Source organism: Nostoc sp. C96, assembly GCF_059384975.1.
The window spans coordinates 2018357-2133699 of sequence record NZ_CM182020.1 but is presented as its reverse complement, the minus strand read 5'-3'; the positions used below and the strand labels follow the sequence as shown (position 1 = coordinate 2133699).

The following is a 115343-nucleotide window of genomic DNA, read 5'->3' as shown; positions in this document are numbered from 1 at the left end:
AGCAATTTCTGTAAATAAGTAAATAATTGGGCAAGAAATAAATACAAGAGTTGCAAAACCGGAAAAGTAGCTATACATCGTCTTGAAATATTGCAGTCGTTGCCAAAATGTTAGCCCTGGTTTTGCAAAGGGATTTTCTCTCAGTAAAACTTGGATAGTTCCTTGCGCCCAACGTAGTCGCTGTTTTAAAGTAGAACTCAAATCATCAGGAGCCAAACCTTCTGCTAACAATTCATGATGATAAATAGATTTCCACCCAGCACCATGCAAACGCATAGCTGTATTCATATCTTCTGTAATACTATTGCTGGATACACCACCAACTAATTGAAATTCATCTAATCTTGTTTCATCTTTGCTAAACTCATCAGCAAAATATTGCAGCCCTACATTAATTAGTGCTTCTCGACGGAGAACGGCATTTGTTCCTGTATAAAAGGCCGCATTCATGCCATCTTTTCCTTGTTGTAGCGGCCCATAAAATAAACTAGCTTTATGTCCAAAAGGATCACCAGCAGGAATATTATAAAAGTCTTGGGGTGTTTGAACAAAAGCAATACGGTTTTGTTCGTACTTACCATTGAAAAGATTATATGTATAAAAATAGGGTAAGACTCGCTTGAGAAACTGTACTTTAGGAATATGATCAGCATCTAAAGTGAGAATAAATTCTCCATAGGTTTCACCAGAAAAAATTGCATAGTTCAGATTACCTGCTTTGGCATGATGAGGTACACCCACAGGTTTAGGACGTGCAATGTAGTGAAATCGAGCCAGTTCAACTAATTCTAGTTCTTTGCGGTAAATAGCTTTTTCTAAAGCTTGTTGCTCAGTATTAAGTCGTTCAGTAATACTTTGATGTTCTGGCGGCAACCACAAAATAAACTGTTGGAGACTTTGGACAAATACTTCTGTAGATGTTTTATCTTGATTCTGCGTTGATGAAATTTCTTGTAACCATTTTTCAGCAGCTTGAGTATTAAACTTTAATTTTTCTAATTGTTGAAGACGTTCTATTAATTGTGAGCGTTCGGTATCAATTCGATTTGCTTCTTTTTGTAGGAGTGGTGATTGCAAATCTGCAATACATAACCTTTCTGTCATGGCTCGGATTTCAGCCGAGTTACCATCATCTAATACATAAACATGCAACTTAGTAGCAGGATAATCTATTGCTAAAGCTGCCAAAGCAGTTTGTTGAACAATTTCTGGTGGTTCATTGTAACAGGTGATAAATACATCTACTGTTGGCCATTCGGCTGGCGGTAAAGGTGGCATCATTTGGTCAAGAGACTTAACCTGTCGAACTAAAGGCCGCCATAAACCAATGACAAACATCGCACCGCCAAAATAGCTATAAATTTCTGCTAATAGCAACGGAATTGAAAGCCACAAAGCATCAAAATTGATGGAATGGGTGATGCGCCATTGTAAATACCAAATCCCAAAAATTAAATTAATTTCTGCTAGGTAGCGAAATAATAATGTTCTTTTTTTGAGGATTGAGCGACTGTTGCCGAAAACGTTGGTGGAATTATTAATAGATGCAGAAGTCATGGTGACACCAAAAATAAAATTATGGTAGAGACAGGAGATATCTAGCTCTACACTCCTGTTTCTGACTAAATCATTTTGTAACTTTTGTATTTTTGCTACCAGATACCCAGTAACTTCCAGAACTATCAGACATTAAGCTAATTTTTGGTTGAGGAATTCTGGGGAGACCGCGGCCGGAATCTCCTTGGGCTATAGTTTTCCACCAGGGAGATTTGAGAGAAGTAGTTGCACAAATTAAGGGTTGGTGATTTGTGAGTGTGTATAGTAAGGATTGCAAAATCATACTGTTGGTACTGCTGGTGAAACCAACGGCTGTTTTACCTGTGGTTTCATAAAAGCCTTCGTAAAAACCTGTGAGTGGGTTATATAAGTCAGTGGTTCCTTGGACTAACTTTTGACTATACTGATTGTCTGGCAGGAGAGCGTGATAGGCAAAAGCCACAGATGTACTGACCATGCGCCCTTGAGGTAAAGTTTGTCCGTCATCACCTATAGCTTCCCAAGGTTTACCCTGGGCTGTAATGGCGCTGTGGACTGTGTAAGGCTTGCGGTCGATTAAGGTAGTCGCCGAGGCTGTGAGTGTGTTGGTGCGACGGTAACGTTCGGCTTGGGCTTGGAAAATTGGCTCAAAGAGCGATCGCATTTTCGGATCTAAGCCAAACTCTAACCCATAAAGAATGAAAGGATTACTGACGGTGTATTGGTTAACTTTGGAGTTAGTATCTGTGCGTTGGCGCTGAGTTGGTATTTTCACTCCTTCCACCACACTAGTTTGATATTCCCCACCTACAGCGGAACCTTCCACATCAAATCCCCACAGTTGAAAAGCACGCGCCGCATATTCTTCATAACCCAAGCGGGTTTCTAGATTGACGCGGGTAAGATAACGCCCTTGGGGATTTTTAATCACAGTTGCACTGGAGAGAACTCCATCCCGGACTACCCGGAGGTATGACCAATCTAAGACAATTTGATCAACGGCTTTAGTATATTCTGGATGATAACTTTTTAAGTTATACAGCCCGGCTAAAAGTCTGCCGATATCCAGGGCTGATCCAACCATTGCCTTCGATTACTGGGTTTCCGCCGTAATCTATAGGTTGGAGTGTCCGCGTATCATAACCCCGATTTGGTAACTCACCAGCAAACAACGGTAGTTTTCCTAACGCTGCTAATATATGGCGGGTGCGCTGGTCAAATTCTTTCGGGGAAATCACATCCAGCGATCGCGCGGCGTGGAGTGCGGCGAGATAATCTCCTAATCCCCAGAGAGTTGTACCTTTGAAGTCGCTGCGATCATCAATTAAGCCATTCTTTGGATGATAATTGGCTTGAAAATATCTCCATGCGGCCTCTGCATAGCGCCTTTCCACCACTGTTAAAGGTCGAGTCAATTTCAACTTAGATGATGAATCTGGACTATCAACTGGGGGGATGGGTGTAATCGCTACTTCCTCGATTTGAGAACTATTGGCTGGTGGCGTAGGAACTTTTACCTCCACAACTCTAGGAGTATTCCCAGATGTTTGTGGTGGATTTGTGGGTGTGGGAGTCGCCGCAGAAGTATTGTTACTTGGCGCTTTGGCTGTTGCATTTACAGAACCAGTAATTAAAGAACGATTCCCTCTGGCTTTGTAGTACAAAATCTCCAAAATTAGCCCATTGGTATTACCAGTTAAGGCTTTATTTGGCTGTTTCGATTCCTCATAAATACCCGCATAATAACCACTGTCATCAGGACTGCGGAGATCCTTAACTGCATCAAACAGCTTTTGAGCGTAAGCATTATCTGGGTACAAGTAACGCCAACCAAAAGCAGCTTTTGTACTCACACTGCGGAACTGAGGATAAGGTTGGTTGGTGTCGGTAATTGTAGCCCAGTTCTGCCCGTTGGCGTAAACAGTGTTGTAGAGAAAATAAGGTGCTTGGTCGATGTTGTCTTCTGTCACCGCTGTCAACTGACCTGTAGCTTCGTAACGCCGCTTCTGCACTTCGAGAACTCTCGCCGCAAAATCGGCTAACTCACCTTGTAAGCCAAATTCAATTCCATCCAGAATATAAGACTCACTAACAACGTAATTATTCGCGTTAGTGCTTTGAAAATCACGAGTATCAACGGGAATTTGTACACCATTAACTTCAACCATTTTATAGGGTTCCAAAGCCAGAGCTTTGGGTGCAGCAAAACCCCAAAGTTGATAACCTCTAGCACCATATTCTTCGTAACCGAGTCGCCCTTCTTGGACTAATAATGTTTTGTTATCAGGTAAAACAGTAGCACCGTAAAGTTGTCCATCTTTGAGCGATCGCCCTACTTGCCATTTGGCGACAATTCCTTTAAGCCAATCATTATATTGAGGATGACAAGTACGAATGACATCAAATGCAGCTAAAACCCGACCGATATCTAAAGCCGACCAGCCAATACCTCGCTCAATCGGATTGTTGCCATAATCAACCATCTGTCCAGTAGCGGTATTGTAAACTTTATTGGGTAAAGCATCTTCAAACAACTTGAGATTGCCTAAACCTGTTAAAAATTTATTCAGACGAGAATCAAAGTCTGCTTGATCTGTGAGATTCATCCATCGCGCCGCATTCAACGCCATCAGATAATTCCCCATATCCCAAAGGGTTCCCGAAGGATAACCCCCAGCCGCATTGGTCAATCCTGTCGCTGGCTGATAATTTTTGACAAAATACTGCCAAGCACCACGCGCATAAGTTTGTTCTTCTGCTGTGAGGGGCGCAGTAATATTGCTACAGCTATTAGCATTTTGAGATAAGACTGGAGTAGGTATGTAAACCAAAAATTGCATCAATGTTCCAACTAAGAACAATGCAATCCATCTCCACATTTTTTGTGAAAAGTACTGGTACATAAAATTAAAAAAAATTTTAATCGTCAGAATTCTGAGTTTCAATAATTAGTAATTAATAACTTGTATGAAAGCTTTTAATTACAAATTAGCTATTATTCAATTAATTCCCGCCCAAACAATTAAAGGTTTACCCACTTGTTTATAAAGAAAGCTTTCTAAAATCACGCCATTATTATTAGCAGTGAGAGATTTATTTGGTTGACGCAGAGATTCGTATAAGCCGTTGTACCAACCTTTATCTGATTTCAGTTGCTGGAAAACTGTATCAGTTAGGGAACGCGTGTAGTCTGTTTGATAAAGTATGTGCCAACCGATCGCCGCTTTGGCACTGAGAAAACGTAAATTATTATGTTGTGCTTGAGTATCGGTAATTGTCGCCCAAGGTTTACCGTTCACAAACAAGCTGTTATAGACAAAGTAAGGCGGACGATCTAAATTGTCTTCTGTTAGGGCGGTTAATTCTTTTGTGGCTTGATAACGCGCTGCTTGAGCAGCTAAAATTCTATCGGCATAAGCTTTGGGTAATGCTTGAAAGCCTGTTTCCATACCGTCCAGAATATAAGGTTCACTAAGGACGTAGTTATTCCCCCCAGAGTTATTCCCATCCCGGCGATCGTAAGGAATTCCTTGACCGTAAAGATTCACAAAGGCAGTATTAGACTGATAATCTAAGGCTTGCTTGACATCTAAACCCCACAGTTTCAAACCGTAGGCGGCATAGTTTTCATAGCCCAAGCGACCTTCTTGGTTATACTGTTCTTTGCCTTCAACAACAGCAGTACCGTACATCTGACCGTTTTTCGTCAGGCGCTTGACTTTCCAGTGCTGCCAAACAGCTTGTACAGGCGATCGCATTTTGGGATACTTGGCTTCTACAATCTTCAACCAAATGGCCATTCGTCCCAAATCAATCGCTGATCCAACCAATTTCTTCGCGTTTATCTAGCTGACCATAATTCACAGGTATCAAAGTTTTGGCGTTGTAGACTTTGTTGGGCAATTCACCTTTATATAAAGGTAGGGATGCTAGAGTCTGCAACATCTTAGTCATCTTCGCTTCAAATTCGGTGCTGGTAATAATGTTGAGTTCTTTCGCACTCACCAAAGCAGCGATCGCAGCTGCTTGATCCCAAATAGTTACAGATGCAAAACCATCCGCAGAATTCACTAAGCCAGTTTTTTCGTTCCAGTTTTGTTGAAAATAAGACCAAGCTAAACGCGCAGCTGCCATATCTGCTGCGTCGAGTTTACCAACTCCCGGCGCAATATAGGGTGTTTTGCTGGTCAGTTCACTAGTCGCAATTGGTGTTCCTGGTGAAACTGCGGAGTTCGCATCAAGTTTTGCGATTTTTTGTGCTTGTGTTTCTACTTCAGATGTTTGTGTCTTTTGCGAAATACGACCAGACCAAAAATTTAACCCAGCGATCGCAATCACCGCCGTAACCACCCCGCCTACAGAAGTGAGGATGGACAAGCCTTTAGGGGGTGGTTGAAAGTCAGAACTCATGCTGATTAAAGCCTTATTTTGTAATTCTTTTTTGCGATGAAAAAGAGTCAGAATGCGCCATATCTCAATTAAGATTAGCGACTGAAAACCACAATTTATCTATTGCTTTGACAAAATACAGTTTGGGTATTCTGTCTCCTGATTGCTGAATTGTCCTTTGGTTAAACTCTTAACAACTTCATTTTTCCCAGCTTTCAACGCTAACTAACATCTGTTAGTGGTTATTAGCAATCAGGAAGCATGAGTCATATCAAGTCCGCTTAGTCATTGACAATCTGTCATTGCGAGTGCAACGAAGTGGAACGACGCAATCGCAATGATTATTTATTTATACGTAGATTAAATACTGGCATCAGTATAAAATATTTAGTATTACTGAATAAAAGTATGAAATTTCCCCATTCAATATCTCAAACTCTCATACCATTTCACGAAAAAAATGATACAGATTTATGGGTTTTTCATTCTTTCCCCCTGCTCCCTGCTCCCTGCCCCCTGCGGTCTATTTGTATCAAACTTAAAGTGAAACGGTATCACTCTCTGCGTGAGATAAAAACATCCCAAAGTTCAGCAACGCCAAATATTGGCTAATGTCTCATAATTCCTGACTTTAAAATTTGACACGAAACTGTCCTGTTAAAGAGTTACCACCGTAGCCACTTCCCCCTGTGTCTTGATTCCGCACATTACTAAAGCTATAGTCAAGGTCAGCTTCTAGTTTGGGCGAAAGCTTGGCTGTACAGCGAGTTTGATAACCATAAGCATTATCAAATTCACCATTAAGACGTTGCTGTCCTAAAGTTGCAGATAGCCGACAACGCAAAAAATCGGCAATGTCTCCTTCCCAAGCTAATTCAGCGTTATATACCAAAAAATCTGGTGGAGAAAAATAGCCATGTGTAGTTTCTACATTGCGATCGTAACTCCAGGTGAATAAGTTAGCCGCTAAAGAAAACTGTCCTAACTTGCGTTCTAACCGACTGAACGATTGAATTTCCGAATTCCCATCGTTGTAGTTACCCAAGCGTAATGAAGAGAATAAACTAGTATCTCGATTAATCTGCCAATATAAATCAGGGCCAAAGCGCCAAGCCGTAATTTGATTGTCTAAAGTAAGAGCGTTAAATTTATAAGGACTGTGGTCTAAGTTGGCTGATAAAGTTAAACCCGACAGTAATTTTCCAGTGGAGGAAACTTTCGGCGGGACAATTGGGATTTCAACTTTAGTATTGAAATTTATCGCTGTGGGTAAACGGTCAAAAAAATCAACCCCGGCTGCTGTTTGTAAAGTTATGTCTCCAATTTTTCCTTGCCAACCAATTTGTAAAGGAATATTACTAACCGATGCCACACCCCGTTGTTCAAAAAAGTCAAAACCTGTTTTGAGAAATATTTTATTGCCATTAGGCGATCGCCACTGAAATGTAGGTTCGATAAACAAATTATGTTGACCGAAGTTATCAGTATCATTGCGAAAATTAGTTTGAATACCTTCTAACACCACAGGCTTAGTTGGTTTCCCAGGCTTTGATGCTGGAGGTGGACTAGGTGTTTCTGGTGGTTTTATGACTGGTGTTTTGGGTAATGGTGGTGGTACTCGCAACCCAGGATTAAAATTTTCGGGTGCAGCAATCAAAATCGGTGCTTGATTTAATTGTTCAAGAAGTTTAATTTCCTGACTTTCTTGATGGTGAAAAAGCACAGAATCAATTGATGTTGAGTTGCTGACTAGTGCTATTAATGAACTTCTGTTTTGATGCACTTGAGCAGCTTGGGAATTTCCTCCAGATAAAGCCCAAAAGCTCAAAATGAAAACTAATTGCCATTGAATATATTCGTAATTCCCAATCCAACCCGTGTAAAAACTATCCCGAAATCCAAAAATATCACATTTAAATATATTGCTCATTTGTAATGACTAGAATTTAAGACAGAAAAAGTTACAAATCAAATGCTTGAGCAACACCTAAATTGCTAAGACGTGCCATTATGATGCCCAATAAATTACTGCATCACGACATTTCACTACACCCTTAATTTTTCCTCTCACCGCGTCAGCCCTGTTTGCAATACTTAATGTTCGTTTAACTAACAATTAGATTTTCATGATATTGTGTTGTACAGCACATCTTTTCTGTATCTGGATGTGTAAACTGTATATGCTGACTCAGACTACTACATTAATTTGTGGTACAAGCTCAAACGCCAAACAGCAGCATTACTAGTTTTGTCAAGCTCAAACAAGAGTAGACATACGAGCTTTGACCCATAAAAATTCACCAATTTATCGTAGCGTCAGATATTTGACTGACGTTGCATAAACAGCCTTTAGCTATACGCATAGAAAAGAAAAAGCAGATGAGCAAAACACGTAAGTTTCGTTTAGGTGCATTTATTCAAGCGACTGGACATCATGTTTCCGCATGGCGGCACCCCGATTCACAAGCAGATGCTGGGTTTAATTTTGAGCATTACAAAGAAATTACCCAGACCGCCCAACGTGGCTTGTTCGATGCAGTTTTTCTGGCAGATAGCCCAGGAGTCTGGGGCGGCGCTCCAGAAACTCAAAAACGTAACGGTAAACTAGTGCATTTTGAACCAGTCACACTCTTTTCGGCCTTGTCTGCTGTCACCCAAAATATCGGCTTTATTGCCACCGCCTCAACTACCTACGAAGAACCCTACACCCTCGCACGTAAGTTTGCTTCTCTAGACTATTTGAGCAACGGCCGCGCGGGCTGGAATGTAGTTACTACAGGCAATGAGAACGCCGCAGCTAATTTTGGTCTTCAACATCACCCAGAACATAGCCAGCGTTATGAACGGGCTGAAGAGTTCGTTAAAGTGGTAAAAGGGCTATGGGATAGCTGGGACGATGATGCTTTTATCCGTGACAAAGAATCTGGGATTTATTTTGATCCCGACAAACTGCATACACTCAACCACAAAGGCCAACATTTTTCCGTCAAAGGCCCTTTAAACGTTGGTCGTCCGCCTCAAGGTTATCCGGTAATTGTCCAGGCCGGAGCATCAGAAGCCGGACGAGACTTAGCCGCGCGTACGGCTGAAGTCATATTCACCGCTAATCAAACCCTCGCTGATGCCCAAGAATTTTATGCTGATGTGAAAGGTCGGTTAGCAAAATACGGACGCTCTCCAGAGGATCTAAAAATTATGCCTGGGGCTTTCCCCATCATTGGCCGGACTGAAGAAGAAGCTCAAGAGAAGTACGAATTCTTGCAATCTTTAATTCATCCTGATGTGGCCTGGGGTATTTTAAAGACCTATTACAAAGGTGTCGATTTATCGAAATATTCCTTAGATGATTTAGCTCCCGAACTACCCAACGAGACCAATAACAACAAGAGTCGTCTAAAACTAGTGAAAGATTTAGCGACTCGTGGTACTCTGACACTCCGTCAGTTATATCTTGCTCTGGCGACTGCGCGAGGTCATCGCACCATACTTGGCACTCCAGAAACCATTGCTGACCAACTAGAAGAATGGTTTAACAATGGTGCGGCCGATGGCTTTAATATTATGCCGCCCATCTTACCTACAGGGTTGGATGACTTCGTTAACTTAGTCGTTCCCGTCCTCCAAAAACGCGGACTTTTCCGTACTGAATACGAAGGTAGTACCTTGCGTGAAAATTTAGGTCTGCGTCGTCCAGTTAATCAATTTACTGTCAAACAACTGGATGAAAGATTAGTGTTGGCATAAATAAGTTTTTCATGTCTGCACAAAAAACCTGTGCCTAAAGGGCGTAAATCAATTTTTTATAGATGGTTAAGCCATATCTTTTACAGCGTTTCTTCTGTAGATCACCACCCTACAGAAGCTGAAAATCATTATCCTACGCTCCGTTGGATGCTCGGAAAAACCTGTGATTTTTTGAAGGAAAAAATATGACTGAATATAGCAGATTGAAGACTTCACCCTCTGCCGCAATCAGAGCTACCCTTGATTATCCGGTTATCGATACTGATGTTCACACTAATGATTTCACCCCAGCTTTTGAAGATTACATCGCTAAGTACGGCGGGTCAAAGCTTGTAGACGAATTACGCAAGGCAGAATCTTCTCGTCTCAACTCCAAAAGCAACGGTAAAGACTGGTATCAACAAACTCCTGAAGAACGCCAATACAACCGCACAATTCGATCGCCTTGGTGGGCGAGAGTTACTCGCAATACTCTAGACTTAGCTACTTACACTTTGCCTGCACTACTCTATGAACGCCAAGCAGAGCAAGGTTCAGATTATTCGGTATTGTTTCCTAATAATGTGCTTGCACCTGCGGGAGCCAGCCCAGAAAACCGTCAAGCATTGCAACGCGCAGTCAATCACTACCACGCTGATATCTATCGCAAATATAGCGATCGCCTGACTCCTGTAGCTGGTATCCCGATGGGTAATCCTCAAGAAGCTATTGAGGAGTTAGAGTTTGCTGTAAAAACACTAGGTTTAAAAGTAGCAAATATTCCTGGTGGTGTGAAACGTCCGATTAAGGCGATCGCGGATAAATATCCCGCAGATAAATTCCCCGAAGTCGCCAGATATGCTTCTTACATTGACTTTTACGGATTAGATAGCGAATACGACTACGATCCTTTCTGGGCTAAAGCTGTGGAATTGGGCGTACCAATTACTACCCATTATGGTAGCCAAGGTTGGACGGGGCGCTCCTCCATCAGTAACTACATGAACAATCACATCGGTCACTTTGCCGATGGTTCTCAAGCATTTGCCAAGGCGTTGTTCTTCGGTGGCGTTACCAGACGTTTTCCCCAGTTGCGCGTGGGGATGCTGGAAGGTGGCGCAGATTGGGGCGCTCATGTCTACATTCATTTGGTAGATCGTTTCTCCAAACGCAATCTCAAAGCACTACAAAACTACAACCCAGACCTCACCAATGCAGATGAGTTGTTCGAGTTGTTTGAGCGTTTCGGTGGTGAAATTACCGAAGGATATTCTCTCAGCAAAGAAGAATTAACCAAGAGTGTACTTGGTTCTTCCTTTAGCCGTCATAGCCGTGCGCCAATTGGTAGCGAACTTGAAGACTTTGCTGCTGCTGGAATTGAAAATATTGAAGATATCCGCGATCGCTGGGTGAATAGTTTCTTCTTTGGTTCCGAATCTGACGATCGCACCATCGCCGCAGCATTCAACAACCGAGCTAATCCATTGGGTGTGAAGATTAACGCTATCTATTCTTCAGACGTTGGTCACTGGGATGTACCCGACCTCACCTCACCATTGTCTGAAAGCTGGGATTTGGTGAAAGAAGGCGTAATTTCTGAAGATGACTTCAAAGCCTATGTCTTTGGTAATCCCTACAAATTCTATACCGAAGCTAACGCCAATTTCTTCAAGGGTACAGCGATTGAATCTAAGGTAAATAGTTTTACTTCTCCACAAGTTGATCAAAAACTTGTCGTGGCTTAAATCTTTTGCTGAGAGGTTACGAGATCCCCGACTTCTTGAAGAAGTCGGGGATCTGACCACCAAACATACACTCCAGGAGTCACAACTATGGCTATCGAACACCGTTCTGGTTTATTACCTTATCTGTTCTCGGCTGTTGCGGAAGATGCTAACAAACCCGCGCCTTTAGTATTGTTTTTGCATGGCGCACGCGATCGCGGTAATGATTTAAATGTGCTGCTGAAATGGGGTTTACCTCGGTTCGTAAATGAATCAAGCTCTTTACCATACTTCTTTTTAGCGCCCCAACTTCCTGAAGGACAGACTTGGGTAGAGCGAGAGTCAGATGTTATTGCTTTGTTGGATAATTTTATCGCCTCCCGGCCTATTGATCCTTCCCGTGTGATTATCTCTGGATTCAGCTTGGGAACTGCTGGAGCTTGGCATATCGCGGCTTCCCATCCTGGTCGTTTTGCTGGTTTAGTAGCGGTGTCTGGTCGCGTTCCTCAAACCTTAGAAACATCTCAACTAGATGCACTCAAGGAAATCCCCATCCAAATATTCCAAGGTGCTAAGGACGAAAAACTCTCAATTGAGAGTACACAGCAGATTGTTGATACCTTACGGGGAGTGGGTGGAACAGTAGATTTTACAGTACTACCTGAAGGTGATCACTTTATTGCCGATGAAGTGTACACTGACTTGAAATTGCAACAGTGGCTGATTTCACAGAGCCGTCGTGCTTCTGTAGCTGTTTGAAGCAGAAACTGTGAAATCTTCAATACGGTTCAGATAAAAATAATTAAACGCGGATGAATCAAGATTTATCATTCCCTGAATCGTATTTACCTATACACATATCTTGCATCTATAGCCCTGACGAATGGAATTCGCGGCTATAAAAACGAAGTCCGCCTAGCCTGCGGCAACAGCAAAGCTGAACGCGGACTAATGCAAACAAGGGTCTTGAACCCGCGTGGTGCGCCAAGCGCAGCGCAAGCGCGATAGGCGGGTTTTGTCCGTGTAGCCGCGACTTTAGTCGTTAGGTGCAAGATGTGAATATACTCATCCCCAACTAAACCAACAACTATGACATTACCAACAACGAAACTTGGTCAAACTGGATTGACTGTTTCTCGTCTTGTGCTTGGTACAATGACCTTCGGGTTGCAAACGGATGAAGAAACTTCGATAAAAATCCTCGATACAGCCGCCGAGGCAGGAATCAATTTTTTAGATACAGCCGATGTTTATCCTTTGGGTGGTGGTTTAGCTACGGCTGGACGTACCGAAGAAATTATTGGACGCTGGCTAAAAGGTAAGCGCGAACATTTTATTTTGGCTACCAAGGCTGTTGGCAAGGTTGGCCCTGCACCTTGGGATCAAGGGGCTTCACGCAAACATATTTTAGATGCGATCGATGCTTCCTTAAAAAGATTAGGAACTGATTATGTTGACTTGTATCAATTGCATTCTGATGATGCTACAACTCCGCTTGATGAAACCCTAGAAGCATTAGATACAGTGGTGCGGGCTGGGAAGGTGCGTTATATAGGGGTTTCTAACTACTTAGCTTACCGTCTTGCCCGTGCTTTGGGTCGGGCTGATGTACGGAATTTAACTCGCTTTGTTTCGATTCAACCCCGCTACAATTTGTTATTTCGGGAAATTGAGCGAGAATTATTACCTCTGGCGAAAGAAGAAGGACTTGGTGTAATTCCTTATAATCCCTTGGCGGGTGGTTTACTGACAGGGAAACATAATTTTAATCAAGGCCCTACCTCTGGAACTCGTTTTACTTTGGGTACAGCCGCAGAACGTTATCAAGAGCGTTACTGGCGCGATCGCGAGTTCAATACTGTAGAAGAATTACGCACAGTGGCGGATCATGCTGGTTTATCTTTGACAACCTTAGCCTTAGCTTGGGTTTTGGCTAATCCAATTATCACAGCCCCCATTATTGGCGCGAGTCGTCCAGAACAACTGAGTGACACTCTCAAAGCTTTGGAAGTCACACTCGACGATCATTTGAAGCAAAAACTCGACGATATTACCGCCGAATACAGAAGAGGAGATTCGCTGCGTTAGTACGAGAGGGGAATGTCCATTTTTATTCCGCCCATCAATTCAAACGATGCTACGATATCGACTTTCATGACGAAGAAGATCAGAAAATCCACATCTTTTCAACGCGCGGCGAATGCACCAAATTTACCAAATACTACCTTCGGATTTATTTGCTATTTTGTGAACCAGTTTCGCTGGTGGTATTTATTAATGGTAATTCTGGAGATAATGCACGCCACTTGTGGCATTATGTTGCCTTATGCTATTGGCGAAATCATCCGCAGTGTGACGCGATCGCCTAACAACACTCAGCAAATTTTTGATGTTATTCGTCAACCTCTGATGTTGTTCACCGCTTTGAGTGTGGGAGAAGTAATATTCGGGCGATCGGCTGGACTTTTGCAAACTATTCTGCATCCTATCCACCGCCAGCACATTGTCAGATCTCTATATGCCTACTTGCAACATCATTCTCATCGCTACCTGAGCAGCAGTTTTTCTGGAGCTTTAGCACATCGCATTGGTGAAACTTCTTTGGGTGTTACCCAAACGATGCAAATGATGATTACGGAATTTCTGTCTGTGATTGTCGGATATGTTGTTGCGACAATATTACTGTATCGCGCCCATCCTCCCTTGGCGGCATTTGTGGGGATATGGGCAGTGCTGTTTATTAGTATTTCGTTCTGGTTGGCTACGCGCTGTCGAATTTATTCTCGGAGAGCCGCAGCCGCTAGAAGTGAGACCACTGGTATTATTGTAGATGCAGTGACAAATCTCAGCAGTACTCGGCTATTTGCTCGTCTGGGTTTTGAACGACGCTATTTAAATGAGCAATTAAAGGGCGAACTTAAACAGGTAAGAAAGTCTAACTGGTACTCTGAGCGAATTCGTTGGTTTCAGTTTATTTCAGCAGCTATTTTGAAAATCGGCACCCTGTATTACTCTCTCACTCTTTGGAGTCAAGGAGTGATTGCGACTGCTGACTTTGTTGTAGCAACTAGTTTGTCATTGTTAATCATCAGTGAAGCGCGGAATTTAAGCCGCCGCTTTCTAGAATTTTTTGAACATATTGGTAATATCGCCAATGGTGTGATGACAATTGTCCAACCCCATGAGTTAATTGATCGAGAGCAAGCGATCGCCCACTCCATCACTCAAGGTAAAATCGAGTTTCGCCAAGTCAATTTCAACTACACCGAAGGTAAAAAAGTATTTGAGAATCTCTCGCTCACTATCCAACCCGGTGAGCGTGTCGGCTTAGTTGGCTTTTCTGGTTCGGGAAAATCCACCTTTGTGAATTTGATTTTGCGTTTATTTGACCCCCAATCTGGACAAATTCTCATTGATGGGGTCGATATTCAAGATATGACTCAAGATGCTTTACACGCTCAGATCAGCTTGATTCCCCAAGATCCGTCTCTGTTCCATCGCACATTGATGGAAAACATTCGTTATGGGCGATTGGAAGCAAGCGATGAAGAAGTGATTGAAGCTGCACGCAAAGCTTATGCTCACGATTTCATCAGCCAAATCAAGGAAGGTTACGATTCTTTGGTGGGTGAACGTGGTGTGAAATTGTCGGGAGGACAAAGACAACGAATTGCGATCGCACGAGTTATTCTCAAAGACGCACCCATCCTCATCTTAGATGAAGCTACTTCTAGCCTCGATTCCATCACTGAAAAAGCCATTCAAGATACTCTAGACTTGGCAATGAACGGCAAAACAGTCATCGTCGTTGCTCATCGACTGTCGACAATTGCTCATTTAGACCGCATTTTAGTATTTGACCACGGTCGAATTGTTGAAGATGGTACTCACGCCAAACTGTTGGCACGGGGCGGTGCTTACTACAGGCTATGGAAAATGCAGGCTGGTGGATTTCTCCCTGTAGAAGTCAATAATAAGAATGTTTCCGATTTGCAAATTAAATAGTTGTGATGGAAGCAGAATTCAGCATTGGAAACGCAGGGTTGCCAGTCGCACAACATACCCTGCGGTAAACTGATTCGGACTCCTAATGATCAATACGTCTATACTAAAAAACCTGCTAATCTTAGGTTTAAGATTAGCAGACTAGGGATTTTATCAATCGGAGCGGCGGGATTCGAACCCACGACCTCCACTACCCCAAAGTGGCGCGCTACCAAGCTGCGCTACGCCCCGGTCAGACTTATTATTCTATCGCAAAGCTTAATGAGAATCAAGGGGTAAAGTTTAAAAAACTTTCAACATCCCAGCAGCTTGCAACAAACCAGGTATAGCAGAGGCGTTCCATTTACCTTCTGCACAGCGTCCTGTGTTGAGGATGAAGCGCAGACTATATTCATGGGGATAGCCTTCCACTTCCATCCATAATAAATCGCTTTCAGCCTCACAAGCAATCTTTTCTTCATCCATTAATTCGGCTGTGAGTTGTTTCATGGTATCTGCTAACTGTGCTAACAGACGGCAAAATTCATTCAACTCAGCTTCAGTTAACTCAATAGCCCAATCATCAGTACCTACCAACCCTTTATATTCAGGTGCATGAGGGTTCCAACCAATACGCCAACCTACACCGCTTTTAATTAGACGTTCCATCTTTGAATTTTAGATTTTGGATTTTGGATTTTGGATGATAAATTCAAAATCATTTTAGGAGGTCAGCGCCGCCTGTTTGGGGTTTTTGGGGAGTCGTAGAGGTGCTAGGGATAGGTTGGTTGCTAGTATTTTGGAAATGGGGATTAAAGATGTCGACTAAGGTTTGGACTAAAGCATCTCGTTGACGACGACTAAGGCTGTTGATGGCAGCGCGATCGCCTTCTATGGGATTCTGCCGTAATGTATCATTACCTGGATAGGTAGTGTCATACATCACTTCATTCGCGCCCAGGTAATCAGCCAATGTTAGCTTCCAGTCTAAGCGATAAATGGGCGATCGCTCTTTTACATAAACGTGATAGCGGATGAGGCGATTAGCTAAAGTGTTAGTCTCTGCAACTTTGCCAGTTTCTTTATTGACGTAGGTGTTTTCTTTGGGCAGGTCGGGTAATTGCTGATACACTAACTGCCAAACATCAGAAGGACTGATTCTTTGAGCTACAGCAGGCTGAATACCAAACAAACTAGAGTGGTGTAATTGACTTGTGCCTAAACTCACAACAAGCCCACCTACAACCAACACCATCATTAATGCTGAATTAAACTTCACAACCATCAGCGGGAAAATTGAGCAACACAGAATTATTATTTTTTTAATTAACAAAAAAATTTGAGATAAAGGTGCAATCATACAAATACTCACGTACTCAGCACCTTCACCCCAGGACTAGTTTTACATTTCACCAATAATTTCTGGCTGAGTTAATTCATCAGACATTTCGATGATTGCCCTTAAAACAGGTTTCATCATAATATCTTCAGAACTTTCAAAATCTTCGTAACGCCGCCGCTTGGCTCGATTTGCCACCTGAACCGTGATGCGGTAGCGATTCGAGGCTGCACTAATTAAATCCTCGGCACGGTGCATAATTTGAGATTGGGTTGTCTCGAACTTAGAACGCTTGAGCATAGTTAATGGTTCTTGGGGACATTCCCCAGTTTAGCAGTACTGAACAAAATACGGCTTTGTATATATATTGTCAGCGACCTCTCCCTTGATAGAGGTGGATAAATTTGTATCAATTTATAACTAATTTGTCAGACTACCTCAATATCATAATGACTAATCTTTTAGAAACTGCTGTGAATGCAGGCAATTTCACCACTTTAATAGAAGCTGCTAAGGCTGCACAAATTATAGATACTCTGCAAAGCCCTAACATTTTTACACTCTTTGCACCTACAGATGAGGCCTTTGCCCAATTACCAGCAGGAACCTTAGATGCACTACTGCAAGATACTGCCAAACTGAAGAAGATTGTTAGCTATCATATTGCTTTTGGCGATGTTAGGTCTGATGACTTAGTGCAGATTCAAGAAGCAGAGACCCTTGAGGGATCTGTTTTAGCCATTGAGTCTGCTAACGGAGGATTTAAAGTCAATGATGCCAATATCCTACAAACAGATATTCTGGCAGACAATGGTGTGATTCATGTAATTGATGCCGTCCTCATACCTGCAATGGTGGCTGGACATTGAGAAATTAGGGAGTAAGCTGTTCAGCCTATAAGAAAGCAAATTGAGGCCGCAGGGGAGCAGTTGACAGGTGTAGGGGTGTATATATTCTAAGAGGATGTTTGAAAAGTATTATTGTTAACATCAAAATCTGAAAAACCTAACCCCCCTAGCCCCCCTTCCCTACGAGGGAATGGGGGTTTCAAAGCCTCTCTCCGCGTCGGGGAGAGGTTTGGAGAGGGGTTCTTAGTATATTTCATGACTTTCCAAACAACCTCTAAAACCCTTAAACCCAGTCTCCACAGAAAATTTTGTGCGTAAGTCTTAAAGCTGTTTGATTGATCACATTTACCAGTGGGAATCATAACAAAAATTCCCTACGGTAAAGATAAAATGGCTTACCAAAATATCACCGCTTCCCTTTCCCCAGCAGATATCCAAGAAATTAAAGCCGCCTTTGCAACCATTCAAGCAAAATTACCCTTTCTCGTTACCCTGAGTGTTGAAGAACGACGCAAGTTATTTAAAATGGGCGATAAAAGCCTCGCCTTTGTCAACAATAGCTTGACTGCTGCCCAGTCGAACCGCGACATTTTACCAGCCAGCTTTGATGTTGAGGAATTTGTGCGAGATTATCAACTAGCCACCACCCTCACCGAACTGTTGATTGGGTTGCGACAACTGACAGAACAAGTAGATGATACTTTATTGGCAGTGGGTAGCGAAGCGATGGGTAGCAGTTTGACAGTTTATGATTACGTCAAGACTGCGGCTAAGAAAACACCAGGGTTAAAAACTGTTGCTGAACAGTTGGGAGAAAGGTTTAAAGCGATGAAAAGTAAACCTGCTAAAGCCGCATCTAATTCATAAGTTGTAATTCAACTTACAAGATTAGATCCCCGACTTCTTTGAGAAGTCGGGGATCTGGTTTTAGTGCCATATTTAGGTGAGCGAGTGTTTGATACTGGCGTGAGAGTGTTTAATACTCGTGAATGAGTATTTGATACTGGTGCGAGAGTCTTTGATACTCGTGGACGAGTGTTTGATACTGGTGCGAGAGTCTTTGATACTCGTGAGTGAGTGTTTGATACTGGCGCGAGAGTGTTTGATACTGGCATGAGAGTCTTTGATACTGGCATGAGAGTCTTTGATACTCGTGAATGAGTGTTTGATACTCAGCGATGAGTCTTTAATACTGGCGTGAGAGAATTTGATACTTGCTCACAAGTATTACGTTGTGTGCAATTGTCTCTCAAACCTAACCCCCAACCCCCTTCCCTTGTAAGGAAGGGGAGCAAGATTCAAAGCCTCTCCACGAAGCGGAGAGAGGTTTGGAGAGGGGTTTCATATCCGGCGAATTCATGTCAAACTAAATCCGATTTTTTCACTACGAATCAGGAATTACCAATTGCCAGCCTGATATTATACCGATTAACCCCGTGTAATCTGCCAGCTTGCCCCAACTATGCTGCTAACTCTCCGCCGCACCGGCAAACCTTTCCCTTTTATCCTGTATTCTTTAGCCTTTATCCTTTCCTTCTTCCTCACCTTGACTTGGGTAAACGCCAAAGAAACACCCAAACCCAAGCCGGAAGCATGGCAGATTAACGGTATAGTAGCTGCCCTTGATGATGGACATGATGGGGTTAAGAAACTCGCTTTTGATAAATTCAATGAATATGAGCTAAAAAATTTAAAAGCGGTATTTCAAAAACCAGAAGACATTGCACAAAAAGCTGCCAAATTCCTCAAGGATAAATCCGTTGACAATTATGTTCGTTCCGGTGCAGCAGTGGCATTAGGAAATCTGGGGGAAGTTGCCAAACCCTACGTCAAAGACATCCTCGACTTCCTCAAGGATAAATCCGTTGACAAAGATGTTCGTTACGGTGCAGCAGTGGCATTGGGAAATCTGGGCGATGCTGCCAAACCCTACGTCAAAGACATCCTCGACTTCCTCAAGGATAAATCCGTTGACAAAGATGTTCGTTACGGTGCAGCAGTGGCATTGGGAAATCTGGGGGAAGTTGCCAAACCCTACGTCAAAGACATCGCTGACATCCTCAAGGATAAAACCGTTGACAAAGATGTTCGTTCTGGTGCAGCAGTGGCATTGGGAAATCTGGGGGAAGTTGCCAAACCCTACGTCAAAGACATCGCTGACATCCTCAAGGATAAAACCGTTGACAAAGATGTTCGTTCTGGTGCAGCAGTGGCATTGGGAAATCTGGGGGAAGTTGCCAAACCCTATGTCAAAGACATCGCTGACATCCTCAAGGATAAAACCGTTGACAAAGATGTTCGTTCTGGTGCAGCATCGGCATTGGGCAATCTGGGCGATGCTGCCAAACCCTACGTCAAAGACATCCTCGACTTCCTCAAGGATAAATCCGTTGACAATTATGTTCGTTCCGGTGCAGCAGTGGCATTGGGAAATCTGGGGGAAGTTGCCAAACCCTATGTCAAAGACATCGCTGACATCCTCAAGGATAAAACCGTTGACCAAGATGTTCGTTCTGGTGCAGCATCAGCATTGGGAAATCTGGGGGAAGTTGCCAAACCCTATGTCAAAGACATCGCTGACATCCTCAAGGATAAAACCGTTGACCAAGATGTTCGTTCTGGTGCAGCATCAGCATTGGGAAATCTGGGAGAGGCTGCCAAACCTTACGTCAAAGACATCCTTGACTTCCTCAAGGATAAATCTGTTAAGTTTTATATTCGTAGAGGTGCAGCATCAGCATTGGGAAATCTGGGAGAGGCTGCCAAACCCTACGTCAAAGATATCGCTGACATCCTCAAGGATAAATCCGTTGACTATTATGTTCGTGCCAGTGCAGCCGTGGCATTGGGAAATCTGGGGGAGCCTGCCAAACCCTATTTCAAAGACATCCTCGACTTCCTCAAGGATAAATCCGTTGACTCTTCTGTTCGTTCTGGTGCAGCATCGGCATTGGGGAAGATAGAACAACTGAACCTAAATAATATTGTTGTAATTCTGGACAACATATATTACGCAGGTCAATCAGAATTTGCACAGTGGCGATTTTTAACTTATTTCCTGGGTGGTGGCACTGATGAAGTCAAAACCTTGCTCACATGGTTGGGCAGACCGAAAGCAATTCCTAATAAACTGACACACGATGAAGGTGTAAAAACACTAGAAGTCTTTCGCCAAGCCTGGGAACCCAGCCAAGAACTAGAGCAATTAAGAAAAGATTTAGCACAGCAAATTTCTGAAGTTGCTGCCAACAAACAAATTCTTTGGAAAGCACAAGATATTAACTTACTGCAAACTCACCACAGTAACCTCAAAAAAGTCAACTCCACCAATGCTAATGCTGTGCAGTCAGCAATAGATAATTTGGAGGGCTGGCAGTGGTTTATTAAAGCCAGAAACACCATCATCGCTCACATTATCTTTTGGCTTGCCCTGATCTTCGCCTACCCCAAATTCCCCCAAATTCAAGCCATCTTCTTCTGGAACCCTTGGGTTCGACGCATCTTAGGTGTGGGCTACGTCGGCTTTCTCCTCACCTGGGTTCCCTTTTTCCGCCGCAAGTTATTTGAACCCTTCAAACCTTCCCTACTCGCCGATGCCGGGTTAGATAACTTTCAAGAGCAATCATATTTCCCAGAGTCTCAAGTCAAAGTACCCGTTTCTGGCGACATCCTCCCAGTTACCGCCGCCTTCCCCAAAATTCACGGGCAAATCATCTTACAAGGTGATTCCGGCTTAGGCAAGTCGATGTTTCTCCGCCATCTGCTGACAAACTCCCAGCGCATTATCGTTTACCTCCCCGCCCAAAAATGCCATAAGGGTGTAATTGAAGCGGTTCAAGACAAGCTACACGGCCAAGCCCAAGATGCCGGATTTTTGAAAAACCTGATTTACAGTGGCGCGATAGATATTTGCATCGACGGACTCAACGAAGTCACCGCCGAAACACGCGCCAAAATCTGCCAGTTTGTGGAAAGCTATTTCCGGGGCAACATTATTATGACTACCCAGCCCCTAGAGTGGACACCACCATCAACCGCCAAAACCTACGAACTAAAGCCTTTAGAACAAACCCAAATTCAAGAGTTTTTGCTTTCCCGCCAGCCGCTACTACCCAAAGATGCGAAAATTCAAGGTGCTGATTACACCCAAGCCTGCACCAACTATTTAACAGAAGTCCTCAAAGACCAGCAAGCCCAAGAAGAGTTAGATGCTGTCCGGCGCATTCTTTCCAACCCAATGGATTTAAATGTAGTCGCGCTGATGTTATCTCAAGGCAAACATCCCAATTTATTCCGCCTGCAAGAACAGCAATATAATTTGATGGCGGCAGAATACCTCAAAGAATGGAATCAAGAATTTCCCTTAAAAAAATTCGCCGCCGCCGTCTACGAAATGCGAATGCAAGACAAACAAACCTTACCCGCCGATGAATTTTATCAAGTTGTCAAGTCTTTAGAAGACGAGAAATACAAAATGGTCGTCAGCCGTCAATGGCAAGATGAAAAAGGGGAACCCAAGCAAGAATGGTATTTCCGCCACGACAAAATCATGGACTTTTTCTTAGTGCAGAACTTTCTCGGCAACAGCGATGAAGCGGAAGCGTTATTAGTTGATAGAATGGGCGACCCCCGTTTTCGTGGTGTGTACTTCTTATTAGCCAGCTTACTGCCGTTAGATGCAGCGAAAGAACTGCGGGAGAAGTTGATTCAATACGCGGCGGATACTAAAGACAATACGGTGAGTAATACCTTTGTGCAGTTGTTACGAACTCGGTAAACAACGCTGGTACATTTTAATCTTATGAAGATCCCCCCAATCCCCATTAAAAAGGGGGGCTAAAGACTCTTTTTTACCCCCTTAAAAAGGGGGTCGCCGCAGGCGGGGGGATCTTAACCGAAACGTATTACTATCACTCTTGTTCAAAAATCAGATATGATTTCTGTATTTAAGCCAAAATGCAACCAGTACGGGGAGGAACAGTGAGCGAAAGTTGTTTAGTTTCTCCGGCGTTATTCCATTCAAATTCTGCGTAGCCGAATAAAAGCTTGCTGGGTTGAGTTGGCAAACTAACAATGTCTATGTTTGCTACAGCTGATCCTGTACCAGTATTCACAGCAATGATTAATTCTTCTGTGCCTAAAGTGCGGGCAAAAACGTATAGTGTCCCTTGGGCGTAGAGGACTTGATAATCTCCTATCCGCAAAGCTTGGTAAGCATGGCGAATGTCAATTAATTGGCGGTGAGTTTGCAGAATTTCTTGATCCCAATTCGCTTCTAAAGGAAAGCCCCGTCGGGAGTCGGGATCTATTGCACCGGGTAAACCTACTTCATCACCATAATAAATACTCGGCGCACCAGGAAAGGTGAGTAACAGTAGAGTTGATAATTCGATGCTGGGTTTATCACCACCTGCAATAGTCATTAAACGGGCGGTATCGTGACTAGCCAGTAAGTTGAGTTGCGTTAGCTGAATTTCCCAAGGATATAGTTGCAATAACTCTTGGATTTTTGTGGCGTATTCAGCAGCAAATAAAGGTGGATAAGGTTGATAGTCTCGACTTTGGACTTGTTCTAAGACTACGCGATCGCCTGCGGTAAAGGCAATTGTCGGCCCGGCAAATAAATAATTCATTACGCCGTCAAATTGTGTCCCATCCAACCACTCGCGCGAATCTCCCCAAACTTCGCCCACAATATAAGCTTCGGGGTTAATGGCTTTGACTCGCTCTCGAAATTCTTGCCAAAAACCAGGAGTTTTAATTTCAAATGGCACATCTAACCGCCAGCCATCAATGCCGAGTTTAATCCAATATTCGGCGATTTCCATGATATATTCTCTCACTTCTGGGTTGTCATGGTTAAAGGCTGGCAAAGCCCGATTATCCGCCCAACCCTCATAATTAGCCGGAAAGTCCCCGTTGTAAGCAGAAAGCGGCCAGCCATGAATTTTAAACCAATTTACCCAAGGTGAATGGGGGCCATTTTCTAAAACATCATGGAAAAAGAAAAACCCACGACTGGAATGATTAAACACCCCATCTAAAACTACTTTGATATTCCGTTGATGGGCAGCCTCTAGCAATTCTTTAAAGGCTTCATTTCCTCCCAACAACGGATCAACTTGGTAATAATCGTGAGTGTGATAACGGTGATTACTAGCCGACTGAAAAATCGGCGTGAAATAAATAGCGTTAATTCCTAAACCTTGGATATGGTCTAATCCCTCAATAATGCCCCACAAATCGCCGCCTTTATACCCTTGGAGTGTGGGCATTGCTTCCCAATCTTCCCAACGGGCTTCGTGTAGCAACCGTTTACGCGGCTGTTTGCTTCTGGCAAAGCGGTCTGGAAAGATTTGGTAAAAAACAGCGTGCTTAACCCAGTCTGGTGTTTGAATTTGCATAGGTAATTATTTGTATCTTCAGGAGAGATTGTGGCAAATATTTCTACATTTATGACTCTTACCTATGATGGAAAAATACCAAAGAGTTTAATAGGAATTTTAGATTTGAAATTTTAGATTGTCGCGTTACTTAGCCTGATAAGTGACCAATTTATCTGCGCTTTTTGCTCTAAAATCTCATGCAATCCTGAATATTTATTTGATAAATAGGCTCTGAAGTTAGTTGACAGGTGTAGTACTTTTTTGCAACTTTGATCAATGGAATTCAAATAAATTCTGATTATTCACTGTGAATGTTACTGAATTAGTTAAAATTTCTATTATTCTCTTACTAGTTGCCACTGGTGTAGCCTTACTATCCCGTCGGTTGCGAGTTCCTTATGTTACGGGTTTGGTATTAGCAGGGTTGCCCATAACTGAATTATTATCTCATCGCATTGGTTTAGATCCTTCTTTGGTATTAAATCTATTTTTACCAATTCTGATTTTTGAAGCTGGGATCAATACAGATGTTAGTCGTCTTCGCAGCACTTTTAAACCCATTGCCCTTTTAGCTTTACCTGGGGCTGTAGTTTCTAGTGCGATTATTGCCGTCGTGTTAAAACTAGGGCTGGGATTAACTTGGATACCGGCTTTACTGGTGGGTGTGATTCTGGCAAACACAGACACTGTTTCCATGATTGCAGTATTTAAGGAAATACCCGTACCTTCCCGACTATCTACAATTGTTGAAGGCGAAACTTTATTCAATGATGCGGCGGCGTTAGTTTCATTCAATCTAATTTTGCAAGTATATTCCACAGGTTCAATCACCTTAGTAGGAGGAATCCAACAACTACTATTTATTTCTTTAGGTGGTTGCATTGTCGGTTTAGTCTTAGGTTACTTAAGCATACCTGTATTCGCCCGTTTAGATGATCCTCTCAGTAGTCTGTTGTTAACGGTTGCAGTTGCTTTAGGTACTTTTCAGGTAGGGCAATTTATCGGCGTATCAGGTGCTGTGGCGGTAGTTGTCGCTGGCTTAATTTTCGGTAATCTGGGACTTTCGCGCAATACTTCGGCTTCTAGTCGCATCACTTTGTTGAGTTTTTGGGAATATGCCAGTTTTACGGTGAATACGTTTATTTTTCTGTTGATTGGGCTAGAAATCAACTTAGTCACTTTCTGGAAAACTTTACCTGCTGTGTTGCTGGCAGTTTTAGCTTATCAAGCAGGACGAATACTAACAGTTTATCCACTGTTGGCGACGGTTCGTTGGTTCGATCGCCCTATTCCTCTGCGTTGGCAACATTTACTCTTTTTAGGCAATATCAAAGGCTCTCTCTCAATGGCTTTGGCGTTGAGCTTACCAACTACTTTACCAGGTCGAGATGTTTTGATCGCTTTAGTTTTTGGCAGTGTGCTGGTTTCATTAGTGGGACAAGGTTTAAGCCTACCTTGGCTAGTCAAACGCTTAAAATTATCGAAATTCTCCGAAACACAGCAGCAAGTAGAAGAATTACAAGCGCAACTGATGACAGGTAAAGCCGCACAGGAAGAATTAGATAGCTTATTGAAATCAGGAGTATTGCCAAAATCAGTTTACGAAGAAATGCGATCGGTTTATCAAGTCCGAGTGGCTGGGGCAGAAAAATCGCTGAGAGACTTATATAATCGCCGCGTTGACAATTTAGATGCCAAAAATAGTGATTTGAGTAAATTGGATGCTATTCGTCGTCGCTTGCTGTTAGCCGAAAAGGGAGTTCTCAACGAGGCGCTGCGTAAGCGAATTCTTTCGGAAGAAATTGTCCGCGGACGGATACAATCTCTTGATGAACAAATGTTGCAACTGGATGACGATTGATAGCTTTTGAATAATGTCTATTTGTTGTACTTTTTTATCACTTTTCCCGGACTAATAAACGATATTCCTTGCTGAAAGTCAGTGCCAATCATTACCGCTTCAACTATCGGCTCAGATATTGCTGTTGATGATACCCACTCGACAATAAAATTTGCCCCGACACCACCTCTACTATCATTGCGATTCACAAAAAATTCTGTAGAAGCGAGTGCATCAAGTTGAATCGGTTTTTCTAAATATTGCTCAATTAGTTTGCCGTTGGAGTCGTAATAACGCACAGAAGTAATAATTATAGGATTAGCAACATCTGTATTCCGAATACTCAAGGTAGCTGCTAAATTAAAAATTTCTTGGCGATTGTGATGATATATCTCAGAATAAATAGGAACATAAATAGTTTGACCTGTTGCTATTTTAAAATTCTGATCTAAAGTCACAACTTTATGAGCTTGACCACTCGGAGTTGGCTTAGTTTGTGACTTAAGAGAATTTTCTGATGTTTGACAAGCCGTGAGAAAAATAACTGCGATCGCTAAAATAATTTGTAAATAAAATTTCATGCAAATTACTTACAACCCTCGATAAAATCAATGACTTGATGTACAGTTCCTGGCTTAGTCGCAATCAATACAGTCGAACCAGGTTCTAGAACTGTACTACCGTTAGGAATCATCAAGTCTTCGTGGGGGTGAGGTTGATAACCAATAATCAAAGAGCCATTAGGAAATCGAGCATCTTGCGCTATTTCAGCTAGGCTGCGATTGACTACATAACAATTATTGGGAATCGCCAGTTTTAAAACTTCAATCTGCCCTTGCTCAAAGTGCATCATTGATTCTACTTGCGGATATTCAATGGCATTTACCATTGTGGAAACGGATAGTTCAACGGTGCTAATTACATGGTTAGCTCCTGCTAAACGCAGTGGTTCTGCAAAATCACCATGACGTAACCGACTCAAAATATGCGTCACACCGTAGTGTTTGGCAAGAGTTACCATTGCCAAGTTCAACGCATCACTTCTCAGGACTGCTACTAAGGCATCGGCTTTACGAATTCCGGCTTCTAACAAAACTTCTGTACTCACAGCACTGCCTTCAAAAGCCATTGCTCCCACTTGTTCACGGGCATAGCGACAAGCTGTAGGCTCTATATCAATGACGGCAACAGTATGCCCTAGTTCTACCAATTTTTGAGCTAAAGAAAGCCCTACTAAGCCTGCTCCACCAACTAGCACGTACATGGCTACTCCTGATACTCAAAAACTTTCTCCTTTACAGGTTAACAATAAAGTGAATTTGACGAGCTTGTTGGATATTGGGAGAAATACTTTGGTACTCATACCGTTTCACTTTAAGTTTGATACAAATAGACCGCAGGGGGCAGGGAGCAGGGAGCAGGGGGAAAGAATGAAAAACTCATAAATCTGTATCATTTTTTTCGTGAAATGGTATCACTATACTATTTCAACTTTGAGGCACATCAACAACACGCCATTCCTGGATACCCCAACGTTGCAAAATTGGTTCAGCATGAATAATATCTGCTTCTGTGCCTTCTATAGTTACTAAATAATTACCCTGAAATACTTGGTCATGATAAAGTTGCGCTGCTTCTTCCGGCAAAAACCAACCCCGCAGCGCACCAATGATTCCGCCAGCTGCTGCACTAGCACCACTCCCTAAAAGTGTAGCTAAGGCAGACTCGACAGCGAGGGCTGGGCCAAACCCAGGAATCAGCAAAATCCCAAAACCTGCGACTAAGGTAAGTAACCCAGCTGTTCTCGCAGTTGCTAATGCACCTATAGTTGCCCCTTCAGATTGAGTAATATTATTTTCTCTGGTCTTAGTCTCGTCAAGTTCAGGCTGGCGAGTAATTACAGAAATTTTATTCATCGAAAAGCGCGTATTGTTTAATTCGGCGATCGCTTGTAGTACAATTTGGCGATCGCCAAATATGCCAATAGCGTGCTGGAGTTTACCTGAAGCCATTTTGCCTCCCAAAAACATGAATGAATCAACAAAGCTTTGATCTTTGCTGGATTTGTTTTTAGTCTTAGCAACAAATATGACGAGAAAATGACTATCTATAGATAAATTGTTGACGCTTGATAGGATGAAAAGCTGACTTTACATAACTTGCTCTACGAGTTATTTCTCACCAATTTTGTATTAATTACTACGAAGTTTTAGCTTTATAATTCTTGATGTTTATTTATAACATTTAGGAATTACATAAAATAAACTCTTACCGCTACCTATTCATCGCCAAAAGATGTATCTTCCCAAAACGAGCAAATTTATAACTTTTCCGTAATCATCGAGACTGTCACTGAATTACTAAAAAGCACTTCTGAAACAAACATTTAATTTAGATACTCATGACCAAGTAATTCAGCTAATCATCTCTACTATATTTATTGACACTAGGATATTTCAGCAGTTACAACAACATCAAATGAGGAGAGAAATAATTCATAAAAATTAGAGAGAAATGAAAACTTTCGCATTAAACTTTATGAGTTATTGATTTATTCATAAACTGATTTATGGCTATCTAGTAAAACCATAGATAACCATAAACTATCCACAAATAAAGCAACAAACATCACCTAATTTTTACTAATTTAGGGTGAATTTTCGTACTGAAAAAATTACTGTTTTTCCCAAGATTATAGAGGTTAAAACCACAATGAGACACGAAAAACTTTCTCCTGGGCTGCTGTTGGCAGTGGAAGATTATCAACATGAAGGGCTACCAGCTTTAATGATACACAAGCGATCGCTGGGGATCATGGCACCCAAAAGCATCGTCAAGCCTACCAAAAGTCTGGTGTTTATCTACTGTGACGATGACGCAGATTTAAGCCACTTGGCACAATATGGCATAGAAATTAATCAAAATGCAGGTCATGTGCGTACAGCTTTCCTCCCCATTGAAAGTTTAGATGCTTTATCAGAAGAACCAGCCATCCAGCGGATTAAACCATCGCGCAAACTCAAACTACGGATGGATGTTGCTCCCCAAGCCGTAAAATTACCAGAATTTAAGAACAAAACTGGACTGACTGGCAAGGGTGTAATTATCGGTGTGGTTGACAGTGGGATTGATCCGAAACATCCTGCTTTTGCTGGACGGATTTTACGGTTATGGGATCAAACCCTACCGGGGCCAGGAGTTAAAGAAGGTGGTTATGGTGCGGAATTAACAGATGCCTTACTCACTGTTTCTCAAGATACTGAGGGTCATGGTACTCATGTTGCAGGTATCGCGTCTGGTGCTGATGTTACCTACGGTGGTGTCGCACCAGACGCAGAATTAGTAATTGTCAAATCTGACTTACAGGATGCCCACATTGCTGATGCTGTTCGCTATATTTTTCGAGTAGCTGGTGAGTTAGGACGGCCAGCAGTAGTCAATCTCAGTTTAGGTGGACACGCCGATGCTCACGATGGTAGCGACTCTCTTTCTAAAGTGATTGACGCAGAAACTGGCCCTGGCAGAATTGTTTGCTGTGCAGCTGGTAACGAAGGCAACGACAATATTCATGGTCAAGCCATTGTCGCCAGTGGGAAGATGCGGGGAATGCGGTTTAATGTGCCGTTAAATCAAGTCGGTATTGTTTGGCTGAATGCTTGGTATGCCAAAGACAGTCAATTAGAAGTTTCCTTACGCAGTCCTAACGGGTTTGTGACTCCTTTCCAAAAAATTATTCCTAACGGGAACCCAGCCGTAGATCATCAACTCCCCGATGCACGGGTGCAAATTGTCACGCCCGGCCCAGATGCGTCCAACGGCGACTATAATTTCTATGTGCAGATTCGCGGAAATGGCCCGTCTCCAGTTATGGGTGGGATTTGGCAGCTAAGAGTCCGTAACACATCTTCCAATGATGCCCGCTTAGATGTATGGACATTAGATGATACTTCCTCAGTGTTTTTTACAGGTAATAGTGTCAAAGATTCCGTGAAAATTGGCGCACCTGGATGTGCTGACAGTGCAGTTACCGTTGCAGCTTACACCACCAAAGTTAAGTACACAGATATTGATAACCAAGTGCGAGAAATGGGTTTAGAACCCAACTGCATTTCTGAGTTCAGTAGTGAAGGGCCGTTACGTAATGATAGCCAAAAACCGGACGTTGCTGCGCCTGGAGCAATGATTGTGTCTGCTCTATCTTCTAATGCCAATGCTGACCGTTCGATGACGATTAATTCTAAGTTTTTGGCGATGGCTGGCACTAGTATGGCGACACCTTTTGTTACAGGGTTGGTAGCATTATTATTGCAACGCGATCGCAATTTAGATCCCCAAGCTATCAAAGAGTTATTCCGTAAAAACAGTTCAATTCCTGGCAAACCAGCTGGAACCTTTGATAACAAATGGGGTTATGGCTTGATTAATACCGAAAATCTGTAATAAGGCGTATAGATTGGTGTATTACGTCTGTATAAGGGTAGGTAATTAAAACCTCAAAATTTGATAGCTTAGTCTTAGGCAAGTTTTCAACTGCCTACCCTTTTACGAAGGAAATACTTATGAACTATCAAAAGCTAGGTGCAGCACTGGCGATGGCACTTAATGATGTTCAAGATCCAGGAACACCGAGTTTAACGGTATTCATCCATACTGAACCAATTTCCGAGACGGCGATCGCAATTTTACAAAGTTTCGATGTTAGTGATGTTACAAGCGATAAAGATACTTTTACCGCCACCTTATCAGCAAATGCAATTTCCCAGCTATCAGAACAAACTTGGGTAAAATCTTTACAACTCTCCCAAAAGTTAGGTTTGCTGAATAATGGAAAAAGAATGCAAAGTTTCAAAATTTGACAAGTTAATCAAGCTTATAGTTACATCGCTATTCAAAAAAAATTTCCCGTTATTACTACAGTTAATAACGGGAATAAATATTATTTTTAATATACTTTAGCAATTATCGAGTTGCAACTTGTGGCCCTGACCACACTTCTGTCTGATCACCAAAAGTTACAGGCTGATCGGCATCTGTTGTATTTACTGTCTTACCATCAGTAGCAACTTTTACCAGAGGCCATTCTTCTTCACCCATTTCTCCTTCGCGGAACAGTACGTGATCTGGTTGGTTTTTACTCCAACCTAGTAACACCGCAATTTTTTCATGCTCTTCTTCCTGGCGAGATGGAGCAACAGTGTTAGTGTGATTTTTTTGCCGATCCCAGATAACTGCACGATCTGTTGCGTCGCCTGTATTGAATACACCCTCAAACTTACGTGCTAAAAAGCGATCGCTTTTTTCTGACCAGCTAACAGGAACCAATACCCCAATTTTGCCATTTTCTTGGATCTGTTCTGGTGGTGCAACATTACTATGTAATAACGGATCTTTGACTTGCGAAGTTGAAGCCATTACCCGCAATTTCTTAGTTTGTCTATCTTCAACAAACATCGTACTGCTAACACGGCTGTTATACATTTCCGGTTTAACCTCCATTTGCACCCGGCTGTAAACAGCATACTTACCATCAGGAGAAACCACGGGTAAACTCCGGTAATAGCGCACTCCACTATTACCTTTTGCGCCAATTGCTTCTTGATTTGCCACAATCCATTTCCAAGGAATTGGATGGGGACTACCAATAGGATCTACTTGTTCTGCTTGCTCATCGCTAGGGAATTCCATTGCGGGTTCATCAGTGGTAGATTCTGATTCTGACTCTTGGGGCATTGGTACAACCCCTGGAATGCGATTTAATGCTGATGAGCCGACAAGAGCATTTTTTGCAGATGCAAAATAATCTTCTTGCCTTAACGACTCAATCTCAGCGGCTTGTAATTTTGTCGCTAACTTGAGATCATTAACGTTGATGTTGGGAATTGGAGCCAGTTCTACTGCTGCTAAAGGATCAGTAGTAGTTATATCACCGCTTGTATGAGAGCCATTTTTGATTGCATAATCTGCTACTACTAAAGACTCGATTTTTTGTGCTTGTATCACTGGCTGTTCCCCAACTACAGCCAATTTCTGTGAAAATGCAGTAGATTCTCCGGTGCTGGAGTTGTGCGGAGCATCTTGAAACATTCCTGCTAAATCAGGCTCACCAAAATTAGCCGTCTCTTGAGGTACAGCTTCAGATTCTCCCGCATCAGGAGTAATTTTAGCTACTACTTTTGATTGTTTAGCAGAGGTAGAGTGACCTGATGCAGCAATTAAAGGAGCAATCAGCATCACTACAACAACAGAATTAAGAAATGGTTGCACACGGAACCATCCTGACAGCAAGAGGGGTTTGAGCATGTGTGGACTCTCTAGAAGTGCGGGTGCTGTGTGAGGAGCAATCGATGTCTATGTAGCAAGAAAAAAGGTGATGACTACAGGTATAACAATAAACTCATGGTTTTTACGAGTTGTGAGCAATAATTTTTTTAAATTTGCATTGCGTCACATAAATTGATTATCATTAGCTACACCTTTTGCTGAATAAATACTATTTATTTACGAAAGTTTTGCCAATACAAAGTTAATGCAGATTAATCGCAAAATTACTGCATAAACTCAACTTTTACGCCTTTCACCCATCATTAACCACACCAGAAAACTGATAATTAATTAAGAAGCATAAGGCGCATGATGTTGGCTACAAATACTAGTACAGATTGGCGGCAATAAAGCACCAATTATAATTTGCTCAAAAGCTCACTATACAGGTTTCTTTATTTCAGACTTCAGCCTTTTTGTACTAGCAGCCTACAGGTAGAGCAAATAGCTGAACTGTTGGGATAGACTTTAGCAACTGCCAAGCCGCAGGAGGCTCCCATGATCCCTGCTACAACAGTGCAGACCCCGGTAACGTTGAAAGTGAGTGAGGCGTTACTTTAAAAGCTGGGAAAGCTGACGCACAACATATAATACTCGAAAAACCGAGTTAGTATCCACCCCTGGGAGTAAATTAATATCTAACTGTAACAATTGGAAAAGTGCAGATGGACTTGTAACTGCATTTTAGGAAAAACCGACTAGCTACTTTGCTTTGGTAAACCTCACAAAGCGCTTTTTTTGTCTCTAGCTGAATCAGCCTACTAAATAAAGTATCAAGTTGATATCAATTTATCAACATATTGGGTTAAATTATTTTTAGTTTATCAATAAAACTTCGTTTCGCCAACTTTATAGAGAAAATAGGGAATTAAGGAGGATAATAATAAGTAACTAAGTAATTATTACCTATTGACTATTAACTATTGATTATTGATTAATGAAAGTTGTATTTTTTGGCACTCCTGAATTTGCTATTCCTACTCTAGAAAAATTACTGAATCATCCAGAATTTGAAATTTTGGCAGTAGTTACTCAACCGGATAAACGTCGAGAACGTGGAAACAAACTTACTCCTTCACCTGTAAAAACACTTGCTCTCAATCATAATTTGCCAGTGTGGCAACCAGAGCGAGTCAAAAAAGATAGTGAAACTTTAACCCAGTTGCAACAAACAGCAGCCGATGTATTTGTTGTGGTAGCTTACGGACAGATTTTGTCGAAAAAAATCTTGAAGATGCCTAAATTGGGTTGCATTAATGTGCATGGCTCAATTTTACCGAAGTATCGCGGTGCGGCTCCGATTCAGTGGTCTATATGTAATGGTGAAGCAGAAACAGGAATTACCACAATGTTAATGGATGTTGGTATGGATACAGGGGATATGTTACTAAAAGCAACCACACCTATTAGCTTGTTAGATAATGCTGATAATTTAGCCGAGAGATTAGCGACAATTGGTGGAGATTTATTAATAGAAACTTTGTTAAAACTGAAGCTGCAAGAAATTCAACCAGTTACGCAAAATAACGCAGAAGCTACTTATGCACCTTTGATACAAAAGCAAGATTACGAGTTAAATTGGTCAAAGAGCGCTATACAATTACACAATCAAATTCGGGGTTTCTATCCTAACTGCTGCACAACGTTTCGGAATCAGACTCTCAAAATTACAGCTACCCTTCCCCTTGGTTCTGCTTACGCTGAAGAAATACCACCAGAATTAGCAAAAATATGTCAAAAATTGCCTGATTTATCCAATATATCTGGTAGTCCAGGAGAAATAGTAAGCATTGCCAAGGGAATAGGAGCGATCGCCCAAACTGGAGCAGGTTTATTATTATTACGGGAGGTTCAGTTAGCTGGTAAACGTCCCCAGTCGGGATGGGATTTTGTCAATGGGACGCGTTTAACGATAGGCGAAGTTTTGAAATAATATGGAGTATGAAAACTTTCAGACTAGCCTTCGGCAAGCCCCTGCGGGTCTACAGACTTCATACTTTTTCATAGTAGCGACAATCCTGGCAAGGGCCGTGGGGGTTGACTGCACAGCGCACAATTTCTGACTTAGCGTTATAAATACAAGTTGCATCACCAACTACCCAACGGCCATCTACCAAAGTTTTTTCGGCTGGTCTTTGAGCAAACTGCACGTAGAGGGCTATATTATAAAGTCGATAACGCCCATATTTAAATTGATATCGATGGCGACGCTCTAGTACAGCGTAGGTTTTACCTTGAAAATCAAGATAGTTTCCCGGTTGGGGTGTCCAGTCAAGTTGCACTTTACCGAGGGACTGACGCGGGTGCGTCAGTATCACCTCGGTTGGTAGAGAGTCTGGCTCCATAAATTTATGTGATGTGGTTTACATTATAAAAATAGTATCGCAGGAGCCTACGCTTGCTTATCTGACTTCGATTATAATTAATGATTAACTTTTTCTGTGAGAGATTGAGGTAAAGCGATCGCCTCAGACTTAAAAATCCAAGGCGATAGATGATCTCGCTATCTCAAAACGACTTGGAAGGAATTCAAATAACCTGTAATAGTTTTGCTGAGAGTTTGTTGTTGCTTTTTCGTGGTAATCGCCATAACTTGATAAAGTCTACCTTCGGCAACATACATCCGACTTCTGGTAATTTTACCTCCGGCATTCACAAACTCAATTTCTTTGCCAGGATGACCATTGGAGCTACGAATATTACGCTGACGAATTAAATTACTTTTCGTAGTTTTTAAAACCATCGCCTGTGCTTGCTCTAATATGGTTTGGGGATTGGTCAATGTACCGTAACTGTGAGGAAACTCATTATAAACAACTACGTAGGCAACTTGCTGTTTTGGTGGTTGAGCAAAGAAGATTTCTAAATCTATTTCCCCCATATAAGTTTTTTGGGTTTGGGTTTCTTTACTAGGTGTTCCTGGCATTAATACTGTAAAACGTCCATCAGGCGCACGAAATAACTTCCATTTTGGTTGGACTGGTTGCGCCGCAATTTCTGGCTTTTTAGTTGCTGGTTGCTGGGGTTGGCGTGCTTCCACAATAAAACAGCTACCACAAACAAGTGTGGCAGCTATGAATGGTAACAATTTTTTGAATGTCATAGTTTTAGCTTTGCTGATGCAGATATCACTGATGATGTTACTGTTATAACCTCGCTGCACACAACGCTGCACCTATTAATCCTACTTGGGGGTTGAGAATAATATATACTGGTACTTCTTCTAAAAGAGAACGCATTCGGCCTTTTTGAGTAAAGTTCAATAAGAAATTACCGTTTTGAATTAAAGGTAGAATTTTCGGTGCAATTCCACCAGCGATGTACAAGCCACCGTAAGGTAAAAGTTTTAAGGCGAGATTTCCGGCTTCTGCACCGTAAGCATCAACAAATAGTTGTAAAGTTTGTTCCGAGAGGCGATCGCTTTTCTGCACTGCGGCTTTACCAATCACAGCACCAGGATCGATGCTTTTCTCCTGCTGTCCGGCTTCTTGTTCCCAAGTTCTCACAGCTTGGGCAATTTCTGGAGATTCTGTCGCATGTTTGCGATCGCGCAGAAATTGGTAAATCGCCACAATACCCAAACCAGAAACAACGCGTTCTACAGACACACGCTGGATATCATGTTTATCCAGCAAATATTTCATCAGTTGAAATTCTAACTCGTTGCGAGGGGCAAAGTCGGCATGACCACCTTCGGAAGGAAAAACTTGATAATGATCTCCCTGCTTCATCAAAAAGCCTTGTCCTAAGCCAGTACCTGCACCAATTACAGCGATGGGTGCTGCTGGTTTTTGTTTCCCTGGTTGTAAAGTCAGTAAATCTTCTGTACTTAAACCGAAAATACCATAGCCAACAGCGGCAAAGTCATTAATCAGTGAAATTGCCGCAACACCCAATTCTTGTTGCAGACGTTCGGTATCTAAATACCATGCAAGGTTAGTTAATTTCGCTGTGTTATTGACTACTGGCCCAGCGATCGCAAAACAAGCTTTTTGGGGAGTTCCTGTATTTGCTTTGAGTAAAAACTGCTGTACTATCGGCACTAAATCAGGAAAATCCCCACTGCGATAACTGTCCTCATAAATAGTCTGTAAACCTTGTGTATCTGAGGTTTTCACTAATCGCAAAATGGTTTTTGTGCCGCCGATATCTCCTGCTAGTAACAAAGTCATAAATCAACACTGAGTAATTTAGTTGTGGTTTTTGTTGATAAAACTTACGTAGAAAAATGTGTCATTTCACCCTAAGCTATTGTGTATCACTGCGTAAGTCTTAATAAAGTCAATTCAAAATTGAGGCAGAAATCTGGGTAAGACTAGATTAATATTTAATCTTTTCTTGATATGTAACTCTAGTCTTCTGCCTTGTTGGGGAATTTACGCAAATCGGATCACTTCTTCTACTTGATTTAAATGAGCAGTATCCCCTTTTAGTTCTAGCAACCATTCTGGGCCTTGAAGCACAACCTTGACTAAAGAACATAAGGAAGCCTTAACTTCAGTTTTGGCAACTTCACCAACTAACCCCATTGCCGCCCCTAGCACAGAAGCACCATGTGCTACCAATAAGATATGCTCTGGAAAGAATTCTGCTGCTAGACATCTAGCAGTTTGTCCTGAACGTGCGCGTACTTGCTCATGTGTTTCGGGGTATTTGGCCGCAATACGCGGTGTGTAGCTAGGATCAATCCTGGGAAATAGTTCTTTTAAAGCTAGAACAGAAAGTCTTTCTGGTTCTTCCGTCATCCATTCAGGATTTAACCATTCGCTCAAGCCTGTTTCTAATTTGATGGATAAATCCAAGGCTTCAGCCACAGCATTGGCTGTTTGCACCGTTCGTAAAAAGGGAGAAGCAAAAATATGGGTAATTTTCTCGGTTTTCAAGCGTTGGGCTAATTGTTTTGCTTGCACGAAACCATCGTCAGATAAAGGCGGATCGTAGCGTCGTTCGGCGGTGAGGAACCAATCAGGATTTACAAAGTCGAGGCGGTTGGCGTGTCTTGCGATCCAGACTATTTGACTCATGGGTTTTTTACGGCAAATAAAGTTCACACCTATAGAAAAATAGGAGTGCTAAAAGACTGTTGCAAACCCAATATTATGACAAATTTTGTAATGTTTTGTAATAGTTAAATATAATGCTAGGTATAAATCAAGACTATTTATATACTGCTTCTGCTTAACATTAACGTGAATTCGACGAACCTCACCCCAACCCCTCTGTCTTGAAAAGTTTTGCGCCGGGAAACCCGGACGCGCAACGCCAGTTGCTTTATGCCGGGGAACCCGTCCAACGCACTGGCTCAACTTTTCGCTCCGACGCAGAAAGGAGCAAAATCTTACTATTTTTGAACGAAAAAATCATATTTTCAACGCCTCCACCCGTGGGGGAGAGGTTTGGAGAGGGATTTTTTCAATCCGTCGAACTCACGTCACATTACTCAATAGCCAACTACACACAGACAGACAAAATTAATACCTCCGGCGAGAGAGGGCATTGCATCTCAGCATCTATTAACCTGCAAATAATAGAACCTTTCAGCCGGAACAGCTAAGACTCCTTAGCTGTTTTTATTTTTTCTCTTGATGCTGCTGAATGAATATTGTAGAGGCGAAAGTTAAACGATCGCACCTATCTCCATCGCTTGTGGTCAATTAGAGACCATTTATAAAGTAAATATGAGGAAGTTCAATTTACTTTATAAATCATCTCTGACTATCTTCTTTCTGATGAACCGACCTTAACACTGGTAAGAAATCCTATACCCATACTAGGCTAAACCATTGTTGTATATAGTTGTTTTTTAAAATAAGTGCGATAGAGTTCGCAACGAGGTAGGATGCGATCGCCCTCAAAACAAATCAATCCTAAACTTTCGAGTTTATAAGCATCCACAGGATCAAGCGTCAAGCTTCCTGGTTGTGTTACAAGTTCAGTATATTTTTTGACTAAATGAGGATTGCTTTGTAGTTTAATCCAGTGTCGCCATAGGTGATGACGATAGATACCACCATTAGCGATCGCCTCTCTAATCAAATCTGGGAGAGTGAGAGTACAAGAGGCCAGATGATACAAGGCTAATTGAATCAAAGCCGGATGACCACCAACCAAAGACATTAATTGAGCAGATTCTTGACCAGGACTCCAGTCTAACTCGTATTTTCTGGCTAAATCTTCTACCTGTGTTTGAGTAAATTCGTTTAAACGGATTGGTAAGCCAATATTAAATGGTGAACGATTAATATTTAGAGAAATATATTGTTCTGTAGAGTAAACCACTACTAATCTCAGCTTTTGCCAATTCTGATTTTGCCGTGCTTCTTCGCACCAAGAACGCAACAAAGCAAAAAATTCTTGAGTAATATGAGGATAGTCAAAAAAGCGATCAACATCGCTCAACACCAAAACTATAGGACTGTCACTTTGTTGGAGAATATACTTTTGTAAGTAAAAGCTACAGCTTAACTTATAACCAATTTCTTCATCCCATTCGTTATCAAGATTAGGATCAATGTCTAATTGTTGGGCAATTTTCCAACAAAGACAACGCAAAAGCTTATTTAAATCAGTCAAACAATGATCATCAATTTGATGGCAATTTACATTAACTGTGCGATATCTTTTTCGGTTAGCAAAAGCTAAAAGACGTAGCACTAGAGAACTTTTTCCCATTTGTCTAGGAGCGCGAATCCGAATTACACAGCCTGGTCGAGTAATTTCTCGATAAACTACTTCTTCTATTGGTGGACGGTCGATATATAAAGGAGAATCTAGAGCAATCGGCCCATCTGGGTATGACCAATGGTTTTCTATTTTGTAAGTAGAGAATTGAGAAGAATTATCTTTTGGTGTATATGAATATTTTGACAAAAAGTCTAAGGCTTCTGTTTTGTTTTCTCCATTTAAAACTGTGTAATCTTCTTCTCGTAATTTTAGATTAAAAGCACTAAAGCACAATTTAAGAGTTTTTTGATCTACACCTTTACTTAAAGACCATAATCGGGTCAAAGTTTTAGTAGAAATATTGATTTGTCTGCTAAGTTCTTCTAGGGTTAAACGATATCCTTGATTTTTGATAACCTCCCAAGATATAATCGCCTCTTGTAAACGTTGTATCCCGGTGGAAGTTAGTACAACGCCTCTTCTTCTCTTAGTTTTATGTTCCTGTAAATTCATAGGTTTTGTAGCAAAATTTTTGGCGTACATAAAATCTAGTAGATAAATTGTGATGCTTGATTTATGCCGAGAATTTGAGGGAAACAATTTATTCTAGTTGTGTATGATTGCTAATAACCTAGTATTTATTTTGGGTAACTTTTTTTAATTATTAAGAGTTATTTAGCAAAGTAATTGTATATAGTTCACAATCTGTTAGATAGTAGGAAATAATAAGACTTTTTATTGATTATTTTTTAAACCACAGATTCGCATTCAGGCTGCACACTCCACCCTAAAGCACGCGTAATTTGATCTGGTAAAGTTAAGGGATTAAAGGGTTTAGCAATGGCCTCAACTACACCAAGCTGCTGAAGTTGTTGAGATGTAAACCAATCTGCAAGTACACTCAAAAGAATTACTGGAATTAATTTAGCTGAGTGTCTTTCATGAAATCTGTACAAGAATGTAGTAATGTCCATACCTGGCATAACAACGTCAAGTAAGATGGCATCAGGACATTCTATCTCTAGTTGTTGAAGGGCTGCTTGGGCTGAAGCAGCTGTTATGACCCTCCATCCGACCAAATCATTTAAACAAATTTGCACCAGTTCTCGAATAGTCGGTTCATCATCAATTAACAATATTGTCTTGATTGTCATACTGAAAAAGCTGGACGGAATGAATTCAGCTTAAATCAAGAAAATAAGAAACTGATAAGAATGTCATTCCTCAATGGTCATTATTCTTCTATTCTCCACTCCTAACTTCCATAACTATTCTCTCCAGTCAAGCATTTGAGCTATTTGTTCACAAATTAGTATTGGATTAAATGGTTTATTGATAACGCCTGCTATTTGCAATTGGGCAAAGCGCTTGTAATCATCTGGCAATACTTTAGCTGTGAGCAAAATTATGGGAATTTCGTGGGTTTTGGGGTTCGCTTTGATTTGCTTGTAAAATTGAAAGCCATCCATGTCAGGCATTGATACATCAAGGAGAATTACATCTAAAGCATCATATTGGGCTTGTAAAAGTCCTTCATGACCTGATGGGGCGGATATTGTCTCCCAGCCGCCCAAATCTTCTAAGCATGTGCAGGCTAGATCTCGAAGTGATTCTTCGTCATCGATAACAAGAATGCGTTTGCTCATAGTTCTTTTACCGATATTGGCAAAGTGAAATAAAATGTACTGCCTTCGCCAAGGGTACTTTCTGCCCAAATACTACCATTGTGTTGTTGAATAATACTTTGACAAATTGCCAAGCCTAGACCTGTTCCGCCTTTAGCATGAGCATCAGAAATATCTACCTGCTGAAAACGTTCAAATATTGTTTCTAGTTTATCGGCAGGAATACCTCTACCTTGGTCTTTGACTGCAAAAAGCACCCATTCTGCTTGAGTTTGGGTAGATAAGGTAATCTCTGAGTTACGGGGAGAGAACTTGATGGCGTTGCTTAATAAATTAGTTAAGGTTTGGATAATTAAATCGAAAGAAGCCCAAACGCAAGCATTAGTATGATTAATAAAGATTTTTAGCTCAGCGGTCAGGGCGATTGATTGTAATCCCTCCACGGCTCGGTGCATTAAATCTGCAACATTGCAGACTTCCTTGACCAGAGGCACTCGCCCGGAAGACAAGCGCTCTAAATCCAAAATATCATTAACTAAACGCACGAGGCGATAGCTATTGGTTAAGGCTTGTCTAATTATCCGTTTGGCTTTTTCTGGCTTGTTATCGTAAATTCCTGTATTCAACAACCCTAAAAATCCTTGAATGGCGGTCAGTGGAGTTCGCAGTTCATGACTAACGATTGAGATAAATTCATTTTTCATTTGCTCAATGGCTTGCTGTTCAGTAATATCTGATATTCGCACTAGATGAATAACTTGGTTAGCGATCGCCACTTTCTTAGCAGCTAGATTACCCCAAAACAAATTTCCTTTACAAGTTACATATTGAATTTCTCGGTTCCAAACACTTTTTTGCTGCATTTGGGCGGTAATTACTGTTAATTCATCCGCAGTAAATGGATAACGCTGAAGCGTGTGACCTTGGATATTAATTAGCTGGGATTTACTGTCAGCTTCAAATAGTTCTACGGCTCGATCATTACAGTCAATAATTAACAGTGTTTGCGGATCGACCAAAAACAAAGCGTCTGCCGATTCATTATAAATACTTTCACGTAAGTCTTTTTGCTGTCGCAGTTCTAATTCTGCAAGTTTGCGTAAGCGAAGTTCTTCGTAGACATTACTAATATTTTTCGTGACCGCAATTATATGTGGTTCTCCCTGAAGCTCAATGATTTCGGCTGAAACCAGCACTGGAATGACTTTACCTGTTTTGTGCAGAACTGTAAATTCTTGATTACGAACTTTTTGACCTGAGAGCAAATCTTGCAAGTAGCTGTGGTTTTCTCCTTGATTTACCCAATATTGAAATGTTACTACTGTGCAGCCAACAACTTCTTCCCGCGAATAACCATATAACTCAATAAAAGCCTCATTCACATCCAGACATTGCCCATTTAGAGTAAAAATACTCATTGCTTCAGGACAAGTACGAAATACTTTGGTAAAGCGTTTTTCCGAATCTTGTAGAGCAGTTTTGACGGAATTATAAGATTGCTTCAGCTGTTGGGACATCCAATGAAACGAGTGTTGCAAAATTTGAATCTCTGCAATGAAACTATCTTGCTTGATGCTGTGATTCCATTGTTCATCTGCTAATGCCAAGCTAGTTTGACCCAATTGTTGTATTGGTCGGACAATCAATTGAGTCAACAATAATCCTACAGCGATCGCACCCATTAACGCCCCAAAACTAAAAAATTTTGATTGTGAGCTTGTTTTTTCCCAAAAACATTGGAGAGCCTCACCTTTGCATCCTCCGCTTTTAAGTTTGGAGTTTTTGCTGTACACGAGAACGATCAATCCGGCTGATGACACGATTGATTAAGTCCGTCTCGACCACAGGTTTACCAATAAAATCATCGGCTCCAGCAGCCAATACCCGTTGAACTGATTTTATATCTGTATGGGCAGTGACTACTAAAATTGGCAAATTTCCCCAATGCGGATCTTGTCGGACTACCCGACACAAGTCAGTACCACTATATGTCGGCATTTCTAAATCAATTATCAATAAGTCAGGAGTTGTAGAAACAAGTGCTTCCCAAAACTTTTGGGGATTGTCTAAGGTCTTAACTTGTAGTCCCCACGATTGCAGAAGATTGCTCAATATCTCCAACATCATTGGATCATCATCTAGAATCATCACTTTGGCTGCACTAGCTGGAGATTGAGGTAAAACTTGGGTAATTACCTGAAATACTTCAGCAGTAGTCGGTGTGGTGAGAAATCCCTGAATTCCCAAACGAGCTACAGCGACTCGCTGTGTCAGATTATCTTGCTCTGCTATGACGAAAATTGGTGTAGTAGGAAACTGTTGTTTGAGTTTATTCAGCGATTTTAAACTCTTTGGCATCGATGTTTGCTCATTTAAATAGAGTAAAATCACCTTGGGCAGTTGAGACACTTGTTGCTGAACACTCTCCCAATTCCCAGCTACTTCTATCTCCATTCCCCAATTTGCAGCTTCGGTTTTCAGTTGGTAAGTAAAAGATTCATCATGGATAGCCAGAACCAAAGGAAGTTTCATCGGTGTAAATTGTTCAACAGTTACGGGTTTGGGAGGTTGAGTGAGTGTTTCTTTGATTTGACCAATTAGTTGTGATAGTTGAACAGCATCCTTTGAAGTTAAATTTTTATCCGTAATCAGTAAATGCTCAATCGCTTGGGCGAACTTTGAGCCTGTTGCGTAGCCAAAGGAGCCTAGTGTTCCGGCTAGTTTGTGTGCTTCGTCACTAGTTTGCTGCCGTAGTTTGGGCGACAATAATCCTTGATGTAAAGCTTGTTCAGCCTGCTCTAGCAAACTTACTCGTTGGCTAAATGTATCTTTGTGGCGTTCTATGGCTTTGTTGATAGAAGCGATCGCTGCTGGTTTGTTTTTCTGTTTAGTTGGCGGCGGAGTCTTGAGCCGATAACCCAAGCCATAAACTGTTTCTAGTAATTCGGCAGACATTCCCACAGTTTTCAGCTTTTGGCGTAAGTCTTTAATTAAATTAGTGACAGCCCCTTCACTGGGTGAAGTATCTATTGACCAGAGGCGATCAATAATCTCACTGCGGCTAAATACACGCTGTGGATGGCGCAAAAACAGCCCTAGTAAGCTATACTCCTTGGGGCTTAAAGATAGAGGTTGTCCTTGATAGGTAACTTCTGCCGAAACAGTATTGATGCAGAGATTTTCCCAATTCAGCAAACTAGGCGTGAGTTCTGTCTGTCCACGCCGTAGCAATGCTCTGATCCGAGCCAGCAACTCTGAGATATCGTAGGGTTTGGTGACATAATCATCTGCACCTGCATCCAAACCTTTCACCACATCAACACTGTGATCTTTCGCAGTCAGCAAAAGAATGGGTTTTTGCATCCCCTGAGCGCGAAGTTGTCGGCAAAGGTTAATTCCGTCCAGTTTGGGAATCAGCAAATCTAACAATATCAAGTCAAAATTTGACAAGGTTGCTAAAGCTAATCCATTTTGACCATCTGTCGCCAGTTCAACTGTATAATACTCTGCCTTTAGAACCTCACTCAGTACGGTCGCAGTTGGTAAATCGTCCTCTACCAGCAGAATTTTCACAACTTCTACTACTTACTAATCAATTATCCACATGATTTCAGTACAACCAAAAATACTTAATCCTCAAAGAATTAAGCCCACACAGGAAAAGTTTTCCATAATTTTTGGCGATGACTTTATTTAGCAGATATTTTTTAAGATACATCTGTTTGCTTGATCAAGCAAGCATAATTTGTCCAGAGTGGAGATATTGTATCTTTTTGATTACAGAAAGTTTTTGGTGGTGCCATCTCTTTGACTTTCTGTTATGCTGCTGCAATTACAGACACTTTTAGGATTATACAAGGTAATTTACGCAAATTTGTCATAAATCATCTCGGATACTGCGTACTTGATCAGTATCGGCTTTTGCGGGAGTTTTTGAAAGTCTTTGCTCAAACCTTACATCATTTTCAATAACAGTCAGGTTAATATAGTTCCGTTAAATGCAGATTTAAATCATCTTTTATTGTGTTGAACAGCATTATTCATATTGGATGCTAACCAATTTAGCTGCGGATAAACACTTACTTCTGTACTGAAAGTTTTATCGTGGTTTCACTTAGATAGTATCTATGAAAAGTGTGGTAATTTTTCGCTTTATTAATAGTTTATAATGTTGTTATATTAACAATATCGCAGGTAAACAATTTTAAAGGAAAACTAAGATATAACATCAAAACATCTGATTTTGCATTGGGTGAGTCTCTGCTCCTAACATAAATGTTAGGAGCTTTATTTTTTAAAAATACAAAATAAAATTTAAATTTTTTAGAAATATTGATAATTTTTAATTTAACAAAAATGAAAATATTAGAGATATAAAATAATCCCTAATATTTTCATTCATCAACAAGGTAAACAAATGCTAACAATAGTTCCTTGATCGGGAGTGCTATTAATGGTAAATTCGCCTTGATATATTTTCACTATATGCTGCACAATAGCTAATCCTAAGCCAGAACCTTGTTGTTCATATAACTTCCTATTAAATTGAATAAATGCGCCAATCTTATCTATCTCTGCACCTGTCATTCCTTTACCATGATCAATCACATCTAATCTATATTGATAATCATTGACTTGACTCAATACTTCAATTTCACTATTTGGCAACGAAAACTTTAAAGCATTATCTATTAATTCTTCAATGATAATACTCAATTTTTCTTGTGGCATTTTTACAAGAGATTCAACCAATGACAACTTTAAATCTTTCTCTCTATTTACTGTTATCGCTTGTTTAAAACAAGCATCCCTAATAACTGTTTTACTTAGGCAATTATCTATTTCTTCTTGAATTTGCCGAATTTTTTGGGGATTTCTAGCAATTAATTCCAGATTACTATATAGTAAAAATCTTTGAGCTAATCTATGCAATCGATTGGCAGATGTATAAATAGATTCTACAATCTCAATTTCTTCCGATTCATTAATCATATCCGAATGCTCAATTAATAATTGAGACATACCAATAATACCATTTAAAGGTGTATTGATTTCATGCGGTAATGAGTGAATAATGTTCATTCTTAGTTCATCTAACTTAGCTTGAGATTGACGATCAGTCACAGCTTTTTTCTTGAGTCGTACAGAAATAGCATTGAGTAATTCTTCTGGGGTAAATGGTTTTGTCAAATAATCATCGGCTCCAAAGTCCATTCCCTGACGGAAATCTGAACGCTCTGCTTTTGCCGTCACAAATATTAAAGGAATATTGATAGTTGTTTCATTTTGACGCAGAGCAGATAGCACACTGTAGCCATCTAACTCAGGCATCATAATGTCACAGATAATTAAATCTGGTAATTGTGTTTGAGCAATTTCTAACCCTATCTTGCCATTTGGCGCAGACAAAGTTTCAAAATTAGAAAGTTGTAAAATTTCCAGGATATTCTCTCGAACTTGAGGTTCGTCTTCTATAATCAAAATTGTGTTCATCTACGATTTAGAAAGATAAATTATTGCTTTTGGGAATAGAATGACAACCCTAATAACATTAAAAATATATACTTATTGAAATAGAGCAATTAAGAAATAGCCTACTATTTATTTACTATGATGTAGTAAATTAAATTTTTGCAAAATCTTGGCATTTTCTGGAGTTAATAATGCTTGTAAATTTTTAATTTCATTCAAAAGCATTATTTCCCGATCATACTCTTCTTGTAAAATCTTTAAGTAGCGATCGCGTTCATTATCTGATTGCACCTGCCTCAGCATATACACTGCCATATTAATATTAGAAAGAGGATTACCTAAATCTTGTAAGAGTTTTTCTAAAACCTCATGACGCATATCTGCTAATTGTTTCGTTTCTTCTATTTTTTGTTGGTTAGACTGAATTTCGTGTTTCAGCTTGATATTGTGTTGACGTTCTTGTTCATACTTTTGTTTCATTAAATTTGGCTTTGCTACCCGTGCCAATCTCATCTCAATTGCCTTCAAAAGTTCCTCTGGAGAAAAAGGTTTTGTGATGTAATCATCGGCTCCTAATTCCATACCTTGACGTAAGTCACCACGCTCGACTTTTGCAGTCAACATAATTACAGGGATAGAATCAGTTTCTGGGTCTTTCCTTAATGCTTTGAGTACACCATAGCCATCTAAATCAGGCATCATAATGTCACAGCAGATCAAGTCTGGCTTTTCTGATTTAGCAAGACGTAATCCATCTAAGCCATTATTGGCAGAAATGGTTTGAAAATCAGACAAACTTAAAATCTGTTGGATGTTGGAACAGATTTGAATTTCATCTTCAATTACTAATATTTTTGGATTCATTAATTTGGTTAAAACATGAATTATATCTACACAGTGGCTTCATACCCATAAAAATAGAAGCACTATTATGAGAAAATTTGCCAAGTTCAGCATTGAGTAACTTAGACTCATAGGATTTCACAAAAATCTTGAGGTCAATTTCTCTGTTTGTGATTCTTTTCACCTGCTCCTTGCAAACCTGCGACTTATTTGTATCAACTTCAAGTAAAACGGTATTAGTTCCACATAGAATCTCTTTGTTTATGTTTCCCAAAAATTATTTATGAGTAACATCTGGGATACTCTAATTCACTGATGTGACAATCAGTGGTAGTTCTACTCTAAATGTTGTGCCAACTCCGACCTGACTGGCGATGGTAATTCTGCCTCTATGCAGGTCTACACATCGGTGAACTATTGCCAAGCCTAATCCTGTACCGGGGACATTACCAACATTACTAGCTCGGTAAAATGGCTCAAATAAGTTTGGCTGTTCTTCTGGAGAAATTCCAATACCTTGATCTTCAATCAGAAAAACAGCGCTTTTATTTTGGATATATAAATCAATTTGAATATGACTGTTGTTTGGAGAGTATTTGACAGCATTGGAAAGCAAATTGCTTAAAATTTGCCGCAGTAGTTTTTTATCGATCCGAGCCACGAAGTTATCGCTGGCGGAAGAACTATCTTGGGCTTGCAAGCAAAAAACTAAATTATGCTGAGGAGAACTGAGTTGAATTTCTTCTACTAAGGTATGGCAGAAACTTACTAAATCTAGAGAATTTGGCTCAAAGGCTAATTTTCCAGCTTCAGCTTTATTAATTAGCAAAATATCATCTAAAAGTTGAGTAGTGTGCTGTACGTAAGTTTGAATGCACTGGAGATGTTTTTGCTTTTGTTGCTCATCGAGTTTATGGCTAAAACTTTTTAATATCCCAGCAGAGGAAGCAATCACAGCCAAAGGAGTGCGGAACTCGTGGGAGGATCATAGAAATAAACCGAGATTTTAACTCACTCAGTTCTTTTTCTTTTGCTAAAGCTTTGCAAATATCTGCCTCTGCTTTTTTGCGATCGCTAATATCACGACAGACACAAATTAAATCACCTTGTTCGGAAATCGTTAACGAAACTTCTTCTTCAAAATGACTGCCATCTTTTCTTTTAGCAATTGTTTCTCCTCTCCAATGTTTTTGCTGCATCAAAGTTGGAAAAATCTTTGTCTCAAAACGATGAAATTCTTCTTGCTCGTAGATTTCTGACCAACTTTTACCAATGAGTTCTTCGGGATGACTATAGCCAAACATCTCCAGATGGGCTTGATTGACATAAGTGTAGATATTGCCACTTAATATCGCAATTCCATCTATGGCAGCTTCTACAGCGGCAAATTGACGTTTTAAATCTTCTTCGGCTTGTTTTTGATGGCGGATATCTTTAACTATGCCAACCGAATAAATTGGTTTACCAATTACATCTCGAATTAAAGAAACAGTCAAATTAATCCAAATTAGATAACCATTTTTATGTAAACACCGCTTTTCAATCGAAAATGTTTCTATCTCTCCTGAAATTAATTTTTGCAAATTCTTTTGATGATAGGGAATATCATCTATATAAGTCACATCCCTAAAGGTTTTATTCATGAGTTCTGCTTGGCTGTAACCCAAAAGTTCGCACAATTGTTGATTAACCTTGAGAAACCGCCCATCTAAAGTTTCTAGTTTAATACCTACAGCTGCTTGATTAAAAATTGCTCTGAGTTCAGCTTCATTTTCTTGTAATTCTAAAGTACGTTGCTCAACTCTCGCCTCTAAATCTCGATTGAGTTGTTGTAGAGCTTCTTGTACTCTTTGTCTCTGAAGTTCGGCAGATGCTCTCGCGGCAAATACTCTCAAAATTCCCTCAAATTTATGGGGGTCAGGTATCCGCTTTTCATCTATTATGCAAAGTGAGCCAATCGGGTTGCCAAAATCATCACTTAAAACAACTCCCATCAAACTTTCAGCTGGCTTTGTTGCCCATCTTGCTTCTGTTGGGAACTGTTGCTGAATTCCCTCAGCACAGTAGTAATATCCTTGCTGAAGTACAATCTCACAAGGAGTTGATGTTGGGTCATAAGAAATATTGGGCTGTAACTTTCCATCAGACCAAAATCCTAAAGTGTGGATTTGCCCATCAATTAACTCACTTACCAACGTGTGGCGGACATCTAAAGTAGAAGAAATATGCTCAACTAAAGCCGGGAAAAAGTCCTGTCCTGTTGTCGAAGCTGTACTTTCTATCAAACTTTGTAAAGCAATTTCTGTTTGTTTTCTTTCTGTAATATCTTCAGAAATACCAGTAATTCGGTAAGCTTCTCTCTGCTCATTTTTAATCGGAAAGGCACGGCTGCGAATCCAACGGATTGCACCATCGGGGCGGATAATCCGATACTCTTCATCTAATGCACCCTGCATTCGTTTAAATTTATTAGCAATAAATTTTTGGCGATCAATAGGATGGATAGAATTTATAAATATCTCATAGGATGTATAAACTTCTTCTACAGGTCTGCCCCATATTTCTTCAAAAGCAGGGCTAACATAGACAATTTGGGAAAGATCATTTTGAATTTCTTTGATCCAAAATGTACTTTTAATATTTTCTGTTAATAAGCGGAATTTTTGCTGACTCTCTCGCAAAGCAGCTTCAGCTTGTTTACGTTCTCGGAGTGCAGCTTGCTGTTCACTAATATCATTTGTGATGATGACCGCAGATGTAACTTGCTGCTCGTGCCAAATTGGGCCAATCTGAGAATGATAATATTTTAAATTTGCATTAGCGCCTAAAGCACGGGTTTCATAACTCACAACTTCTCCGTGAGCAAAAACCCGTTCTAAAGCAGAACGTTGAATCTTGCAGTCTTCAGGTAATATATAGTCATCTATACTAGTACCGACAACTTCCTCAAGGGATAAATGAGGTGTTTTTTGGTTGATAAAAGAGATTTTTCCCTCAGAATTAACCACTGTTACTATGCTGGGTGTACTTTTTAAGACAGAACGCAACATAGCTTCAGATTCTGCTAAAGCCATTTCTGCTTGCTTGCGTTCTGTAATGTCTATACCGACAGCAACAGCGGCAGTGTTTTGTTTATATTTTTGGGCTATGAGTAGGTATTTGCGTGTGATGCCGTTAATTTGGGTATCAACAACGCCAGAATCGGCAGCATCTTGCCCATCAAGAAAGCGGCGCATAAACTCGGTAAATTGTGGGCTGTTTTGCAGAAACCCTAATTCTTGACCAATAAAGTCTTCGGCATTTAAATTAAAACTTTCAGCTAAATGCTGATTTACGCCTAAATAATAGCCATCAGCGCTGATCCAAGAAACAAACCCAGGTACAGCATCTAAAACTGTTTGTAATTGTTCTTTGGCTTGTTGGAGATTTTTTTCAGCCTGTTTGTATTCTGTGATGTCCTCAGAAATACACAATAAATATTCTGGTTGTTGGTCTTTGTCATACAGCGGAATTTTAGTGGTATGTAAAATTCTGCGGCCTAGTTTGGGCGTGTCGATAGGTTCTTCGGCGATGTCTTCGGGTATACCACTGGCTAAAGCTGCTTCATCGGTTAGGCGAGAAAGTTCTACTTGGGCTTTGGGGAAGAATTCGTCATCTGTTTTGCCAATAGCTTGCTCGGCTGTGATGCCAAATAGACGTTCGCAGGTATGATTCCAGAGTTTGAATTTGCCCAAATTTTCGGGTTTGGCATCTTTGACAAAGACCGCAACTGGCAGATTGTTAATCATTGACTGGAGAAAATTCTGTGTTTGCTGAAGTTCCTCTTGGGCTTGACGGCTTTGGGTGATATCGATACCAGTACAGACAATACAGTGAATTTGGTTATCTTGATTGAGTAAGACTTTGTTTGACCAAGAAATTAAGCGGCGATCGCTATCCTTATTGATTAAAATAGTTTCGTAACGTTGGGGAAATTCTCTAACTGCTAAATTTTGAAAAATATCTTGCAGACATTCTGTGATTTCAGGTAACACCAGTACATCCCAAACAGCTTTTCCTTTAGCAGCCTCAAATGCGTAACCTGTAGCTTGTTCGCAGGTATGATTCAAGCGAATAATTCTGCCTTGGTTATCTAATACAACCACTAAAGCATCTGTGAGATTAAAAATGGTAGAAATAAAATTACGCTCCAAGCGTAATTCGGCCTCGATGCGTTGGCGTTCTGCTAGTTTAACTCGCGCATAATTGTAGAGTCCTGCTTGTTGAATAGTAACTGCCAAAAGACTCGTAGGTGTTACTAATCCAATCAATTCCCCTTTTTCCCCGATAATAGGCAGATGACAAATGCGATATTTCCGCAGCAAATTTAATGCAGTAAAAACATCTTTAAAATCTTCTATCTTCAGTGTTACTAATTCTCTCGTCATGACTTCAGCAACACTGATACCTTCCAGATTCCTTTTTTCTGCTGTTATTTTAATTAAATCTCGCTGGGTGAGAATTCCCACCAACTGTGAGTTATCTATGACAAGAACACAACTGGCAACTTGAGATGTAATATTCTCTATATCTTTACTATCTTTATTTAAGTTAGGTAATGAATTAGTATTTTGGCTGGGCAACCCCTTAAAATTACTTTGCGCTTCATTGATTAATGCAATCACATCTGGAAGCAGCATCTCAGAGTTAACTATGAGAGGTTGACGGATGATAGTTTGGTGTAGATTATCAGGGCTGTGATAGTTAAGAAGCATTATGTAGATATTTGGAAAAAGATAGATTATTTAAGACAAGGTATCAATAATATCTTGGTCTATAAATTTTTAATACACCTCAGTGTTTTCTATGATAAAAATTAATCTCAAATTTGCCAGTTAAAAATATCAGTATTTGACTCTTTTTATTTTCTGTAAATGTGGTTTAATTGATGATATTACTTATAACAGACAAAGTGTAATCACTAAAGATGTGATGATGAGTAGGTACAATTTATAACTATCACTCTATTTCTTTGCCGATTAAATTGGTATTTTAGACATTTTTTCAGTTTTTTGTCTTTTTCAAATACCAAAATTAGAGAAAATTAGTATTTGGGTAGTCAAATAGAGAGTCTGATATCCACCGCATAAAAGTTACTAAACAGATTTTTACATACTCATGTATTTCTGCTAATGGTATTTCTGTAAAAATGGTAGTTATTTGCGGCGTAATGTTAGCAAAAAAAAATGGTTATAAAAAGCCCCATTTTAATATTTTTTTGCTTTAACTATTGAGATAAATATCTCTATTTAGCAGTGTGATTAAGCATTAAAACATCAGGCTGTGTTCCGCATCCCAGCACTTGTTATCATACCAATTTCTGCCACTGTGTTTACAGTCAGACGCATTGTTAATCCAGGGAATAGATGTAGGGTGAGCGCTAGGAGATGAGATAACAGAACTAATTGAAGAGATGGTAGAAGAGATGATAATTATGCTAGATGTCGATAGAATAATGAAAGACCCTACAAAAAATGCACAATTAATAGGATTACAGAAATTAGCTGTAGGTTTTTTAGTGTTGAGTTGTTGAGAATGACTTTTTATACCTGCTAAAGACATAAGTCTACACTCCTTAGGTAATTGTAGCTAAAGCTAACAGTTCTCAAAGACACTAATGAAAATTACAAAAAAATCAGTCTCTTTTCTAGCTATTTATTGCTATTCTGAAAAAGAATTTTGAATTTTGGATCAGCGCCAATCAAGAATTTAAAACCGAAAGGTAGATGCAGAATTAATATGATTTGGAAATTGAGATAATAATAAATCCCAAACTATCTGGTAATTACATCAGGCTTTTAGAATGCCTTGATGTTTACCATAACTTTATTATTCAACATTTTGATGAAAAAATAATCGATGAAAAACAGGAAATTATTTACTGAGTAATTTGAGGATATGTACTTATCTCGAAACTTTTCTTTAAGGGAGTAATACTGAGAGAATGTGCTGAAACTACCCACAAATTTGAGGAGATTCATAGCAGGATGATGCAGCAGAAGCAATCAGCAAAATCTTTATTACCATCTAACTAGTGAGCAAAATCATTGTAGTCACTCTCAATCAGTCGTTAAATGCTGTTTTCATCACGCTAAGTAGAGAAACTTTGCCCATCGCAAATCTACTGAAAGCTTTAAGTTGGTTTTTAAGTATGTTTGCGAAACTCATTTGTGCATAGCACGTAAAACTAATGTGTACTGTCTCTAACTGGCAGTGATTTATTAATTTAGACTAAGTTAATTAAAGTTACATAGTACAACCTTTTTTTGGGAAGTATAAACATATATGAGATATTGCGGCTTTTATGCCTCTCTATTCAGATTGGTCTTGATTTACGGGATGTTTTGAACATCAAGACTATAAAATTCTATTGTGTCGGTGTTTTTGAGTTATGAGCGATCGCTCTTGCCTGACTATCTTCCTGATTGATGATTGCGCTGTAGATCGTTATATCTATCGGCAGTATTTACAGCACGACAAATTTCAGTCATACAATATTGTAGAATTTGAGACAGCAAAACAGGCTATGACATGGTGTGAGCAAGAAACACCAGATGTAATTTTGTTGGATTATTTAATGCCTGATGAGGATGGGCTGGAGTTTTTGCGAAAACTGAGGGTGAACCTGAATAATCAGCAATCAGCTGTCATTATGTTGACAGGAGCCGGGGATGAAATGAGCGCCGTGAATGCGATGAAAAATGGCGCTCAAGATTATTTAGTCAAAAATAATTTCACGCCTAAAGCTTTACACAGCACTATTCATCATGCAGTAGAACGACTACATCTGACCCGACAGTTAGAACAAATTCGAGAACAACAACAACTAATTACCACGATCGCCCTCCGCATTCGTCAGTCGCTAAAATTAGAAGAAATTCTCAGCACCACAGCCACAGAAGTAAGGGCGTTTTTAAAAGCTGACCGCGTACTTGTCTATCAATTTCAGCCAGATATGAGTGGTAGTATTGTGGCGGAGTCAGTGCTACCTGGTTGGACGATAGCTTTAGGCCAGCAAATCGAGGATACCTGCTTTCAACAGGGAGCCAGTAGTGATTATCGCCAAGGTAAAAAAAGAGCCATCAACAATATTTATCAAGCTGGTTTAAGTAATTGCCATCTGCATCTTTTAGAACAATTTGAAGTCAAAGCCTATCTAGTAGTACCTATTTTGGTGAAAGAGCAATTATGGGGATTATTAATTGCTCAACAATGTAGAGCTTTTCGCCACTGGGAATCTGTAGAGTTGGACTTGTTAGATCAACTAGGGGTGCAAATTGCGATCGCCATTCAACAGGCAAGTGCATATCAGCAAGTACAAACAGAACTGGCAGAACGCCAACGCGCAGAAGCAGCCCTAAAAAGCAGCGAAGAGAGACTCAAGCTGACCTTGAATTTTACTGGTATTGGCTATTGGGAGTGGAATCCCACTACTAAGCAAATATCTGCCAGTCAAAATGCCATTCATGGTTGTTGTGCTGAGTCGAGTGATGTGCAATTAACCTTAGAACAATGGTTAAGTCAGCTGCATCCAGAGGATAGATTATGGGTTGAGCAGGAATTGAAACAGGCGATCGCCACCCAAACCGATTATGCTGTGGAATACCGAGTCGTCTGGTCAGATAATAGTATTCACTGGGTATCTGCCAAGGGGCGGGGAATTTACAACACAACCGGACAACTGCTACGAATGCTGGGTGTGTTGATTGATATTACTGAACGTAAACTCTCAGAAGCAGAACACCAGCAGTCAGAAATACTGCGAATGGAATTAAATCTGCTGGAGCAAGTTCTGGAAGTCAGTCTCGCAGGTTATTGGGACTGGGATATTCCCAGCAATCAGGAGTATTTAAGCCCAACCTTCAAGCAAATGTGTGGCTATGCAGATCATGAGTTACCCAACACACCAGAAGCATGGCAACGTCTGATTTTTCCCGAAGATTTAGCAAATTCGCAGGAAATGTTCGGGCAACATGTTCAAAGTCGTGGGCAAATTCCCTATTATGGCGAGGTGAGATATCGACATAAGGATGGGTCTACCGTTTGGGTGATTTGTTCTGGGCGTGTTATTGCCTGGGATGAAGATGGTCATCCGCTGCGGATGATTGGTTGCCACATTGATATTACAGAACGCAAACAAATAGAAGCGCAGTTAATTGCTATTAATCGTTTGCAACAGGCAATTTTAGATGGTAGTGACTATGCAATTATTTACAATAACTCCAATGGCATCCAAATCTTCAACGCCGCCGCTCAAAAAATGTTGGGCTACACAGCCAACGAAGTTGTAAATCAAGTCAAGCCGAGTATTTTTCATGACTCGCAAGAACTCCAACAACGGGCAGTCGAACTGTCTTTGCAACTGGGTAGAGAAATTGCATCCGGTACAGAATTTTTTATGACCGTCACTCAAGATGGTAAAACCTATGAAAATGAATGGACTTACATTCGTCGAGATGGCTCTCGCTTTCCTGTATTTCTTTCGGTGAAAACCTTACGAGATACAGAAGGAAACAACATCGGATTTTTAGGTATTGCCAAAGATATTACCCAGCAAAAACAAATAGAAGCAGCCCTAAGAGACAGCCAACGCCGTTATGAAACTTTAACAGAAGCCGCACCAGTGGCAATTTTCCGGCTGGATACGACTGGTCAATGTATTTACGTGAATGATTATTGGAGCAAGCTCACAGATAGACCAACACCAGCGGCATTGGGTATGGGTTGGTTAGAGGGGTTGCATCCAGAAGACCGCCATTACTTATGGATGAAATGGTCGCAAGGTTTTGAGCAAATACGCTACGAAGGCAGGTATTTACATACAGATGAGAGTATTACTTGGTTTTACCTCCAAATACTTCCTGAAACCAACCCTTTCGGCAGCATTATTAGCTACATTGGCACCTTCACAGACATTACTGAACGCAAACAAGCAGAAGAAGCACTCCGAGAGAGCGAACGCCGCTATGCCCATTTGACAGAAGCAGCACCCGTCGGCATTTTCCGTCTGGATGCTAGTGGTCAATGTATTTATGTGAACGATCGCTGGAGCGAGATGACAGGTAGACCCATACAGGCCGCCTTGGGGATAGGGTGGGCAATGGCAGTACACCCAGAAGATCGCGATCGCCTAAAGCAGGAATGGGAACTCAAATTTGATCAAGAAATTGTTGACCCTAGAGAATTCTATGAAAGCGAAGGCAGACATCTGCGTCCAGATGGTAGCATCAACTGGTTTTATGTACAGGTAATACCAGAAATTGATACCAACGGTAGCATCAGTGGCTACATCGGCACATTAACAGATATCAGCGATCGCCAACAAGCAGAAGAAGCTCTGCGGGACAGTGAACATCGTTATGCCACCTTGGCAAAAGCGTCTCCTGTAGCTATTTTCCGCTTAGATGCCGTGGGCAACTGTGTCTACATTAATGATCGTTGGAGTGAGATGACAGGTAGATCAACATCGGCTGGATTGGGTATGGGTTGGATAGAAGCCATACACCCAGAAGACAGTGAACGGATTTTGAGGGAATGGTTTGAAGTAGAATTAGCACCAAATGAACTTTTTGACAACGAAGGTAGGCATCTGCTCCCCGATGGCAGCATTAAATGGTTTCACTGCTATGTGTTACCCGAAACTAACGCCAGTGGCAAAGTGATTGGGTATATCGGCACACTCACAGATATTACTAGTCGCAAACAGACCGAAGAACAACTGCATCAACTCTCAGAAAGACTCACCTTAGCGCTGCAATCAGGCAGATTTGGCATTTGGGAATATGATTTTGCTCAAGCCAAACAAATTTGGGATGACCAAATGTATGAACTGTATGGGTTGAGCAAAGGTGAATTTACAGGTACTTATGATGCTTGGTTGAACTGTATACACCCAGAAGATCAAGATTATATGTTGGCGAGTATTCAGCAAGTTCTCGAAGGCCAGCAAGAATATAATGTTGAGTTCCGCATTGTGCAGCCAAGTGGTAAAGTTCGTTTCCTCAAAGGCTACGGTATTCTCAAGCGTAACCAAGATGGTGAACCTGTACGGGTGATTGGCGTAAACTTTGACATTACTGCTCACAAACAAGCCGAACAAGAACTGATTCGCAACCGGGATTTACGCGAAGCTATTTTTAACGAATCGGCCGATGCGATTTTTTTAGTTGATTCGTCAACGTTAATTACCCTAGATTGCAATCGTCGGGCAGTGGAATTATTTGAGTCGAAAGACAAAACTCAATTAATCAATATTAGTGGGCAAGCACTCCAGCGTCATCCATTCACTGCCAAGGAAACAGATGAGATAGTTGCAGAAATGCAATCTCAAGGTGTCTGGAGCCGAGAAATTGAATATGTGACCTTGCAAGGGAAGATTTTTTGGGGAAACATTGCGGCCAAGCCAATTACAGTAGCCGGACGGACTATGAATATAGTCCGGATAACTGATATTAGCGATCGCAAACAGGCACAAGAAGCTCTGGCGAAATATGCCCATGCTGTTGAAGATCTATATAATAATGCTCCTTGTGGCTACCATTCCCTCGATAATGAAGGTCGATTAATTAAAGTCAACGAGACGGAATTGCAATGGTTAGGCTATGAGCGTGAGGAAATGATTGGTCAACCCTTGGTGAATTTTTTCACCCCAGCCAGCCGCTTGGCCTTCACCCATAACTATCCTGTCTTCAAACAGCGAGGCTGGGCAAAAGATTTAGAGTATGAAATGATTTGTAAAGACGGCAAAGTCATACCAGTGTTGATTAATGCGACTGCCGTCAAAGATGCCAATGGCAGGTATTTATATAACCGCGCTACCTTATTTGATATTAGCGATCGCAAACAAGCTGAAGAAGAACTACAGCAAACAAATAAGCAGCTGGTCAACACTAACATTGAACTAGCCCGCGCCACTCGCCTCAAAGATGAATTCTTAGCCAATATGAGTCATGAACTGCGAACGCCGCTGAATGCCATTTTGGGTATGTCAGAAGGTTTGCAAGAAAGTGTATTTGGCTCCCTCAATGAACGTCAAGTCAAAGCGATCGCCACCATTGAACGCAGTGGCAGACATCTACTAGAACTAATTAATGACATCCTAGATTTATCTAAAATCGAGTCTGGCAAACTGGAACTGCAATTAAGTGATGTTTCCGTTAGGAGTCTTTGTGATGCCAGTCTCACCTTTGTCAAACAAATGGCGTTAAAAAAGAGTATTCGTCTCAATACTCACATTGATAGCAATATTGCGATCATTCAAGTAGACGAGCGCCGTCTACGTCAGGTACTAATCAACTTACTGAGCAATGCTGTCAAATTTACTCCAGAAGGAGGTTCTGTCACCATAGAAGTTCGACGAGAAGAAATAGAGGAAGTAACTTCTCCCCCAAATGCGGCCAACCTTTGCTTCCATGTTACTGATACGGGTATCGGGATTGCTCCTGAAGAAATCGGCAAATTGTTTCAGCCCTTTGTCCAGCTTGACAGTAGCTTGAACCGCCATTACAATGGCACGGGTTTAGGTCTAGCATTGGTGCAGCGGATTGTCAAGCTGCATGGAGGAACGGTCTCAGTTAGTAGTGAACTTGGGAAGGGGAGTTGTTTCACTGTCCGTGTTCCCTACCTTACCTGTGAGTATGTAATCACAACGCCAATCACTACTTTATTACCTAGAAATGTTTTACCTGCTGAGAATGCCCAAGTTTTGATTATCGAAGATTCTGTAGCAGCAGCAGACCAGATTACTCGCTACTTCCACGAAATGGGAATGCAGCCCATCACCTATTCTCAAGGCGGAGGAGCCGTAGAAGAAGTGCTGCGCCTTCAACCTGCATTAGTAATTTTGGATCTACAACTCCCCAACTTGTCTGGTTGGGATGTGCTTCATCAACTCAAAACTAATCCCCAAAGTCAAAATATTCCCGTGATTATTTTCTCTGTGGTAGATGAGCGTATCAAAGGACTGGCTCAGGGAGCATTTGAATATTTAGTTAAACCAATTACCCGCGCTCAACTTCAGGAAACTATAGGCAAATTGCAAAATTCTGCTTATTGTCAAGAGCAAAATCAAACTTTAGCATCAGAAGCAGCTTTAGCTAATCCTATGATTTTGTTGGTAGAAGATAATCCAGCAAATATTGATACGATGTCTGGTTATTTGGAAAGTCGAGGTTATCATTTGATTTTCGCCAACAATGGACAACAAGCCATTGATCTTGTGAAAGTCCAACACCCCGACTTAATTTTGATGGATATTCAAATGCCAGGAATGGATGGCTTGGAAGCAATGCGCCGCATCCGTGATGATCGGCAATTTGAGAATATTCCGATGATTGCACTCACGGCCTTAGCTATGCCAGGCGATCGCGAAACTAGTTTAGCTGCTGGAGCTAATGAATATTTAACTAAACCTGTAAAACTTAAACAGCTGGTAGCCACAATTCAAAAACTTTTAGGAAGATAGCAAAATTTGTCGATGGATATTCAACCCACTATTTTAGTAATCGATGATGAACCAGATAACTTTGATGTTGTTGAAACTTTGCTGGATGGAGAAAACTACCAGTTACACTATGCTCCTAGCGGTCAACAAGCTCTGAGTCGTCTCGATAATTTTCAGCCTGATCTGATTTTGCTTGATGTGATGATGCCCGATTTAGACGGAATGGAAGTCTGCAAGCAAATTAAGGCCAATCCCCAGTGGCAAGCGGTGCCGATTATCATGGTGACAGCCTTAACTGCTAAAGAAGATTTAGCTCGATGTCTAGCAACTGGTGCAGATGACTTCATTAGTAAACCCGTCAACGGTGTAGAATTACGCGCCAGAGTTCATTCTATGTTGCGGATTAAACAGCAGTATGACAGCTTGCAATTATTGCTCAAACTGCGAGAAGATATGGTCAACATGATTGTCCACGATTTGCGAAATCCGCTGGCCAGCATTGTCTTAGGGGCAGAAATTCTCAAATTTCCAGGCTTATCAGCACAACAGCAACAAGGAAAAATCGAGCAAATTTTACTGGCTGGGCAACAATTACAATCACTAATTGATAGCTTATTGCTGATGGCAAAGCTGGAATCGGGCAAAATGGTTCTCAATTACAGCCCAGTCGATCTTTGTACGCTATGTAGGTCAGCATTGGCAGATGTAGAAGCGATCGCAGCCCAAAAGAGAATTACTTTGATTAGTGAATTACCTGAACCTGGTGGCATGATTGAAATAGATGCTTTAATGTTCCGCCGAGTTTTGGATAATTTGTTCACTAATGCCATTAAATTTTCACCATCAAACTCTCAAGTTACCTTGCGTGCTGAATATCTACCAGCAGGTGGGGCGAAATTGCAAGTCGGTGATTCAGGTAAGGGCATTTCTGAAGAATTACGCCACATTATTTTTGAGAAATATGAAGTAGGAACTCGGATGCCGGAAGTTTCGCAAATTGGTTTAGGATTAGCTTTCTGTAAAATGGCAGTTGAAGCACACTGCGGCACAATTAACATCGAAAATAATCATGCTAAGGGTAGTATTTTTACAGTCATAATTTAAATTTAGTAGTTTATATGGATAACACACAACTTTGGTATATTGTCAAGCGCAGTAGCGGAAACTGTGAAATCGTCCCCAGCAATTTAGTTAGAGACGATGATCAAGAGATTATTGAAAAGTGGGGGAGTTTTGCTTCTCAAGAAGAAGCGATCGCGCGGCGAATTGGGTTAATCCGGGCTGGTAAGTGCCAACCCGTATAAATTAGCGTTATTTTTTCTCTGCGCTAGTGAGACCTTTAGCCGCAATCTGCTTACCTAAAATTTCCACTCCTTTAGCAAATTGTGGGTCTGCCATAGTAGCTAATTTGTCACGCTCATGTAGCCATAAATCTTGTCTTTGAGCATCACTCAAATCCACCTTCACATCTGGCGCAATTCCTTCATGATTAATATCTCTACCACTAGGGGTATGATATTTAGCAATTGTTACTGCCAATCCAGAGCCATCTTCTAAGGGGCGCACCGATTGTACTAAACCTTTACCAAAAGTTTGAGTACCCACTAGAACCGCCCGCTTATTATCCTGCAAAGCTCCAGATAAAATTTCACTAGCACTAGCAGAACCTTTATCTACCAAGATGACCAAGGGTTTGGTTGTCAGCGCTCGGCCGTTGGCTACTTCTCGCTCTTGCTCACCTTGGCGGTCAATAGTAGAAACAATTGTTCCTTTATCTAGCCACATCCGGGCAATTTCTATGCTAGAGAATAACAAGCCGCCGGGGTTTCCACGCAAATCTAGAACATAGCCAGCAACTTGCTTAGACTCTAAATCTTTGATCGCATTTTGCATTTCCTTACCAGCATTGGCGCTGAATTGGTTCAAGCGGATGTAGCCAACATTACCTGCTGGTGTTTGTTTTTGAGAATAACGTACTGGATGGATTTCAATTCTGGCGCGTGTAATATTAAACTGCTTGATAGTACTGTTACGCTGAATTGTGAGCGTGACTTTGGTGTTTGGTTCACCTCGGATTAAGGATACAGCTTGGTTAGTATCCATCCCCTGAGTATTTTTATCGTTAATTTTCAGAATAACATCTTTAGCTAAAATTCCAGCTTTAAATGCTGGTGTATCTTCAATAGGCGCAATTACAACCAATTTCTTGGTTTTCTCATCTTGACTAATCGTAATACCGATACCTGTGAGTTCCCCAGAGGTATCAACCTGCATATTCTTGAATTCTTCAGGATCCATAAACCGGGTGTAAGGATCACCAAGCTTTTTCAGCATTTCCCGGATGGATTTATACGCTTCTTGCTGATTACTGTAGGACTTGTTCAGGTACTCCTTACGAACAGCCTGCCAATCTACCTGATTAAAAGTACCATCTACGTATTGACGGTTAACAATTTGCCAAACTTCGTCTAATGTTTCTTTGGGACTTGCTTTAAATAAAGCCTGACCACGTGAGTGAATGCCCAGGCTAGTAACAGCAATTGTGGAGAGTGTTACTGCCGTAGCACCCAGAACAAGCCTACTTTTTGTAATCACCATAATGACAGCTGTGTCAGAGGGAAAATAATAGTCAGTATGCCCAATCTAACACAGCTATTCTGCAAAGACCGGGCATGTATTCCTAACTTCATTAAAATACTTGACAATCCGGCGAAATGGGGAATTCTGAAGGGTGAAATATGAAGTATGAAATAGTTAGTTGTTTAGATTGGGTGTTGGGTGTAAGGTGAAAATTTTCTCTTATACCCCTACACTCAACACAGGCTAGTTGCTTCTCCTCATCGGAGACACTACGCGTAGCTTGCTTCCCCGTAGGGGTACAAGTCGGCAGAGCCACCCAACGCACTGGCTCCCCCATACCCCTTACTCATTAAGGATCTACCCAACGTCCGTCCGTTTTAATTAAGTTGATTAACTCCGCTACACCCTCTGTTTCTGGTACTTTTTTAATTTCTTCTCTTCCACGATATAAAGAAATGTAACCAGGAGTTTTGCCCACATAACCATAGTCAGCATCAGCCATTTCCCCAGGGCCGTTGACAATACAACCCATCACAGCGATATCTAACCCTGTTAAGTGCTTGGTGGCTTCCCGGACTTTATGCAGCACTTCTTCTAAGTTAAATAAGGTACGTCCACAGGAAGGACAAGCGACATATTCCACCATTGTTTTTCGCAATCCCAAAGCTTGCAAGATGCTGTAGCATACGGGAATTTCGTTTTCTGGTGCTTCTGTGAGGGAGACACGGATGGTGTCACCAATGCCATCTGCTAGTAAGGTAGCAATACCAGCAGTGGATTTGATTCTGCCGTATTCGCCATCACCTGCTTCTGTTACACCCAAATGTAAAGGATAATCCATACCTAATTCATCCATCCGCTTGGCTAACAGACGATAAGCGGCTACCATCACGGGAACGCGAGAGGCTTTCATAGAAACCACTAAGTTGCGGAAATCTAAGGACTCACAAATGCGAATGAATTCTAAAGCCGATTCCACCATTCCTTCTGGGGTGTCTCCGTAGGTAAATAGCATTCTTTCTGCTAGAGAACCATGATTTACCCCAATCCGCATAGCTTTACCTTGGTCACGCAAGGAAACTACCAGAGGCTCTAGAGTTTCGCGGATTTTATCGCCAATTTCCTCAAATTCAGCTTGTGTATATTCGGTGCGATTGGTATTTGGTTTTTCAAATACATACAGACCTGGATTAATTCGGACTTTCTCGATGTGTTTGGCAACTTCTAAGGCAATTTTCATACCATTGTGATGCACATCAGCTACAATTGGCACATCTTGGTAAGTTTTAATGATTTTTTGCTTAATTTCTGCCAATGCTACAGCATGAGCGAGGCTAGGCACTGTGACACGCACGATTTCGCAGCCAACTTCGTGCAAACGACGAATGGCGGCGACAGAACCATCAATATCAAGAGTGTCTTCGTTAATCATTGACTGCACCACCACAGGGTAGCCACCGCCAATGGTAACATTACCTACCTTGACAGGACGGGTTTTACGCCGCTTGATTGTAGTATCAAAGGTGGGTTGACTAGATGTGGTGTTGGAACTTGTAGGTGTAGGCAGAGTTTGCATAACTCTAGGAAGTAAATTTTTATAGCTAAAATATCAGATTGAACAATCTCTGTTTCTCAGATTGCCATAGTACGGGCTTATTTTGGTGATGACATGGGAAAAAAAGCAGATTGCGATCGCCAACCGACTCAAACAACCGCGCATTACTGATACCAGTCCCCCAAGTTGTGACACCTTGTTCTGAGTCAGGACAGTGTAAATAATCGCCTTTCCAAGATTTTAGCTTGATGATGCGATCGCCAAGGCATTTTGTTATCAATACCAATGTTTATGATATTCATGCTGATTCACAGTGTTCCACCCAAGAAGCCTGCTACCAAGATGTATGTATATCTGATCGCCCCAAGTCAAGCAATAATTACAATCCGCTAAAAGTAAGCAAATTCCACCCTGAATTTCTTACTAATACTTGTCACACCCAGAGAAATCAATGGTTTTGAGAGCCAGTGTGGTGTATCTCTATTGTGCGGTCGTGCCTGCTCGCAATTGGGCAAAATTAAGTATACAGATCTAGACAAGGCTCTGGGAGTGGGATAAAGGAATTCGTTAATTTAGGAAAAAGCTAGACTGGTTTGGATTCAATCTGGACAATTATTGCAAAACCGACTCCCAATTTTGAAGGAGTCGGTCGAAGAGAAAGTTAGTTGTTATTAAAAAAAAGAGGATGAAAAGCTGAACTAAACAGCCTCAAATTTCCATTTTTGGTTATTGCCTTTGTTGAGAGTCCACTGTTGGACATTGTTTCCATCAGCAGTACCATTACCAGCGACTTCTAAAGCCTTACCACTATGTTTGGCGATGAGGTAGAAATAGCCATCACCTGCATCTTCCAACTTCCATTTAGAGTTATCGTCATTTGCTTTTTGATACTGAATGACATTTGCTCCATCAGCTTGACTACTACCTGATACATTTAAAACTTTGCTACTAGTTTTATTGACAAGGTAGTAATAGCCATTTCCGGCATCTTCTAACAGCCATTGTTGCGCTCCAGTTTTATTGAGAGTGTACTGTTGGACGTTAGCTGCATCAGCAGTGCTACTACTTGCCACATCTAAATATTTACCGCTGTTTTTGTTAGCAAGGTAGTAGTATTTTCCTGCCGCAGGAAGTGGTGTGGGCTGAGTAGTTGTAGGAGATGTTTGACCATTGGTTCCTTGTCCTTCTTGTAAGAAAGGCTCAAAGCCAATCCAGTTGATATGCCATTTATTTTTATTGGCTTCTTCTGGGGTAAGGGTGGCAAGCCCGCCCTGGCCTGAGTCCCATCTGACTGAGACTCTAAAGCCTGTAGGAGTAGGATTGTAGACGGCACTAGCTCCAGTAACGTAAGTATGGTACGCACTACCAGCAATTGATGTTACGTATATCGGTGTCTGGGCAAACCCAGCAGCGCTAGTATCAACGTCCACATAAACATAATCTCCATCTCCTTTCTGCCATTTGGTTGCACCTGGTTGAGTTTTTCCCGATGCAAACTTGGCAACTGTCAACACAGTTCTTACTTGTGTGCTAGTGCTGGTTGTTGTTTGAGTTGGTAGAGGTGTAGTTACCATGATTTGAATTCCTAAAGTTACTAAATTGTGAACATGCGCGTGGTTTTCAGGCTTTCTGTAAGCGCAGATCGTTCCATACTTCTGTTGCATACGAAGGAGCTGCGCTATTGTGCCTGAAGTAAATAAAACCCTATTTGAAAAGACTTACAGTCTTATTTGTGGGATGAGTTTGTCTGTTGCAAATGTTTAAAGTTTCAAAAATGAAGGATTTAACGTTTAATGATCGTTGCACCGCATCATCCCACTATGATGCAACCCCTTTGTTGAGGACTGAATTATACAGCCTCAAATTTCCATTTTTGAGCATTCGTGAAATTTTTACTGTATTGTTGGACATTAGATCCATCAGCAGTGCCAGCGCTTGCCACATCTAAAGCCTTACTGCTATGTTTGGCAATGATGTAGAAATAGCCATCTCCAGCATCTTCCAACTTCCATTTAGAGTGATCGTCAGCTACATATTTGTCAAACTGAATGACATTTGTTCCATCAGCACTACCACCACCTGCTACATTTAAAACTTTGCTACTCGTTTTATTGACAAAGTAGTAAGAGCCATTTCCAGCATCTTCTAACAGCCATTGCTGCGCTCCACTTGTATTGCTAGTCCACTGTTGGACATTAGCTCCATTAGCAGTGCTATTACCTGACACATCTAAATATTTACCGCTATTTTTGTTGGCAAGTTTGTAGTATTTTCCTGTCGCAGGAAGTGGTGTTGCCTGAGTAGTTGTTGATGATGATTGAGTACCATTCCCTGAGCCTTGCTCTAAGAAAGGCTCGATACCAAACCAATTGATATGCCATTTCCTTTGATTTGCTTCTTCTGGGGTGATTGGTGTGGTAATGTAATCTTTATCAAACCTGACATATACAGTGAAGCCTTTTTCTGTAGCATTGTATACGGAAGCAGAGCCAGTAATGCCCGCGTGATTACCACCATTGAAGCCACCCAGTGAAGTAACGTATATTGGCGTTTTAGTAAATCCGGCAGCACTAGTATCAATATCTATACCTATACATTCGCCATTTTGTCGCCAATTGGTTGCACCTGGTTGGGTTCTTCCCGATGCAAACTTGGCAACTGTATAGACAGATGTTAATTGTGTGCCATTGGTTGAGGTCTGAGTTGGTAGAGGTGTGGTTACCATGATTGAAACTCTTAAAACTAGTAGATTTTGAAAATGAATGAGTGCGAGTTTTTGTCAACGCGAAAGACAACTCAGCACAACAGTATTCGCCACAAGACATGAGTCTAGGGCAGAATACTATTGCAACAGCAGATATAGTGGCTGGCTTAAAGTGTCCAAAGTGACAAATACTTTAGTGGAAGCCGCTTGAAGGTTATCGAGAGCGCACTTCATGGTTTTAATATTTCACGCTTTTCAGGAGAATGCAAGGAAAGTTAAGACAGTTAGAAAAACATTTCAGACAGTTAAGACAGTTAAGACAGTTAAATAAGCATTTAATAGATAATTAATAAACTGTTGGCAGCTTAATATAAACTTAATAATGTATTCCTTAATACAAAATTTGATTACAAAAATTGGCAGAGTAAATTCGCTCAGTCACATTAACTCTCATTTTGATTAGATTGGATGAATTTGATATCAAAAACAATTACGTATCTTTATGTAAATTAGATAACGGAAAGAGTCATACCGAGTTGCAGTCAAAGATAGTAACTTGGGCTGGGAGTGGGGAGTAGGAATATTATGTTTGAACGCAACTTAGTATCAGATGAGAAACAGGCTTCAGATAAACTGAGCCACGACTTCGCAACTTCCTTGCGAAGTCGTGGCTCTCACAATTCTTATTCTGTCTAGCTTCTATTGCCAAATCGAAAAACAGAATCATCTGAATAGCTTAAAAGACGATCGCTTGCTGATCATATTCTTGGCGCTACTGCGTGGAAAAAATATTTCCCACGCCAATACCCCGCTAGGGGCAGTGTATAAGATAATCATTTCTTGGTGGTCAATATTGTTGAGAACATCATCAACATCCCACCAAGTAAAATTGCCAGCGCTAATCCACCAGTTGCCCAATCCAGCACATTAGTGTTGTCCATCTTAAAAATCAACTCCACGTTTGAGTTCTACGCCGTGATTTGCATAGTGTTTGTGGCAGTATACCTCAGAGTGGATACTAGCTAAATCAAAGTAAGCTGGTTGCTGTTGACAACGGCCAGTAATAATAATTTCTGTATCGCGGGGTTTGCGGAGTAAGGCTTGGACGATGGGTTCCACTGGGAGAAGTTCTAAATCGACAGTGGGGTTCAGTTCATCCAAGATGATGGTTTTATACAATCCAGAGGCGATCGCAGTTTTGGCAATTTCCCAACCGCGTTCGGCTTCGACATAATCTAATTCTTGCCGAGAATTGCGCCACACGATCGCATCTCGACCACAACGTTGATGATCTACCACTTCTGGGTAAGATTGTTGCAAGGCGGCGATCGCTGCATCTTCTGTATAACCGCTACCACCTTTGAGCCATTGCATAATTAACACGCGGGTAGAACCGGGATGGTTAATTCCTCTACCAATGGCTTGTAAGGCTTTACCCAAGGCGCTGGTCGATTTACCTTTACCTGCACCAGTATAAATTTCAATTCCCTCAATTAATAGCTGTTGGGCGGTGGGGTGGTGCTGCGGCTTCATTTCCGAGTGTAAATCGGCAATTTCTAATAACTTTTCTGGTGCGCCGCGTCCGGTGGCGATAATTTCTAATTCTTGGGGTTTGGCTTTTAATGTCCGCACCACTTCATCTACGGGTAGCAAACCCAAATCGAGGACGGGGTTAAGTTCATCTAAAACTACTACCGAATATAAACCAGAGGCGATCGCTCCTTTGGCTACATCCCAACCTCTTGCTGCTTCGGCGCGGTCGTAGGGGATAATTTCTTCTGCACTAAAAAATTCGGCTCTTCCAGTCCGTACCTGATCGATTAAATGGGGAAACCCACGCTGCAAAGCTGCGATCGCACCATCTTCATCATAATCACGTTCTGGCCCTTTTAAAAACCGCAGCAGTAAAACGCGATTGCAATTAGCTGGTGTATTTATCCCTAAGCCAATCGAGCGCAAAACCACTCCTAAAGCCGCTTGGGATTTACCTTTACCCAAACCATCATAAACGTGAATTTGACCTGTGAGTCGTTCAGAACGCGCTTGCGCTGTGCGAATACCGATGCCGTTCCTTGTCATCTCTCGAAAACCTGTAACGTGGCAGTCTCTAATCTTACCTAACGTCTTGCACTTCCAGATCTAAAAAATCTCTTTTGGGTACTTCCATACAAGATTTAGCAGGATATATTAACAGGGTAAATAGGGGTATACTGGCACACCAAGATGGTAAATAGCGATCGCCATCACATACAGCAGAATTCAGGTGAATGAGGTACAAATTTTAATCACAAAGCTATATACCAATAGGCTTTCCACTATGTTACCTGTGACCTGTTCCCTACTGTAATTACCCTTACCAGTCTCATTGCCCCAACTTTACTTTCTCACCTTAAACCTTACCATTGGCTCTCTATGCTAGAAAATTTTACCCTTCCTCGACTTTTGCCGATTGGCGTAATGTTGTTTAACTTGTTATTTTTTCTAATTGCTATTCCTATTGAGGCTTATGTTGTTAATCGCCGACTCAAGTTTGACAAAAAAACCAGTATTTTTTATGCCATAGCCACCAATCTTTTTTCGGGAACCCTTGGTTGGGTTATATTTTTTGTCTTAGAACCACTGTTACCACCTGAAATTAAATCGGAATTAATTAATTATGTATTTTTTAATAACTTTAGATATGCCAATACCCAAGCGACTTTGATTTTAACTACTTTCATTATTTTCTTTACTACTTTTTTAATGAAATTTTTACTGTTACAACTTTTGGTATTTACATTACGAGAAGATGGTTGGAAAAAACCAGAAATTGTCGAAACATCTCAGCGTAGACAGTTACGCCGCGCTATCCCTGGTATTAAATTGCAAACAACTAATTTAGTGACTACAACATTAATAGCTAATTCTCTTAGCTATAGTGCAATTACGATTATTTTGCTGATTCGTAATAGATAAATAGGCGAGTTTTTTGTCGAATCAATTATTTTGGGGTGAAATCATGAATGTTCTATTTAAAGATTTGCTAGGCATATTTAAGTTCACTGAAGACATTTATGCCAGAGTCAGAAAAATATTAGTTCCATCTCAAGCTTATGCTTGGCAGACATTTATTTATTTAAGCGTATTTTCTGGAGTGTTATCTTATTTTGCTATAGGTTATGTCAGAGATATCATTGCAATTTGCGGTTGGTTATTTTTAATTGCTGGGACAGCTTGGTATACAACTGATGATCCATTGAGAGTTCCCGGCACTTTTATGCCAGTAGGCGCAGTAATTACAGGGTTCTTAGTCAGTGTTTTTGCTTTTGGCAATCAACAGGATGTAATTACTCCCAGAACCATCGTACTTTGGCCGACTATATCAGCTTTAATTACAGCAATTCCTGAATTTATTGAAGGTTCAGATACAGATTCAAAAGCGCAAATTCCTAAACCAGAAGTTAGACAAAAAATCATCATTTTAGTTGCCAGTTGTATGATTTTAAGTTGCTGGTTGCAGTTTTACTTTGTCATGGATAAATGGTTACAAGAATATCCTAGTTTACGCGCAGATAATTTTCAGCGTAGTACCTTTGTTAGAAGAACAGATATTATCGAAAAAGTTCCGAAAAATGGCGTTGTAATTTTAGATAAACTGCAACCACTAGTAGAACAACAAATTGATGAAAGACCTTGGTCTCAAGTAGAAAAATGGCTGCTAGATGCAAAATTACAAGTGGGAAATTTGGGTAATAGAGTTATAGATAAACAACTGGCAAAGTATGAAGAAAAAGCTTTATGGCGTGTTGAACCGCGTGTAGTGAATACAAAATCAGGTGGATATATTTTAGATTTACTGAGTATTTGGCGCGGCCCAAGTTCTAGCCAAAAAGGTTATTACTTGAAAAAATCTTGTCGAATTGAACCAGTAGCAACTTCTACGAAAAAAGCGATTACAAGTAATAACCCAGAAGACAAAATTGCGGTTGGAGAAATAGAATGCGATCGCGTCAGTAAATTTATTGCGGGTTCCCCTCCACCACAACAATAGTAAGTCTGAAGTCTGAAACTTTATTTTTTAGCCTTCTGCGATTGAATATTGACAATTGACCATTGACTATTAACCCATGAGAACCTTGATAATTGCGAAGAATGTATTTCAAGAAGTAGTGCGCGATCGCATTTTATATGTGATTGGATTTTATACTTTAATTTTAGCAATCGCTGGGCGAGCATTACCAGAATTTGCTGCTACGAATGAAGATAAGATTTTGCTAGACTTTGGGATAGTGTCTATGAGTGTCATTACCTTAATTGTCGCTGTATTTGTTGGTACGGGACTGGTTAAAAAAGAAATTGATAAACGCACTATTTTGGTGTTAATTGCTAAACCAGTTAGCCGCAGCGAAATTATTGCTGGTAAATTCTTGGGTTTGTCAGCAGTTTTAGCTATTTTGATAGCCACAATGACAGCTATTTATCTAGGCTTTTTGCAACTAGAGAATATTCCTCATCCTACACTCAGTATTGTAATTGCCGCAGTTTTTTTGTTTTTACAGTTATCTTTAATCAATGCTGTAGCTATTACATTGGGTGTGTTTACAAATTCCTTGTTGGCGATAACTTTAACTTTTGGCGTGTATTTAATGGGGAATATTACGCAAGATTTAGTTAAATTGGGTCGCTTGAGTAGAAATTCAGCGATGGAACGCGTTACTCAAGGGTTATATCTAGTTTTGCCAGATTTATCCCGCTTAGATTTAAAAAATGATGCTGTTTATGGAATGCAAGCCTTACCTGAGGCAAGTTTGTTAATCACAAATGCAGGCTACGGCGTACTTTATAGCATTTTTCTGTTGGCGATCGCGAGTTTTGTTTTCTCAAAACGGGAGTTTTAAATATTACTAATTATTAATTAATTCAGTGCTTCTTTCTAAAGGAAATCTAAAGAGACCCAATAGGAATAAAAACGAAGGGTAGGATGCAGATAACCTTTCAGTAACATGGCTGAAACCAGAATCTTCGCAGGTATATACCAACATAACTAAAAGTATTAGGTAGGAAACAACAATGCTGGAAAGTCTGGGAAGAATTAACAATCCATTAGTCAGAAGCCTTGCCACAGCTGCTACAGTTTGCTCAGTAGTCACTTTATCTACGGCTATTGTCATTGGAGTCAGCAATCCCAAAGATAAATCTACCTATCAACTTGGTGTCTATTCTTCCATATTTGGGGCTGTGGCTGGTGCCGTATTTGGCTTAGTTTATACTAGTAAAGTAAGTGAAAATGAATCCACTCCAGACATCAAAACATTAGATAGTGATGTTTGGCAAGATTGGCGAAACTTTGTGGTTGTGCGAAAGGTTAAAGAAAGCGAAGAAATCACATCTTTCTATTTGCAACCCGAAGATAAAGGTGAAATTCCCAACTTCCAACCAGGACAATTTTTAACTATTAAACTAGATATTCCCGGACAAAATAAGCCTGTGATTCGGACTTATTCACTTTCCGATTATTCTAAAACTTGTGAATACTATCGTCTCTCAATCAAGCGGGAACCTGCACCAAATGGATTAGATGTTATGCCTGGAATAGCATCTAATTTTATGCATGATCGCATTCACGAAGGTTCAGTAATTCCCGCCAAACCACCAAATGGTAAATTTGCTTTGGATGTGCATAAATCTAACCCCGCAGTTTTGATTAGCAATGGTGTGGGAATTACGCCAATGATTAGTATGGCGAAAGCTTGTACTCGTCTCAATCCTCAACGTCCTATTTGGTTTCTACATGGTGCTAGAGATAGTGACTTCCATGCTTTTCAAGACGAAATAATGGAAATTGCCCAACAAAATCCTAATTTCAATGTACATATTCGCTATAGTCGCCCCAAAATAGAAGATACAGGTAAATATCATAGTGTTGGTTATGTTGATGCTGTTTTAATCCAAGAATTAAATATCCAAGATGCTGAATATTTTTTATGTGGTTCAACTCCATTTATTCAATCTGTTACTGAAGGATTGAAAGCAGCGGGAGTACCTAATAATAAAGTCTTCTTTGAATCTTTCGGTAAACAGATGAAGAGTGAGTCGGAAAAACCAACTCAAACCGCAACTCAAGGTGAAGAATTTGCTGAAATTGTCTTTGCAAAATCTGGCAAAACTTTAACATGGCAACCTAATGATGGCACTATTTTAGAATTTGCCGAAGCTAATGATATTAATCCACCTTTTAGTTGTCGTGTAGGGGTTTGTGGAACTTGTATATGTAAAATCCGCGCAGGTGAAGTTGCTTATCAAGAAGAACCAAGTGCAGCAACTGATGAAGGTGAAGTGTTAATTTGTATTTCTCAACCTGGAAGTTCTAGATTAGTGTTAGATATTTAATAAATTCCTGTGATTATCAAGAAGCCTTAGAGGATGTTTGAAAAGTATTATTGTTAACATCAAAATCTGAAAAACCTAACCCCCCTAGCCCCCCTTCCCTACGAGGGAATGGGGGTTTCAAAGCCTCTCTCCGCGTCGGGGAGAGGTTTGGAGAGGGGTTCTTAGTATATTTCATGACTTTCTAAACAACCTCTTAGCGACTGAAGTCGCAGGCTAAACAAACAAAACCCGCCTACGCGGGTTGAAAACTTTTAGCAAATACATTAATTGATAATCATTATGTCAGGTTTATAAATTGTTCCTTCAGGCATAATTGTATCTCTGAGCTTGCTATAAATTATTTTTGTCTCCCAAAGATTAGCATTTAACAAATTTGCCTTAGTTAAATTAGTCCATGTCAAGTCTGCACCATTTAAATTAGCTTCAGTTAAATCAGCCTCCAATAAGATTGCACCACATAGACTAGCTTCTTGGAGATTCGCTCTAACTAATTTAGCTTCAATTAAAGATGCTTCAATCAATTTGGCATAACTCAAGTCTGCTTCTGTGAAATCTGCACCACACAAAGAAGCTCCCCAAAAGTTACTATAGCTACATTGCGATCGCCATAAATAAGATCCACACAAATTGGCATAACTTAAATCAGCATGGCTCAAATTTGCTTGTGTTAAATCTGCTTCACTTAAATCTGTATCAGTCAAAATAGAACCTGATAAATTAGCACATTTTAAATTTGCTCCCCGAAAGTTAGCACCACTTAAATTTAATTCTTTTAACTCAATTCCCTGCAAGTCACATCCACTGAAATCCTGCTGCTGCAAACATTTTTCTGTAATTTGGCTAGAAATTAATTCCTGCACATCAGCAAAACTTCTCATGCTAATCACCTCAGAGTGTCAATAATTGCAAAGCTCAATTGTCAGAGGCACTGTATATCGAGATTACACCAATCCAGATAATTAGCTGAATAAGAAATTAATCATATTTGGAGAATTCACGCAAAATAGGCTCAAAATGTATTTTCTACAACAAAAAATGCTGATTTATGTCAGGAAATATTAATAATATGCAGATAAAGATACCCGATTTATTGAAGCAGTCAGGTATCTTGTTAATCACTAATAAAATAATTATTCTTCGCCCCAAGTCTGTAACTGAAAATATACAAAAACTAAAGTTACAGCTAACAAAACTGTAGCCGCCGCCGCCGCATAACCAAAATCAAATTGTCCAAAAGCTTCTTGATAAATGTAGTAAACCAATAAATTAGTAGAATTTAAAGGGCCGCCACCAGTAATCACGTAAACTTGCTCAAAACTGCGTAATGTAAAAATTGCTGTGGTGACTGTAGCGAAAATTAAAGTGGGTCGTAATCCTGGTAAGGTAACATACCAAAATTGTTGCCAAGCGTTTGCACCATCTAATTCGGCTGCTTCATAGCGGCTGGGGGGAATTGCTTGCAACCCAGCTAAAAAGACAACCATATTAAAGCCTAGTTGTTTCCAAATGCTCAAAATAATTAAAACAGGCATTGCCCAAAATGTATCTCCTAGCCAAGGAATGGGTGCAATACCAAATAAATGTAAAAATGCGTTGACAGGGCCAGTAGTTTGAAACAGCCAGCGAAATCCTAAACCAGCCGCTACTAGAGAAATGATGGAAGGTAAAAAATAAGCACCTCTTAACATTCCGCGCAAAGCTAGAGAACGATTTAATAACACTGCTAATCCCAAAGGAATAATTAAGCTGGGGATGACAGTAGCAAAGGTAAAATAAATTGTGTTACCCAGAACTTGCCAAAAATCTGGGGTAAGTAGTAAACGCCAGTAGTTTTTTAAGCCGACCCAATAAGTACCTGTGGATGTAAAACTACCAGCCGTGAAACTGAGATAAAACAAATAGGCGATCGGCCAAATTACAAAGATACTTAATAAAATTAATGCGGGCGCAAGAAAAGTCCAAGCGGCAAATGTATCATTATCTAACCACGATTTATTACTATAGATTTTTGGCATCTATTAATTTTCCTTTGTTGCTGTTATGACCTTTCGCCCCGATTCTACTTTTAGCTTGGTTTCTCCCGTTATTAGCGATCGCCTATCATCTAGTGAGACTCCGATCAAACTAGGTATTCTGGCTTCGGGGAATGGTAGCAATTTTGCAGCAGTTGCCCAAGCTATAGAAAATGGGCAAATTAATGCCCAAATTCCAGTTCTAATTTACAATAATCCAGGTGCGAAAGCAGCAAGTCGAGCCGCTAATCTTGGGATAGAAACTGTTTTATTAAATCACCGCGAATATAAAAATCGAGAAACTTTAGATCAACAGATTGTCCAGACTTTGCGCCAGTATGATGTTGATTTGGTGATTTTAGCTGGTTGGATGCGACTGGTGACATCCGTATTAATTGATGCTTTTCCTCACAGAATTATTAATATTCATCCTAGTTTGTTACCGAGTTTTAAAGGACTTCACGCTGTGGAACAAGCGTTGCAAGCAAAGGTAACAATTACTGGTTGTACAGTGCATTTAGTTTGTTTAGAAGTTGACAGCGGCCCGATATTAATTCAAGCTGCTGTGCCGATTTTACCAGAGGATACGCCAGAAACCCTCCACGCCCGGATTCAAATTCAAGAACATCGAATCTTACCACAGGGAATTGCGATCGCTGCTAGTCAACTTCAAACCTCGCTCACACCTTTATAGGATGGGCAGAAATGTTACCTATGATTACATAATGGCTCTCGGCATCAAATGTTGAGAGACAATATAGATATAGAAAATAAGTTTCTCAATAAAATTCATCGCCTCAAGTAACTTTGCCAAGATAGCAAATGGAGGTGTCCTATGTTTAGCGATTTTCCACTTTCTGACCCTACAACATACTTAATTGTCAAACTTATCGTTTTGATGTTGGCACTAATCCTTTTAATGGTAGTTTCTGCGGCTCCAGTCGTGTAGAGATGAGTTAATTTAAATATTGCTTTAAATGCTTGTTTCCCAGAAATATAGCGGTGAGATTATGCTGAAAATGAGCAATTTCTTACCTATGGGTGTTGTTTGTGTCACTCTATTAGCAAGTTCACTGATTTCTGGTAAATTTATTTTTGCCCAAAACCTTAGCCTCGCTAATCAACCAGTCAATATTACCAATTTAGTCAACGGCCGCTATCAATTTTGTAGTCAACCCGATCCTCAAGATTGGCGAGATGGCGCAGGTGTTTGTTTTAATTTCACTAAAAATAGAAACCAAGTGAATGGCTATTATGGCTATCCACACTCTGATCAATTTATTTGTATTCGTGGGATAGCAGAGGGCAATCGGATTAATGGTGAAGGTCTAAGTATAGTGTGGGATATTCCGCCGAAAAATACACCTGATGCTGCTGAATTTAACTGGGATTCAGAAAAACATTTAACACTTAGTCAGACAAATATCCTCAATACCGTCAATGTTGACGAGGATAGTGCTAATTGGATTTTGTACCGCAAAGCTTCACTAAATCTTGAGGGATTTTACCAATACAATCGCCCTCGGATGACACCAGTATCTCAATTGTGTCAGTGGAGTATTAAGTAGCAATTAACTAACTGGCATGTTCCCAGTCACTGAGCGACTCATGTTCTTGCTTGATTTTTTTAGTTTTGCGAAATGGAACTTTGGGAGAACCAATATCTGTACGCGGAAAAGACTGCTTTTTCTGCTTGGTAGACTTTTGATTTTCTGTAGTTAAGGTAGTCATTGATGATTATTTCCGAAAAACTCAGCACTACTTTAAATCATCAATTTCAAAACAGCAAATTTCTGAAGAAGTATTATTTAATTGATTTAGGCGATCGCACGGTATAAAAATAGTCTACCATTACAAACCTTTTGGTATACCTTTGGCTGAGACCATCTCAGTAAACTACTAAGTAGGAGTATACCGAGGCATTTTAGATGGGTATGGCGATCGCAAACTCAGTGCCGATACCTGGCTGAGAATGAACTTCCATTGTGCCGTTGTGTTTTTCTACAATAATTTGATGGGCTATGGATAAGCCAAGTCCAGTACCTTTACCCACAGGTTTTGTGGTAAATAACGGTTCAAATAAGCGTTGCTTGAGTCGTTCAGGAATGCCAATTCCATTGTCAGCAATTTGAATGACTACCATTTGTTGAGAATTGACATCTGTTGTAATGTGAATTTGGGGAATGCGATCGCACATTTTGCCTTGGATAATCGCTTCATCAAGAGCGTCAATGGCGTTAGCTAGAAGATTCATAAATACTTGGTTCATCTCTCCCACATAGCAATTGATATGGGGTAATTTGCCATAACATCGCATAACTTCAATGCCTGGGCGATCGCCATTGGCTTTCAGGCGGTGTTGTAAAATCATCAGCGTACTATCTATACCTAAATGCAAATCAGCCGCTAATTTGGTATCACTATCCGAGCGCGAAAAGCTGCGGAGTGAAGTCGAAAGGTGCTGAATCCGTTCAGAGCCTACCTGGAGTGAACTTAAAATTTTGACAATATCTTCCAGAACAAATTTCAGATCCAGGTTTCTAATAAAATTAGTAATTTTGGCTGGTGGGGTGGGATACGCTTGTTCATAAAGTTGGAGAAGCTCGGTAATTGCGTCAAAGTATTCCTGTAAAGGTGGGATATTGTTGGTGATAAAACTGATAGGATTGTTCATTTCATGGGCAATACCGGCGATTAACTCACCTAAAGTTGAGAGTTTTTCTTGTTGTACGAGTTGCACTTGCGCTTTTTGCAACGCATTGGTGCGATCGCGCACTTGTTTTTCTAAAGATTGAGTCAATTGCTGGAGTTGTAAATGTACGCGCACTCTAGCAACTACCTCCTCTTGGGCAAAGGGTTTAGGGATATAATCTACGGCACCAAGAGAAAATCCCTTGATTTTGCTTTCTGTATCAGCTAAAGCTGTGGTGAAAATAATCGGCACATTTTGCGTCACAGAATTAGCTTTCAGGCGGCGACAAGTTTCAAATCCGTCAATACCCGGCATTTGTACGTCAAGTAAAATCAATTCTGGTTGATTGCGTTCAGCTTGGGCGATCGCACTTGCGCCATCGACTGCTACTCGAAAACGCCAACCCTCACTAGCCAGCGCTGCCGACAAGATAGATAAATTAGTTGGATTATCATCGACAATCAAAATAAATCCGTTAGTTGAAACCTTATTCATGATGCAATTTAAAAATCAAATTTATACTGAATTAATTAATTTGTTGTTGAATAAAAGTTTCCAAACGTTTAAGTTGGAAATTGCTGGCTAATTGAATAATTTGCCGAGTAAAAGTGCTGAATTGCTGATCGGAGTCCGCAAGTTGTTCAGCTATTTCTAAAATTTTTTGAATATCTCCGTCTTGTGCCAGTTCTAAAAATTGTTGTAAAATTTCTTTAGCAGGCAGAACTACATCAACTAAAGTATCTGAATTATCTACATTGGGTTTGTTAATAGAATTTTTTTGATTGTCATATAACCATTCCAGATGCAAAAATTGCCGTAGTAGTTCCAGAAGTGTTTCAGCTTCTATCGGCTTGGGCAGAAAAGCATTAGCACCCATGTCAATACTTTTATATTCATCAATTGCAAAGACACTAGCAGAAGAAGCAATCACAGGTATCTTTTCAGATTGAGCAGATTGGCGTAAACTTTTAATAAACTCAAATCCATCCAGCACAGGCATTACCAAGTCAGTGATAATTAAATCTGGTTTGTAGGCGTTTACCTGTTCCCATCCTTCTTGACCATGACTCGCTTCTATCACAGTAAACCCTACAGGTTCCAGTAAATTGACAATTACCGAGCGATTTTCCCATTTATCATCAACAATTAAAATGGTGCGTTTTTGCCCTAGATAACCAATAATTGTGCCTCGCTCAAATCGTCTCGAAACCTTAGCCCAGTCTTTAGATTCTGGTACTTCCACCTCAAACCAGAAGGTGCTACCTTTGCCAAACTCACTTTTTACTTGAATTTGACTATCCATTAACGAAATAATTTTTTGGCTAATAGCTAATCCTAAACCTGTACCTTCAGTTTGTCGCTTTTGACTTCCTACTTGTTCAAAGGGAAGAAAAATTTTCTCAAGTTGTTCAGGAATCATACCAGTGCCTGTATCTATAACTTCAAAGCGAAGTTTATAGATGGTTTGTCCTTTGTCATTAATTGCTTGGTTAGTGACTTGAGCATTAAAGCTGACACTGCCTTGAGAAGTGAATTTAATAGCATTGCCAAGCAAATTAATTAATACTTGCCGCAAGCGTTTTTCATCAGCACGAATCCCGGTTGGTAAATCGGGGTCTAGTTGCAGATAAAAACGGATCACTTTTTGTTCAGCACGAATGCGACAAATTTCACTTACACTATCTAAAAATGCAGGTAAGTAAAAATCAATCGGATTCAATTCCAGTTTTCGGGCTTCAATTTTGGATAGATCTAAAATATCGTTAATTAGAGTTAATAAATGAGAACCACATTGATAAATAATGCCGATGCCTTTGCTGCCTTTTTCGCTTAAAGGTTCGGTGCGTTGCAGGATTTGTGCATAGCCAAGAATGCCATTAAGCGGGGTACGTAATTCATGGCTCATATTGGCAAGAAATTCACTTTTGGCTTGGCTAGAGTCCTTAGCCACTTCTTCAGCTAAACGTAGCTCTGTTTCGATGCGTTTACGCTGGACAATCTCAGTTGAAAGCACTCTATTAACAGCTTCTAACTGAGCAGGACTGGGTATTGTGAGAGCTTGAGGGATGAGAACAAGTAAGGCAAATGCTGTGTATATGGAAATAATTGCCGTGAACGCTTTTAAAGCACCAGAAATCCAGTAATCGGGGTGCCAAAGCGTCCAAATTTCCATCAAGTGTCCAGTCCCGCAGGCCAGGATAAACGCTCCAAATAAGAGAAAAACTCCATTAAAAGGAACATCTTGGCGTTGAGAAATAAAGTAAATCAGTAACAAAGGAATAGAATAATAGGCGAGAGCGATCGTGCCGTCAGCAATAATGTGGAGCCACACTAATTCTGGTTTCCAGAGATAACAATGCCCATGAGGAATAAAAGCGGTTGAGTAGAAAAAATAGTTAAAAAAGGCCAAAACCATGCCGTGGCTCGCTGGATTTGTAGTTGACTGTGCAACCTTATTATTCCCAAATTGTTACGAAAGCTGAACTTACATTTCCAAATAATCTGTCTAATTTATTACTTACCTTAGTTAATATAACTTGTAGCTACACAGCCAAAATCCATCTAAGCAGGTTCAAAAACTTTAATTTTCTTGTGCTTATACTTAAGTAGAGTTAGTATAGATAATAGCGAATTTTTTAGATTAATACTGTTCAAAATAATCGTCGAGTATGCTTAAACGCTACATCTATTTGCCAAACATCTGCTGAGAATTAACAATCGAGAAACCCCGGCGTGTTGGTTTAACTTTGGCTAACTCAACTTGGAAACTAACTTTATCGCTTTTTGTGCCACTCCGCGCTTCTAAAGTCCAGTTCCCAGGACGGAGATACCAGAATAAATTCGTTGATTGTGGATCAAGCTTTTCACCATTCAACCACCACTCAACCGATGTAGATTGATTTCCTGATAGCTTAAATTCTAGTTTTTGCTGTCCTTCTGTGCCTGGATAGAGTAAAAATAAATCGCCATTATGAGGAGAAACAATTCTCAAATTGCTAGACACAAAATTTGATTGCTGCTTGGCTAACCACTCGTCATATTCTGGCGGTAAATTAAATTTTGTCTCAGTTTCGTAAGCAATCTTCTCTTCTGGATAAAAATACTCTTGCACTACAGAGTTACAGTCTGGCGTAGGACGTAAACCAGAAACTGCACATATAGGGAGTTTAATTAACCCTTGAGGAACTGTAAAATTTGCTGGTTCTTGATGTTCGTGCAGATGCAACATAATGCGATTCCACAAAGGTGCTGCACCCATCACACCGGATACTTGACGCATCGGTTCGCCGTTGAAATTTCCTACCCAAGTTGCAACGGTGTAGTCGGTGGTAAAGCCAACAGTCCAAGTATCGCGGAAGTTAGAAGAAGTTCCAGTTTTGACGGCGGCCGGGAAGGGCAAGTTTAATACTGAGTCTACACCAAAAGCGGTAGCACGGGCGTGGCGATCGCTCAATATATCAGTAATCAGTTGCCATGTTGTCGAATTTTCGATTTGAGATTTGAGATTTTGGATGGAAGAATCGTTAACAGTAGTTACAAGTGGGATACTTTGTCCTTGTCTTGCCATTGTGACGTAAGCTTGAGCAAGTTCCCATAAAGTAACTTCACCACTACCGAGAGTTAAACCCAAACCGTAATATTCTGGGGTTTGATTCAGGTGAATAAAGCCTAGTTCACGCAGACGTGCTAAAAAACTCGGTACGCCAATTTTCTCTAAAACTCGCACGGCTGGTATATTTAGAGAATTGGCTAAAGCTATCCGCACCCGTACCGGGCCGAGAAAGCTTTGGGTATAATCTGTGGGGCTATAGAGTTTTGCACCAGGGATGGCGTAGTGGGTGGGGACATCAGCCAAGATGGTGTTTGGGCGAATCAGTTTTTTTTCTAACGCCAACTCATAGACAAAGGGTTTGAGGGTAGAACCTGGTTGACGTAGGGCTTGTACTCCGTCGTTGCGTCCGAGTTTGGCTTCGTTGAAATAATCCGGTGAACCGACGTAAGCTAAAACTTCGCCAGTATGGTTGTCAATTACCAAAGCTGCTGCATTGTGGACATTGTTAGCAGCGAGTGTGGATATGACTTGCTGTGCTTGGGCTTCGACGAATTGTTGTAATGGTCGTTCGATGGTGGTTTGGATGAGATGATTCCCCCAACCCCCCTTAAAAAGGGGGGCTATATTCTTCCCCCCTTTTGAAGGGGGGCTAGGGGGGATCTGCATTTGATTTGCTAACCAAAACAAGAAATGAGGTGCAGCGATAATTCCCCGTTGACGAGATTGAAAAACGACTTTTTCCGTTTGGGTTTTGTCAGCTATTTGCTGAGTAATATAGCCATCCTGTACCATCCGGTTGAGGACGTATTTCTGACGTTGTTTTAACCTATTCCAATGTTGTAGCGGGTCAAAGTAGGTGGGATTATTAGGAATAGCCGCGAGAAGGCTGGCTTGGGCAAGGTTTAACTCACTGGCTGGTGTCGAAAAATAAGTCCGAGATGCGGCTTCTACACCATATATATTGCCGCCCATTGGCAGACGGTTGATATATGCAGTGAGAATTTCGTTTTTATTCATTCCCGCCGCTAACCGCCAAGCTAACCAAATTTCTTGCAATTTACCGGATAGGTTACGGGGAGAAGGTTCTAACATCCGCGCTAACTGCATGGTAATTGTCGAAGCACCGGAGACTATTTGTTTAGCGTGAATGGCTTGGTTAATGGCGCGGATAATGGCTTTGATATCCAACGCGCCATGATGGTAGAAACTGCTATCTTCGGCGGCGATAATGGCGTTAATAAATTGGGGAGAAACTTGATTTAAGGGAACGACGGCGGTATGTTCTTGGTCACGGGTGAGGATTGTTCCTAATGGTAGCCCATTGCGATCGCTAAATTCCAAAGCCAACTTATTTTGGGCGATATCTGCGGTATGAATAGGCGCAAAATAAGGCAGTAGCCGCACGACTAAGCATATCAATACAATAGCTAAGATAAATTTTGACTTTCGGATGAGCCGCCTACTTAGTCTCATCACGGAATCCCCTGTATATTAAAACTTACTTTAATTGTGGCGCGGTGACTCTTTCTTTATCAGTGATTATTTCCAAGACTTAACAATCTCTATCAATATAAATTAAGAATTGTAGTGATTTTTGGAAATAACTACACTAAATTGGTTATCCATTGTATACCGAGTTCCTCTTTATTTTCTTCTCTGTGTAACTTTGCGTTTACCTCAGCGTACCTCTGCGTTTATTTTTATAAAACATGATTATAAAAATCATCCTCCAATTATTTATTACTCTCACATTTATATTAAGCATTAGCGGCTGTAGTTTACTAGGTGTATCCTCCAATAAAGAACCATTACCCGCCGTTTCTCCTCTCACGCCACCAAAGTTACCAGACTGGATTGAACAAATTAGCCCTATTGGTGATACTACACCTTTAAATCAAATTCGCATCCGTTTTAAGGAAGCATTAATTCCTGTTGAAAACCTTGACAGCCCAGAACAACAAAATTTATTACAAAAATTTGCTTTATGGCCACCTTTACCCGGTCAATTTCGCTTTTTAACACCGCGTATGGTAGGCTTTCAAGCAGATAAAGCACTACCGCAGGCTACAAGATTTCAAGTTACCCTAAAAGCAGGTTTAGCAGATTTAAAAAATCACAAGTTAAATCAAGATTTGGCTTGGACATTTAACACTGAACCTATCAAGTTGACTGATTTACCTGGTGTAAATCCTGTAGAAAAGGCTGAGATTCAACCTATAGATTTAAAACAAAAGCTGCAATTTACCTCAAATGTCGAATTAAATTTAGCTTCCTTACAAGAACATCTTAAACTTGTACCGGAAGGAAAAAATAAAGATATCAGTTTTAATGCAGAGTTGGCGAAAGAAGAAAAACCAACCGAAGGTGAAGACCCGTTACAAAAGTTTGACCCTTCAATGCGTAATTGGGTTTATAATCTGATCCCGCAGCAAAGTTTAGAAAAAGCGGCTAACTACCGTCTGGTATTTTCTCCCGGCATATTACCAAATTACGGTAACTTACCAACAGATAAAGAGTCGGTGAGTAAGTTGGCGACTTATTCACCTTTAGAATTTAAAACCATCAACTTTTACGGACAGCCTGATGTTAATGGTACTTATGGCAGGTTTGTTAAAGGTAGTCCGCAGTTAGAGTTTAATAATATATTACTGGCAGATTCTATTAAAGATAATATCAAAGTTGACCCAGCACCAAAAGATATCGCTCGACTGTTCCAAGTTCCAGAGGAATCTTATGTGGTGACGCTTAATCCCTACGCTTTAGAACCTGCGACTAATTATAAAATTACTATTGGGACAAATATTAAAGATAAATTTGGTCAGACTTTAAATAAACCCGTCACCCTACAATATAATACTGGCGATTTAGCGGGTGATATTTGGGTTTCCTCAGATTTACATATCTTTCCATCAAATCAAAATTTACAGTTAAATATTAGTACAGTTAATTTACCAGAGTCTAAATATAAAGCTGCTTATCATGTAGTTCAACCTAGTGATTTAGTTTATTTTAATAGTGCTAGCCCTAAAGGTAATGACAACGAGTTATTACCCCAGCTAAATTCATGGCAAAGCTTTAAGGTAAATACTAAGAAAAATCAACTTGTTGATATTAATATTCCTTTACGAGAAAAGCTGGGTAGTCCGACAGGGATGTTAGCCTATGGAGTCCAAGCACGAACAAATAAATATCAAGATAATGGCAAAGAATTGTGGCGAGAACCTGTAACTTATGGTTTAGTTCAATTAACAAATTTGGGTGTATTTAGTCAATGGTTTCCTGACTCTGGTTTAATTCGGGTGCATCATTTGAGTGATGGTTCACCTGCGAAGGGTGCATCTGTGGAAGTTTATCAATCACAGTTAGAGGAAAAATATCCTAGTAATGCTGTAGCTTGTGCAACAGGGAAAACTGATGATAATGGAACTTTAAGACTGCAAGTTGATAATTTACAGCAGTGTTTTATAGATAATCAAAGATTTACTAAATCACCACAATTATTAGTAATTGCGCGAGAAAACCAAGATTGGGCTTTTGCGAGAACTGAAGAATATAGCGGTTCTTTTGGTTATGGTATTGATGCAGGTTGGCAAGAAGCTAAAGCAGAATCACGGGGTGTAATTTTTTCTGATAGAGACTTATATCAACCAGGGGAAAAAGCTTGGTTTACTGGTTTTACTGACTATTTACAAAATGGGACTCTTCAGCAAGATAAAAATGCGATTTATCAATTAACTTTGGTTAATCCAGACGGACATAAGACACAATTAGGTGGCAAAAATACAAACGAGTTTGGGACTTTTTCTTTAGAATTACCCATTCAGAAAACTCAAGCTTTGGGCTACTATACAATTCAGGGTAAAGGTAAGGAAGGGCAAGAAATTTCTGGTGAGTTTCGGGTGGCTGAATTTAAACCACCTAATTTTAAAGTTGAACTCAATTTAGATAAAGAGTTTGCCCTAACTAACGATAAAGTGGAAGCGAAAGCCGCTAGTAATTATTTATTTGGTGCGCCTGTGGAAGCTGGCGAAGCCAAATATTTTGTCACGCGCCAACAAACTAATTTTATCCCTAAAGGTTGGGAAGAATTTAGTTTTGGTAGACAATGGTTTTGGCCGGAAGAAAGTCCATCTTTAACCAGTGATGTTTTGCAAACCAGTGACAAGTTAGATGCAAGTGGTAAAACTAGTCAAACTGTGACGGTGGCGAAAGATTTACCTTACCCAATGACTTATCAAGTAGATGTGCAAGTTGCGGATGTTTCTAATTTATCTGTGGCTGCTTCTCAAAAGTTTACGGCTTTACCTAGTAACCGTTTGATTGGGTTAAAAAGTAATTTCATCGCTGATGCTGGTAAGGCTTTACCTGTTGAAATAATAGTGACTGAACCTACAGGAAAATCAATCACAGGTCAACGGCTGCATTTAGAATTACAACAGATGAAATATAGTAGCGTGACGCAGTTAGTCGAAGGTAGCCACACTGCTAAAAATCAAGTTGAATATAAAACAGTTGGACAAGCAGAGATTACATCTGCGGAAAATCCTCAAATATTAACCTTGACACCAAAAGAGTCAGGTTCTTATCGCATTCGTGCCAATTTTAGCGATACAAAAGAGGAATTAAGTGCAACAGATTTACAAATTTGGGCAACAGGCGAAACTTCAGTTTACTGGAGTTCGGAAGATGGCGATCGCCTAGAAGTTAAACTAGATAAAAAAGAGTATAATCCTGGGGAAACTGCCACAGCTTTAATTCAATCTCCTTACCCTGAAGCGGAATTATATTTCGCGGTAATTAAAGACAAACCAATTTATCAACAAGTCACAAAAGTTAAGGGAGGCGCACCCCAAATTCAGTTTCAAGTTACACCAGAAATGTTACCTAATGCAGCAGTTGAAGCTGTATTAGTCAGACAAGGCGCACCTCTCAACCAAGTGGAACCAGGAAGTTTAGATAAACTTGTGAAAATTGGGTTTACACCTTTTAAAGTCAACTTGCAAGATAAATATTTAAAAGTGCAAGTGACACCCTTGCAAGCATCTTTAGAACCCGGTGCAGAACAAACAATACAACTAGAACTAAAAGACAACCAAAATAACCCCACCCCTGGACAATTTACTGTCATGGTGGTGAATGAAGCGGTGTTGCAACTATCTGGTTATCGTCCACCAAACTTGGTAGATACAGTATATGCAGAACAGCAAATATCTACCCGTTTCAGCGATAATCGTCCTGATGTGGTGATACAACCCCAAGATATCGCCAAACCCAAAGGCTGGGGTTATGGCGGTGGTTTTTCTGTGGGTGCAGCAAATACCCGCGTCCGCACAGATTTTCAGGCGTTGGCTTATTACAATGGTTCTGTATTAGCTGATGCGAGTGGTAAGGCGCAGATAACCTTTAAGTTACCTGATGATTTCACAACATGGCGGGTGATGGCTGTCGCTACTGATGGAAACTTGCGCTTTGGTAATGCTGACGCGACATTTATCACCACCAAACCACTGCTCACTAATGCCATCTTGCCACAGTTTGTCCGTCCAGGCGATCGCATCTTCGCCGGTTTATCCGTCACCAACACCACCGGGAATAACGGAAACCTCTCAATTAACGGTGAACTTAGCGGTACAGTCAAGTTTGCCGAAAATAACCCCACCACGACTTCATTGCAAACCAATGCCGAACCAGCCACCAAAGCTTATCGCTTCCCCATGATTGCAGGTGGCGTTGGCGAAAGTAAAGTCAGATTTACCACCCAACTAAATAATACAGCTGATGCTTTTGAATTGCCTTTAGAAGTCAAGCCACTAGAAATTACCGAACAAGTTGTAGAAGCTGGGGTAACAGAAAAACAAGTTAAAATTCCCCTGAATGTTGATAAAAATGTCTACCCCGAAGCTGGCGGTTTAGATATTCAATTGGCGAGTACATTAATACCCGAAATTAAAGCACCCGCTAAACAAGTTTTAGATGATGATGATTTACCCTTTGCAGAACCAGCCGCCAGTCAATTAATTATTGCTGCTAACCTGCAAACTTTAGGTAAAAAATACAGTCAATCATTTGCAGAATTTAATCCTAGCCAAAAAGCAAACCAAGCCATTACGCAACTGCAAAAATTACAGATAGCCGATGGTGGTTTTGCTGCTTATCCAGGACAAGAAAAATCAGACCCTTGGGTTTCTGCATACTCGGCGGAATCTTTAGTAAAAGCTAATCAAGCATTTCCTGGTTTTATCGATTCTGCAACACTAACGCGCTTGAAAAATTATCTACAAAAGGTAGTAGCAAACCCAGGACAGTATGATTTTTGTAAACAACAAATTTGTAAACATCAACTGCAATTAAATGCCTTAATCGCCTTATCAGAATTAGGTGATAAAAGCAATAGCTTCTTAGGAGATATTTATCAACAACGCAATAACTTCGATATAATTACCCAAATCAAACTAACGCGGTATTTATCACAATTCCCAGAATGGCAAGATGAATCTCAACAAATGCTGAACCAGTTACAACAAAATATCTATGAAACTGGTCGCACCGCCGTAATTAGTTTACCTCAAAGTTGGGGATGGATGAATTCATCTACCACAGCCCAAGCACAGGCTTTAAGATTATTTATTGCCAAACAAAGTAAACCGGAAGTCATCGATAAATTATTCCAAAGTTTATTAAGATTACGCCGTGATGGCACATGGCAAACTAACTATGATAATGCTCAAGCTTTAACAGCATTAGTAGAATATAGTCAACTCCAACCCACACCACCAAATTTTGCTACTACAGTTAAATTAGCTGGTCAAAAGTTAGGTGAAAATCGCTTTAATGGTTACAAAAATCCTAACTTGCAGCTAAATGTAGCAATGGATAAATTACCCCGTGGTCGCCATGATTTGATATTACAAAAGTCAGGAAAAGGCAGATTACATTATTTAGTTGCCTATAATTATCGCTTGCAAGGCAATCAACCAGGCAGATTTAATGGGTTACGAGTCACCAGAGAAATTAGTAAAGTTGGTGAAGAAAAAGTTCTGCAAAAAACAGGAATGTATGCTTTGGATAAACCATTAACTGTAGATAGTGGGCAAGTATTTGATATTGGTTTAGAAATAATCACAGATCATCCTGTAGACCATATAGTAATTAAAGACCCATTACCAGCAGGATTTGAAGCCGTAGACCAAAGTTTTCAAACTGCAACAGCCGCACTGCAAGCTAAAGCCGATAGTTGGCAACTTGGTTATCGCAATATTTACCGCGATCGCATTATCGCCTACGCCGACCACCTCGAACCAGGAGTTTATAGCCTACATTACTTAGTCCGTTCTGTAACTCCCGGCACATATACATGGCCTGGCGCGGAAGCGCATCTGCAATATGCACCAGAAGAGTTTGGGCGTTCGGCTGATTCTACAATTGTGCTTAACGCAGAGGTGCGCTGAGGTAAACGCAGCGAAAAGTTGCGTGCGGGGGTTCCCCCCGTTGAGCAAACTTTTCAAGACAAAGTTACGCGGAGTCTTTTTATTTAACAAGTTAGATGAAATAGAATGCAGAAACTGACAAAACAACTAGTAACTTGGCTAAGTGCAACCATCATAGTTGTAGGTGTAGCAGGTTGTGATAAATTTTTTGGTGCTTCTGGAGATTTGGTTGAACGAGTTAGCGATGGTGATACTTTAGCAATTAAAGATGCTAAAGGTAATAAATTTAATGTGCGTTTTGCTTGTGTAGATGCGCCAGAAGTACCTCATTCGCAAAAAGAAAGGAACAGTAGCCGCGTTAGCGATCGCAATCAATTTAACTGGGGTGAAAAAGCACAAGCACGCTTACAGCAACTCGTAAAACAATCAGGCGATCGCGTAATTCTGAATATCACAGATACTGATCGCTATCAAAGAAAAGTGGCTGAAGTCCGTTTAAAAGATGGTACGTTTGTCCAAGAAGTCTTATTAAGAGAAGGTTTAGCTAAGGTATATCGTCCTTATCTCAATAAATGTCCCAGTAAAGATTTAGTTCAACAAGCTGAAACAAAAGCACAGCAACAAAAACTAGGAGTTTGGAGTGATAGCAAATTTACCAACCCTTGGGAGTTTCGGAGTGCTAATAAGAATAAATAACTTATATTTTATAGCGGTAGTCAGATATGTTAGGACAGTTTGAAAGCTTGAATGCAAGGTATAGTAAGACTTTTCCTCCTGCCTTCTGCCTCCTCCCTTCTGCTATATCTGTAAACTTTAGCCTCACCACATTAGTAGCTCATAATAACTATTCTTTCAGACTTCTATTCGTTCTTCCCATCCATGCTTACCTGCGACTTCTTTCGTGACAAATTCGATGAGTGCTGGGGGTGCGATTGATATTAAAACACTAGGATAAACTGCTGTACCCCAAACAGGATGAACTAGCATACAGCATTTATTTTTAATGACTGGATAGCCAAGTAAGGCTTTCACTACAGCTGTATCATTATGGGGCATAGCACCAGGACGGGACAGTAACGGATAGCCAGTACGCGGATCAATTAAGTCTGCGAGATAGCCGCGATCGCGCAGATCAAAAGCCACGTCACAGCCGAACCGCATAAACTTTTGTCGTAAGCGTTGTTTCTCTGACTCAATTTCTGTTGTGCTTTTGACTAAATAATGTTGCGATCGCTGCAAGACAATTACCACCCAAAATAAAGGTTGTTGTTTCCAATCTGGTAATATGTGTTCGCAGTTGGCACAGATATATTGGCTAGGTGCATGAATGGAAATTTGCACCGCTTGTCCCATATCACCAACTAAATTTATGGGACTCCTTTGTTCCGAAATGTCAACGCTGGGGTAGTTCACTACATTGATTCGGTTTTTTACAAGTTGTTAATTTATTCCTTGCGATCGATAATAACTCTTAAAACTTTCTAAAAACCATCAATTTTTCCTCAGCAGTAAGATTTTGTTGCAAATTATGTATGTGGATGCTAAATTTTTAATCCAATTTTTATCATTTATTAACCTTACTTAAAACTCTGCACCAGATGTCAAGGGTTAGAATTTTCTGGCTGGGTTGTGTAGTAAGTTTATCTGTACTACTTTGAATCTCTAGACTCAAAATTCCTGCTTAATACTTGGTTGTGAAATTTTGGATTGCAACAGTGGACAAGGTTAAAACCCCTTTTCTGGTTTCCTGTTGTGTACTGTCTGAGTAACCAGTTCATTCCCCAGAGGATTTCCAACTGATGATTTTTTTGGAGAAGTTGTCCAAACAATTAAGTCAGGACAACTTCTGGTACACCCCTTGCACAATACAAACAATATCAGTATTCACCACAATTTGTTTGCCAAATTGGCAAAAATTAAAAATGTAGTGCGTAAGTAGGTCTGAACCTGATGATTATTGGTGTTAGCAACTCAGGAAAATTCTTAATTTTAGACGCAGTTCTCTTAAGTCAGGAAAGCCGCACACGCGAGTGTCTGTTCCTGACGGCTGAATCTTACGTTGCTAATTGTCATAATAGAAGCAGTTACTTGATTGCGTCTAAATAGTTAAATTTACTTGATTGCGTAAATCCTAGCTCTCAGAAATCAACTAAACTCAGTGAGGCTACTCATGAATACTGATCAGCAACTCAACATTAATTTACGTGAAGAACTTGAAGTAGCTAGAAGACAGTTAAAATATGACCAAAAAGGTGGAATTGCAGCCTTAGATAAGATTTACCGCCAAGGTAGAGTCCCAAATCCCACTTTAAACGGTCGCTACTGGGGTGAGTTTCTGACCGCTAATTTCCATCCAGTTTTAGATAGTTGGTTAGATATTATCACTAAAATGTGGCTGCCTTGGGAAGGTAAAACCTTTGATGCTAATACCAATATGGGAGATAATATTTTTACCAATGATGGCTTATTACTAGGACGCATCATCTGGCCTTTTTATAATGGTTATATTGCAGATAGTCGAGGTCGAACACTGGCTTTCAAATTCCAAACATCGCGGGACAAATGTTTATTAGAGCCAGATATTGAAGTTTTGCGCTTGAATTTTGATTTACCTGATAATCCTCAATTCTTGATTCGTGACTTGGTAGACCAATTAGTCCAGATTGATGAGGATTTTTATCTAGGAAAAGCGGTACTCAAACATCCTGATGGCGGTCGGTTTTGCGCTGCTTACTTTACCCTAAAATCTGGATTAGTTACTGATTAATTCTATCGGTCAATATAGCACCCTCATTTGATTTCAAGAATCGTATGAGGGTAGAGAAACATCAATAAAGTTGGCTTGGCAAAGCCTACATTAGCTAATTACGAATTATATTCCCATTCTTCATATTCCACAAAATAAATACATTGACCACACACTTCAGTCGGATTCACAGCACATTGAATATAAGGCGATCGCGCATTAAATAAGCAATCATTCTTTGGCAAAAAATTCTGAGTTTTACGGCTTTGATTTGGTTCTCTAACCTGCATCCGGGGTGTGGCGATCGCTGATACGATTCCCAGTAAATACCAAACTGTAGTGCAAAAAGCCATTAACACAAAATCAGACACACGTCCCATATTCAACACCTAGCTAAAATCTTGACTTGCAAATGATTTTAGCGATATTAAAAGATTTCTTCATCCGTCATTAGCAATTCGTCTTTAGTCAAGAAAAACAGTTAATAATGAGCAAAAAAGGCTAAAAATACCTAAACCACCAGTATCCAAAGTAATAGATATCCAAAACTTATAAAATAAATTATTCACTATTATATTTAGCAGGAAACTCATTAACATCTATTGAGCTTGTTGCGACAATATCAAAATAAAGTAGTATAATTCATTGGTTTATTTTATCGCTCACACATGATTTTGGTGTTGCTCTAATGTTGTTAAATCCAGTCATTACAATTAACATATTTCAAAAACAAGCTAACCCTCTAATATATGCAGCAGATCAAATCATCTTTGAAGAAGGACAGCCAGGTGATTTTATGTTTGGCATTATTGAGGGAGAAATAAATATATTAGTAAACAATAAAGTTGTCGAGACAATTACGTCTGGCGATGTTTTTGGTACAGGAGTACTTGTAGGTATCAAAAATCGGACTTATACAGCGATCGCCAAAACAAAATGCCAACTTGTTTCCCTAGATGAAAGACGATTTCTCTTCGCTGTTCAGGAAACACCGATGTTTGCACTGCATGTAATCAAAAATTATTCAGAGCGTTTGTCGCGTTTGCAACACATGGTTTAGATGTATAGCAAGTCAAAGGGGACAGGTGACAGGTGACAGGATAAAAACCTTTTAGTGTCTATCTCTGAATCACCTTGGCTATTGCTATAGCTTGACTACAAGCGCAACCGAGATACGAGACTTAATTAATGCTCACTTTCTCGGTGCGATATCTGAAGTGACTGGACGCAATCGATAGAAAATACTCTTGTCAAATTGCACTCGCTCAAATGATTCATGAAGATTAATTGTAGTTTCTCCACTACCCAGAAATAAGTAACCATCTGGGTTTAATTGCTGTTTCACTTTGGTGAGTAAATCTTTCTTAGTAGCTATATCAAAATAAATTAACACATTGCGAAGAAAAATAATATCAATATTAGGTAAAAATGACCAAGAATCAACAAGATTTATTTGTTGAAAGTCTATTATTTGACGAATTTCCTCGTGAATTTGCCATTCATTATTTAATAATTTAAAATACCTTTCGCGCAAATTTTTAGGTAGACCACGCTTAATTTCTAATTGGTTATAACGCCCTTCCTTGGCACGAGCTAAAACTTTACTAGAAAAGTCACTAGCAATAATTTTTAAAGACCAATTAGCCAATAGCGGAAAATGCTCACGAATCAGCATAGCAATACTATAAGGTTCTTGTCCATGAGAACAGGCAGCGCACCAGATATTGAGAGATCGCTCAATGCGTCGTTTTTTAATCAACTCTGGCAGAACCAGTTGTTTCAATGCTTCAAAAGGATATGTATCCCGAAAAAATGAAGTTTCGTTAGTAACTAATGCCTCAATTGTTTGAATATGCAAATTATTCAATGGTTGATGCCGCAGGTAAGCAATTAAATTCGTAATTGTGGTGAATCCTGCGGCTTCAGCAATGGGCTGCAAATATAACTCTGCCAAATAAGTTTTATCACTATCTAACACTACTGCTGAATGCTGATAAACTAATTGCCGCAAATAGTCAAAATCCGAAGTAGTAATAACCATTGTCTGTTTCATTACAGACCCGACCTTTGAACAGGATGGATGCGCTGCATAATTTCACCTGCCATTTGCTCAAGGGGAACAATCCGATCTGCTAGTCCGGCATTGACGACAAAACCAGGCATTCCCCAGACTACACTACTAGATTCGTCTTGTGCCAATACTTGTCCGCCAACTTCTCGGATACATTGACAGCCATGCAATCCATCTTGACCCATACCCGTAAGAATCACCGCGATCGCCCCTGCACCATAAACTTGAGCTACTGAACGCAACAGTACATCCACGGAAGGGCGACAAGAATTTTCTGGGGGTGCTTGATGAACAGCTAGGCACACCTGATTTCCTTCACGCTGCACAATCAGATGAAAATCCCCCGGTGCTAACCACGCTTTTCCCGCTTTTAAGGGAACTCCTGCAACTGCTTCCTCTACAGGAATTTGACACTTAGAAGATAATCTTTCGGCGAGTAGCTTTGTAAACATCGGCGGCATGTGTTGCACAATCAGAATAGGAACAGAAAAATCACCGGGGATTTCACTCAGCAGTGTAGCGAGAGCGTTCGGCCCCCCAGTAGAAACCCCAATGGCGACCACATCAACTGGTGCTGTTTTTTTCGGGGTAGGAAGAACAACAGCATTGGCGATCATCGCATTTAAGGACGAAAACGCCGGAATTCCTGCACCAAATAATTTAATTTTGGGAATTAATTCTTGGCGGATATGTTGGTTAGCAGCCTCTACACTCCCCAGATTACTCGGTTTTGTGGCGTAATCTGAAGCACCTAAAGAGAGAGCTTCTATGGTAGCAGTTGCGCCAGCGCGGGTAGATGTACTGAACATAATCACCGGCAGGTGTGGATAAATTGGTCTGAGGGCGGCCAAAGTTTCCAAACCGTTCATTTCTGGCATTTCCACATCTAAGAGGACAACATCAGGATTGACTTGTGGAATTTTGGCTAAGGCAATGCGACCATTGGCGGCAACTCCGACTACCTCTAGTTGCGGATCGCTGGATAAAATCTTACTGACACGACTGCGAACCAACACCGCATCATCCACAACTAATACCCGAATTTTTGGCATGGTCAAGTTTCAAGCACAAGAATTTAATGTTTCACGCAGAGGAGGCAGCGCGTTCGTTGTAGCAACTGCCGTCAAAGTGTCCGTCGCGCGGAGAGTAGACAAAGTTTTCTACTCCTGGCTACCAACTCTCTATCAATACTTAAACTGCGTAACAACCTTTTGCAAATCTACAGCCATCCGGGCTAATTCCGCAGCTGCGGCTGAGGTATTACTGGCTCCAATGGTGGTAGTTTGAGCATTTAGGGCGACAATGCCAATACTTTTGGCAATATCTGTGGTACCTTGGGCAGCTTCGGCTATATTTCGGGCAATTTCATTTGTGGTTGCGGTTTGTTCTTCGACAGCGCTGGCGATGGTGCTTTGCAGGTCGTTAATTTGGTTGATGATGTCAGTAATTTGGCTAATGGCAGCCATTGCACCTTGAGTATCAGTTTGAATCGCTTCAATGCGTTGACTAATATCTTCAGTGGCGTTGGCTGTTTGCTTGGCTAATTCTTTAACTTCATTGGCGACGACAGCAAATCCTCTCCCTGCGTCACCGGCTCTAGCGGCTTCAATGGTGGCGTTGAGTGCGAGTAAGTTTGTTTGTTGGGCAATGGATGTAATAACTTTAATGACTTTGCCAATTTCTGAGCTACTTTGACCGAGCTTATCTATTGTCTCATTAGTGCGATCGGCCGTTTTGACAGCTTGATTTGCGACTTTCGCCCCTTCTGCCACAGTTTTAGCAATTTCTCGAATGCTGGCGTTCATTTCTTCGACAGCTGTGACAACTGTGATGCTATTTTGATTGACTTGTTCTGCTGAAGCTGAGGCGGAATTTGCCTGTTCGGAAGTTTGTTTGGCATTTTCTGTCATTTCTTTGCTGACTGCGGTGAGTTCTTCCGCTGAAGATGCAACTGCTGTGGCGACATCTGCCATTTGTCTGATAGAAGACCGCAGACGGCTAATCATCTGATTAGCATTATCGGTCAGTTGTTTAAATTCTCCGGCGTTATCGGCTTCGATGTGCTGAGACAAATTTCCTTGAGCAACAACTAGGGTAACTTCTCGAATACTTTTAATCTGCTCTGAGATATTTGCAGACATTTGATTGACGTTGTTGAGTAATTCTTGCCAAGAGCCTTTAGCACCTTTGACCACGGCTTGAGAACCTAAATTTCCCTCTGTACCAATTTCCGAAGCGATACGAGCCACTTCGTTGTTGACATTTTGGTTCAAACTCACCCATTCATTAAAAACTGTGGCAATTTCACTTAAACCATTATCCTCAACTGCTAAACGAACGGTAAAATCACCATTTTTGGCGGCTTTTAATGCTGCTAATAAAGGTTTTAGTTGAATGTCTGTTGTATTTTGATTGTTTTTGGTTGTTTCTGCACCATTTTCTGTGGGAGATTGAGAGTTAGCTGTTTTCCCAGACCTATTTGTAGCCATTGTCAATAACTCCTAAATGACTTTAACGTTGAGAATTTTTTCAGTGTCAACAACTAACAAAAATCCTTCTGCAATTGGGTAAGCTCCCGCCAGTATCTGACGCATTCTACCTTTTAGAGTTGCGGGTGGAGGTTGAAAGGTGTTTTCGGGAAATTCTAAAACATCTCCAACATCATCAACAAGTAAACTGACTACTTCATGATGATCAGAACATACAACGATATTAAACCCCTGAGGTGCTTCTAGCTCAGTGTTTTGCCTAGCTGACTCACCCATATCTAATCGCTGCTGTAAATCGATGACAGTAATAATTTGGCCGCGCAAGTTAATTAATCCACAAATATCTGGCGGTGTTAAAGGTACACGAGTTATGGCTTGGGGACGAATCACTTCTTGAACTTGCCGCACATCAATGCCAAAGTAAATTTTATTTAACCAAAAAGTGCAGAGTTGTTGTTCAGCCACGATCGCTCACTTGCAACAAATAAGGGTTAGCAATCTCAATCACAGCCTCAACATCCAATATTTCTGTGATTTGCCCTTGAATTACAGCACAAAACAAAACTCCTGGTCTACTAGGTATACCTTTAATTGTCAGTGGTTCTTCTACAATATCAAGAATGCGCTCCACTACTAAACCCACACTGAGTTCTGCGTTGGGAGAGACAATCACTAATTGTAGTGTCTCGGTTTGCTGACTAGGCTGTGTATCGCCAGGAAAGATGTTTTTTAGGTCAATTAAAGGCAAAATTCTGCCAGAAGACCGCACAACATCTTGATTACCTACTTTTTCAACAGCAGAACGCTGAATTTCTTCTAACCGAAAAGCGATCGCTATAGGAATCCCCATCAATGCGCCTTGAGTTCCTTGAAACAGTAAAATTAACTGACGCTCTTCTAGTTCTGTGGTGATATTTGCACCAGAAATATTCGCCAACAGTTGTTGTTTTTCAGGCATTCCCGCCTGTTTTGCCAAATTTACAGCATCGATAATCAATGCTACTCTGCCATCGCCCATAATTGTGGCTCCCGCAAATAGAGATAGGGCTTTTAATTGTTTTCCTAAAGGTTTGACAACGATATCTTCAATGTCTTCAACTGCATCGACAACCAGCCCAAATTGGTAGTTGTCGGCTTGGATAACTACTAGGGTAATTTGAGAGTGAGAAGTGGGGAGTGAGTTGGACGGGTGTAGGACTTGGTTGAGGTAAATCAAGGGGATGAGATTTCCTCGCAGGGGATATACGGGTACATCGTAAAATATTTCAATTTGCTGGTGTGCTTGTTCTGGCTCTAAGCGGACTAATTCTTTGAGGCTGGCTTGGGGAATGGCATAGCGATCGCCATTACTGTTCACAATTAAGGCTGGGATAATTGTTAATGTCAGGGGAATTTTCAGTTTAAAGATGGTTCCTGTTCCCGGCTGACTATCAATTTCAATGCTGCCGTTAATTTTATCAATATTACTTTTGACAATATCCATCCCCACACCCCGCCCAGAAAGGTTTGTCACTTGTTGGGAGGTGGAAAATCCTGGTAAAAAAATTAAGTTTATAGCTTCTGCATCACTCATCGTTTCTATTTGTGCAGAATTCACTAAACCTAGTTGCTGCGCCCGCATTTTGAGTTGTGCTGGAGATAAACCGCGTCCATCGTCACCTATTTCAATGTTGACTTTGCTATTTTCATAAAAGGCTTGCAAAAATATCTTTCCTGTGGTTTGTTTCCCAGCAGCACTGCGCTCGGTTGGCAATTCAATGCCATGATCAATACAGTTGCGGACTAAATGAGTTAAGGGATCTTTAATCGCTTCAATAATACTTTTATCGACTTCTGTCTCTGCACCTTGCATTTCTACTGCAACTTGTTTACCATGTGCGATCGCTAAATCTCGAATTACTCGCGGGAATTTTTGCCAAATAGTACTGATTGGTTGCAATCGAGTTTTCATCACTCCTTCTTGCAACTGAGATGTAATCAAGTTTAGGCGTTGACAAGTCGCCCTAAAGCTACTATTCTGATGTTTCTGGGAAAATACCATCACTTGATTCCGGCTTAAAACCAGTTCACCTACTAGGTTCATCATCTGATCTAGCAAACTCACATTCACGCGAATATAAGCTGATTCTGAGCTTGTGATTGTGGCTTCTGTCAGTTCAGCAAGTTGGGGTGCTGGGAATGATTGCAATACACTAACTACTTCTTGAGTTTGTTCTAATTTCGCTAAAGCATGAATAAGTGTAGAGTAGTCATCACTACCCTCATGTTTTGTGGTTTTAATCTGAAATAGCAGCTGACGGATGCTATCTACTGCTTGCAGTAAGGTGCTGATAATTTGTGGTGTGACTGTAAAGTTGCGATCGCTGTTAACCAATGATTGCTTTGCACTATCACGCAAACTTGAAATTAAACTCTCTCCCGCATGAGCTAGTGACTCTAACTTGGGAAATGGCAAAAATCCACAGTTCCCTTTAAGTGTATGGAGCGAGCGATAAATCCGATCTAAAGCTTCTCGATTGACAGATGCTTTCTCAAGCTCAATGATGTCCCTTTCAATTTCTGATAAACTCTCATTGCTTTCCAAGAGAAATGCTTCTATATCATCGTTGTCAATGTCTGTGAACTCCATTAGATTTATCGGCTATAAATTTATATCTTTTGTCTTAATTTTAATATTTTTAAAACCAACAGATATATTTCTCTAGAAAGATGTTCACAGTAGTTAATGCTGAAAAGATAATGATTATCCCTAATGACCAAAATGTGAGAAATGCAATGTCCTCGTTGCCATTCAACTCAAGTTTTTAAGAATGGTCGTCGTAAAAACCGACAATGCTACAAATGTAAACAGTGTAGCCGCCAGTTTCTCGAATCTTACCATTCTTGGAGCTATTCAAACGATATCAAGCAACTTTGCTTGAAAATGTATTTTAAAGGTATGAGCCTACGGGAAATTGAACGCGTTACAGACATTCACCATACCACCGTCTTACATTGGCTACGGCAAGCCCAGTCAACTAGAGATCATATTGCCAAAACCTAATCAGTTTGACAAAACTATCCCAAAAGTAGCATTATAGTTTCAGCGGTATATATATTTTGAGAGGATGTTGCTTTTGTTGAAAAAATATAAAATTAAATTATATATAAATTAAATTTAATTTCGATATTCTGCGTTTTATTTAACAACATTTATAGACGAAATCACCAATCTAAAATAAGTAAATATCACCAAATAAATTTTTAGGGTTGACCTGATGAGCTTAGTGTTAATTATTGACGATGCAGCCTTTTCGCGGAGAATGATTCGCAAGTTTCTGCAAGCCGATGGTTATGAAATATTAGAAGCAACTAATGGGCGTGAAGGATTAGAAATAGTTCACAAACATCAGCCTAATTGCGTATTGGCTGATTTACTTATGCCAGATATGAATGGATTTGAATTTCTCCAAGCTTTACAAGATGAAGGGTTAAAAATTCCCACAATCATCATTTCGGCAGATATTCAAGAAGGCGCACGTAATCAAAGCTATAACTTAGGAGCAGTTAACTTTATCAATAAACCACCAAAAGAACAACAATTGCGCGAAGTGGTTCAGCAAGCTATAAATACAAAGGAATAAACATCCTATGAATGTGACAGTAGATCAACTAGATGCTTTACAAGAATTAATTAATATTGGAGTTGGTCGAGCCGCCAGTCTACTGAATGAAATGGTAGATTCTCACATTCGTTTAGAAATTCCCTTTGTCAAAGTCTTGACTGCTACACAAGCTTATCAAGAATTAGCAAACCGATTTCATGATGCTAGTTTATCATCTGTCAAGTTGAATTTTACAGGCTCTTTTTACGGGACTGCGGGATTAATTTTTCCGACAGAAAGTGCATCAACATTAGTGGCAGTTCTGACTGGAGAAGAGGCAGGTTCGGCTGATTTAGATGCAGTGAAAATTGGCACTCTGAGCGAAATAGGTAATATTGTAATTAATGGAGTAATGGGTTCAATTAGTAATGTATTAAAACAACGCATGAATTACACAATACCTGTGTATTTAGAAGATAAAATTGAGAATTTATTATTATCTGATAATGCCAATAATACAACTAAAATATTACTAGCACAAGCACGGTTTGCTATTGAACAATTAGAATTGATTGGGGATATTATTTTAATTTTTGAAGTAGGGACATTTGATGCTTTAATTAAAGCAATTAACAAAGAGATTGCTGTGTAAAACTTTTAAATTATGTGTGCAGAAGCAAAGTAAATTTGTATATCTTTAATTTTCTGTTCCTTGTTCCCTACCTCAACGAGTAATTTCATAACTCATTTAGGATGGCTATATTATGAGAAAATTCCAGTTAGTTTGATCAGCACCAATTAAAAATAGTGTGAGAAGATGAACAAAATTGAGCAAGCCCAGGAAAAATTTAACCTGTTAGACCAAATTCCTTTGGGAGCTTTTGTTCTACATTCAGATTACACCGTTTTATTTTGGAACTGCTGTTTAGAGGAATGGACAAAAATCTCCAGACATAATATTTTAGGTAGCTCAATTGATGAGTATTTTCCCCATCTGAATCAACCCCGCTATGCTATCCGGTTAAAGCAAATTTTTGAAGGTGGACCGCCAACAATATTTTCTTCACAATTGCATAAATATGTCATTCCTGTAGCGCTACCACAAGATAAATATCGCATTCAACACACAACAGTTACTGCTGTACCGTCATTAGATGGAGATGGATTCTATGCACTGTTTTCCATTCAAGATGTGACAGATTTAACCTTCAGAGTGCAAGAATACAAGAACTTACGAGATCAGGCCTTAGCTGTAGCAGAAGAACGCCAACAAGCCAAAGAAGCCGCCGAAGCTGCTAACCGCATTAAAGATGAATTTCTGGCGATAGTGTCTCATGAACTGCGATCGCCCCTACATCCGATATTGGGCTGGGCAAAGTTATTACGGAAACGCAACTTAAACGAAGCCGCCACCGATCGCGCCTTAGAGACAATTGAACGGAATGCAGAGTTACAGGTGCAATTGATTGATGATTTATTAGATATCTCTCGGATTCTGCGCGGTAAGTTATCACTGAATTTAGAAAATGTTAATCTCACTGCTACGATTGAATCTGCCTTAGAAACAGTGCAATTAGCCGCAGAAGCCAAATCAATTCAAATTCACCTGCATCTTGATGCGACAATAGGGCAGGTAAAAGGTGATAGCGGTCGCTTACAACAAGTTGTGTGGAATTTGCTATCTAACGCTGTCAAATTTACCCCAGATGGTGGACAGGTGACTGTTGACTTACAACAGATTGACTCCCAAGTCCAAATCCAAATTCAGGATACAGGTAAAGGTATTAGTCCTGAGTTTTTGCCTCACGTTTTTGAGTATTTCCGTCAAGCCGATAGTAGCATCACCAGGAGATCAGGCGGATTAGGGCTGGGTTTAGCCATTGTTCGCCAGCTAGTAGAGTTACATGGTGGTAGAGTTTGGGCAGAAAGTCCTGGAGAAGAGCAAGGCGCAACATTTACAGTTTGCTTACCAGCCCAGCCACAAAATCGAGAATTAGCCACAGAAGAAACCAAAGTACCTGGAAATTCTTATCCATTAGCCATGCTTTCTCTACCGCTAGAAGGCATCAAGGTATTAGTGGTAGATGATGATGCGGATACACGAGAGTTTCTGGCATTTTTTTTGGAACAGCAAGGAGCAATTGTCACCGCAGCAAATTCCGCCCATGCAGCCCTTGAATCTATAGTACAGTCCCTGCCAGATTTACTGTTAAGTGATTTGGGTATGCCAGATGTTGATGGTTATGCTTTAATTCGCAAACTGCGATCGCTACCTACTCATCAAGGTGGCAAAATTCCTGCCATCGCCCTGACAGCTTACGCCGCTGAGACAACACAACAGCTAGTTTTCGCCGCCGGATTTCAACTGCATATTGCCAAACCTGCTGATCCGGTAAAATTAATTGCTGCTATTGCTGGACTTATTCAAAAATAAAAAGCGATCGCAGTTCCGTGGTAGCGATCGCTTTAATTTATAGCCTATAAAACCCTGAACAAAGTAATCGATTACTAAAATTGTATTTTTGCTAGTTTAATTTTGACTGCGGGGTTAGTCCCTTGAGGGGTTTGACCCCTCATAGCATTTGGGAATTTCTTTCTGTGTCTAATTCATAACCGAATTAAAAAACTATCACGCAAGTGAAAATCCGCTTCAGCGCCCGTATGAGCTAATGCCCAGTAATATATTTGATGATTTTTTTGTTTCACCACAGTCGTAATTGCGACATCAATCGCTGGCTCTGATGGCACAATTTTAGCCAAATCCACATCTAAAATCAGGTTGAAAATATCATCCTGATGTTCAACATAGAACGGCAGAGTTGTCAAAGCTGTTTCTGCTTGCATTCCTTGACGATAGCCATCAAAACGATATACATTCCAATGGCCAGCGGGGGAAAGGTTAAATTCCCAATACCGTTCTGAGTCTTTAATACCCACAAAGAACTCAAAGCAGGTATCTTCCCAGAGTGCATCTTTTCGGGTTGGTGTATCTGATGGTGAAGCAATGATAATTTCTGTTAAATTGCCGAGTAGGTTGTAATTAATAGTAAGTTTATGATCATTTCGGGCGATATTACCTATAATTTGCACATCCGGGAGCAAATTGTCAGATTTAAAAGGTTGCAACGTGAATTTCTGCTCGTTCATTGCATATCTTGAATAATTTTGCGAATCTGGCTTGCTTGGGCTTCGATACTTTCGGTGAGTTTAAACTGAACGATCGCCCGTGCTAAATTATGTTCTGGGTACTTGACTTTAAAGTAAACATTCCCAGCTAAGTAATCCGTAAAAAATCGCAATCCTAATTCAAAAGCAATCAAACGAATACCATCGTAAATATAGGCGTAATCATTCTCCGTCAAAAACGCCTTCGCTACCGCCAGATAACCTTGTAAAATTCCCTGACATAAATCCGTATCAAAATAAACACTATCCCACTGCTCAGTTTCTTCCCCCGCCGGATTGCAACCAGAACGTAAACAGTCACCAATGTCGTAATGTACCAAACCTGGCTTCACAGTATCTAGGTCAATCACACTGACAGCTTGTTGAGTTGCCGTATCAAACAGCACATTGTTAATTTTAGGATCGCCGTGCATTAAGCGTAATGGTAATTGGCCTTGAGCTTTGGCATTTTCGAGGATATGTGCAGAAGTGGTGCGATCGCTGACGAACTGCAAGCAATAATTAACTTCAGGCGATGATTGCGGCGTGGTGTTTGCGAAAACTTCTTGATAATCATACAGATAAAGCGGCGTAATATGGAAACCTGCCAGGGTATCGGCAAATTTTTCTGGTGGTAAATCGCTAATCAAATTGTGAAACATCCCCAAGGCATAGCCAATTTCTGTGGCATAGCCGATGTTTGGCATTGTATCAAAGGACTGTGAGTCGGGAATAAAGCTAATTGCCCGCCAAAAAGAGCCATCAGCATCAATGCAATAATCTTGAGCATCCTTAGTTGACAATACCCGTGGTAATTCCCAGCGACGGTTGAGGGGTGTATTTTGCAAACGCTGATAAACATGATCGCTCAAAATCCGCATATTCCGCATAATCAGTTGCGGTTGACGAAATACTTGGGTATTGATGCGTTGTAAGACAAAATGCTGTGCTGTTGCAGCATCCAGAGTCACCAAAAAAGTGTCATTGATATTACCGCTGCCAAATGTTGCCACACTCTTAACGTTACCCTGAATGACAAATTGCTCGGCAGTGACAACTAAATTCTCCGCACTCTGCTGACTAATAACTGTTGCCATATTTATTTTTGACTACTCCCCACACAAAATACACAAAAGCAATAGCAGAAATGTTAACTCAAGTGTTGGTTTTAGAATATATAAATGTGTTGCAACTGTAAATTTTTACACACTTTTGTGAGAAGTCTGTAATCTAGCTTTTACTGACAAGTTAAATAGAAGGATGCAGTTATCAAAAAGAGCCACTTATATGAGCAGCGAACTCAGTACAACTGCCAGACACTACAGTTACAACCAAGCACTATTAAGCTTTAGGAACTTTGAGGATCATTTTGAGTCTAACGACCTGGACAGAAAACTTTACGTAAAATTCCGCAATTGTCACCAGGACAATTGAATACTTATCATGTCATCTTTAACTAGAAAATCAGTAAGTGGCGATTTCTAGTAAAAATTTCCACTACTGCTATAACGCGATCGCTTATATATATTTCCTTTGTTCCTCATACTATGGCAGAAAAACACACCAAAATTAAATTTCCCCTTTGGCAGTATCTCAACCAACCCTTATTTAGCCGTGATTCTCAATTAGAATTAAATCCCCAGCGATTCGCCCATAGCTGGCGGATTGGATTGCTCAAAAGGTGTTGGCATAAAGAATGCGATGCTAAGGGACATCAACAATCATAAATTTAAATAATAAGTATATATTCGGAGCGTAGCTATTTACTCAAAGTATCAACGCTGAGGCAATTATCAATATTTCATAGGTTTGCATTTGTAGGTTTTATTGAGATATATCTACTTTTGTCAAAAATCTATTAATTTTTGTAGGGTGCGCTAACACTGTTAACGCACCCTATTTACTTAAGTAGTGCTGATCCAAACCTACTGAACACCTTGTTCTACCTCACTAAAACGAGAAACGCTATATTGTCATCATTAGATTAAGTAGTCTGGTAAATTCACAGAGTTTCATAAACAACATTATGAGTACAACCTTGGTAAATCCATATCTCGATGGCAACTTTGCGCCAGTTCAAGAAGAAATTACGGCAGAAAACCTGCAAGTAATTGGTGAACTCCCGCCTGAACTGTCAGGAATGTTTGTGCGGAATGGCCCTAACCCTCAATACTCCCCCATTGGTCAGTATCACTGGTTTGATGGCGATGGGATGCTGCACGGTGTGAGAATTAGTGAAGGTAAAGCTGTTTATCGCAATCGCTATGTGCAGACGCAAAAATGGCAAGCAGAACATGACACAGGTAAAGCGATTTTCACTGGGCTACTAGAACCACCACAGGCTGTTCATCCTCCGATATCGAGCAATACTGCTAATACAGCCTTAGTTTGGCATGACGGGCAGTTATTAGCCGTGTGGGAAGCTGGTGCGCCTCATGCAATTCAGGTTCCTGAGTTAAAAACAATTGGTGAGTATACATATAACGGCAAACTAACGTCTGCTTTCACTGCCCATCCCAAAGTAGACCCAATTACGGGTGAAATGGTATTCTTTGGCTATTCATTTATGCCGCCATATTTGCAATACGGCATAGTTTCCGCCGCAGGTGAATTGTTATGGACTGTACCCATTGAAATTCCAGCACCTGTGATGATGCACGATTTCGCCATCACAGAAAATTACACCATTTTTATGGATTTACCCCTGACTATTCGCCCAGAACGGATACAACAGGGAAAACCAATGATTATGTTTGAGTGCGATCGCCCCAGTCGTTTTGGCATTCTCCCACGTCACGGCGATAACAGCAAGATTCGCTGGTTTGAGAGTCCGGCTTGCTATGTGTTTCATACCCTGAACGCTTATGAACAGGGTGATGAAGTCGTCCTCATAGCCTGTCGGATGAGTTCTACTTCAGTGTTAGGTTTTAATGGTACTGAAGACCCAGATGCTAACATTCCCCGACTGCATCAATGGCGGTTTAACCTAAATACCGGGGCTGTGTCTGAGTCGAGGTTAGATGATCACGCCGGGGAATTTCCTCGCGTCAATGAGAATTTCTTAGGGCGACAAACTCGCTATGGCTATGTTAATAAAAGCGCACCTACTCCCGTACCGTTGTTTGAAGGCGTAATGAAATACGATTTTCAGAGTGGTACATCCCAAATTAATCTATTTGGGCAAGGACGTTATGGCGGTGAGTCTGTATTTGCACCACGCCCCAACGCCACTGCTGAAGATGATGGCTGGTTGATGACTTTTGTTCACGATGAGACCGCCAATACCTCCGAATTGTTGGTGATGAATGCTCAAGATATTACTGCTGAACCTGTAGCGCGGGTGCTAATTCCCCAACGTGTCCCTTATGGGTTCCATGCTGCATGGGTGATGGAGAAACAGTTGCAAGGATTTTAGCTAATTGGGCGGGGCTACCCGCCCTTAATTTTGCCCATCAGTTCCTAAGTTACGCGATGTGCGACTTATTTTTGAAACCCCTCTCCAAACCTCTCCCCGCAACGGGGAGAGGCTTTGATTCTTGCTTCACTTCCCTTGTAGGGAATGGTTTGGCGGTTAGGTTTGAGAAAAAGTTGTACACGGCGTTAAGTTCTCTTGGGATGGACTAGAAAGTTTATCCTACAAGAGAAAGGTTGTATTACACTTACATGAAAACTTGTGACTTGACAATTAAAGAACTTACGGAGGCGGTTGGCGGTGGAATAACTCCTCGGATGGTACGACATTATCATCAATTGGGGCTATTGCCGCAACCAGTGCGATCGCCCAGTAACTATCGTCTCTACACAGAACAAGATGTGATTCGGCTACAAAGGATTGTGGCGCTGAAGCAGCAAGGGTTCCAACTCAACCACATCCGCAATATTTTGGAGACGGAACCAGAAACCGAAAATCTCACCGCACAATTACAAAAACAGTATTGGGCTATTATGCAGCAAATTGCCCAACTACGACAAACAGCCTCAGCCTTAGAAGGATTATTAGGACGCGATCGCCATTGTCAAATTATGCAGGCGGAAGTCCTCGCCCAACTGAAATTGTTAGAAGTCGAAACCCAAATTGGCTTAGGTGGATTGGAACAACTTTGGAGTGGTTTAGATGCAGAGGTACATACCCACTCAGAAGCATTTGCCGAATCTTTACAACGTTTGCTACCTGATTTATCTCACCGTTCGGAAATTGAACAACACCTAATTTCCCAGTTGATTTTAGCCTGTGGTGATGTGAGTTTAGCATCCTTTGTCAGAGTGCGTGGTGGGGCGATCGCTGTTAGTCGTCACGCATTATCTGCCAATTGTGAGATTTTTGTCGACATTCCCACCGTGGCAGCAGCTTTAGATCAAACTAGATTAGCTCACTTGGGCTGTCGCGTCACGACTTTAATTAATAATCCCCATATCACCACCGCCACAGCAGCCGAGCAGGAATTTTGGCAACATCAAGAATGGCAAGAAAAATTACAGCAAGTTGCCAATGGCTGCATTTTCGTCATTGGTTATGCGCCTTCTGTTCTCCTCGCCGCCTGTACCGCCATCAAAGAGCAGAAAATTCAACCCGCCCTAGTGATTGGAATGCCTATCGGCTTTAGCCATGCTCCCGCCGCCAAACGCCAACTGCTGCAACTAGAAATTCCCGCCATTACCATTGAAGGCACTTTGGGTGGTGGTTTACTGGCTGCAACTACCCTGAATGCTTTGGTTGAGTCTTTAATTGAGAAGCCTGATTGTCATTGTTATTTATCAGGCAGTGGAGAGTAAGTACTGAGTCTTGAGTGGTAATAATATTTAATTTTTCCTCTCGCCTATTTTCTCCTTGGCGTGTATATTTTTGTGAAATAATCCTGGGCTAATTGGTAATAAATGTGTTAACTACATCGACATCGACAACAAGAAATAATTTAGATTTTAGAGTATGTCAGCTATTCAATGGTTGAAAAAACTAAACAGCACATGAATAATGGCAAAAGTCAAGATAAAGTAAAACACAGTATAGATTCGTATACGTAGATTACATAATTTTAAAAGAAACTTGACACCAGATGTATAATTAGCGCGTCTCCTCCTGGATAACAAAATCACATTGAGGACTGGCCGGTTCGCTGTTTTCTGTACCTTGGATTAGGAGTATATGGGGCAACAACAAAAAAAAGATAGTGCGATCGTCAACCTGGCATTAACGTTAGCTTTAGCTACCACCCCTATGGCAGCGACTATGTTTGTGTCAACATCAGTGTTGGCACAATCTGCCACTGACACTCCCTCTTTCTCACTGCCACAAACAGTGGAGAATGGATCTACGGTGCGTGTTGATGGTTCCAGTAGTTTGGCGCTGATCAACCAAAACCTCAAAGCAGGTTTTGAGAAACAGTTTGCTGGCACAAAAGTAGAAGTGGCTAACAACGGTACAGATGCGGCAATTAAAGCTGTACTTGAGGGAAAAACTGATATAGCGGCCATTGGGCGTGGTTTAACTCCCGAAGAAAAAGCCCAAGGTTTAGAACAAGTCCGCTTACACCGTGAGAAAATTGCCATCATCGTTGGTGAAGAAAATCCTTTTAAAGGCAGTTTAACTGATAAACAATTTGCCAGAATTTTCCGAGGTAAAAGTGTGACTGATTGGTCACAGTTGGGAGGGACAGCAGGCAAAATTAGAGTAATTGATCGCCCAGATACTAGTGATACCCGCCAAGCCCTCAACAACTACCCAGTATTTAAGGCTGCAAAATTTGCTACAAGTGATACAGCTACTAAATTAACTGAAGACAACACTGCCGAAATTGTCAAACAACTCGGCAAAGATGGCATTAGTTACGCCAGAGTCAATCAAATCAGCAAATTACCTGGAGTGCGGGTACTGCAATTACATCAAGCCTTACCCAATGATCCGAAATATCCTTTCTCTCAACCTTTAGTTTACGTTTATAAAAAGAATCCTAGCCCCGCTGTCGCAGGTTTTCTCGGCTTTGCTTTAGCAAAACCAGGAAAACAAGCTATAGAAACAGCTAGAACAGAAGAAGCAGATGCGATCGCCAAAGGCGAATCTCCTACCCTGTTGTTAGCTGTCAACCCCCCATCGCCGCCAGAAGCCACACCTCAAGCTAGTGTTTCTCCCTTTACGACAGCAGTACCAGTCGCAACCACAGCCCCGACTGCAACAGCACCACAGCAACCACCTGCTGCCATCGCCCCAGCTACAACAACAGGCGAACAGCAACCATCAACTTCCACCGCCCCAGCTGCAACAGGCGAACAGCAACCAGTACCGCCCGCTGCAAATAATCCCATTGCTCAAGGACAAATACCGCTGTGGTGGTTGCTATTACCAGTAGGTGTCATCGCTGGATTGTTGTTGTGGATGATTAGAACTAGTCCATCGGGTTCCCCAACAGCAGAAGACCTCCCACCAGCAAATCCTCAGCCACCTGCACCAGAAATAGCCCCAGCAATGGAAACCACTGCTATCAGCGAACCTGTAGCAGAAGTTTCTCCGACTAATTGGGCTAACGGCAATGGTTCTTACAATGGTGCTAACGTCCTGGAAGGTACTATCCCAGCTTCAACAACCGATGCAGCCGTAGCCATTGGTACAGGAGCCGTGATCGGTTCAATTATTGTCGGCAAAAACTCAGAAAACCATCAAGCTGAAGACAATGGTTACGATCTCGGCATATCACCGTGGGATATGGAAGCACCAGCCGCAGTGGTCAATACTTCCTATCCACCTATGATAGATAGGTCGAAAACAACCGCTAATTCAGAATCATCAACAATATCTGATCAGCTAGAGGCGACCCCTGCAACAGTCGAAGTTCCTCCAGAAATTACGCCAGTAGCAGCAGTTAATCAGACTGAGACAGAGACAAACGCAACTCTCGACTTGCCAGAAATTCCCGAAAACTCAATAGATGAGGATGATTGGGGTTTTGAACTGACTGAAGATGTCACAGAACAAGACTCGCAATTAGACCCGGAAATAGAGAAATTGAATTTTGTAGCAGATGCAGCAGAACCTGAGCTAGAACCAACAGAGGAGTTGATTGTGACCAATTCAGAAAGTTTACCAGGTGCAGGGATGGGAGACTGGTCGGGGATTAATCCACCAGAATCAGCAGGGCAAATACCAACTACTACCACAACAGAAATTTTAGCGATCGCCGACCCTCACAGCAGTGTCATTCTCACACCAAAAACTCATGATCTAGCTGATGTGACTTGGGAAATTTCCGCAACTGGTCAGCAAATAATTCACAATGCTGGGTTATCACAATTTATTTTGCGGCTTTATGATGTCACCGATATTGACATGAGCTATCAGCAGCCCCACTTGGTGCAGCAATATGAATGTGAACTCACCACATCGGGTGGCTCGGTGGCGATTCCTCAAACTGAACGCGATTACATTGCAGCAATTGGTTATGAAACCGCAGATAACGGCTGGGTAACGCTGGCTCATTCTCAGATTGCGCGTGTCTTTGGCAGTGCTTATACCAATCCTAAAGCTGCCAATGTGGTGTTAGTTGATGAAACTAGCACTGTAACTTTGACACCTAGCTCTCATCAATTAGCCGATATTGCTTGGCATATTTCCGACACTAGCAAGCAAATGCTGCAAAATGCGGGAATATTCCAATTGGCTTTGCGGCTTTATGATGTCACCAACATTGACATGAGTTATCAGCAACCGCAATTAGTCCAGCAGTACGAATTTGATTTCGCCACATCTGCAAGCTCTGTGGGTATTCCTATAGCCGATCATGATTACATTGCAGAAATTGGCTACCTGATTGTGGGCGATCGCTGGGTTAGCATTGCTCGTTCTCCCATTGTGCGTGTCTTCAGCCCACTCTATACAGAAGATGAACATCTACTAACGTTAGATCAGCCATCGCCCTCACCAATAGACAATAGCAGTATTACCTTGACATCACGCACACCTAAGTGGGCTTATGCTGCTTGGGAACTTTCCGAGACTCGCAAACAAATGCTGCAAAACGCTGGCATCTTGCAATTAGCATTGCGGCTTTATGATGCTACTGATATCGATATGAGTTATCAGCAGCCCCAATTGATTCAGCAGTATGAATGCGAAGAAATTACCCATGACCGCTATGTGGCAATTCCCACGAGCGATCGCGACTATATGATTGAACTCGGTTATGCTACAGAAGGCGATGGTTGGGTGACAATTGCCCGTTCTACTGCGGTTCGCATCTTCAGCCGCCCCCAACGCGATTTCTGGTTTGTCGCCGATGCAGAGTTAATCATCCACGGTGCAACCGAACCCAATGCAACTGTCAATATTGCTGGTAACCCCATCGCCCTTAAACCAGATGGCACATTCCACCTCCGCGTTCCCTTCTCAGAAAACTTGATTGACTATCTGATGACGGCGGTTGCTGCTGATGGGGAAAAATCCAAAACAATTCATAAAAAGTTCTCCCAAGAAGTGCCAGAAGCATAGTTGTTAAGAACAGGGAACAGCTAATCAGTCTGTTCCTGATTCTCTAAAACACCTACTCAGACATCCTGGGATAACCTTTCCTTTAGCCCTTCTCCAATCTGGAGAGGGGCTGTATCGTTTTGCTCCTTCCATCAAAAAAGCTACAGCAAGGCGGTTTCATACAACCAGAGAACAAATAAACCTAGCTTTCAAAGCCTCTCGCCCCGTGGGGGAGAGGTTTGGAGAGGGGTCAAAATCTCGGCTACAAAACGAAAAATCAACACTTATAGGTTTTTCTTTTTTCGTATGAAACCACCCTGCCCCATAAAAAAGCTAAAGTGTACACAAAAGTAATATCTACAAGGCTTTCAAACTTTTTAGCTCATTTAAATTATCATTACGAGTGGAACGATAGCGGAACGTTCGCGCAAGCGTCCCGTCAGGCTTCAATCAGAGAATTCGAGAGAGCATCCACTTTTGGAAGATATACCAGGCGATTGGAAATCGCAGTTCATTTTGCACACAAACCAAGTCCGCGTGTGCGTTTGGCGCACACATGGACTATCTCAAAACCCACCTGCGCGGGTTTTGTTTGTATAGCCCCAGACTTCAGTCTGTTCGCGTAGTGTGCGCCTTAGCCTAGGGCTATTTGCCGAAAGTGGATGCTCCCGAATTAGACCTCTGACTAAACATATTCTTAGCAATCACTTGCCATAAGTGAATGTATGTAAATGTCTAAATTTTTTTACAGTTTACCTGATAAATAACTTCTTTCAAGAAAATGAAAATTAAATGAAATTCTTTTCAACCCAAAGATATATATAAAATCGCAGTTCATTATTGATGCCTTTTTTATAAAAATGAAAATTAAATGAAATTCTTTTCCATCCAAAGATATAGATGTCAAACATTGGGGCATTTATTAATAGATGTTAATTTATTTTACTGTAATAATGAAAATTAGATGAAATTCATTTGCTCCTAAAGATAGATATATTGAATTACAGCCTGTTATCAATATCATTTTTATAAAAAATGAAAATGAGATGAAAATTATATTTATCTAAATTACAAGTAAAATATTTCTATGTTTTTCAAATACTTGAATTTATTGTTACTATATACTTAGTGATAATAAAGTTGTAAAAATATGTAATTTCTCTGGATTAATCGATATTCAAACCTGAGATATCGTTGTCTTATCTTGTCAGAAGATAGCCACAATTGTTATAAGATATACGTTAAATCAGTAGTAAAAATCCGAATATTGTTAGCAGCCAATCTAGTCTAAAAAATATATTTTTTTTAGTTAAAGCCTTGTAGAGCAATACTTTAAAGCATTTTAAATATTTTTTATAAACCTAATTAGTGGCAAAAAATTGTTACTATTTACGCTACCCTAAACTTCTGGTATTGAGAATGAAGCCGAATACTAATAGCTGGTGTTTCAAAAAAAAAGGTGATTGCTTTTCACCAGCCCTCACCTTTGACTTAGTTAATGCGAGCCTTAATTATGCCACAAACATCAAACAATAATCCAGTCCCCTAAAATTCTTTCAAATACAATATCCAGTCGATAAACTTGATATTCACTTAAGATGATAAATTATTTGCTGTCAACAATAATAGCTAGATGATGGCTACAATCTGTGAGTTAAGGCTCGGTTAATAAGCGCATGTTTGTGTAAAATCTTAACCTAATTACTGTATCTAAATTTGGCAATATTTGTTTAGTACAGTCTCCGTAAAATTTTCAAGTGCTAATAAAGCAATTATTAAATTATTAGTAAAGAGATGGAGAATTTACTGGTTATGTATTGTATCTTTTATTTATGTTGAAGTAGTGTATGTTTCTGATAGCGCAGAAGTACAAATCATCACTTAGTTGATGATTGACAGCCTTGTAAAAAGCAACTTTCCTATACAAACCTCAAAACTTATGAGAGAGCGAAACATCTTGAGGTTTACGCGTAAGCGTAAGCTTCCAACTTTGTTATTGATAGTATGTTGTTCATTTGCCCTTGCCATATTTTCGGCGGCTCTCTTCCCAGAGATCGGCTTGGCAAGTATCTTCTCTTCTGCTCCTATTGGTTCCAATGTGCCTGACGATGCTACATTACTGGCTCAACGGCAAACAGAGGTCACAGCCAATGTATTTGATGTAGCAGAGCCAGTTCCCGGAACCGTATTTACTCCAGCAGAGCGTGTCCCCCGGAAAAAGTTTGGTGTTGTAGGAACCTTCCCTCTAGGTCTGAGAGACTTGGATGCGTTGGTATATCCTTCTGCAACCAAAACACAACGTGAGGCTTTGGTAGAAGGGATAGCCTTCTTTACAACACCCCACCTTGCAGTAGAAGGTGCTGGGCCAATTGCCAATCAGCAGATGTGTTTGGGTTGTCACTTGAGTTCAGCAGAAGCAACACCCAACAGCCGAGTAGTGCGTGATGTTTCTAACGTATCCCGTGCTGCACGTTCGACACCAACTAACTTCAAATTCACAGCCCTCGACCCTGCTACCGGTGGTGGACGGCCTGCTGATAACCTCGATGCCATTAGTAACACTGGACGAACAGCAGCCTTTACAACCTTCGGTGACTATAATCCCACACAGAACATATTCGACCCTCTTGATGGGGTTGCCAGAGGCGGAGCTTCACCGCGCCTCGGTGGCTTTGTGCAACACACTCGTTTTTCCATCCCACAGTGTCTGCCTGAGCGCATTCCGACAATTGCTGAAGACCCGAATCTACCTAATATTGATCCGGTAACAAAACTTAGCTCCCTTGGTTTCCGAAGAGGTGTCGTAGAGTTTGCTGGGCCTCCATATATTGGTCGTGGTTTGATGGAGGCTATTCCGACAAACGACATCCGACGCTTTGAAGATGAAGGTGCTGATACGCAAAGCATCCCCTCATCTCTCAACAATGCAACTATATTCGCTTGTACAGGCGATTGTATTACTGGTAAAACCAACACTATTCCAACCCCTGCTGCTGCTAATATCACTGCTGGTTCAGCCTTTGCAGGTGGTGTAGGACGTTTTGGTTTGCGGGCTAATGGCGTAGAAATCCTTCAGTTTGTTGCTGGTGGTCTTCAAGGGGAAGTTGGTTTTACAAGCATTCTCAACCGTAATGAACCAACTGAATCTCCTTCCAACCGAGGTCGTCCAGGATGCGATGATCCATACCCTGACACTCTAGAATCACACCTGAGCGTGCCATTGAGCGAACGAAACTTCCTGCGGATGACGGCTCCTCCAGAATTTGGTGACACCCTATTGGCAGTGTTGAATAATCCTACACGCTCTCGTCCTGCACAAAGCCCGGAAGGTCAAGTTAAGCGTGGAGCAGAGCTTTTTGGGATTGACTTAGTAGCCTTCTCTAACCGGATGATTCCAGGCCGCTTTCCCGCCAGTGGTGATGGTCGCGATCCTAATGCCATTAATCGTTCCGATTCTATGGTGAGTTGTGCGAGCTGCCATATCCCAGTTCAAAGAACAGGACAATCACCAGCAACCACAACCAGAGATGGTGCGATCGTCGCACAACATCTTAGCTATAAGTGGGCGCCAATTTTCTCCGACCTACTTCTGCACAACGTACCGCAAATCGATGCAGAACGTTGGGCTTCTTTACCTCGTGACCCACTGGTTGTTAACAGAAAATATCAACCAACTCTTTCTAAAGAGCAAGACGCTACTAATGCTGTAGGTCGTTCCTTCGCTACCTTTGATATTCCTCGCAACTTAGCTGGCGATGTCTTTTCTAACGTGCAAGGTGCTGCTTTAGGTGACGAGTTCCGCACACCACCTCTGATGGGCTTGGGTAGAATGGGCCCTCCATTCTTACATGATGCTCGTGTGTACTTGAGCAGACTCACATTTAACACCAACCCTGCTGGTACTGTATTCACCAATAATCAAGTTACCAATGCGCCACTAGTGGTTCGTACTTTGGATGATGCTATTCGTGCAGCTATTGAGTTGCATGACTTACCAGCACCTGATGACAGTCGCACACCCACAGGTGGCGGATGTCCAGTACCGCCAGGTGGTGCTGTAGGCAATATTTCTTATGGCTCTTCACCCAGTGACGTGATTTGTCCTCCTTACAATAGCGAAGTTTCTAAAACCCACCGTAGTGATGCGAAGGAAGTCATTCGTCGCTATCGTTCTTTAAGTCCATCTGACCAACAATCCATAATTGAATTCCTGAAAGAGTTATAAATTTACAATTACCTAAGTATTCCTCACTCTAACGGAATTTAATCATTGTTCATTTTGATAGTCAGAGGAGAGATGAGCAATGCTCACCTCTCCTTTTTTGTAGTACATGGAATTGTAAAATTTATGGCAAATATCAATGGTACGAACGGCAATGATAACCTCATTGGCACAATAGGCAATGATATTATTAGTGGCTTGGCAGGGAATGATACCTTATTGAGCAATAGTGGCAACGACATTCTAGATGGCGGTGCGGGAAATGATAGCCTCAATGCGGCTACAGCAGTTGCCAGTTCCACAGGGAACAGTATCCTCAGAGGTGGAACAGGAGATGATTTTTTAGATATTACCCGTTCTTCTGGAAATAACCTTTTAGAAGGTGGGGATGATAATGACACTCTATTAGCTATCTTTTCCACTGGAAATAACCTGTTGAGTGGGGGTGAAGGTGATGACCTGATTGATATCAGTTCCTCTACCGGAAACAATCTGGTGGAAGGTGGTAATGGGAATGATGAAATTTATGCGGAGCGTGTCGCTGG

General features: G+C 40.8%; 78 protein-coding genes, 1 tRNA gene and 3 pseudogenes (2 of these 82 running past the window's edge). 35 read left to right on the top strand and 47 right to left on the bottom strand.

Annotated elements, in window-relative coordinates:
- The 4 genes and pseudogenes from AC504W_RS09165 to AC504W_RS09150 form a co-directional block, all read right to left on the bottom strand.
- Positions 1–1557: the 5' portion of a glycosyltransferase family 2 protein gene (locus tag AC504W_RS09165; protein WP_494877485.1), read on the bottom strand. Its footprint begins 429 nt before the window's first position; 1557 of the gene's 1986 nt are visible here — the first part of the coding sequence; the start codon lies at positions 1555–1557; its stop codon lies off the left edge, out of view.
- Between the two features lie 70 nt (positions 1558–1627).
- A pseudogene (locus AC504W_RS09160) lies at positions 1628–4376 on the bottom strand (DUF3131 domain-containing protein).
- Between the two features lie 159 nt (positions 4377–4535).
- Positions 4536–5946 (bottom strand): annotated as a pseudogene (locus tag AC504W_RS09155) (DUF3131 domain-containing protein).
- Positions 5947–6556: 610 nt separating this feature from the next.
- Positions 6557–7855, bottom strand: a complete 1299-nt coding sequence (locus AC504W_RS09150; protein WP_494877480.1) for a hypothetical protein — start codon at positions 7853–7855, stop codon at positions 6557–6559.
- Positions 7856–8304: 449 nt separating this feature from the next.
- Between AC504W_RS09150 and AC504W_RS09145 the strand changes: the two genes are divergently transcribed.
- From AC504W_RS09145 to AC504W_RS09125, 5 genes are all read left to right on the top strand, one after another.
- Positions 8305–9669 carry an LLM class flavin-dependent oxidoreductase gene (locus AC504W_RS09145; RefSeq protein ID WP_494877478.1) on the top strand — a complete coding sequence of 455 codons (1365 nt, stop codon included), beginning with the start codon at positions 8305–8307 and terminating at the stop codon, positions 9667–9669.
- A gap of 185 nt (positions 9670–9854) precedes the next feature.
- Complete coding sequence (locus AC504W_RS09140; protein WP_494877477.1) at positions 9855–11393, top strand: amidohydrolase family protein; 1539 nt, start codon at positions 9855–9857, stop codon at positions 11391–11393.
- Positions 11394–11480: 87 nt separating this feature from the next.
- Positions 11481–12131, top strand: a complete 651-nt coding sequence (locus AC504W_RS09135; protein WP_494877476.1) for a carboxylesterase family protein — start codon at positions 11481–11483, stop codon at positions 12129–12131.
- Between the two features lie 330 nt (positions 12132–12461).
- Entirely contained in the window at positions 12462–13460 is a 999-nt protein-coding gene (locus AC504W_RS09130; RefSeq protein WP_494877475.1) for an aldo/keto reductase, read from the top strand.
- 66 nt (positions 13461–13526) lie between these two features.
- Positions 13527–15377 carry an ABC transporter ATP-binding protein gene (locus AC504W_RS09125; RefSeq protein WP_494877474.1) on the top strand — a complete coding sequence of 617 codons (1851 nt, stop codon included), beginning with the start codon at positions 13527–13529 and terminating at the stop codon, positions 15375–15377.
- 157 nt (positions 15378–15534) lie between these two features.
- On the opposite strand, the gene AC504W_RS09120 is transcribed toward AC504W_RS09125, so the two are convergent.
- From AC504W_RS09120 to AC504W_RS09105, 4 genes are all read right to left on the bottom strand, one after another.
- Positions 15535–15608 (bottom strand) — tRNA-Pro (locus AC504W_RS09120).
- A gap of 51 nt (positions 15609–15659) precedes the next feature.
- Positions 15660–16025 (bottom strand): DUF1818 family protein, encoded by a 366-nt coding sequence (locus AC504W_RS09115; RefSeq protein ID WP_494877472.1) that lies wholly within the window; start codon positions 16023–16025, stop codon positions 15660–15662.
- A gap of 49 nt (positions 16026–16074) precedes the next feature.
- Positions 16075–16641 (bottom strand): hypothetical protein, encoded by a 567-nt coding sequence (locus AC504W_RS09110; protein WP_494877471.1) that lies wholly within the window; start codon positions 16639–16641, stop codon positions 16075–16077.
- Positions 16642–16758: 117 nt separating this feature from the next.
- Entirely contained in the window at positions 16759–16995 is a 237-nt protein-coding gene (locus tag AC504W_RS09105; RefSeq protein WP_015114011.1) for a DNA-directed RNA polymerase subunit omega, read from the bottom strand.
- Positions 16996–17144: 149 nt separating this feature from the next.
- Between AC504W_RS09105 and AC504W_RS09100 the strand changes: the two genes are divergently transcribed.
- The 3 genes from AC504W_RS09100 to AC504W_RS09090 all read left to right on the top strand — a co-directional run bounded on the left by AC504W_RS09100 (position 17145) and on the right by AC504W_RS09090 (position 22320).
- Positions 17145–17564 (top strand): fasciclin domain-containing protein, encoded by a 420-nt coding sequence (locus tag AC504W_RS09100; RefSeq protein WP_494877470.1) that lies wholly within the window; start codon positions 17145–17147, stop codon positions 17562–17564.
- Positions 17565–17933: 369 nt separating this feature from the next.
- On the top strand, positions 17934–18410 hold the full coding sequence (locus AC504W_RS09095; RefSeq protein WP_494878613.1) for a hypothetical protein: 477 nt from the start codon (positions 17934–17936) through the stop codon (positions 18408–18410).
- Positions 18411–19005: 595 nt separating this feature from the next.
- Entirely contained in the window at positions 19006–22320 is a 3315-nt protein-coding gene (locus tag AC504W_RS09090; RefSeq protein WP_494877469.1) for a HEAT repeat domain-containing protein, read from the top strand.
- Positions 22321–22489: 169 nt separating this feature from the next.
- Here AC504W_RS09090 and AC504W_RS09085 read toward each other — a convergent pair whose 3' ends face one another.
- Positions 22490–23947: a glycoside hydrolase family 13 protein gene (locus tag AC504W_RS09085; protein WP_494877468.1), complete on the bottom strand. Its 1458-nt coding sequence runs from the start codon at positions 23945–23947 to the stop codon at positions 22490–22492.
- Between the two features lie 289 nt (positions 23948–24236).
- Here AC504W_RS09085 and AC504W_RS09080 point away from each other — a divergent pair, with 289 nt between their 5' ends.
- On the top strand, positions 24237–25790 hold the full coding sequence (locus tag AC504W_RS09080) for a cation:proton antiporter (RefSeq protein WP_494877467.1): 1554 nt from the start codon (positions 24237–24239) through the stop codon (positions 25788–25790).
- Positions 25791–25807: 17 nt separating this feature from the next.
- Here AC504W_RS09080 and AC504W_RS09075 read toward each other — a convergent pair whose 3' ends face one another.
- The 3 genes from AC504W_RS09075 to AC504W_RS09065 form a co-directional block, all read right to left on the bottom strand.
- Positions 25808–26350 carry a DUF3124 domain-containing protein gene (locus tag AC504W_RS09075; protein WP_494877466.1) on the bottom strand — a complete coding sequence of 181 codons (543 nt, stop codon included), beginning with the start codon at positions 26348–26350 and terminating at the stop codon, positions 25808–25810.
- Between the two features lie 5 nt (positions 26351–26355).
- On the bottom strand, positions 26356–27033 hold the full coding sequence (locus AC504W_RS09070) for a potassium channel family protein (protein ID WP_494877465.1): 678 nt from the start codon (positions 27031–27033) through the stop codon (positions 26356–26358).
- Between the two features lie 223 nt (positions 27034–27256).
- Positions 27257–27781 carry a hypothetical protein gene (locus AC504W_RS09065; protein WP_494877464.1) on the bottom strand — a complete coding sequence of 175 codons (525 nt, stop codon included), beginning with the start codon at positions 27779–27781 and terminating at the stop codon, positions 27257–27259.
- A gap of 700 nt (positions 27782–28481) precedes the next feature.
- Between AC504W_RS09065 and AC504W_RS09060 the strand changes: the two genes are divergently transcribed.
- Complete coding sequence (locus tag AC504W_RS09060) at positions 28482–30209, top strand: S8 family peptidase (protein ID WP_494877463.1); 1728 nt, start codon at positions 28482–28484, stop codon at positions 30207–30209.
- A gap of 119 nt (positions 30210–30328) precedes the next feature.
- Positions 30329–30625, top strand: coding sequence for a hypothetical protein (locus tag AC504W_RS09055; protein ID WP_494877461.1), 297 nt, complete (start codon positions 30329–30331; stop codon positions 30623–30625).
- A 103-nt stretch (positions 30626–30728) separates the two neighbouring features.
- Here the strand turns inward: AC504W_RS09055 and AC504W_RS09050 are convergent, their stop codons facing one another.
- Positions 30729–32069 carry a hypothetical protein gene (locus tag AC504W_RS09050; RefSeq protein ID WP_494877460.1) on the bottom strand — a complete coding sequence of 447 codons (1341 nt, stop codon included), beginning with the start codon at positions 32067–32069 and terminating at the stop codon, positions 30729–30731.
- A 958-nt stretch (positions 32070–33027) separates the two neighbouring features.
- Here AC504W_RS09050 and fmt point away from each other — a divergent pair.
- The gene (gene fmt / locus AC504W_RS09045; RefSeq protein ID WP_494877459.1) at positions 33028–34023 is read left to right on the top strand and encodes a methionyl-tRNA formyltransferase; all 996 of its coding nucleotides are present in this window, start codon (positions 33028–33030) and stop codon (positions 34021–34023) included.
- Between the two features lie 58 nt (positions 34024–34081).
- Here the strand turns inward: fmt and AC504W_RS09040 are convergent, their stop codons facing one another.
- The 13 genes from AC504W_RS09040 to AC504W_RS08980 all read right to left on the bottom strand — a co-directional run bounded on the left by AC504W_RS09040 (position 34082) and on the right by AC504W_RS08980 (position 51447).
- Positions 34082–34435 carry a DUF6464 family protein gene (locus AC504W_RS09040; RefSeq protein WP_096575376.1) on the bottom strand — a complete coding sequence of 118 codons (354 nt, stop codon included), beginning with the start codon at positions 34433–34435 and terminating at the stop codon, positions 34082–34084.
- A gap of 158 nt (positions 34436–34593) precedes the next feature.
- A complete protein-coding gene (locus AC504W_RS09035; RefSeq protein WP_494877458.1) occupies positions 34594–35193 on the bottom strand; it encodes a hypothetical protein in 600 nt (199 codons plus the stop codon).
- Positions 35194–35236: 43 nt separating this feature from the next.
- Positions 35237–36262, bottom strand: a complete 1026-nt coding sequence (locus AC504W_RS09030) for a glucokinase (RefSeq protein ID WP_494877456.1) — start codon at positions 36260–36262, stop codon at positions 35237–35239.
- Between the two features lie 204 nt (positions 36263–36466).
- Entirely contained in the window at positions 36467–37114 is a 648-nt protein-coding gene (locus AC504W_RS09025) for a histidine phosphatase family protein (protein ID WP_494877455.1), read from the bottom strand.
- A 751-nt stretch (positions 37115–37865) separates the two neighbouring features.
- Positions 37866–39266 carry an AAA-like domain-containing protein gene (locus AC504W_RS09020; RefSeq protein WP_494877454.1) on the bottom strand — a complete coding sequence of 467 codons (1401 nt, stop codon included), beginning with the start codon at positions 39264–39266 and terminating at the stop codon, positions 37866–37868.
- 236 nt (positions 39267–39502) lie between these two features.
- Complete coding sequence (locus AC504W_RS09015) at positions 39503–39907, bottom strand: response regulator (RefSeq protein ID WP_494877453.1); 405 nt, start codon at positions 39905–39907, stop codon at positions 39503–39505.
- A gap of 114 nt (positions 39908–40021) precedes the next feature.
- Positions 40022–40399, bottom strand: coding sequence for a response regulator (locus AC504W_RS09010; RefSeq protein ID WP_494877452.1), 378 nt, complete (start codon positions 40397–40399; stop codon positions 40022–40024).
- Positions 40396–42060 (bottom strand): ATP-binding protein, encoded by a 1665-nt coding sequence (locus AC504W_RS09005; RefSeq protein ID WP_494879598.1) that lies wholly within the window; start codon positions 42058–42060, stop codon positions 40396–40398. Before AC504W_RS09005 ends, AC504W_RS09010 begins: the two co-directional genes overlap by 4 nt.
- An 85-nt stretch (positions 42061–42145) precedes the next feature.
- Positions 42146–43951 carry a response regulator gene (locus AC504W_RS09000; protein WP_494877449.1) on the bottom strand — a complete coding sequence of 602 codons (1806 nt, stop codon included), beginning with the start codon at positions 43949–43951 and terminating at the stop codon, positions 42146–42148.
- A gap of 828 nt (positions 43952–44779) precedes the next feature.
- Positions 44780–45871: a hybrid sensor histidine kinase/response regulator gene (locus AC504W_RS08995; RefSeq protein WP_494877448.1), complete on the bottom strand. Its 1092-nt coding sequence runs from the start codon at positions 45869–45871 to the stop codon at positions 44780–44782.
- 108 nt (positions 45872–45979) lie between these two features.
- Entirely contained in the window at positions 45980–46714 is a 735-nt protein-coding gene (locus AC504W_RS08990; protein WP_494877447.1) for a response regulator transcription factor, read from the bottom strand.
- A 283-nt stretch (positions 46715–46997) separates the two neighbouring features.
- Positions 46998–47648, bottom strand: coding sequence for a sensor histidine kinase (locus tag AC504W_RS08985; RefSeq protein WP_494877445.1), 651 nt, complete (start codon positions 47646–47648; stop codon positions 46998–47000).
- Positions 47611–51447, bottom strand: coding sequence for a PAS domain S-box protein (locus AC504W_RS08980; protein WP_494879596.1), 3837 nt, complete (start codon positions 51445–51447; stop codon positions 47611–47613). Before AC504W_RS08980 ends, AC504W_RS08985 begins: the two co-directional genes overlap by 38 nt.
- 1676 nt (positions 51448–53123) lie before the next feature.
- Here AC504W_RS08980 and AC504W_RS08975 point away from each other — a divergent pair.
- The 3 genes from AC504W_RS08975 to AC504W_RS08965 are packed head-to-tail and all read left to right on the top strand — an operon-like array spanning position 53124 to position 60478.
- Entirely contained in the window at positions 53124–59195 is a 6072-nt protein-coding gene (locus tag AC504W_RS08975) for a PAS domain S-box protein (RefSeq protein WP_494877442.1), read from the top strand.
- A gap of 12 nt (positions 59196–59207) precedes the next feature.
- Positions 59208–60278, top strand: coding sequence for a hybrid sensor histidine kinase/response regulator (locus AC504W_RS08970; RefSeq protein ID WP_494877441.1), 1071 nt, complete (start codon positions 59208–59210; stop codon positions 60276–60278).
- Positions 60279–60292: 14 nt separating this feature from the next.
- On the top strand, positions 60293–60478 hold the full coding sequence (locus AC504W_RS08965) for a DDE transposase family protein (protein WP_494877440.1): 186 nt from the start codon (positions 60293–60295) through the stop codon (positions 60476–60478).
- A gap of 7 nt (positions 60479–60485) precedes the next feature.
- On the opposite strand, the gene ctpC is transcribed toward AC504W_RS08965, so the two are convergent.
- From ctpC to AC504W_RS08935, 6 genes are all read right to left on the bottom strand, one after another.
- Entirely contained in the window at positions 60486–61772 is a 1287-nt protein-coding gene (ctpC, locus tag AC504W_RS08960) for a carboxyl-terminal processing protease CtpC (protein WP_494877439.1), read from the bottom strand.
- A 331-nt stretch (positions 61773–62103) separates the two neighbouring features.
- Positions 62104–63330 carry a (E)-4-hydroxy-3-methylbut-2-enyl-diphosphate synthase gene (ispG, locus tag AC504W_RS08955; RefSeq protein WP_494877438.1) on the bottom strand — a complete coding sequence of 409 codons (1227 nt, stop codon included), beginning with the start codon at positions 63328–63330 and terminating at the stop codon, positions 62104–62106.
- A 25-nt stretch (positions 63331–63355) separates the two neighbouring features.
- Positions 63356–63595: a hypothetical protein gene (locus AC504W_RS08950; protein ID WP_494877437.1), complete on the bottom strand. Its 240-nt coding sequence runs from the start codon at positions 63593–63595 to the stop codon at positions 63356–63358.
- A 412-nt stretch (positions 63596–64007) separates the two neighbouring features.
- On the bottom strand, positions 64008–64883 hold the full coding sequence (locus tag AC504W_RS08945) for an RICIN domain-containing protein (protein WP_494877436.1): 876 nt from the start codon (positions 64881–64883) through the stop codon (positions 64008–64010).
- 275 nt (positions 64884–65158) lie between these two features.
- A complete protein-coding gene (locus AC504W_RS08940) occupies positions 65159–66034 on the bottom strand; it encodes an RICIN domain-containing protein (RefSeq protein ID WP_494877435.1) in 876 nt (291 codons plus the stop codon).
- 921 nt (positions 66035–66955) lie between these two features.
- Positions 66956–68092: a cob(I)yrinic acid a,c-diamide adenosyltransferase gene (locus AC504W_RS08935; RefSeq protein WP_096575344.1), complete on the bottom strand. Its 1137-nt coding sequence runs from the start codon at positions 68090–68092 to the stop codon at positions 66956–66958.
- 333 nt (positions 68093–68425) lie between these two features.
- Here AC504W_RS08935 and fraC point away from each other — a divergent pair, with 333 nt between their 5' ends.
- The 4 genes from fraC (at position 68426) to AC504W_RS08915 (ending at position 72382) form a co-directional block, all read left to right on the top strand.
- Complete coding sequence (fraC, locus tag AC504W_RS08930) at positions 68426–68968, top strand: filament integrity protein FraC (protein WP_096575342.1); 543 nt, start codon at positions 68426–68428, stop codon at positions 68966–68968.
- 43 nt (positions 68969–69011) lie between these two features.
- Complete coding sequence (fraD, locus tag AC504W_RS08925) at positions 69012–70043, top strand: septal junction protein FraD (protein WP_494877434.1); 1032 nt, start codon at positions 69012–69014, stop codon at positions 70041–70043.
- A 76-nt stretch (positions 70044–70119) separates the two neighbouring features.
- Positions 70120–70890, top strand: coding sequence for an ABC transporter permease (locus AC504W_RS08920; protein WP_494877433.1), 771 nt, complete (start codon positions 70120–70122; stop codon positions 70888–70890).
- Between the two features lie 172 nt (positions 70891–71062).
- Positions 71063–72382: a 2Fe-2S iron-sulfur cluster-binding protein gene (locus AC504W_RS08915; RefSeq protein ID WP_494877431.1), complete on the top strand. Its 1320-nt coding sequence runs from the start codon at positions 71063–71065 to the stop codon at positions 72380–72382.
- A gap of 263 nt (positions 72383–72645) precedes the next feature.
- On the opposite strand, the gene AC504W_RS08910 is transcribed toward AC504W_RS08915, so the two are convergent.
- Complete coding sequence (locus AC504W_RS08910) at positions 72646–73260, bottom strand: pentapeptide repeat-containing protein (RefSeq protein WP_494877430.1); 615 nt, start codon at positions 73258–73260, stop codon at positions 72646–72648.
- 252 nt (positions 73261–73512) lie between these two features.
- Complete coding sequence (locus AC504W_RS08905) at positions 73513–74397, bottom strand: carbohydrate ABC transporter permease (protein WP_494877429.1); 885 nt, start codon at positions 74395–74397, stop codon at positions 73513–73515.
- A 25-nt stretch (positions 74398–74422) separates the two neighbouring features.
- Here AC504W_RS08905 and purN point away from each other — a divergent pair, with 25 nt between their 5' ends.
- Together purN and AC504W_RS08895 are read left to right on the top strand one after the other, a co-directional pair.
- Positions 74423–75088, top strand: a complete 666-nt coding sequence (gene purN, locus AC504W_RS08900; protein WP_494877427.1) for a phosphoribosylglycinamide formyltransferase — start codon at positions 74423–74425, stop codon at positions 75086–75088.
- A gap of 316 nt (positions 75089–75404) precedes the next feature.
- Complete coding sequence (locus tag AC504W_RS08895; RefSeq protein ID WP_494877426.1) at positions 75405–75962, top strand: hypothetical protein; 558 nt, start codon at positions 75405–75407, stop codon at positions 75960–75962.
- 7 nt (positions 75963–75969) lie between these two features.
- Here AC504W_RS08895 and AC504W_RS08890 read toward each other — a convergent pair whose 3' ends face one another.
- The 4 genes from AC504W_RS08890 to pbpC all read right to left on the bottom strand — a co-directional run bounded on the left by AC504W_RS08890 (position 75970) and on the right by pbpC (position 82112).
- Complete coding sequence (locus AC504W_RS08890; protein ID WP_494877425.1) at positions 75970–76125, bottom strand: hypothetical protein; 156 nt, start codon at positions 76123–76125, stop codon at positions 75970–75972.
- A gap of 193 nt (positions 76126–76318) precedes the next feature.
- A complete protein-coding gene (locus tag AC504W_RS08885) occupies positions 76319–77581 on the bottom strand; it encodes a sensor histidine kinase (protein WP_494877424.1) in 1263 nt (420 codons plus the stop codon).
- A 31-nt stretch (positions 77582–77612) separates the two neighbouring features.
- A complete protein-coding gene (locus AC504W_RS08880; RefSeq protein WP_494877423.1) occupies positions 77613–79502 on the bottom strand; it encodes an ATP-binding protein in 1890 nt (629 codons plus the stop codon).
- A 270-nt stretch (positions 79503–79772) separates the two neighbouring features.
- The gene (gene pbpC, locus AC504W_RS08875; protein ID WP_494877422.1) at positions 79773–82112 is read right to left on the bottom strand and encodes a penicillin-binding protein 1C; all 2340 of its coding nucleotides are present in this window, start codon (positions 82110–82112) and stop codon (positions 79773–79775) included.
- Positions 82113–82348: 236 nt separating this feature from the next.
- On the opposite strand from pbpC, the gene AC504W_RS08870 reads away from it, so the two are divergent.
- Positions 82349–88087 carry an alpha-2-macroglobulin family protein gene (locus AC504W_RS08870; RefSeq protein WP_494877421.1) on the top strand — a complete coding sequence of 1913 codons (5739 nt, stop codon included), beginning with the start codon at positions 82349–82351 and terminating at the stop codon, positions 88085–88087.
- 105 nt (positions 88088–88192) lie between these two features.
- Positions 88193–88762 carry a thermonuclease family protein gene (locus AC504W_RS08865; RefSeq protein ID WP_494877419.1) on the top strand — a complete coding sequence of 190 codons (570 nt, stop codon included), beginning with the start codon at positions 88193–88195 and terminating at the stop codon, positions 88760–88762.
- Between the two features lie 156 nt (positions 88763–88918).
- Here the strand turns inward: AC504W_RS08865 and AC504W_RS08860 are convergent, their stop codons facing one another.
- Entirely contained in the window at positions 88919–89479 is a 561-nt protein-coding gene (locus AC504W_RS08860; RefSeq protein ID WP_494877417.1) for a methylmalonic aciduria and homocystinuria type D protein, read from the bottom strand.
- 757 nt (positions 89480–90236) lie between these two features.
- Between AC504W_RS08860 and AC504W_RS08855 the strand changes: the two genes are divergently transcribed.
- Positions 90237–90833: a hypothetical protein gene (locus AC504W_RS08855; RefSeq protein ID WP_494877416.1), complete on the top strand. Its 597-nt coding sequence runs from the start codon at positions 90237–90239 to the stop codon at positions 90831–90833.
- A gap of 98 nt (positions 90834–90931) precedes the next feature.
- Here AC504W_RS08855 and AC504W_RS08850 read toward each other — a convergent pair whose 3' ends face one another.
- Complete coding sequence (locus AC504W_RS08850; protein ID WP_494877415.1) at positions 90932–91192, bottom strand: DUF6464 family protein; 261 nt, start codon at positions 91190–91192, stop codon at positions 90932–90934.
- 311 nt (positions 91193–91503) lie between these two features.
- On the opposite strand from AC504W_RS08850, the gene AC504W_RS08845 reads away from it, so the two are divergent.
- Complete coding sequence (locus AC504W_RS08845) at positions 91504–91872, top strand: cyclic nucleotide-binding domain-containing protein (RefSeq protein WP_494878611.1); 369 nt, start codon at positions 91504–91506, stop codon at positions 91870–91872.
- A 132-nt stretch (positions 91873–92004) separates the two neighbouring features.
- On the opposite strand, the gene AC504W_RS08840 is transcribed toward AC504W_RS08845, so the two are convergent.
- From AC504W_RS08840 to AC504W_RS08820, 5 genes are all read right to left on the bottom strand, one after another.
- Positions 92005–92865 (bottom strand): CheR family methyltransferase, encoded by an 861-nt coding sequence (locus AC504W_RS08840; protein ID WP_494877413.1) that lies wholly within the window; start codon positions 92863–92865, stop codon positions 92005–92007.
- Positions 92865–93935, bottom strand: coding sequence for a protein-glutamate methylesterase/protein-glutamine glutaminase (locus tag AC504W_RS08835; RefSeq protein ID WP_494877411.1), 1071 nt, complete (start codon positions 93933–93935; stop codon positions 92865–92867). The genes AC504W_RS08840 and AC504W_RS08835 overlap by 1 nt, the downstream gene beginning before the upstream one ends.
- A 132-nt stretch (positions 93936–94067) precedes the next feature.
- Positions 94068–95372 carry a methyl-accepting chemotaxis protein gene (locus tag AC504W_RS08830; protein ID WP_494877410.1) on the bottom strand — a complete coding sequence of 435 codons (1305 nt, stop codon included), beginning with the start codon at positions 95370–95372 and terminating at the stop codon, positions 94068–94070.
- 12 nt (positions 95373–95384) lie between these two features.
- Positions 95385–95837, bottom strand: a complete 453-nt coding sequence (locus AC504W_RS08825) for a chemotaxis protein CheW (protein ID WP_494877408.1) — start codon at positions 95835–95837, stop codon at positions 95385–95387.
- A complete protein-coding gene (locus AC504W_RS08820) occupies positions 95830–98001 on the bottom strand; it encodes a chemotaxis protein CheA (RefSeq protein ID WP_494877407.1) in 2172 nt (723 codons plus the stop codon). The genes AC504W_RS08825 and AC504W_RS08820 overlap by 8 nt, the downstream gene beginning before the upstream one ends.
- Before the next feature lie 141 nt (positions 98002–98142).
- Between AC504W_RS08820 and AC504W_RS08815 the strand changes: the two are divergent.
- The 4 genes and pseudogenes from AC504W_RS08815 to AC504W_RS08800 form a co-directional block, all read left to right on the top strand.
- Positions 98143–98199: pseudogene (locus tag AC504W_RS08815) on the top strand (IS1 family transposase); the annotation flags it as partial.
- Between the two features lie 430 nt (positions 98200–98629).
- Complete coding sequence (locus AC504W_RS08810; protein ID WP_015111408.1) at positions 98630–98995, top strand: response regulator; 366 nt, start codon at positions 98630–98632, stop codon at positions 98993–98995.
- A 7-nt stretch (positions 98996–99002) separates the two neighbouring features.
- Positions 99003–99608 carry a chemotaxis protein CheC gene (locus tag AC504W_RS08805; RefSeq protein ID WP_494877405.1) on the top strand — a complete coding sequence of 202 codons (606 nt, stop codon included), beginning with the start codon at positions 99003–99005 and terminating at the stop codon, positions 99606–99608.
- A 165-nt stretch (positions 99609–99773) separates the two neighbouring features.
- Positions 99774–101390 carry a hybrid sensor histidine kinase/response regulator gene (locus AC504W_RS08800; RefSeq protein ID WP_494877404.1) on the top strand — a complete coding sequence of 539 codons (1617 nt, stop codon included), beginning with the start codon at positions 99774–99776 and terminating at the stop codon, positions 101388–101390.
- Between the two features lie 173 nt (positions 101391–101563).
- Here AC504W_RS08800 and AC504W_RS08795 read toward each other — a convergent pair whose 3' ends face one another.
- Complete coding sequence (locus AC504W_RS08795) at positions 101564–102103, bottom strand: DOMON-like domain-containing protein (protein ID WP_494877403.1); 540 nt, start codon at positions 102101–102103, stop codon at positions 101564–101566.
- The gene (locus tag AC504W_RS08790) at positions 102100–103218 is read right to left on the bottom strand and encodes a phosphotransferase enzyme family protein (RefSeq protein WP_494877402.1); all 1119 of its coding nucleotides are present in this window, start codon (positions 103216–103218) and stop codon (positions 102100–102102) included. Before AC504W_RS08790 ends, AC504W_RS08795 begins: the two co-directional genes overlap by 4 nt.
- A 450-nt stretch (positions 103219–103668) precedes the next feature.
- Here AC504W_RS08790 and AC504W_RS08785 point away from each other — a divergent pair, with 450 nt between their 5' ends.
- The 6 genes from AC504W_RS08785 to AC504W_RS08760 form a co-directional block, all read left to right on the top strand.
- Complete coding sequence (locus tag AC504W_RS08785; RefSeq protein WP_187308112.1) at positions 103669–103848, top strand: hypothetical protein; 180 nt, start codon at positions 103669–103671, stop codon at positions 103846–103848.
- A gap of 299 nt (positions 103849–104147) precedes the next feature.
- A complete protein-coding gene (locus tag AC504W_RS08780; protein WP_494877400.1) occupies positions 104148–105536 on the top strand; it encodes a carotenoid oxygenase family protein in 1389 nt (462 codons plus the stop codon).
- A gap of 248 nt (positions 105537–105784) precedes the next feature.
- Positions 105785–106894 (top strand): precorrin-8X methylmutase, encoded by a 1110-nt coding sequence (locus tag AC504W_RS08775; RefSeq protein WP_494877399.1) that lies wholly within the window; start codon positions 105785–105787, stop codon positions 106892–106894.
- Between the two features lie 370 nt (positions 106895–107264).
- On the top strand, positions 107265–110597 hold the full coding sequence (locus AC504W_RS08770; RefSeq protein WP_494877398.1) for a DUF4912 domain-containing protein: 3333 nt from the start codon (positions 107265–107267) through the stop codon (positions 110595–110597).
- A gap of 2038 nt (positions 110598–112635) precedes the next feature.
- Positions 112636–114801: a cytochrome c family protein gene (locus tag AC504W_RS08765; protein WP_494877397.1), complete on the top strand. Its 2166-nt coding sequence runs from the start codon at positions 112636–112638 to the stop codon at positions 114799–114801.
- 123 nt (positions 114802–114924) lie between these two features.
- Positions 114925–115343, top strand: partial view of a beta strand repeat-containing protein gene (locus AC504W_RS08760; RefSeq protein WP_494877396.1) — the beginning only. The gene runs 1957 nt beyond the window's last position; only the first 419 of its 2376 coding nucleotides appear in the window; its start codon is at positions 114925–114927; the stop codon falls past the right edge of the window.

Coding starts and splice junctions, on each gene's coding strand:
- AC504W_RS08965 (WP_494877440.1), top strand. CDS start 60,293: ATGGATAACACACAACTTTGGTATATTGTCAAGCGCAGTAGCGGAAAC.
- fmt (WP_494877459.1), top strand. CDS start 33,028: ATGAAAGTTGTATTTTTTGGCACTCCTGAATTTGCTATTCCTACTCTA.
- AC504W_RS09015 (WP_494877453.1), bottom strand. CDS start 39,907: ATGACAATCAAGACAATATTGTTAATTGATGATGAACCGACTATTCGA.
- AC504W_RS09020 (WP_494877454.1), bottom strand. CDS start 39,266: ATGAATTTACAGGAACATAAAACTAAGAGAAGAAGAGGCGTTGTACTA.
- AC504W_RS08830 (WP_494877410.1), bottom strand. CDS start 95,372: ATGGCTACAAATAGGTCTGGGAAAACAGCTAACTCTCAATCTCCCACA.
- AC504W_RS08770 (WP_494877398.1), top strand. CDS start 107,265: ATGGGGCAACAACAAAAAAAAGATAGTGCGATCGTCAACCTGGCATTA.
- AC504W_RS09150 (WP_494877480.1), bottom strand. CDS start 7,855: ATGAGCAATATATTTAAATGTGATATTTTTGGATTTCGGGATAGTTTT.
- AC504W_RS08990 (WP_494877447.1), bottom strand. CDS start 46,714: ATGAATCCAAAAATATTAGTAATTGAAGATGAAATTCAAATCTGTTCC.
- AC504W_RS09010 (WP_494877452.1), bottom strand. CDS start 40,399: ATGAGCAAACGCATTCTTGTTATCGATGACGAAGAATCACTTCGAGAT.
- fraD (WP_494877434.1), top strand. CDS start 69,012: ATGAATGTTCTATTTAAAGATTTGCTAGGCATATTTAAGTTCACTGAA.
- ctpC (WP_494877439.1), bottom strand. CDS start 61,772: ATGGTGATTACAAAAAGTAGGCTTGTTCTGGGTGCTACGGCAGTAACA.
- AC504W_RS09070 (WP_494877465.1), bottom strand. CDS start 27,033: ATGTACGTGCTAGTTGGTGGAGCAGGCTTAGTAGGGCTTTCTTTAGCT.
- AC504W_RS08885 (WP_494877424.1), bottom strand. CDS start 77,581: ATGAATAAGGTTTCAACTAACGGATTTATTTTGATTGTCGATGATAAT.
- AC504W_RS08785 (WP_187308112.1), top strand. CDS start 103,669: ATGGCAGAAAAACACACCAAAATTAAATTTCCCCTTTGGCAGTATCTC.
- AC504W_RS09115 (WP_494877472.1), bottom strand. CDS start 16,025: ATGGAACGTCTAATTAAAAGCGGTGTAGGTTGGCGTATTGGTTGGAAC.
- AC504W_RS09060 (WP_494877463.1), top strand. CDS start 28,482: ATGAGACACGAAAAACTTTCTCCTGGGCTGCTGTTGGCAGTGGAAGAT.
- AC504W_RS08910 (WP_494877430.1), bottom strand. CDS start 73,260: ATGAGAAGTTTTGCTGATGTGCAGGAATTAATTTCTAGCCAAATTACA.
- AC504W_RS09130 (WP_494877475.1), top strand. CDS start 12,462: ATGACATTACCAACAACGAAACTTGGTCAAACTGGATTGACTGTTTCT.
- AC504W_RS09090 (WP_494877469.1), top strand. CDS start 19,006: ATGCTGCTAACTCTCCGCCGCACCGGCAAACCTTTCCCTTTTATCCTG.
- AC504W_RS08840 (WP_494877413.1), bottom strand. CDS start 92,865: ATGAAACAGACAATGGTTATTACTACTTCGGATTTTGACTATTTGCGG.
- ispG (WP_494877438.1), bottom strand. CDS start 63,330: ATGCAAACTCTGCCTACACCTACAAGTTCCAACACCACATCTAGTCAA.
- AC504W_RS08805 (WP_494877405.1), top strand. CDS start 99,003: ATGAATGTGACAGTAGATCAACTAGATGCTTTACAAGAATTAATTAAT.
- AC504W_RS08880 (WP_494877423.1), bottom strand. CDS start 79,502: ATGGTTTTGGCCTTTTTTAACTATTTTTTCTACTCAACCGCTTTTATT.
- AC504W_RS09055 (WP_494877461.1), top strand. CDS start 30,329: ATGAACTATCAAAAGCTAGGTGCAGCACTGGCGATGGCACTTAATGAT.
- AC504W_RS09100 (WP_494877470.1), top strand. CDS start 17,145: ATGACTAATCTTTTAGAAACTGCTGTGAATGCAGGCAATTTCACCACT.
- AC504W_RS08780 (WP_494877400.1), top strand. CDS start 104,148: ATGAGTACAACCTTGGTAAATCCATATCTCGATGGCAACTTTGCGCCA.
- AC504W_RS08940 (WP_494877435.1), bottom strand. CDS start 66,034: ATGGTAACCACACCTCTACCAACTCAGACCTCAACCAATGGCACACAA.
- AC504W_RS08995 (WP_494877448.1), bottom strand. CDS start 45,871: ATGAACACAATTTTGATTATAGAAGACGAACCTCAAGTTCGAGAGAAT.
- AC504W_RS09095 (WP_494878613.1), top strand. CDS start 17,934: ATGGCTTACCAAAATATCACCGCTTCCCTTTCCCCAGCAGATATCCAA.
- AC504W_RS09135 (WP_494877476.1), top strand. CDS start 11,481: ATGGCTATCGAACACCGTTCTGGTTTATTACCTTATCTGTTCTCGGCT.
- AC504W_RS08790 (WP_494877402.1), bottom strand. CDS start 103,218: ATGGCAACAGTTATTAGTCAGCAGAGTGCGGAGAATTTAGTTGTCACT.
- AC504W_RS09105 (WP_015114011.1), bottom strand. CDS start 16,995: ATGCTCAAGCGTTCTAAGTTCGAGACAACCCAATCTCAAATTATGCAC.
- AC504W_RS09110 (WP_494877471.1), bottom strand. CDS start 16,641: ATGGTTGTGAAGTTTAATTCAGCATTAATGATGGTGTTGGTTGTAGGT.
- AC504W_RS08935 (WP_096575344.1), bottom strand. CDS start 68,092: ATGACAAGGAACGGCATCGGTATTCGCACAGCGCAAGCGCGTTCTGAA.
- AC504W_RS08810 (WP_015111408.1), top strand. CDS start 98,630: ATGAGCTTAGTGTTAATTATTGACGATGCAGCCTTTTCGCGGAGAATG.
- AC504W_RS09005 (WP_494879598.1), bottom strand. CDS start 42,060: ATGGGTGCGATCGCTGTAGGATTATTGTTGACTCAATTGATTGTCCGA.
- AC504W_RS08800 (WP_494877404.1), top strand. CDS start 99,774: ATGAACAAAATTGAGCAAGCCCAGGAAAAATTTAACCTGTTAGACCAA.
- AC504W_RS08820 (WP_494877407.1), bottom strand. CDS start 98,001: ATGGAGTTCACAGACATTGACAACGATGATATAGAAGCATTTCTCTTG.
- AC504W_RS08865 (WP_494877419.1), top strand. CDS start 88,193: ATGCAGAAACTGACAAAACAACTAGTAACTTGGCTAAGTGCAACCATC.
- AC504W_RS08850 (WP_494877415.1), bottom strand. CDS start 91,192: ATGGGACGTGTGTCTGATTTTGTGTTAATGGCTTTTTGCACTACAGTT.
- AC504W_RS09025 (WP_494877455.1), bottom strand. CDS start 37,114: ATGAGTCAAATAGTCTGGATCGCAAGACACGCCAACCGCCTCGACTTT.
- AC504W_RS08890 (WP_494877425.1), bottom strand. CDS start 76,125: ATGACTACCTTAACTACAGAAAATCAAAAGTCTACCAAGCAGAAAAAG.
- AC504W_RS09145 (WP_494877478.1), top strand. CDS start 8,305: ATGAGCAAAACACGTAAGTTTCGTTTAGGTGCATTTATTCAAGCGACT.
- AC504W_RS09085 (WP_494877468.1), bottom strand. CDS start 23,947: ATGCAAATTCAAACACCAGACTGGGTTAAGCACGCTGTTTTTTACCAA.
- purN (WP_494877427.1), top strand. CDS start 74,423: ATGACCTTTCGCCCCGATTCTACTTTTAGCTTGGTTTCTCCCGTTATT.
- AC504W_RS08855 (WP_494877416.1), top strand. CDS start 90,237: ATGAATACTGATCAGCAACTCAACATTAATTTACGTGAAGAACTTGAA.
- AC504W_RS09125 (WP_494877474.1), top strand. CDS start 13,527: ATGACGAAGAAGATCAGAAAATCCACATCTTTTCAACGCGCGGCGAAT.
- AC504W_RS09030 (WP_494877456.1), bottom strand. CDS start 36,262: ATGACTTTGTTACTAGCAGGAGATATCGGCGGCACAAAAACCATTTTG.
- AC504W_RS08795 (WP_494877403.1), bottom strand. CDS start 102,103: ATGAACGAGCAGAAATTCACGTTGCAACCTTTTAAATCTGACAATTTG.
- AC504W_RS09035 (WP_494877458.1), bottom strand. CDS start 35,193: ATGACATTCAAAAAATTGTTACCATTCATAGCTGCCACACTTGTTTGT.
- AC504W_RS08975 (WP_494877442.1), top strand. CDS start 53,124: ATGAGCGATCGCTCTTGCCTGACTATCTTCCTGATTGATGATTGCGCT.
- AC504W_RS08980 (WP_494879596.1), bottom strand. CDS start 51,447: ATGCTTCTTAACTATCACAGCCCTGATAATCTACACCAAACTATCATC.
- AC504W_RS08915 (WP_494877431.1), top strand. CDS start 71,063: ATGCTGGAAAGTCTGGGAAGAATTAACAATCCATTAGTCAGAAGCCTT.
- AC504W_RS09050 (WP_494877460.1), bottom strand. CDS start 32,069: ATGCTCAAACCCCTCTTGCTGTCAGGATGGTTCCGTGTGCAACCATTT.
- AC504W_RS08970 (WP_494877441.1), top strand. CDS start 59,208: ATGGATATTCAACCCACTATTTTAGTAATCGATGATGAACCAGATAAC.
- AC504W_RS08945 (WP_494877436.1), bottom strand. CDS start 64,883: ATGGTAACTACACCTCTACCAACTCAAACAACAACCAGCACTAGCACA.
- AC504W_RS09075 (WP_494877466.1), bottom strand. CDS start 26,350: ATGAAATTTTATTTACAAATTATTTTAGCGATCGCAGTTATTTTTCTC.
- AC504W_RS08835 (WP_494877411.1), bottom strand. CDS start 93,935: ATGCCAAAAATTCGGGTATTAGTTGTGGATGATGCGGTGTTGGTTCGC.
- AC504W_RS09065 (WP_494877464.1), bottom strand. CDS start 27,781: ATGGCTTCAGGTAAACTCCAGCACGCTATTGGCATATTTGGCGATCGC.
- AC504W_RS09040 (WP_096575376.1), bottom strand. CDS start 34,435: ATGGAGCCAGACTCTCTACCAACCGAGGTGATACTGACGCACCCGCGT.
- AC504W_RS08870 (WP_494877421.1), top strand. CDS start 82,349: ATGATTATAAAAATCATCCTCCAATTATTTATTACTCTCACATTTATA.
- AC504W_RS08775 (WP_494877399.1), top strand. CDS start 105,785: ATGAAAACTTGTGACTTGACAATTAAAGAACTTACGGAGGCGGTTGGC.
- AC504W_RS09140 (WP_494877477.1), top strand. CDS start 9,855: ATGACTGAATATAGCAGATTGAAGACTTCACCCTCTGCCGCAATCAGA.
- AC504W_RS08895 (WP_494877426.1), top strand. CDS start 75,405: ATGCTGAAAATGAGCAATTTCTTACCTATGGGTGTTGTTTGTGTCACT.
- pbpC (WP_494877422.1), bottom strand. CDS start 82,112: ATGAGACTAAGTAGGCGGCTCATCCGAAAGTCAAAATTTATCTTAGCT.
- fraC (WP_096575342.1), top strand. CDS start 68,426: ATGCTAGAAAATTTTACCCTTCCTCGACTTTTGCCGATTGGCGTAATG.
- AC504W_RS08905 (WP_494877429.1), bottom strand. CDS start 74,397: ATGCCAAAAATCTATAGTAATAAATCGTGGTTAGATAATGATACATTT.
- AC504W_RS08920 (WP_494877433.1), top strand. CDS start 70,120: ATGAGAACCTTGATAATTGCGAAGAATGTATTTCAAGAAGTAGTGCGC.